Here is a 109,917-nt window from a genome sequence, read left to right as displayed (position 1 = left end):
TTGGCCAGACGCGAAATCTCTTCCTTCAGGCGCAGTTTTTCCTTTTTCAGCTCGCGCACAACCAGGTCATCGACCGCCGGGCTGCGTTGTGCCTGTTCCACCTTTTCCGAGAGGGTCGCGTGCTTCTTCTTCAGTTCCTGCAGGTGAGACCCAAGTGACATAAAAGTCCTCCTCTCCGATGTGACTGCCGTGTGACAAGTGCAACACGGAAGTTGAGTCGTGTCACGCAAAACAACCAGCGGGATTGTTCAAATGCGATGTACCGCCGATCAGCCCAAGGCCAGTGGCGCGGCATGGCGCAGCACGGCCTCGGCTTGGGGGGTGAAATCGGGCGCGTCGGCGGCGTGGCTTGGGCCTTCATGTACAAGAAAGGGCGGCAGCAGGCGAAAGGGCGCGCGGGCGGATTTGCGCGCCCGGATCACGACGCGGTTGGCGGCACGGCCCGAGCGGGACTGGATCGGCAGGACCGTGATGGCGCCAAAGCCAGTCTGCAGGGCGGACAGGCAATCAGGCAAACGTTCTGCGGTCTGGATCAGTGTCAGCCACCCCCGCGGTGCAAGCCGCGCGCGGGCCGTGGCGATCCAGTCGCCCAGCGACGTCTCGGCCCGGTTCGCCGCCTCGCGCCCAGTGTCGCGGGAGGCTGTTCCGTCGTTGGCCGCGAAATAGGGCGGGTTGGTCACGACATGATCGAAGCAAAGCTGGCGCAGGTCGGCAGGCAGATCGGTCAGATCGGCCTCGATCACGGTCATGTCGGCCCCAGCCTCGGCCGCGTTCAGGCGCGCAAGGGCGGCATAATCGGGCTGTCGTTCCACCCCCACCATCCGCAAGCCGGGCACGCGGGCATGCAGGCACAGCGCAGCAGTGCCCACGCCGCAGCCCAGATCCAGCACCGATTGGCCCGGCAAGGCGGGACAGGCGGCGGCGAGATAGACAGGATCGGTTGCGGCGCGGTAGCCGACCCGGGGCTGCGTGATCTGCACCCTGCCGCCCAGAAAGGCGTCGCGGGTGGTGCTCACTCGGTCACCGGCAGGTTGTTGTCGCGCAGGACCACGCGGGCCTCGAAGGCGTCAGCGCGGCGCACCAGCAGACGGCGCGGCAATATGCCGATGGAGCCCTCGAGCACGCTCATATGGACGTCCAACTCGAAGACCTCTATACCCTCGCCGGACAAAAGCGCCGAGGCGAAGGCGATCTCGGTCGGGTCGGTGCTGCGCATGATCTCTAGCATGAAACCGATGTAGGCAGGCCGGGGCCGCTTGTCGAGACGGGCGCGGCGCAAGGCATAGGGGAAGGACGGGCGCATGAGCCTCGACACTGCAGCGACAGCGCCGCATGAACGGATGCAATCCGCGCTGGCCGATGATCTGGCGGCGGTGAATGCGCTGATCCGCGACCGGATGGCGTCGAAACACGCGCCCCGCATCCCCGAGGTCACCGCCCATCTGGTCGACGCCGGCGGCAAGCGCGTGCGCCCGATGCTGACGCTGGCCGCGGCGCGTATGTGTGGCTACGAGGGCAGCGCGCATCAGAAGCTGGCGGCGACGGTGGAGTTCATCCACACCGCGACGCTACTGCATGACGACGTGGTGGACGAGAGCCACAAGCGGCGCGGGAGGCCGACGGCGAACCTGCTGTGGGACAACAAGTCGAGCGTTCTGGTCGGTGACTACCTGTTCGCGCGGTCGTTTCAATTGATGGTTGAAACGGGCAATCTGCGCGTTCTCAACATCTTGTCGAACGCGGCCGCCGTGATCGCCGAGGGCGAGGTCTTGCAGCTGACCGCAGCGATGAACCTTGCCACGACCGAGGACATTTACCTGCAGGTCATCCGCGGCAAGACCGCCGCCCTGTTCGAGGCCGCCTGCGAGGTCGGCGGCGTGATCGCCGATCAGCCCGAGGGCGTGGTGCGCGGGTTGGCGGCCTACGGTGATGCACTGGGTATCGCGTTCCAGATGGTCGACGACCTGCTGGATTGGGGTGGCAGCGACGGCGTTCTGGGCAAGAACACGGGCGATGATTTCCGCGAGCGCAAGCTGACCTTGCCAGTTATCCGCGCCGTGGCCCGCGCCGATGCGGCGGAGAGGGCATTCTGGGTCCGCACGATCGAGAAGGGCGACCAGCGCGAGGGCGATCTGGAACAGGCGATGGCGCTTCTGCTCGCACATGGAACGCTGGAGGAAACGCGCATCGAGGCGCTGGACTGGGCGGCGCGCGCCAAGGTTGCACTTGATCCAGCGCCACAGCATCCGTTGCGCGACATGATGGCCGATCTGGCCGATTACGTCGTGGCGCGCCTGACCTGAGCGTCGGCTTGTTATAGAAGATTCAGGCGGGGAGAAGCCGGGCGGCTGCGACCCACCAATCGGGTCGGTCCTGCAGGTCGAGGGCCGCCTGTGTTGCGGCCGCCTCAGTGGCGAAAAGGCCAAAACAGGTGCCGCCCGATCCCGACATGCGCGCAAGCAGGCAACCGGGCCGCGCGTTCAGATGGTCGATCACCCGCCCGATTTCGGGGACCAGCGCGCGGGCGGGCGGTTCCAGATCGTTGCGCGTGTCGCAAAGCCAATCCGACAGCGCGGCGGCATCTTGCCAACCCTGCGCCGGAATGTCGGGCAATGGGGTGTTGTCGGGCGAGGTCAGCTTCTTGAACACGGCGCTGGTCGGAACCTCGATGCCGGGATTGATCAGAACCACCCAAAGCGGCGGCAGCGGCGGTAAGGGGGCCACAATCTCGCCGATGCCCAACATGCGCGCCGGTTTCCGAAACAGGCAGACGGGCACATCGGCGCCAAGCGACAGCACGGCGGCGGCATTGGGCAGGGCGAGATCCCAGAACGCGGCCAGACCACGCAAGGTCGCCGCCGCATCGGCAGAGCCGCCGCCGATGCCGCCGGCATGGGGCAAATGCTTGTCGAGCGTGATGGCCGCGCCTTGCCCCGGCGGGAAGAGTTCGGCCGCCTGCCAGATCAGATTGCGCCGGTCGGCGGGCACACCGGCGGCGCGCGGACCGGTGACCGTCAGCGACAGATCGTTAGAGGGCGCGATGTCGATCCTGTCGCCCAGATCGGCGAACACCACAACGGAATCGAGCAGATGATAGCCGTCATCCCGCCGCCCGGTGACATGCAGCGCAAGATTGACCTTGGCCGGCGCGAACAACCTCACTGGGTTTCGCCCACCCCGCCCTCATCGGCCAGCACGCGGTCCAGCCCGATCTCGAGCTTGCGGCGGATGCGGATCGCCTCGGCCTCTTCAGGGTCGAAGCTGAGCGCGCGTTCCCATTGGAACCGCGCCTCGCGCTGGCGGCCGACCATCCAGTAGACGTCGCCCAGATGATCGTTGATGATCGGATCATTGGGCAGGAGGGCAACGGCGCGTTCCATCGGCTCCACCGCTTCCTCGAAGCGGCCAAGCCGGTAGAGAACCCAGCCCAGACTGTCGACGATATAGCCGGAGTCGGGCCGCCCCGCGACGGCGCGTTCGATCATGTCGAGCGCCTCGTCGAGGCTGCGTCGCTGTTCGACAAGCGAATAGCCGAGGTTATTGAGTACCAGCGGCTGATCGGGGTTGAGGACCAGAGCCTGCCGGAAATCGGCCTCGGAGGCATCGAAGTCGTCCAGCACATCGTGGCATATGCCGCGGGTGTAGTAGAGAAACCAGTAGCGGCTTTGCGTGATGTCGACCAGATCGAGCGCCGCAGTATAGGCCGCGACCGCACCCGCGCAATCTTCGGTCCGGCGCAGGATGTCGCCCAGCGCAGCCTGTACTGTGGCGAGACCGGGATGATCGAGGGCCAGACGCTCCAGCACCTCGACCGCCTCGTCGCGGCGGTCATCGTCGAAATAGGCATCCGCGCGACCCAGCTGCGCCTCGATGTATTGCGGATCGCCCTCCGGCACCTCGAGGAAGGCATCGGCGGCAAGCGCGAACTGATCAGCCTCGGCAAGGATCTGACCCGCGAGGATCAGCGCGTCTGTATGGGCCGGGTCGATGCCATGGGCGGCGCGGGCATAGAGCAACGGCAAAGTGGTCGACCCGGCATCGCGCCCCAGCGCCTCGGCGATGGTGTGGAACACCTCAGCCAGACCTTGCGTCGCGGTGGTCAGGAAGGTGTAGGGCGGGACGCTGTCTTGCGTTGCAATCCGCTCGCGGAGGGCAAGCAGGCCCGGATCGGGCACGCCCGCCGTAAAGAAATCGAGCAGTTGCAGCGCAGCATCCACCCGGTCGAGCTGGACCAGAACCTCGGCCCGGGCGCGGATCGAGCGTTCGTTGACTGACAAAGGGCCGAATTCATCGCCCGAAAAGATCGCATCGGCACCTTCGAAATCGCCCACGGCGGCGCGGGCAAGCGCCAGATGGGTCAGCGCGATGTCGCTGAGCGCATCATCTTGCGCGATGGCACGAAAGGCTTCGGTGGCGCGACCCATGTCGCCCTCGCCCAGCGCGATCCATGCCAGCGCCAGCGGGTCGATCAAGGGCCCCGCACCCTGCCCGGCCTCGATCGCGGCGCGCGTACCGACCAGATCGCCTTGCGACAGGCCGCGCACCATGCGCACGAGGTTGACAAGTTCCTGACCCTGATCGGCCGGATCAAGCATGTCGGCTATGGTTTCGGCTCGGCCCCATTGGCCAAGTGCTGCATTGGCGAAGATCGCATTGCCGATCAGCATCGGATTGCCGGGATCAGCGGCCAGCGCGTTCTCGAAATAGACGGCGGCGGCGCGGTGGTCACCATCGATCACGGCGGCGCGTGCGGCCAGATAAGCACCCGCCAGCCCCCGTTCCTGTGCGAAAACAGGCGGGGCGACCCCAAGGGCCGCCACGACTAGGGACAGGATCAGCAGGGGGCGGCGCATCATCGGTCTCCTCCGGTTCGGGGAAAGACTAGGGCCCTCAGGGCGCAAGGGCAATGCACAGGGCCCATGGCTTCATGCGCTTTACCGATCACATGTTCGGGTAGTTGGGTCCATCGCCGCCTTGCGGCACCGTCCAGTGGATGTTCTGCGACGGATCCTTGATGTCGCAGGTCTTGCAGTGAACGCAATTCTGGAAGTTGATGACAAAGCGCGCCTCGGCCCCCTCGCCCACCACCTCGTAGACACCGGCCGGGCAATAGCGCTGTGCGGGTTCGGCGTATTCGGGCAGGTTCACCGAGATCGGAACGCTCGCGTCCTTGAGTTGCAGGTGCGAGGGCTGGTGTTCCTCGTGGTTGGTCATGGAAAAACTGACATTGGTCAGCCGGTCGAAGCTGAGCTTGCCATCAGGTTTGGGGTAGTCGATGGGCGCGTGATCGCGGGCCTTGCCGGTGGCCTGCGCATCGGTCCGGGTGTGCTTCATCGTGCCGAAAAAGGACGCGCCGAACAGGCTGTTGGTCCACATGTCCATCCCGCCAAGGACGACACCGCCGAGCAGACCGTATTTCGACCACAGGGGCTTGACGTTGCGCACGGGCTTGAGGTCACGGGCGATAGGCCCGTCCTTGTGGAGGTAATCGTCATAGGCCGTCAGCTCATCGCTGGCACGGCCCTGTGCGATGGCAGCGGCGGCGGCCTCGGCGGCCTCGATCCCTGACAGCATGGCGTTGTGGTTTCCCTTGATGCGGGGCACGTTCACCAGTCCCACGCCGCAGCCAAGGATGGCGACGCCGGGCGCGACCGCCTTGGGCATGGATTGCCAGCCGCCTTCGCTGATGGCGCGCGCGCCGTAAGCGATGCGTTTGGCCCCCTTGAGCAGCTCGGCCACCATCGGGTGATGCTTGAACCGCTGGAATTCCATGTAGGGGTAAAGATGCGGGTTCTCGTAGTTCAGGTGCACCACGAAGCCAACATAGACCTGATTGTTCTCAAGGTGATAGATAAAGGACCCGCCGCCCGCGTTCTTCCCCAGTGGCCAGCCCATCGTGTGCATCACGCGGCCCTCGACGTGCTTTTCGGGGTCGATTTCCCAGATTTCCTTCATCCCGAGGCCGAATTTCTGCGGGCCGCTGTCTTTTTGCAGGTCAAACTTCGCCAAGACTTCCTTGGTCAGCGAGCCGCGCACGCCTTCGGCGAGAAAGACGTATTTGCCGCGCAGCTCCATCCCCGGCTCGTAGGCGTCGCCTTGCGTGCCGTCGGGGTTGCGGCCGAATTCGCCCGCGATCACACCCGCCACCGCGCCATCATCGCCATAGACCAGCGCGGAGCAGGACATGCCGGGGAAGATCTCGACGCCCAGATCCTCGGCCTGCTGCGCCATCCAGCGGCAGACATTGCCCATCGACACGATGTAGTTGCCGTGGTTGTTCATCAGGCGCGGCATGACGCTGTTGGGGATGCGGATGCCGCCGCCTTCGCCCAGGACATAGAACTTGTCCTCGCGCACGGGCACGGTGATCGGCGCGCCCTTGGCCTTCCAGTCGGGGATCAACTGGTTGAGACCAACGGGGTCGAGCACGGCCCCCGAGAGGATATGCGCGCCGACCTCGGAACCCTTTTCGAGCACCACCACGTTGAGGTCGGGGTCGATCTGTTTCAGCCGGATCGCGGCAGACAGGCCCGAAGGGCCTGCGCCCACGATGACGACATCGTAGTCCATGCTTTCGCGGATCGGTTCGGACATCTGGGTTCCCCTGGCTATCTTGCGGACCGTGCGCGTGGCATCTCGCGCAACAATATTTCGTGCCTGCGTAGGCAAGACTAGGGCGATGGTCAATCGTGACGCGGCATCACGGTGTCGCAGGGGGGTGCTGGCAGGAACCGTGCGGCTGCGCTACCTGTAAACGGCCACAAAGAGGACCATCGCCCATGACCCCCCTTCGCCTCGTCTACCTCGCGCTTGTCATTGTCGGCGCGATCTTGCCCTGGACGTATTTCTACGCGTGGTTTTCGGAACATGGCTGGGCGCTCGGGCCGATGATCGACGCGTGGTGGGTGAACGATGCCACCAGCGCGCTGGTCTATGACCTGACGATTGCCGCCATCGCGCTGACGATCTGGGCGCTGGTCGAGGTGGCGCGCGGGGATCGGTGGTTCCTGCTTGTCATCCCCGCGACCTTCGGGATCGGAGTCAGTTGCGGTTTGCCGTTGGCGTTGTTCCTGAAGGCCCGGGCGTAGGGTGGGCAATCTGCCCACCCCACCCAGTCACACCATCAACACCGTCTGCCCCGTGGTCTTGCGCCCCTCGAGCGCGCGATGCGCCTCGGCCACATCCGCAAGCGGGAAACGCTGGTCGATCGTGATCCTGACCGCGCCCGACACCACCTTGTCGAACAGCTGCCGCGCCATCGCCTGACAGGTGTCAGGGTCCGAGATATGCGTGAACAGCGTCGGCCGGGTGATCTTGAGCGACCCCTTGGCGCCGAGTGTGGCAAGGTTGAAGGGCGGCACCGGGCCCGAGGCATTGCCGAAGGAAATCATCATCCCCAAGGGCCGCAGGCAATCGAGCGAGCCGTCGAACGTGTCTTTACCGACGGCATCCATCACCACATCGACGCCCTTGCCCCCCGTCAGCGCGCGCACCTGCGCCACCCAATCCGGATCGCGGTAGTTGATGCAGGCGTCAGCCCCGTGGTCGACGGCAAGTTTGCATTTCTCGGGGCTGCCCGCCGTGCCGATCAGGCGGATGCCCATGGATTTCGCCCATTGGCAGGCGATCAGGCCCACACCGCCCGCTGCGGCATGAAACAGCACCGTATCGCCCGCAACCATCGGCGTCGTGCGGTGGAAGAGATAGACCACCGTCATGCCCTTGAGCATCATGGCCGCCCCCTCCTCGAAGGAGATACCATCGGGCAACGGGCAGACCTGCGCCGCCTTCATCACGCGGGCCTCGCAATAGGCGCCGGGGGGCATGGCGGCATAGGCCGCGCGGTCGCCCGCTTTGAGATGCGTCACACCCTCGCCCACGGCCTCGATGACGCCCGCGCCCTCCATGCCCATCGCATGGGGCATTTGCAGCGGATAGAGGCCCGAGCGCTGGTAGACGTCGATGAAATTCAGCCCGCAGGCGTGGTGGCGGATGCGGATCTCGCCCGCGCCCGGCGCGCCGACGTCACGCTCAACGATCTTGTAGGCTTCCGGCCCGCCCGGGGCCTCGATGATGACGGTCTTGGCCATGCGGCATCTCCCTGTTTGTCCCGTCGCGGACCCTAGCGGGCGGGCAAGGCGCGCGCCACGCCTCTTTGATCGCCGCGCGCCCCGTGCTACCTGCCGCGCGGAACGGGCCGAGGGACGCGCTACGATGGATCATTTTCTCTACCGGAACGGCATCCTGCATGCCGAGGACGTGCCCCTGCCGCAGATCGCCGCTGAGGTCGGCACGCCCTTCTACGTCTATTCCTGTGCCACGCTGACCCGCCACTACCGTCTCTTCGAAGAGGCGCTGGCAGGGATGGAGCACCTTGTATGCTTCGCCATGAAGTCGAACTCCAATCAAGCCGTGATCGCCCATCTGGCGGGCTTGGGCGCGGGGATGGATGTGGTGTCGGGCGGCGAATACCTGCGCGCCAAGGCCGCTGGCGTGCCGGGCGAGCGGATCGTGTTTTCGGGCGTCGGCAAGACCAAGGACGAGATGCGGATGGCGCTGAAGGGCGGCATCCGGCAGTTCAACGTGGAAAGCGAGCCGGAGCTGATCGCACTGTCCGAGGTGGCGACATCACTGGGCGTGACCGCGCCCATCACCGTGCGGGTGAACCCCGATGTCGACGCGAAAACCCATGAAAAGATCGCCACCGGCAAATCCGAGAACAAGTTCGGCATCCCCATCGCCAAGGCGCCAGCGGTCTATGCGATGGCCGCGAAACTGCCCGGCATCGAGGTCATCGGCATCGACGTGCATATCGGCAGCCAGCTGACCGAACTGGAGCCGTTCCGCCTTGCCTATGAAAAGGTGCGCGAGTTGACCCTGCGCCTGCGGGCGGATGGCCATGACATCCGCCGTCTTGATCTGGGGGGCGGCCTTGGAATTCCCTATGAGCGGTCGAACACCGCGCCGCCCCTGCCCACGGAATATGGCGCGCTGATCCGTGAGGTGTTCCACGATCTGGACGTCGAGATCGAGATCGAGCCGGGGCGCCTGATCTCGGGCAATGCGGGGATCCTTGTCGCCTCGGTCATCTATGTGAAAGAAGGCGAGGGGCGCGATTTCCTGATCCTTGACGCGGCGATGAACGATCTGGTCCGGCCTGCGATGTACGGCGCGTGGCATGACATCATCCCGGTCGTGGAACCCGCGCCGGGTCTGGACCAGCGGCCCTATGACATCGTTGGCCCGGTCTGCGAATCGGGCGACACCTTTGCCAAGCAGCGGCAGATGCCCGCCATAGGCCCCGGCGAACTGGTCGCTTTTCGCAGTGCGGGCGCCTATGGTGCGGTGATGTCGAGCGAATACAACACGCGCCCCCTGATCCCCGAAGTTCTGGTGAAAGACGATCACATGGCCGTCATTCGCGCGCGCCCGACATTTGACGAGATCATAAACCGGGATACTATTCCCTCATGGGTGTAAGCCCGTGGGGCGACCCGCGCCCCGGAAAGGGACCATGACCAAGCCCCCCCCGAACGGCCCGACCGACCGCGCCTTGGCGCGCCTGATCTGGCCATTGCGCCTGACATGGGCGGGCATGGCGGCCGAGCGCGCGGCGCGCGCCTTCTGGCCGGTCTGGTCGGTCATCTTCGTGGCGGTGGCCGGTTTCGCCTTTGGCGCGGTCTCCGGCCTGTCGGCGACCGCCCTGTGGTCGGGGCTTGCAGTGCTGGCGCTGGCGCTGGCTGCCCTGATCACCCGCGGCGTCATGCAGTTCCGTCTGCCAACCCGCGACGAGGCGTTGGGGCGGCTGGACCGCACCATGCCGGGGCGCCCGATCTCGGCCCTGCTGGATCACCCCGCCATCGGCGCGGGCGATCCGGCGGCGCAGTCGGTCTGGGCCGCACACCTGCGCCGCATGGCCGCACGCGCCGCGACCGCCCGCGCACCCGAACCAGATCTGCGCCTGTCGCGGCAAGACCCTTTCGCGTTGCGCTATGTGGCGGCGACGGCACTGGCCATGGCGGTGTTGTTCGGGACCATTGGCCGGGTGGGCGAGGTCGGCGAAGCGGTGACTTTCGGAACCGGGCCTGCCATCGCCTCGGGGCCAAGCTGGGAGGGATGGGTGGAGCCGCCGGTCTACACCGGTCTGCCGTCGCTCTACCTCAACGAGATTTTCGCCGAAAGCTTCGCCACGCCCGTGGGGTCGCGCATCACCTTTCGCAGCTATGGCGAACCGGGCAGGATCTCGATCACCACGGATGTCGGCCCCCTGCCCGCCGAAAGCACGGATGCATACGCCCAATCGGTAACGGTGGAACGCTCGGGCGATTTCACCGTCAACGGGCCGATGGGGCGCAGCTGGGCGATTTCCGTGCTGCCCGATCAGGCGCCCTCCGTAGTGCTCGATGGCGAGGTCGAGGGGGAGCCGCCGGGCCAGATGCAATTCGCTTTCACTGCGACAGATGATTACGGCATCGCCTCGGGCACGGCGACGATCCGGCTGGACGAAGGCGCGGTCCACCGCCGCTACGGCCTTGCGGTCGCGCCCGAACCGCAGCCCGCGTTGACGCTTGACCTGCCGATGCCCTTCCGGGGCTCGCGCGCGGAATTTTCCGAGGTGCTGCTCGAGGATCTGTCGCAGCATCCCTTTGCCAACCTGCCGGTGACGCTGACGCTGACCGTCACCGATGACGCGGGCCAGATCGGCACCGTGCGCTACGACGTGCCCCGCCTGCCCGGGCGGCGGTTCTTCGACCCGCTGGCCAATGCGTTGATCGAGATGCGGCGGGATATCTTGTGGTCGCGCGAAAACGCGCGGCGCGCGGCGCAGATCCTGCGCGCGCTGACGCAAGACCCCGAGGAGGGGCTGGACGAGGGTGTCTATCTGCAGATCCGCAGCGCCATCGCGCAGCTGGAGGCTGCGCCCGAGTTGATCACGATCGAGACTCGCGACGACGTGGCGGAACTGCTCTGGAACGCCGCGATGGAGCTGGAGGTGGGCGATCTGGACGATGCTCTGGAACGTCTGCGCCAAGCGCAGGAGCGGCTGTCCGAGGCGATGCGCCAAGGCGCGAGCGACGAGGAGATCGCGCAACTGATGCAGGAATTGCGCGAGGCGATGAACGACTACATGCAGCAATTGGCCGAAAACGCCCAGCCCGGCGAGGATCGCCCGGATGGCGGGGCTGAGCGCATGGAACTGTCGATGAACGACCTCGAGGAAATGATGCGCCGTATCGAGGAATTGATGCAGGAAGGCCGGATGGCCGAGGCGCAGGAAATGCTCGATGCGCTGCAGCAGATGCTGGAAAACATGGAGATGACGCAGGGCGGCGAAGGGGGCGACGGACCGCAGACGCCCGGCGAGCGCGCCATGGAGGGCCTGCAAGATACGCTCCGCGACCAGCAGGAATTGTCGGACGACGCCTTTCGTGAACTGCAGGACCGGCTGAACCCGGGCCGCCCCCAACCCGGCCAGCAAGGGCAGCAAGGCCAGCAAGGCGAGATGCAACCCGGCGGCGAGCAAGGCGAGGGGCAAGAGGGCCAGCAGGGGCAGGCGCAGAACGGCCAGCCGCAGGGCGATGGCGAGGGCGAGGGCATGACGCTGGCCGAGCGGCAAGAGGCGCTGCGCCGTATGCTGGAGGAGCAGCAGGGACGTCTGCCCGGCGCCGGCACCGAGGCCGGCGACGAGGCGCTTCGGCGGCTGGACGAGGCTGCGCGCGCGATGGAAGAGGCTGAAGGTTTGCTGGAAGATGGCGATCTGGCCGGTGCGCTGGACGCGCAATCACAGGCGCTGGAGGCCCTGCGCGAAGGCATGAGCGAACTGGGCCGCGCGCTGGCGCAGGACCAGACCGGGGAAGAACCCGGTCAGGGCATGGCCGAGGGCAACATGGCCCCGAACCGACCGATGCAGGACCCGCTGGGGCGTCAGGCAGGCAATTCGGGCTCCTTCGGATCGGACGAGGCGATGGCTGACCGGGAAGAGGCGTTCCGCCGGTCGCGCGAATTGCTGGAGGAATTGCGGCGCCGCTCGGCCGAACAGGAACGCCCCGAGCTGGAACGCGATTATCTGCGCCGTCTGCTGGACCAGTTCTGAGCCGTCAACCCTCGGGCGTCGCGCCCGCCAGACCCTGAGCCAGATCGTCAAGCCAGAACCGTGCGCCGTTCACCACCATGACATAGCCCGACAAGGCAGGCTCGAGCGCGGGCACCGCGCGTGCCACGGTGTCGGCGTTGGTATACAGCGCTGCGCCCCCCGCCGCGATGGCCAACACCAGAAGAAAGCCGATCCGCGTGCCGCGACGGCGGCGCGGGATGGTATCGAGCGTATCGATGTCGCTGGCATCCGCCTCGGTGCCCGAACGGTCGCCGGTATCGCGCAAGGTGGAATTGATCTCGTCGATGTCGGGAAATAGGTCGCGCGCCGAGGACACGGTCGTGGCCTCGGCGGCGGGATCGCTGTCGAATGCATCGCGCGCGGCGTCAAGCTCGGCCCGGCGTCGCGCGCGATGGGCATCCTCGGGCTCTTGCCCGAGGGACATCTCATCTTGCGTCTCGACCGGGTCGGCCTCGGCGCGGCGCAGGCGCGCCTCGCGCTCGGCCTCCTGCTCGAGGATGCTGCGCAGGTCGGGGTCGAGCGTGCGGCGGCGCGGCTGATCCCCGGCAAGCTCCGGTGCGGGGGGCGTGGCCGAAGGTGCCTCGGGTGTGCGCTCAGGCTCGGCAGCGGTCGGTGGTGGTTGCGCTACCTCCGTTTCGGCGGCGGGGGTGCTGCGGGTCACCGTCACGGTCGGCCGCGCCTCGATCCGGCGGCCGGGCTGGAACCATGTCGTCGAACAGTTCGAGCATTGCACGTCGCGCCCCTCGGGCGGCACCATGCTGTCGGCCACTTCGTAGCGGGCGCTGCAATTGGGACAGGTCAGCCGCATCTCTTTACCGTCTTACCCCCGGAAGCCGATGGCTGTCTGCCCAAGATAGGGGCTGAGCCGCGTGGCATCTTCACACATCTTGTATCAACGCCCCCCGATCTTTCCAAGGCTTTAGCGTCTCGCCCGATTGCAACCGCGCCCCATCCGTTGCAAGACAGGACCGGCCGGTTGCTTTGGGGGTGCCATCCGTGATCGACATGCACGACGCCGCCTTTGGCTACGGGGCCGAGCCGATCCTGTCCGCGCTGAGCCTGCGGCTGGCACCGGGATCGTTCCATTTCCTGACCGGCCCCTCGGGCGCGGGCAAGACCACCTTTCTGAAACTGTGCTATGCCGAGTTGGTCGCGACCACCGGCGCGGTGACGATATTCGGTGAGGATGCCGCCCGGCTCGACCGCGACAAGATCGCGCTCACGCGCCAGCGCATCGGCGTGGTGCATCAGGATTGCGAGTTCCTTGACCATCTGCCGATCCGCGAGAATATCGCCCTGCCGCTGACCGTCGCGGGCCGTGACAGCTCGGCGCAAGATGCCAACCTCGACGAATTGATCGCATGGGTCGGCTTGTCGGCGCGCGCGCAGGCCCGGCCGCCGGAACTGTCGGGGGGCGAACGGCAAAGGGCGGCACTGGCGCGCGCGATCATCATGGACCCCGACCTGATCCTTGCCGACGAGCCGACCGGCAATGTGGATTGGGAAATGTCGCTGCGCCTTCTGCAACTGCTGTGCGCGTTGAACAAGATGGGCAAGACGGTCTTGATCGCCACCCATGACATGGCCCTGATCCGCGCCGCCAAGGCGCAAGTGCAGGCCCGTGTGCTGCGGCTGGCAGGCGGGCGCGTCAGTGCGGCGGGGGCGGATCTGTGAGCGTGGCGGGCGATCTCATCGGGCTGCTCAAGGGCGAGGCGCAGGCCGACCGCGTGGTCCCGCGCAGCGGGCAGGCTGCCAAACTTACGCTGGCTGTATCCGGCGCGATGGCCTTTCTGGCGGTCTTTGCGCTGGCCTTGTCGCTGGCCTCGGGGCGGCTGGCTGACCGTTGGGCCGAAGCGCTGGCGCAAAGCTCCACCATCCGGTTGTCGGCGCCCGAGGCCGAGATCGAGGCGCAGACCTGGGCGGTGCTGGCCGTTCTGCAACAGACCCCCGGCGTGGACAGCGCCCGCGCGCTGTCTGACGATGAACAACGCGCGCTGCTGGAGCCGTGGTTCGGCCCCGATCTGCCAGTGGCCGACCTTCCGGTGCCCCGCCTGATCGAGGTGATCGAGACACCCGAGGGCTATGACGCAGCCGGCCTGCGCCAACGTCTCGCCGCCGAGGCGCCCGGCGCTGTGCTGGACGATCATACCCGTTGGCGCGCGCCGCTGATCGCGGCGGCGGACCGTCTGCGGCTGCTGGGGCTGGTCTCGCTGATGCTGATCCTGGCCTCGACAGCCGCGATGATCACGCTGGCGGCACAGGCGGCGCTGGCCTCGAACGAGCAGGTGATCCGCGTCATGCGGCTGGTCGGCGCGCGCGATACCTATATCGCGCGGGCCTTCGTGCGACGCTTCACCCGGCGCGCGCTGACCGGGGCGGGCATGGGGGCCGTGCTGGGCATGATCGCCGTGGCGCTTTTGCCCAGCGCCGCCGAGGAAGGTGCCTTCCTGACCGGCCTCGGGTTTCAAGGCGCGGGCTGGCTTTTGCCGCTTGCGATCCCGCCGCTGGCGGCCGTCATCGCATTCTGGGCCACGCGAATCGCGGCCTTTCGTACGCTCAGGGGGCTCAGATGATCCAGTGGCTGCGATCGCTCGCGTTCATCGCCCAGATGTATGTGGCAATGCTGATCTTCTCGATCCTCTATTTCCCATGGGCCGTGGTCTCGCCCGCAGGCGCACACGCCGCCTGCCACGCCTATTCCCGCTGGGTGTTCTGGACATTGCGCTGGATGACCGGCCTCAAGACCGAGGTGCGCGGCACCCCCCCGACCGGCGAGGTGATGATCGCGGCCAAACACCAGAGTTTCCTCGACATCATGCTGATCTACAACGCTGTCCCGCGCGGCAAGTTCATCATGAAGCGCGAGCTGATGTTCGCGCCGCTTCTGGGCCAATACGCACTGCGCATCGGCTCTGTCCCGGTCAACCGCGGCAAGCGCGGCGCGGCCATCGCCAAGATGCTGGCCGATGTGAAATCGGGCAAACAGGAGGGCGGGCAGCTGATCATCTACCCGCAGGGCACCCGCGTCGCCCCCGGTGTGTCCAAGCCCTACAAGGTCGGCACTGCCGCATTATACGAGCAACTGGGCCAGCCCTGCGTGCCGGTAGCCACCAATGTCGGTGTCTTCTGGCCACGCCATGGCATCTTGCGCAAACCCGGTCTCGCGGTCGTCGAATTCCTGCCCGAGATCGCACCGGGCCTGCCGCGCGATGATTTCATGGCCCGGCTCGAGGCGGAGGTGGAAGGCGCCTCGGACCGGCTGATGGCGGAGGCAGGGTTCCATGCGCATCGTTGAGGATATCGCGGCGCTCGAGGCGCTCTACGACAGGCCGGTGCCCACGTCGCTGAGCAAGGTCGTGGATCATCTGACCCCGCTCTACCGGCGCTGGATCGAGGCCGCGCGGTTCTGCGTCCTGTGCACCGTCGGCCCCGAGGGCACCGACGCAAGCCCGCGCGGCGACGATGGCCCGGTGCTGCGCATCCTCGATGACCGCACGCTGGCTCTGCCCGACTGGCGCGGCAACAACCGGCTGGATGGACTGCGCAACATCGTGGTGGATGGGCGCGTGTCGCTGATGGTGATGGTGCCCGGATCGCTGAACGTGGTGCGGGTGAACGGGCGCGCGGTGGTCAGCATTGATCCGGAGATGACACTGAGTTTCGAGCAGGGCGGAAAGCACCCGAAGGTGGTGGTCGTGGTGACGGTGGCCGAGGTCTATTTCCAATGCGCCAAGGCGCTGATGCGATCCGGCCTCTGGACGCGCGATGACAGTGCGGGCTTGCCCTCGGCGGGCCAGTTCATCGCTGAACGTGACGCGGGCTTCGACGCCGATGGCTACGATCTGAGCTATCCCAGCGAAGCGCCAAAGCGGATGTGGTAGCGCGATGCTGTCCTACCAGCACGCCTATCACGCCGGAAACCTCGCCGATGTCCATAAGCACGCGGCTCTGGCCACAGCGCTCGGCCACATGACGGCCAAGGACAAGCCGCTGAGCTATTTCGAGACTCATTCGGGGCGCGGCCTCTACCGGCTCGACGCGCCCGAGGCCGTCAAGACCGGCGAGGCGGCGCTGGGCATCGCGCGGGTGGCCAAATGGTTCCCCCCCGACCACCCCTATGCCCGCGCCCGCGCATCCGTCATCGCCGCACATGGTCCCGCCGCCTATCCCGGCTCGCCCCTGATCGCGGCGGCGCTGCTGCGCCCCTTCGATGCGATGACGCTCGCCGAATTGCACCCGGCCGAGGTTGCGGCCCTGCGCGGGGCGCTGCCCGGCAGATATGTCGAGGTGGTGCAGGAGGACGGCTTCGCCATGGCTCTCTCCCGAACACCTCCCGAGCCCCGCCGGGGTTTTCTGCTCATCGATCCGAGCTATGAGATAAAGACGGATTACGACCGCATCCCGGACTTGATGGCAAAGCTCCATCGCAAGTGGAACGTCGGCGTCATGATGCTCTGGTATCCGATCCTCGCCTTGGGGGCTCAGGCGGGCATGGTCCAAACCCTGCGCGCCACTTTCCCCGATGCCCTGTCACACGAGGTCCGCTTTCCTCCCGCTCGCCCGGGTCATGGCATGACCGGCTCGGGTCTTTTCGTGGTCAACCCACCCTTCGGTCTCGACAAGGAGGCCGCGCGCCTCACGGCGCATTTCGCAACCCTCTGACGCCCCTTCATCTTTCCGGAAATATGCTGGGGGAGCGCGAGGGGGTGAAACCCCCTCGCCCGGGTCGACGCGCAACGCGCGGCGAACCACTTTGACTCAAACCGCGCCCAGTGCCGCCAGCGAGACATCCGCCACATGGTCGCGCCCATAGGCGACCAACCCGACAGAGCGTACCTCCTCGGGCCGCACCGCCCCCACCATCAACCGCCCCGAGGCGGCAAAGCCCGTCAAGGGCAACACCACCTCGGCCCAGTCCGGCCCGGTGTCAAAGCCCTGCTGGTAATACTGCCAGGGCAGCGCCGTCCGGGTGGTGCGCAGATGGATGAAATAGCGCTCGCCATTGCCACGAACCCGCAGGCGCAGGGCTGTCGCGCCCTCGGGCAGGCCGCCCGGCAGCGCGATACGCGCCTGGATGAAGCCGCCGCGATTGGCCGTCGACACGGTGCCGGTCAGGCGCAGCGCGCCCGCTTCGATCCGGGCCATGCCCTGCGACACGCCGCCCATGACGGCGTCGCCCAGATAGCTCCAGTCAAGCGCCGTGGCCGGTGTCATGCCTGACAATTCCCTCAATGCGTGACCCTGCGCGTGAACAGGCCGGGCCAGCCCCAGTGCCGCCGCCGCCAGCAGCGCGCGGCGGGTGATCACGCGGCCAGACCTTTGGATCCCATGTCGAGATATTTGCGCCGCCGCGCCTTGATCAGTGCGGCCCGGTCCTTGGACACCAGCGGGTCCAGCAGTGCGGCAATCGCCTCGCCCACGGCGGCGATGGTCGCCTGCGGATCGCGCTGTGCGCCGCCCATCGGTTCGGGGATGACGCGGTCGCAGATGCCCAGCTTGTTGAGGTCCTGCGCGGTCAGGCGCAACGCCTCGGCGGCCTCACGCATCTTCTCGGAATCCTTCCACAAGATCGAGGCGCATCCCTCGGGCGAGATGACCGAATAGACCGAATGCTCCAGCATCGCCAACCGGTCCGCCGTAGCAAAGGCCACGGCCCCGCCCGATCCACCCTCGCCGATGATGATGGAAACCAGCGGCACGCCGATCGTCAGACAGGCCTCGGTGGAGCGGGCGATCGCCTCCGACTGGCCGCGTTCCTCGGCGCCCTTGCCGGGGTAGGCGCCGGGCGTGTCGACCAGCGTGACCACGGGCAGGCCGAAACGATCTGCCAGTTCCATCAGACGCACGGCCTTGCGATAGCCCTCGGGGCGGGCCATGCCGAAATTGCGTTCGATCCGGGTCTTGGTGTCATGGCCCTTTTCATGGCCGATCACCATCACGGGCGTGTCGCGGAACCGGGCCAGACCGCCCATGACTGCATGATCGTCAGCGAAATTCCGGTCGCCCGCCAGCGGCGTATATTCGGTGAACAGCGCACGGATATAGTCACGGCAATGCGGCCGGTCAGGATGGCGCGCGACCTGGCATTTGCGCCAAGGCGACAGGTCCTTGTAGAGGTCGCGCAGCATATCCGCGGCCTTCTTGTCCAGCGCCGCGGCCTCGGTCTCCACGTCCATCGTCTCGTTGCGGCGGGCAAGCGCGCGCAATTCCTCGGCCTTGCCTTCGATCTCGGCGAGGGGTTTTTCGAAGTCGAGATAGGTGGTCATGGTGGTTGTGCCCGATCGCTGCGGCCTTTGGTGGTATATGGCCGGGCAAGGGGCCGGATGCAACTGCGCCGCGGCCCCATGCTGCCCGTCAGCCGCCCGCGATCATCTCGGATTGTCTCACGATCACCTCGGCCTGCTTGATGGAGGCAATGTCCACGAGCCGCCCCTTGTAGACGGTCGCGCCCTGCCCTTCGGCCTTGGCTTGCTCCATTGCGGCGAGGATCTCGCGCGCCTCGGCCACGGCAGCCTCGGACGGGGTAAAGACAGAATTCGACAGCGCCACCTGCTTGGGGTGGATCGCCCATTTGCCGACCATGCCCAGCGTGGCGGACCGGCGGGCCTGCGCCAAGAACCCCTCGTCATCGGAAAAGTCTCCGAAAGGGCCATCGACCGGCAAAACGCCATGGGTGCGGCAGGCGGCCACGATGGCGGCCTGCGCCCAATGCCACGGATCTGCCCAGTAATTCGCGCCTGCGTGGTGCATGTAGTAGGTTTCCTGCGTGCCGCCGATGCCGGTGGTCTGCATCCCCATCGAGGCCGCGAAATCGGCGGCGCCAAGGCTCATCGCCTGCAGGCGCGGGCTGGCGGCGGCGATTTCGGCAACATGGGTGATGCCGGCGGCGGATTCGATGATGATCTCGAAGCCGATCCGCTTTTTCCGGCCCATCGCGGCCTCGACCGAGGTCACCAGCGCGTCGACGGCGTAGATATCGGCGGCACAGCCCACCTTGGGGATCATGATGAGGTCGAGGCGTTCGCTGGCCTGTTCCAGCAGGTCCACCACGTCACGATACCAATAGGGGCTGTCGAGCCCGTTGATCCGCACGCTCAGCGTCTTGGTGCCCCAGTCGACATCGCCGATGGCCGCGATGACATTCTTGCGCGCCTCGGGTTTGTCGTTCGGGGTGACCGAATCCTCGAGATCGAGGTTGATCACATCCGCCGCACTGGCCGCCATTTTCTCGAAGATCGCCGGGCGCGAGCCGGGGCCGAAAAGCTGGCAGCGGTTCGGGCGGGCGACGGGCGGGGGCTGGAGGCGGAAGCTCATGGGTCTATACCTTGCGCAAGGATGTTTCGTATCGATTGCGTCAGGGGATAGGATATTGCGTTGCGGCATGCAAGCGCTGCGCTGCGGCGTAAAGTGGCAATCTGCCCGCCATTGGCCGTGTGGCGGGCAGATTGCGCACCCTATTGCAAGTCGCCGAACGCCTTTTGCATCCGCGCCACGGCATCCTCGATCGTGCTGCGCGGGGCGGCGATGTTGAAGCGCAGGAAACTGTCGCCGCCGGTGCCGAAGGTCGGGCCGTGGTTGGCGGCGATCTTGGCGCCTTGCTCCACCCGCGCGGTAAATTCCTCGCGCGTCATGCCGGTGCCCGCAAAATCGACCCAAGCCAGATAGGTCGATTGCAGCGCCATCGACCTGAGGCCGGGAATGGCGTTGATCCCGTCATCGAAGACCTTGGCGTTGCCCGCCAGATAGGCGCACAGATCATCCACCCAAGCCGCACCGGCGGGCGAATAGGCCGCCGTCACCATATGCAGTCCGAAGGAATTGGGCGACATGCCCAAGGCCATCATCCGCGCGCCGAAGCGCGCGCGCAGGCTTGCGTCGGGGATGATGACATTGCCCACATGCGCGCCCGCGATGTTGAAGGTCTTGGTGCCCGCCGTCATCATCACCAGCCGGTCAGCGATGCCCTCGATCAGCGCCATGGGCGTATGGCGCTGGCCGGGCATCAGAAGGTCGGCGTGGATCTCGTCGGAGACAAGGATAAGGTCGTGACGTCTGGCAAACTCGGCCACGCCCTCAAGCTCAGCCTTCGTCCAGACGCGGCCACCGGGATTGTGCGGCGAGCACAGGACCAGCATCTTTTCATGGCCCTGCATCTGCGCATCCCAGGTGTCGAAATCGAGCACATACTGCCCGTCCACGATGGGCATCTCGCATTGCACCAGATCGCGGTTCGAGGCGCGGATCACCTTGGCGAAGGCGTGGTAGACCGGCGTGAAAAGAACGATCCCGTCGCCTTCCTTGGTGAAGGCGTCGAGGCACATGGCGGTGCCGTTCACCAGCCCATGGGTGGTAAAGATCCAGTCGGGGTCAACCTGCCAGCCATGGCGGTTTTCCAGCCACCAGCAGATCGCGCCCTTGTAGGCGCTGTCATCGCCGAAATAGCCGTAGATCCCGTGATCGAGCATGGCTTGCAGCGCATCTTGCACGCAGGCGGGCGGGCGAAACTCCATGTCGGCGACCCACATCGAAAGCCCCTCGTCGGGCGCGACGCCGTAGAGCGTCTGCATCATGTCCCATTTCACGCAATGGCTGCCGCGGCGGTCGATGATCTCGTCGAAGGACATGGGGGGCTCCGTCACTGTCTGCACCGCGCCACGCTACCGGGGAAAACGGCAAGCGCAACCCTTGGACCACGCTTATTGCGGCGGGGCTGCGCTTGTCCTAAATGGACGCCCATGAAACGCCCGATCCTGATCCATCCCGACCCACGGCTGAAAAAGACCGCGCCCCAGATCGCCGATCTGTCGGACGATCTGCGCCGGCTGGCCGATGACATGCTGGAAACCATGTATGCAGCACCTGGCATTGGCCTTGCCGCGCCACAGGTGGGCGTGGACGCACGGCTGATCGTGATGGATTGCGTCAAGGGCGAAGGGGCCACGCCGCGCCCGCTGGCGATGTTCAACCCGGAGATCGTGGCCGAGTCCGACACGCGCAACGTCTATGAGGAAGGCTGCCTGTCGATCCCGGATCAATATGCCGATGTCGAACGCCCCGCCGAGGTTACGGTGCGCTGGATCGACCGCAACGGGGCCCCGCAGCAGGAAGATTTCGACGGCCTTTGGGCCACCTGCGTGCAGCACGAGATCGACCATCTGAACGGGGTCTTGTTCATCGACTACCTGACGCCGCTCAAGCGACAGCTGATCACCCGCAAGATGGTCAAGCTCAAGAAGGACCGCGCGCGGGAAAAGGCGTGAGCGGGATGCGGCGCCCTTTCGTGATGTGGCCCGACAAGCGGCTCAGAACAGCGGCGGGGGATGTGGGCGCGATCACGGATGAGATCCGCGCGATCTGGGACGACATGATCGAGACGATGGACGCGATGCCGGGCGTGGGTCTGGCCGCGCCCCAGATCGGCGTGATGCTGCGGCTGGCCGTGGTCGATGCGAGTGATGCGCGCAGGCAAGCGATCCGCATGGCCAACCCCGAGATCATCGCGGCCTCGCAGGCTGTGCACGATCACGAGGAAGCCAGCCCCAATCTGCCCGGCGTCTGGGCCAAGGTCACCCGCCCCGCTGTCGTGACCGTGGCCTTTACCGACCATCACGGGATGCGCGTGCGGCAGGAATTCACCGGGCTTTGGGCCACATCGGTCCAGCACCAGATCGACCATCTGGCGGGCCAGATGTATTTTGACCGGCTGTCCAAGGTGAAGCGCAACATGCTGCTCAAGCGCGCGCTGAAAGGGGCGCGCTGATGCGGGTCGTGTTCATGGGAACGCCGGAGTTCTCGGTGCCGGTGCTCGACGCGCTTGCCGGGGCCGGGCACGAGATCGCCTGCGTCTACACCCAGCCGCCCCGCCCTGCCGGGCGCGGACAGGCCGAGCGACCGAGCGCCGTGCAGACCCGTGCCGAGGCGATGGGGCTGAATGTGCGGCACCCCAAGAGCTTGCGGACGCCCGAAGCGCAGGCCGAGTTCGCGGCGCTGTGGGCCGATATCGCCGTGGTCGTCGCCTATGGGCTGATCTTGCCGCAAGCGGTGCTGGACGCGCCGGCGCACGGCTGCCTGAACATCCACGCAAGCCTTCTGCCACGCTGGCGCGGCGCCGCGCCGATCCAGCGGGCGATCATGGCGGGGGATGAAGAGACGGGCGTGTGCATCATGCAGATGGAGGCGCGGCTGGACACCGGGCCGGTGCTGCTCAGCCACGCCATCCCCATCGGGGCGGAGGAAACGGCGGGGTCGTTGCATGACCGATTGTCGGCGCTGGGGGCCGAGGCGATCGTGGACGCCTTGGCCCGGCTTGAGCATCTGGTGCCCATGCCCCAACCCGTCGCAGGCGTTACCTATGCCGAAAAGATCGAGAAGGCCGAGGCGCGTCTGGACTGGACGCAGGCGGCACCCCACATAGACCGCAAGATCCGGGGGCTGTCGCCCTTTCCGGGGGCCTGGACCATGATCGGGGGCAAGCGGGTGAAACTGGTGGCAAGCCGTCTTGCAGCGGGATCGGGCGCACCGGGCACGGTGCTGACGGGCCTGACCGTCGCCTGCGGGTCGGGTGCGGTCGAGGTGACCGAGGTTCAGCCCGAGGGCAAACCCCGGATGGCGGCAGAGGCTTTTTTGAGAGGCGCGCGTATCGCGCCCGGTACTGTGGTTGGGGGTGAGCCATGATCTTGTTCTCTTTCTTTGGCTCGCTGATGCTGGCCGGTGTCGTCGCCTTCTTGTTCGAGAAATGGGGCTGGACCCATAACGGGATCATCCCGTCGGTCTTCATCGCCTTCGGGGCGGTGCTGATCCTGTATTTCCTGCGGGCGCTCTTCGGCATCAGCCTGGGCTCGCCGGGTGTCACCGCCATTGTCGGATCTGCGGCCGCGTTGATCTTGATCCCTACGGAATACGCCAACCGGCGGCGGCAGGACCGCAAGCGGCGCTGACCACGAGCGGCAGCGCGGAATGTCGCGCGGCGGCCTTGCATATTTTTGGAAAGATGAAAGTGGGGGGCTTGCGTCAGCTGCGCGGCGAGCGCGGTTTGTAGACCGGCATTTGCCAGCCATAGAGCAGCGATCCGGCGCGCAGCGTGAAGCAAACAAGAATGCAGGCGGCCAGCGAGAGCATGTCAGAGGGCCAGAACAGGCCCGAGACAAGATAGGCCCCGGCGCCCGCAAAGGCCGCGGTGACGTAAAGCTTGCCGGTGCGGATCAGGAGCGGCACCTCGTTGGCCACGATGTCGCGCAGAAGACCGCCAAAACAGCCCGTTGCAATCCCCATGATCAAGATGATCGGCACGCTTTGCCCTGTCTCGGTCGCGGCGCGCACACCGGCTGCGACCGCAATGGGCAGGGCAAGCGCGTCGAGCCATGTGATGACCGCCTGACGGCTTTCCAGCAGATGCGCGGTGAAGAAGACCAGCACGGCGGCGGTGCAGGCAATGGCCAGCGGCGTGGGGTCGGCGATCCAGAACACCGGGTTGCGGTCGAGCAAAAGGTCGCGCACCGTGCCGCCACCAAGCGCCGTCAGGCTGGCGAGAAAGGCAAAGCCCACGATGTCGAGTTGTGCGCGCGAGGCCGCCAGCGCGCCTGACAAGGCAAAGACCAGCACGGCGGCATAATCGAGCGCCGTCAGGATTGTCATTTGAACGGCTTCATGCCTGCGCGGGCCAATTCATCCGCGCGTTCGTTCTCGGGGTGGCCAGCGTGGCCCTTGACCCATTCCCATGTCACGCTGTGGCGCGCCTGCGCCTCGTCGAGGCGGCGCCAGAGATCCTCGTTCTTGACCGGTTTGCGGGTCGAGGTTTTCCAGCCGTTGCGTTTCCAGCCGTGGATCCAGCCGGTGACCCCGTTTTTCACATATGCGCTGTCGGTGATGATGGTGATGGCCGAGGGGCGCTCCAGCGCCTCCAGCGCCGCGATGGCGGCCAAGAGTTCCATACGATTGTTGGTGGTGTCGCGCGCGCCGCCGTTCAGTTCGCGCTCCCTGACGACGGTCTCGCCGTCTTTGGCCTGCAAGAGCGCCCCCCAACCGCCGGGGCCCGGGTTGCCGGAACAGGCACCATCCGTGTAGGCGAAAAGATCAGGCATGGACGGCCCTCATGCAAGTATGCCGATGGCAAGGCAGGGCACCACGACCACTGTCAACATCAGGCGCAGACGCATCCACCAGCCCGGCGCAAGCCCCTGCCGCGCGGCGCTTGCGTCAATGGCCAGCAGCGCCATGAAGCCAAGGATCAGCATGATGAGACTCGGCCGCGGCTGGGCGAAGGCAGTCAGGAAAACGAAGATCGCAGGCACCACGGACAGGGCGTAGAAGAGCGTCGCCTCCCGCCCCTCCGCCCGCGCGGCGAAGCCCCAGATCACGCCCGCCATGAAGCACAGGATCACGATGCCGTAGATCTGCAACAGCGCCACGCCGGTATGGTTGGGGCTCCAGGCGAAGCCCAGGCCTGCGGTGGACGGCACCAGCACCGACAGCGCCCCGTAGAGGAAGGGCAGAAGGCCCGCGAGGCCGAGGATCAGAGCGGAGGTCGGGATGCGCGTCATGGCCGCTATCTGCCCTGCGGCGCGGATCGGGGCAAGGGTTCAGGCGCGTTCCAGCGCCAGCCGCCCCGCGAGGCCTGCGAAGATCAGCGCAAAGGACCGGTTGAGCCAAGCCATCATGCGGGCGGACCCGAGGACCCAGTCGCGGGCCGCGGCGGCAAAGGCGCCGTAGACGAGGAACACCGCCAGCGTCATCGCCATGAAGACACCGCCGAGGAGGAGGATTTCATGCGTCACCGTGTCGGGGTTGCCCGACAGGAAAGGCGTCAGGAGCGACAGGAAGAAGATCGAGAGCTTTGGGTTCAGCACGTTTATCAGCGCACCGCGGCGCGCGACGGCAAGGCCCGGCTCCACCTCTGTCCGCGGCTCCACCCGCAGCGCGCCACCCGAGCGGAGCGCGGACCATGCCAGATAGAGCAGATAGGCCACGCCCGCGAATTTCACGATGTTGAACAAAACGGCCGAGGTGTGGAGCACCGCGGCCAGCCCGAGCGTCGCGGCCAACAGGTGCGGCACGATGCCCAAGGTGCAGCCCAGTGCTGCCCATGCAGAGGCCGCGCGCCCACGGCCAAGCGCGACGGCGAGCGTGTAGACGACACCCGTTCCGGGCGCGAGGACGACAACGAAGGCGGTCAGAAGGAACTGGGTGGAGAGCATCGGGGTCTCATGGCATGGCGAGGCCGGGCCCCGGGGTGGCGTGTCGGATTGGGTCGGGTCTTGTCGATCATGCGATGGCGCGTCAGATCGCGCAAGCGCGAGCGAGAGCCATCACCCAATCAGGTCGCGGACCAGCCCCGCAATGCGGGCCGCGCGGGTCTCGGCCCGTTTGGCGGTCTCGATCCGGTGCAGGTGGCCACGGCGCTTGCCGGGTGTCAGCCTCTCCCACGCAGCGAGCGCGCCACCCGAGCGCAACGCGGTCACCACGTCGCGCGGCACCTCGACCATATCGTCGGACGCGGGCCGCAGACGGGCCTCGAACCCCTCGCCGGGGCGCAGGCCGGTGCGGTCCAGAAGGGATTTGCCCGACCACAGGAACGCGCCGTCGATCACATCGACCGGGGCACGGGCGATGGCGAGGTTCACGGGATGGTCGGCAAACTCGCCTTCCACCCTCCGGGTCGGGCCAAGCGCGGCCAGCACCTCGGGCGGCAGGCGCACGATGGTGTAGATCGTGCCGCCCCAGTCGAGCGGTTCGATGACGGCGTCAAAGGTGATGTAGTCGGTCATGGCGCGGGCCCTTTTGTGCGGGAAATAGACGGTGCGGGGGCGGTGGCCATAGCGGGATTGACCGTGGTGCGATTGAAGGCGCACCCTACACGGAGGGGAGAGGTCGGACGGGCGAGTGTCGGGCGGCGTCATGCTCTCTCGAACAACTCGGGTGGCCACTGACGGGTTTGAGCCCTTAGCCGCCAGAACTACGCCATTCGTCAACCGCCTTCTCGACTTGGCTTTGGTTCCTGCAACGCCAAACGCGCGGGGGCTCTGCAGCCGCCAGGCACGAAGAAATGTAACTGCGGAACCTTGACCCATTCTTGATGCTGCGAATGGCAAAACGATACTGCTGGAGCGGCCAATCGATGTTGTCAGGAGGGAGTTCCGGGCGCGTTTGTCCAAGGCTGCGCCAAGGACGGATCAAGAGACGCCATGCTCTTACCAACTCCGGAGGGTCGAGCCAAATGACGGCTTGTGCTCTTGGAAGTGCCTGAGAAAGAAGGCTTGGACCACCCTCGATTATCCAAGCCTCTCCTGCGACCACTTGCGACAGCGTCGCGTCTATTTCTTTTCTAGGCCTTTGTTTCCAGTCGCTCGTCAGCTTGATCGCATCGAAGGAAACAAGCGGTATCCCGGGCCGCGCATCACGCAGTCGGCTTGAGATGTGACTTTTTCCCGCTCCGTTCGCGCCGGTAACAATCAACCTCTGCATCTGTCGCGTTCCTGCCAGTGGTCCATTAAACACTTGTAGACCCATTCCTACCGCTCTGCCAAAGTCCGCTTCGTCCCGCAATGCCGACGGCCCGCCCCGTGTTCAGGCCGTCTCGCGCAGCACCCGGGGCACCTTGAATTCGACGTTTTCCTCGGCGGTCACGACGGGCTTCACCGTCACCTCGAAGCGCTCGCGGAAGGCGTCGATGACCTCGTTGACCAGCACCTCCGGCGCGCTGGCCCCTGCGGTGATGCCCAAGCTACGGATGCCTTCGAGCGCGCGCCAGTCGATGTCGGTGGCGCGCTGGACAAGCTGGGCGTAGCGACAGCCGGCGCGGGCGCCGACCTCGACCAGCCGTTTGGAATTCGACGAATTGGGCGCGCCGACGACCAGCATTGCGTCGGCCATGGGAGCCATGACCTTGACCGCCTCTTGCCGGTTGGTGGTGGCGTAGCAGATGTCTTCCTTGTGGGGGCCAACGATGGCCGGGAACCGTGCCTGAAGCGCCGCGACGATCTCGGCGGTGTCATCGACCGAGAGGGTCGTTTGCGTCACGAAGGCCAGCCGCGCGGGGTCGCGCACCGCGACGCGCGCCACATCCTCGACCGTTTCGACCAGCAGCACCTCGCCCTCGGGCAGCTGGCCCATTGTGCCGATCGTCTCGGGGTGGCCCTCGTGACCGATCATGATCATCTGCAGGCCGGCCTCGTGGTGGCGGGCGGCCTCGATATGGACCTTGGACACCAGCGGGCAGGTCGCATCGACGAACAGCATCTGCCGCCGCGCGGCCTCAAGTGGAACGGATTTGGGCACGCCATGGGCGGAGAAGATGACGGGCCGGTCGGGCGGGCAGTCGTCCAGCTCCTCGACAAAGACCGCACCCTTGGCGCGCAGGTCGTCGACCACATACTTGTTGTGCACGATCTCGTGGCGGACATAGACCGGCGCGCCCCATTTCTCGAGCGCCATCTCGACGATCTTGATCGCCCGGTCGACGCCAGCGCAAAAGCCGCGCGGGGCGGCGAGATGGATGATGAGGGGCGGCTTGGTCATCGGGGCCTCGGGCGGCTTGGCTCTGTCAGGTCGGCGTGACGGAAGAGGTAAGGCCAAAGCCGGCGCCCGTCCAGTCCGGGGGTTGCCTTCCAGCAGGGGGACGCGTCGAGAACCGGGGCCACAGGTGATGGGAGGGACGGATGAAGCGTAAGACGGCAATGATCGGCGGGGTCGGGGTGCTGGTGTTGACCGGGGCGGCGGTGGCGCTTTGGCCCGCAGGCGCGACCGAGGCGCCGGGCCAGATCCTGCGCTGGCAGGATGCGGCGGTGGTGGCCGAAGGGGCGGGGATCTATGCCGCATATTGTGCTGCGTGCCACGGGCTCGATCTGGAAGGGCAACCCGATTGGCAGGTGCGTCTGCCGAACGGCCGGCTGCCCGCCCCGCCGCATGACGCGAGCGGCCACACTTGGCACCACCCCGATGCGCAACTGATCGACCTGACGACGCGCGGCACGGCGGCGGTGGTCGGCGGCGGATACGAGAGTGACATGATGGGGTTCGGGGATGTTCTGACCGAGGAGGAGATCATCGCCGTGCTGAGCTACATCAAATCCACTTGGCCCCCCGAGGTGATCGTCATCCATGACGAGATCACCGCGCAATCGGTGCTGCGATGACCGGCGCGGGGAATACGACGCATTGGGACAGCGTCTATGGCGCGCGGGAAGAGGAAGCGCTGACATGGTTCGAGGACGTGCCGGGCCTGTCGCTGTCCCTGATCCGCGATCTCGCGCGGCCCGAAGACCCGGTCATCGACATCGGCGGCGGCGCCTCGCGGCTGGTCGATCATCTGCTCGGGGAAGGCTACCGGGACATCACCGTTCTCGACCTGTCGGAGACGGCGCTGGACGCCAGTCGCGGGCGCTTGGGCGACCGGGCGGACAGGGTCGGATGGATCGTGGGGGACGTCACACAATGGCGACCCGACAGCGCGGCCTATGCCCTGTGGCACGACCGCGCCGCGTTCCATTTCCTGACGGAGCCCGATCAGCGCGCGGCCTATGTCGCGCGCATGGCTGCTGCGCTGCGGCCGGGGGGGCATGCCATCATCATGACCTTTGCCGAAGACGGGCCCGAACGCTGTTCGAACCTGCCGGTGCAGCGCTACAGCCCTGACACCTTGTCGGCGGAGGTCGGGCGTCACGCTCCCGGCCTATTCACAGCCGTTCAGGGCGCACGGCACATGCACCCCACCCCAAAGGGTGCGGTGCAGGCGTTTGGGGTGACAGTGCTGCGCCGGGGGGCTCAGTCTTCGGCGGACTGATGCAGGGCCACCCGGTCCTCGCGCGGTTCGCGGGGCGGCCGGCCGATGACCTCGCGCAGTTCATCGAGCTCGATGAAATTGTCGGCTTGCCGGCGCAGGTCGTCGGCGATCATGGGGGGCTGGCTGCGGATCGTCGACACGACCGACACCCGGCAGCCCTTGCGCTGCAACGCCTCGACCAGCGGGCGGAAATCGCCGTCGCCCGAGAATAGAACGATGTGGTCGACATGTTCTGCCGTCTCCATCGCGTCCACGGCAAGTTCGATGTCCATGTTGCCCTTGACCTTGCGGCGGCCCTGGCTGTCGGTGAACTCCTTGGCGGGTTTTGTCACCATGGTGAAACCGTTGTAGTGCAGCCAGTCGACCAGCGGGCGGATCGGCGAATAATCGTCGTTCTCCAGCAGGGCGGTGTAGTAGAAGGCCCGCAGCAGCTTGCCGCGCTGCATGAATTCGCTCCGCAAGAGTTTGTAGTCGATGTCAAAGGCCAAGGCCTTTGCCGCAGCATAGAGATTGGACCCATCAATGAAGAGTGCCAACCGTTCGTCCCGATAAAACATTGGAAAGTCCCTTGATAAGATGGCGTAGCCGTAATGAATTGCAGGGAGTGAGCCTAGTGCGCGCCTGACGCCGAACCGCCCCTAAATAGTGAAACGCAACGAACGTGCAAGCTTCGACCAAACCCGACAAAGCGTCGCATGCCCTTGTGGCCTTGGGTGCGAACCTGCCCGGGGACCGGTCGACGCCCGACCGCACCCTGACCAAGGCTCTTTGCCTGCTTGCAGCAAATGCCATCGGCGGGGTCTGGGCAAGCCGCCTTTTTTCCACCCCGGCCATGCCGACGGGATCGGGCCCGGATTATCTGAACGCTGCGGCAAGTTTCCGCTGGTCGGGAACGCCCGAGGCCCTGCTCAGCCTGCTGCACGGGATCGAGGCCGATCTTGGCCGGACGCGGGATGGTCGCTGGACGGCGCGCATCATCGATCTGGACCTGATCGCGCTGGACGATGCCGTGTGCCCCGACCGCGCCGTGCAGGCGCACTGGGCCGCGATGCCGCTAGAACGCGCCTCGGTCGAGGTGCCCGACCGTCTGATCTTGCCCCACCCGCGCATGGCCGAACGCAGTTTCGTGCTGGTGCCGCTGGCCGATGTCGCGCCGGACTGGCGCCACCCGGTAAACCGCTTGAGCGTGGCCCAGATGCTGGCGGCCCGCCCTGCCCCCGAGCGCGCCGGGATCGTTGCGGTCCCATGGCCCGACGGGGACGCGCCTTCGCCCTTGTCATTCGCGCCACCCGGCGATACATGAGGCCTTTATTCCGCTCCCGAAAAGACTCTGGAGGTCCTTCGCATGGCCCGCGTCACCGTTGAAGACTGCGTCGACAAGGTTCCGAACCGTTTTGAGCTTGTGATGCTTGCCGCGCACCGCGCCCGCGAGATCGCCGCCGGCGGCCATCTGACCATCGACCGCGACAACGACAAGAACCCCGTTGTCGCGCTCCGCGAGATCGCGGAAGAAACGCAAGGCGCCGACGACCTGCGCGAGCGTCTGATCGAAAGCCTGCAGACCCAGATCGAGGTCGACGAGCCCGAAGAGGACGCCATGGCGCTGCTGCAGGGCGTCGAGGCCGATCGCCCTGCGCGTGACGACATGAGCGAAGAGCAGATGCTGCGCGCGCTGATGGAAGCGCAAGGACAGCGGTAACACACCGCGGACAGGGGCAGGCTGAGACGAGAATGATCGACGCCGACGACCTTCTGTCGCTTGTCCGCAATTACAATCCGAAGACCAACGAGGCGCTCCTGCGGGGCGCCCATGCCTATGCGAAACGGATGCACGAGGGGCAGAAACGCCATTCCGGCGAGCCCTATTTCACGCATCCGGTCGCGGTCGCAGCGATCTTGACCGAGCAGCGGTTGGACGATGCCACCATCGCAACAGCCCTGCTGCACGACACGATCGAGGATACCAAGGGCACCTATACCGAGATCGAGACGTTGTTCGGCCATGATGTCGCCGAACTGGTCGACGGGGTGACCAAGCTCACCAATCTGGAACTTTCGAGCCGCGAATCGAAACAGGCCGAGAATTTCCGCAAGCTGCTGATGGCGATGTCCAAGGATCTGCGGGTCATCTTGGTGAAATTGGCCGATCGGCTGCACAACATGCGCACGATCCGCCACATGGTGCCCGAAAAGCAGGCCAAAAAGGCGCATGAGACCATGGACATCTACGCGCCACTGGCTGGCCGGATGGGCATGCAGTGGATGCGCGAGGAACTGGAGGACCTGAGCTTCAGGGTGCTGAACCCCGAGGCACGGACCTCGATCATGCGGCGCTTCGTGACCCTGCAAAAGGAAAGCGGCGATGTGATCCCTCGCATCACCGAGGATATCGAGACGGTGCTGGAGAAGCACGGTCTGAAGGCCGATGTGTTCGGGCGGGCGAAAAAGCCCTTCTCGATCTGGCGCAAGATGCAGGAAAAGGATCTGGCCTTTTCGCGCCTGTCCGACATCTACGGTTTTCGCGTCATCACCGGCACGGAAGATGACTGCTACCGCATTCTGGGCGCGATCCACCAGCGCTGGCGGTCGGTGCCGGGGCGTTTCAAGGATTACATCAGCCAGCCCAAATCGAACGGCTACCGCTCGATCCACACCACCGTGTCAGGGCGCGACGGCAAGCGGGTCGAGGTGCAGATCCGCACGCGGCAGATGCATGACGTGGCCGAAAGCGGCGTCGCGGCGCATTGGTCCTATCGCGACGGCGTTCGGGTACAGAACCCGTTTGCCGTCGATCCGGCCAAGTGGCTGGAGGGGCTCACCGAACGTTTCGAGAACGCCGAGGACAATGACGAATTCCTCGAACATGTGAAGCTCGAGATGTATTCCGATCAGGTGTTCTGCTTCACGCCGAAGGGCGATGTGGTGAAGCTGCCCAAGGGGGCCACGCCGATCGATTTCGCCTATTCGATCCACACGAGGATCGGCCATTCCTGCGTGGGCGCCAAGGTGGACGGGCTGCGTGTGCCCTTGTGGACGCGGCTCAAGAACGGGCAATCCATCGAGATCATAACCGCCGAGGGGCAGACCCCGCAGGCGACATGGATTGACATCGCCGTCACGGGCCGGGCCAAGGCCGCGATCCGCCGCATGCTGCGCGAGGAAGACCGCGAGCGCTACATCAAGCTGGGCCGTGAACTGGCGCGCGTCGCCTTCGACCAGGTCGGGAAGAAGGCGACTGACAAGGCGCTTGACACCGCCGCCCGCGCCATCGGCCTGAAGGACGGCGCCGAGATGCTGGCGCGGATCGGATCGGCTGAACTGTCGGGCCGATCGGTCGTGGCCCGCATCTACCCGGAGCTTGCCCGCCAGAATGCCGACAGTGAGGTCGAGGCGGTGCGCGCCGTGATCGGCCTGCCTCCCGGGGCCGAGATCCGCCGCGCGCAATGCTGCCAGCCGGTGCCGGGCGAGCGGATCGTGGGCATCACCTATGCCGGTCGCGGGCCCATCGTGCATGCCATCGACTGCGGCGCGCTGGCGGCCTTCGATGCGACCCCCGAACGCTGGATCGATCTGCACTGGACCGATGGCCGCCACGCCGCTGTCCATAATGTGACCATAGATGTCACGCTGTCGAACACGAATGGCGCATTGGGTCGGATCTGCACATTGATCGGCGAGCAGAACGCCAATATCTCAGACCTGCATTTCATCGACCGGAAGCCGGATTTCTACCGGCTGTTGATCGACGTGGATGTGCGCAACGCGGAACACCTGCATGCGGTGATGATGGCGGTCGAACTGGACAGCGACGTCGCCAGCCTGCAGAGGTTCCGGGACGTGGAGCGTCGTCCCTGAGGGTCACGCCACCACGACGTGACCAACAAGACGCGGTGCCCGCCCGAAGGACACCGGCTGAAAGGGAAGACAGGCCAGGTGTTCAAGCGCCGCGACCCCCGCACGGTTCTGCGCATCGTCGCCGAGGCTTTCTGGCCGCGCGGCGGCTGGCTGCGCGCGGCCCATTACGTCAAGCACCGCATGCGCCGCCTGCCCGGAACCCCCGAACAGATCGCGCGCGGGGTGTTTGCTGGCGCCTTCACGGTCTTCACTCCGTTCTTCGGGCTGCATTTCCTGGTCGCGGCGGTTCTCGCCAAAATGATGCGCGGTTCGATCCTTGCCGCTCTGCTGGCGACCTTCATCGGCAACCCTCTGACCTATGTGCCGATCGCCTACATCTCGCTCAAGACCGGCCACTGGATGCTGGGCACACGGATGCGCGACGACCTCGATGATTCGATCTTTCACCGGTTCAGCGCAGCGGCAGCCGATCTGTGGTATAATTTCCTATCGATCTTCACCGAAGCACGGGCGGATTGGTCGGAACTGGCGCGGTTCTATGACGGCGTCTTCTTTCCGTGGATGGTCGGCTCCCTCGTGCCGGGGCTTCTGTGCGGCGTGCTGTGCTACTACCTGACGGTCCCGGTGATCCACGCCTACCAGAAAAGGCGGGCAGCCAGACTGCGCAAGAAGATGGAAAAGCTGCGGGCAAAGGCTGGCGCCGCGCCCGCGGAGCACTAGGCTGCAACGCAGGAACGGCAAGGGAAGAGAAACATGGCAGATCATCTGCGGCTGGGCGTAAACATCGATCACGTCGCCACGCTCAGGAATGCGCGCGGCGGCGCGTTGCCCGACCCGGTGCGCGCCGCGGTGATGGCGCAAGAGGCCGGGGCCGACGGCATCACGGCCCATCTGCGCGAGGATCGTCGCCACATCCGAGACGCCGATGTGGGCGCGATCATGGCCGCGATTTCCATCCCGCTGAATTTCGAGATGGCGGCCACGCCCGAGATGCAGGCGATCGCGCTGTCGCACCGCCCGCATGCCGCCTGCATCGTGCCCGAGCGCCGCGAGGAACGAACCACCGAAGGCGGGCTGGAGGTGGCAGGCGTCCAGAACTGGCTGGCCGACTACATCGCCCCGCTGCGCGACGCGGGCATCCGGGTCTCGCTGTTCATCGCCGCGGACCCGGTCCAGATCGCAGCCGCCCATCGGATCGGCGCACCGGTGATCGAGCTGCACACCGGCGCCTATTGCGACCACCACGCCGAGGGCGACCACGCCGCGCGCGACGCCGAACTCGCCCGGCTGACCCAAGGTGCGAAACAGGCCGCCGATCTGGGCCTCGAGGTGCATATGGGCCACGGGCTGTGCTACGAGACGGTCGGACCGGTGGCGGCCCTGCCTGAGGTGGCGGAACTCAACATCGGGCATTTCTTGATCGGCGAGGCGGTCTTTACCGGGCTGCCCCATGCCATTGCGACAATGCGCAGGGCGATGCAGGCAGCACGCGTCTGAACGCCGGTTTCGATTGCGCGGCAAGGCGGAATAGGGAATTTTGAACATGATCCAAGGCCCTTCAGGAGACCGATCATGCGCGCCCTGTCCCTGATCGCCACCGCGCTCGTGGCATTGGCCCCGGCGGTGCCGGGCCATGCCGACACCGTCGTGCGCGCCTGCGAGGGCTGGGAGGCAAATGCCCGCAACCTCATGATGCCGCCCGAGATCGCTGTGCAGAGCTTCGCCAATGGCGAGGTGCGGGCGATCGGCCTCGACACCTCGGAACCGGCCTGCTGCTCGGCGCATCTGATGGTGGATTTCTTTGTGGCCACCGAACCCTTCCCGCTCTGTGCGCTGGTGTCGGGTCCGAACGGACAGGGGTTTTCGGGCCTGCGCATGGCGGAGATGACCGCGCGCTACGATCCGGCGACCGGCCTCACCCTGACCTTGCCCGCGGGGCGCTATGACGGCATGGGCAGCGTGATGGCGCCCTTGCATGTCACCATCAACCGCGCGACCGCGACGGTCATGGCACAGCATGACTGACGGCACGGCCAAACTGCGATGATCCTCGGCATCGGCACCGATCTGGCGAATATCGAGCGCATCCAATCCGTGCTCGACCGGTTTGGCGACCGGTTCCGGAACCGCGTCTTCACCGAGACCGAACAGCGCCGCGCTGAGCGGATGACCAACCCCGCCGCCGTCTACGCCAAACGCTGGGCCGCCAAGGAGGCCTGTTCCAAGGCGCTTGGAACCGGCCTGCGCATGGGCATCGCATGGCGCGACATGGCGGTGTCGAACCTGCCGACAGGCCAGCCGGTGATGCGCGTCACGGGCTGGGCGCAAGACCGGCTGGCCACGATGACGCCCGAAGGCTATGTCGCCGTGATCCATGTCACGCTGACCGACGACCACCCCTGGGCACAGGCGCAAGTGGTGATCGAGGCGCTGCCCGCCGCCGAGGAAGTCCTGCGCCCCAACATGGTAAGGCCGCGCTAGCGCCCCCTCGGGTGACCCGCGCCACTTACCCGTGACCAAGGTTAACGCGCCCCGCCCCAGCTTCACCTTTCTCCAAATATGCCGGCGCGAGGGTGCAGCCATCGCGCCGACAGGCAAGAGCAGGGCGCTCGTCGTCTGTGCTTCCTTGACTTGGGCCGGGGGCTGGCCCAAACCCGCCGCAAGCAGCGACACGAGAGGCAGGGCAGATCATGGCGGCAGCGGCCAAATCGGACGGCATCTGGGAGACGGTGAAGACCATCGTCTACGCCCTGTTGATCGCAGGCGTGTTCCGCACCCTGTTCTTCCAGCCCTTCTGGATTCCCTCAGGCTCGATGAAGGACACGCTGCTGATCGGCGACTTTCTTTTCGTCAACAAGATGGCCTATGGCTATTCGCGCCATTCCTGCCCTTTCTCGATGTGCCCCTTCGACGGCCGGATTTTCGGCAGCGACCCCGAACGCGGCGACGTCGTGGTTTTCCGCCATCCGACCGAGGGCACGGATTTCATCAAGCGCGTGATCGGCCTGCCCGGCGACCGCATCCAGATGATCGACGGGCTGCTGCACATCAACGGCACGCCTGTGGAACTGACGCCCGAGGACCCTTTCGAGGAGGTCTACGAACGGCAAGGGCCGCAGCAACTGCCGCCGCGCTGCGCCAATGAACCGGTGGGCGAAGGTGGCATCTGCCTGAAGGACCGTTTCACCGAGACCCTTCCCAACGGGGTCAGCCATTCGATCCTGAACATCACCAACGGCGGCCGGGCCGACAACACGCCGGAATTCACCGTGCCCGAGGGGCATGTCTTCGTGATGGGCGACAACCGCGACAATTCGGTCGATTCGCGCTTTCCGCAATCGGTGGGCGGGGTGGGTTTCGTGCCGATGGACAACATCATCGGGCGCGCGGACCGGATCATGTTCTCCTCGGCGGGCGCGCGAATGGTCTATTTCTGGACCTGGCGCTCGGACCGCTTCTTTCGGGCGGTCGAGTGAAACTGTCGCGCGAGCTGACAGAGTTCTGCACCCGGCTGGGCCATGACTTCGCCCGGCCCGAGCTGATCGCGCGCGCGCTGACCCATTCCTCGCTGTCGTCGCCGACGCGTCCCGACAACCAGCGGCTGGAGTTTCTGGGCGACAGGGTGCTTGGCCTTGTGATGGCCGAGGCTGTTCTGGCGCGCGACCACGACGCGCGCGAGGGGCAGCTGGCGCCGCGGTTCAACGCGCTGGTGCGCAAGGAAACCTGCGCCGATGTCGCGCGCGAGATCGACCTCGGCTCGGTGTTGCGGCTGGGCAAATCCGAGATGTCGACGGGCGGACGGCGCAAGACGGCCCTTCTGGGCGACGCGATGGAGGCGGTGATCGCGGCGGTCTACATGGACGGCGGGTTCGAGGCCGCACGCGCGGTGATCTTGCGGCTGTGGGGCGACCGGGTGGCGGGCGTGGCCGAGGATGCGCGCGACGCCAAGACCGCACTGCAGGAATGGGCGCAGGCGCGCGGCATGGCGCCGCCGGTCTATGCCGAGCTGTCGCGCAGCGGGCCGGACCATGCGCCGGTCTTCGTGGTCGAGGCGCGACTGTCTGACGGCACCGCCGTCGAGGCCGAGGGGCGCGTCAAGCGCCAAGCCGAGCAGGCTGCGGCGCGCGCGCTTCTGGATCGGGCCGAGCGGGAGTAAAGAAGGTTCGCCGCCCAAGTGCGGCGAACCCGTGCGAGGGGGGCTGTCTGCCCCCCTCGCACTCCCCCAGAAGATATTTTTGAAACAGAGAAGGGTGTGGCGATGGGGCGGACGACCTTGATCGTGCTGGCGCATCCGGAACCGGGGTCCTTTTGCGGCGCCTGGGCCGAGGCGAGCGCCAAGGCGGCAGAGGCCGAAGGCGACCGTGTGCTGTGGTCGGATCTCTACGCGATGGGGTTTCATCCGGCCGAGGGGCCGGAACGCTATACGGACCCGCCCGCCCCCTTTGATGCGCTCAAGGCGCAGGAGCAGGCTGCGGGTTGGGGGCATCTGCCTGCCGATGTGGCGGCGGAAGTGGACAAGATCCGAAGCGCCGACAGGATCGTGTTCCATTTCCCGATCTGGTGGTTCGCGCCGCCCGCGATGCTCAAGGGCTGGTGCGACCGGACGCTGTTGCATGGCCTGCTGCATGCCGTGGACCAGCGGTTCGACAGCGGGGTGTTGCGCGGCAAGCGGGCGCTGTTTTGCGTGACGACCGGGGCGCGCGACAGCGAGGCGGGGCGGGACGGCAAGGAAGGCGAGACGCGGCTCCTGCTCTGGCCGCTGGCCTATACGTTGCGGTATTGCGGGATGGAGGTGGCCGAGCCGGTGCTGGTGCACGGGGTGCATGGCTACCACGAGGGTGCGCGCAAGGCGGCGCTGGAGGCGCGGCTGGCACAAGTGCTGGCAGACCAGCGCGCGGTGATCGCGGGGCTGGCGGGGAGGGCGCTGATGCCCTTCAACGTCGACAGGGATTTCGACGGCGAAGGGCGGCTCAGGCACGATGCGCCGAGCCATTGGCCCTTCATCCGGCATGTGGATTAGAGACCCGTTCCCTCGTCCAGCCCGAGCAAAATGTTGAGGTTCTGAACCGCAGCCCCCGATGCCCCCTTGCCGAGGTTGTCGAGGACAGCGATCAGGACGGTCGCGCCCGTCTCGGGGTCGCCATCCACCGTCAGTTCCATCGTGTTGGTCCCGTTCAGGCGCTGCGGATCGATCCGGTCGCCCAGATCGGCGCGGCTTCGGACCTGCACGAATCGCTGACCGGCATAATGGGCGGCCAGAGCTTCGAGCGCGGCGGCAGGGCCGCCGGGGGCAAGGTGGAGCGGAACCTGCACGATCATGCCCTGTTCGAACTGCCCCACCTGCGGCACGAAGATTGGCTTGCGGGTCAGGCCGGCGCGCAGGACGATCTCGGGCAGGTGCTTGTGGTGCTGGCCCGTGGCATAGACGAAGCCGCCGGTGACGCGGCCAGACTCGAAATCGGCGATCATGGATTTGCCGCCGCCGGAATAGCCGGAGACCGCGTTGATCGTGATCGGGTGATCGGCCGCGATGAGACCTGCGTCCACGACCGGTTTCAGGAGCGCGATGGCGCCGGTGGAATAGCACCCAGGGTTCGACACCTGTTTGCCTGCGGCGATGCGGGCGCGCGCGCCCTGGTCCAGTTCGGCAAAGCCGAATTCCCAATCCGGATCGGTTCGATGCGCGGTCGAGGCGTCGATCACCTTGCACGGAAGGTCGCGCAGGTCGGAGGCGATGTCATGGACTGCCGCGTCGGGCAGGCACAGGATCGCCACATCGGCCTCGTTGAAGGCACCGAGACGGGCAAGGCGGGATTTGCGGTGTTCCTCGGGCAACGAGATCAGGGTGACATCCGCGCGGGCCTCGAGGCGCGCGCGGATCTGCAGACCCGTCGTGCCGACCTCGCCGTCGATGAACACCTTTGCCGTCATGGCGCTTTGCCCCTTGATGAACGTCGCAGATCCCATACCGGCTTGGCCCGCGGTGCCGCAATAGAAGATTGGAAAGGGGTCCCATCAAGAATGGTGATGTCGCGCAAGCGCAGGCGGCTCACGGCCGCGCAACGCTGGACGGTGGCAAAGGGCGCCACGATCGGCTAAGGCCACAGGTCAGACACGCTTTGCAGGATTGCCCCCATGACCACCCGCGCCGGTTTCACTGCCCTGATCGGAGAGCCGAACGCCGGCAAGTCGACGCTTCTGAACAAGATGGTGGGGGCCAAGGTCAGCATCGTCACCCACAAGGTGCAGACGACGCGCGCGCGCATCCGCGGCGTGGCGATGGCGGGCGAAAGCCAGATCGTGTTCGTCGACACGCCCGGCCTGTTCCGGCCGCGCCGCAGGCTCGACCGCGCGATGGTGGCGGCGGCCTGGGGCGGGGCCGCGGATGCCGATGTGATCGTGCTGTTGATCGAGGCGCATCGCGGCAAGACCGACGGGGTGGATACGATCCTGACCTCGCTGGGCGAAAAGGCCGTGGGGCGGCGCGTGGTTCTGGCGATCAACAAGATCGACCGGGTCGAGGCGGCGAGCCTGCTGAAACTGACCGAAGACATGAACGCGGCCTACCCGTTCGAGCGGACCTTCATGATTTCCGCCGAAAAGGGCTATGGGGTCGAGGATCTGCGCGACTGGCTGGCCGAGGCCATGCCCGAGGGGCCGTGGCTTTACCCCGAGGATCAGATCGCCGACCTGCCGATGCGGATGATCGCGGCCGAGATCACGCGCGAAAAGCTGACCCTGCGCCTGCACGAGGAACTGCCCTACCAGCTGACGGTCGAGACCGAGCATTGGAATGAGCGCGAGGATGGCACCGCCCGGATCGATCAGGTGGTCTATGTGGCGCGCGACGGGCACAAGGGCATCTTGCTGGGCAAGGGCGGTGAGACGATCAAGGCCGTTTCCAAAGCCGCGCGCGCCGAGCTGGAGGAATTCATGGGCCGCCGCGTGCATCTGTTCTTGCAGGTCAAGGTGCGTCCGAACTGGCTGGAAGAGGCCGAACGCTATTCCGAGATGGGGCTCGATTTCCGCGACGGGAACTGACGGGTCGTGGCCCGGCTGACGGCGGAATTCTGGGTGCAGGCCTATCTTGCGCGGCTGCGGCTGGCCGACATTCCCGCCTTTGTCGTGGCGCGGGGGGATGCGACGGCGGGGGCGGTTTTGGTCAAGTGCAATACGCTCGATGGGCGGGCGGTGGCGCTGCAGCGGCGGACAGATCTGATGAGCGGGGACCGGGTCTGGATGGAACTGGCCACCGGCCCGGAGGCAGAAGTGGACGCCGCGATTGCCCGGCAGCGCGGGTTCGACCCCGACCTGTGGGTCATCGAGGTCGAGGATCGCGCCGGACGGCATCTGCTGGATGAGGATGGGTTGGCGTGAGTGTCTTGGGGTGCGCCTTCAGGCGCACCATGTCCTACCTGTCCGCATACCGACCTATGGCGATCATTCCGACGCCGCCCAGCAAGAACACCACCAACAACAGCGCCATGTTCACCGCAGCCGCGGCCTCGCCGATCTCGGGCAGATCGATGAAGGGGTAAGGGTAGACCCCGTCCTGCGCCGCCCGTCCCAACGCATAGGCGACATAGACCGAGGGCCAGAGCACGAAGATCGGCAGGTCGGCGTAAGCCAGCCGCCGCTTGGGCGCATGGATGAGCCACCACAGCGCGATGGCCAGCGGCCCTGCCGTGTGAAGGCCGTGGTCGGCCCACCAGCCAAGCCCGGTGAAGCTTACCAGCCCGGACAGGATCAGGTGATAGACCAGCCCCACCATCACCACGGACAGCGTCAATGCCGCGAGCCACGGGGCTGACACGCCGTCGCGCATCGGCCGCGAGACGATGGTGAAGGTCACCACCACCAGCATATGCGTCAGGATGGTGAAATAGCGCGCCATGTCGTCCACGGTCGCAAGAGGCCCCTGCCCCGTCGCCTGCATCAGGTGCACAAACTGCGCGCCGAGCGAGACCGCCGAGATCAGCGCGATCAGCAGGGCCATGCGGCGGGCGGTGCGGGACAGCTCCGGAAACATGGGCGGAGCCTGCCACGCAGCCCGGCAATGGACAAGCGCGGCACCGGGCGCATATGCCAAGGTATGGAATGGCGTGCCGAAGGGATCTTGCTGGGCGTGCGGCGGCATGGGGAACATGCCGCGATCCTCGATCTGTTCACCGAGGGTCTGGGGCGGCACATGGGCGTGGTCCGGGGCGGCGCATCGCGCAAGATGGCGCCGCTGTTGCAGCCGGGCGCGCAGCTTGACGCGACATGGCGGGCGCGGCTGGATGCGCATCTCGGAAGCTACACGGTCGACCTGATCCGGGGGCGCGCGGCGGATGCCATGGACGACCGGTTGTCGCTGGCCGGGTTGTCGGCAGTCTGCGCGCTGCTGGCCTTTGCCCTGCCCGAACGCCATGCCTATCCGGCGCTTTATGCGCGGACGCTTGTGTTGCTCGACGGGCTGGGCGCGGGGCGCTGGCCCGAGGCCTATCTGGGCTGGGAACTGGCGCTGCTGGAGGAGACGGGGTTCGGCCTCGACCTGTCGGCCTGTGCGGTAACGGGGGTGACGCAAGACCTGGCCTATGTCTCGCCGCGCACGGGTCGCGCGGTGTCTGTGGCGGGGGCGGGCGACTGGGCTGACCGGCTCTTGCCCCTGCCCGGCGCGCTGAGGGGCATGGCGGGTGGCGATCCAGCCGAGGTGGTGGCGGGGCTGCGCACGACCGGGCATTTCCTGACCGAACATCTGGCGCCCTCGCTGGGCGACAAACCCCTGCCGCCCGCGCGGCAGCGGCTGGTCGACCTGATCGCGGCGCGCGCTCAGCCGGTCAGCGGGTAGCTGGCAAGGGGATCGTGGATCGCGCCGCGCGGCGTCAGGGTGGACTCGTAGAGCGAGACGGCCCGCGCGGTGAACCCCGGCAATCCGGGCACGGGCCCAAGGCTGGCGGCCAGCCGGTCGCGTGCCGTGCCGTCGGGGCGGCGATTGGCGCGGGTCAGCGTGACATGGGGCCGGAAGCGGCGGCGCGGCAGGTCAAGGCCTGCGGACCGACAGATCGAGGCGAGCCGGTCGTGGAGCGCCTGCAGCGCATCGGTGCGGTCGACGGCGGCGAAGATCAGCCCGCGCTCGCCCTCGGTGAAACTGTCCAGCCCGGTGAAACGGATCTCGACGGGCGGCGCGCGAAAGGCGGTCATCAGGTCGTGCAGATCCTCCAGCGCCTGTTCCGGCGCGTCGTCCAGAAAGGCCAGCGTCAGGTGCAGGTTGTCCTCGGGCACCGGGCGGCCGAAGGGGATGGTGGATTGCAGGCGGATCAGCGCACCCGCCACATCCGAAGGCATGGCGATGGCGAGAAAGGCGCGCATCAGATCTCGGCCTCGGGACGGTCGAGCACCCAGGCCTCGAACAGGGGATCGGTCAGGCGCCATTCCCTGTCCCATTGGTCTGCAAGACCCCGGCGGGCCAGCGTGCGGACATGGCTTTGGCGTGTCTGCGGGATCGGCGCGGGCTGTCCTGTCAGCGTCTCGTAGCGCGCGGCCCCTGTCGCGCCGAACGGGTCATGCGCGCGTTCGGCAAGGATGCGGGCCATGGCGCGGTGATGGGGCTGCAGGTCGAGCCATGTCCGGTCGAAATCGAGGTCATGGGCCAGCGCATCGGCGGTCTGGTCGGCGGCCTTGTCCTCGGGCAGGTCGCGGTATTGACCCAGCGTCATCAGCCAGCGCTGAAAGACCATCGGGTTGCCAGCGAAGCGGTCGAAGAAGGCCAGCGCGGTGGCCGGATCAAGGCGGCGCTGGAACACGCGGTGGAATACGGCAAGCTGGTGGGTGACGAAATCTGGGCCGAGCGGCGGCAGGGTCAAGGGTGCCGCGAAACGGTAAAGCGGCGCGTCACGGGTAGAAAAGATGCGGTTCAGCCCGATCTGCGACGAGCCGGTGAACACCGTCCTGAGCCCGTCGCGGCGGCGGTCAAGTGCTGTGCGCAGGCCCGCCATGATCTCGGTCCCGCCGGGTGCGGTGGCCAGTTCCTGCACCTCGTCCAGAAGCAGGATCGCGGGTTTTTCAGGGTTTGCCAGTTGCCCCAGCAGGTCGTCGAGCAGCAGCAGATCCTGCCCCAATTGCGCCTCGCGCGGATCGGACAGGTCAAGCTCGACCGCGCCGGGGCCTTTTTCGGACCCGATGCGGACCTTGATCGGAGGATGGCGCAGCCAGTCGGCCACACGGTCGGCATAGCTGCGGGGGCGCAACGCCTCGGACACAGCGTAGATCAGCAGGCTCAGCGGCGCGACAGAGGTCTGCCAGAAGCTGGCGTAAAGCACACGGTGGCCATAGTGCGCGGCGGCGTGGTGGCCGAGGTCATGCAGCAAAAACTCGGTCTTGCCGGTGCGGCGGGGACCGAACAGGCTCATCGCGGGGACCGGGCCACGGGTCAGGGCCACGAAGGTGTCGTGGGTGAAGGGCTTGCGCGGGTAATGCCAGTCAGGCCGGATCATGAGCCAAGAGTAGCCGGGAGTAGCTAATTAGTCAAAGGCAGCTAATCTTGGCTTGCGGGCAGGACGGTGCGCCAGAAGGCGCACCGCATCGCGAACCGCATCACCCCAAAAGCCGCCGCGCGATGACCTGCGCCTGAATCTCGGCGGCACCTTCGAAGATGTTGAGGATGCGGGCATCGCACAGGATGCGGCTGATCTTGTATTCCAGCGCAAAGCCGTTTCCGCCGTGGATCTGCAGCGCATTGTCGGCGCAGGCCCATGCTACGCGGGCGCCCAGCAGCTTTGCCATCCCGGCCTCAAGGTCGCAACGGCGCTCATGATCCTTTTCCCATGCGGAAAAATACGTCAACTGACGGGCCACCATGATCTCTACCGCCATCATCGCCAGCTTGCTGGCAACGCGGGGAAACTCGATCAGGGATTTCCCGAACTGCTTGCGATCCTCGGCGTATTTCATACCCTCGTCGAGCGCGCCCTGCGCCACGCCGATGGCGCGCGCTGCGGTCTGGATGCGGGCGGATTCAAAGGTCTGCATGAGCTGCTTGAACCCCTGCCCTTCCTCGCCACCCAGCAGGTTTTCGCCTGCGACCGGGAAATCGTCGAAGTTGACGGTGTATTCCTTCATGCCACGATAACCCAGAACCTCGATCTCGCCGCCGGAAATCCCGGCATCGGGAAAGGGGTTGGCATCGTCGCCCGGCGTCTTTTCGGCCAAAAACATCGACAGGCCCTTGTAATCGGTCGTGCCCGGGATGGTGCGGGCCAGAACCGTCATCACATGGGTGCGCGACGCATGGGTGATCCAGGTCTTGTTGCCCTTGAGGATCCAGTCGCCCTTCTCATCCTTGACCGCGCGGGTGCGCAAGGAGCCGAGGTCGGAGCCGGTGTTGGGTTCCGTGAAAACCGCCGTAGGCAAGATCTCACCGCTGGCGAGACCGGGCAGCCACTTGGCCTTTTGCGCCTCGGTGCCGCCGGCAAGGATCAATTCGGCGGCGATTTCCGAACGGGTGCCAAGCGACCCCACCCCGATATAGCCGCGCGACAATTCCTCGGAGACGACGCACATCGACGCCTTGGACAGGCCCAGACCGCCATGGTCCTCGGGGATGGTCAGGCCGAAAACGCCCATCTCGGCCAGTTCCTCGATGATTTCCATCGGGATCAATTCGTCCTTGAGGTGCCATTCATGGGCGTAGGGCTCGATCTTGTCGACGGCGTAGCGGCGGAACTGTTCGCGGATCATCTCCAGCTCGTCGTCGAGACCGCTGGCCCCCACCGTGATCTCGGCCCGACGTTCGCGCATCAGCGCGACAAGCCGCATCCTTGCGGCTTGCGTGTTGCCCGATTGGGTCAGCGTCATGACCTCGGGCGTCATCAGCCCGCGCTGGTCTTCTTGGCTCAGACCAAGATCTTGCGGGCGGACAATCTCCGCCTGATTCATCTGGATGCCGCCGTAAAGCTGCCAGAGGTATTCGCCGAAGGCGATCTGCAAGATCAGCTGTTCAACCTCGCCGAACTTGCCCTGCTCGGTCAGGCGCGCGGCCCAAGCCTGCATCTGGCGCAGCGATTCGACGTAGGTGGCCACCCACGCAAGGCCATGAGCCGCAGTCTGGTGTTCCTCGATGGCGGCGGCAGAAATCCTGCCGTCGACGGTGACAAGGGCCGCAACGCGGGCGCGCGCGATGTCCAGCATGGCCTCGGCAGGGGGCACGGCGGCGGCTGTCAGAGCCTGCAGGTCGGGAAGGATCACGAGGGCGTCGTCGGTCATCTGTCCGTCACGGGGCATGGGCGGTCTCCTTCCATCGGCATGGGCACGCGGCCTTTCGCGGTGATCTAGGCCCTTTGCAGGTGCAGCGCAACAAAAATACCCAGTTTGTCGCACCTGCGCAGGAAAATGTCGCGCTCATTTTTGCAATGCAGCGTCCACGGGGCCGGGCTAGAAGAGCCCCGACCGGAGGGGCGGATGCTGCAAGACACCTTGGATCTCATGCCCTTGTGGGCCTTCGTGGCAGCCTGCGGCGTGACGCTGGCTGCGGGCTTCGTGAAGGGAGCGGTCGGCTTTGCCATGCCGCTGGTGATGATCTCGGGGCTGTCGCTGTTTCTGGACCCGCTGGTGGCGGTGGCGGGAATCATCTTGCCCATCGTGTTGTCGAACGTCTTGCAGGTGATGCGGTTTTCATGGTCGCAGGCCGGCGAGGCGGTCAAGGAATTCTGGCGCTACATCGTGATCATCTGCGTGATGATCCTGATCTCGGCGCAATTCGTGACGATGATCCCGGCGCATGTCTTTTACCTTGTCCTCGGCGTGCCGACCGTCACCTTGTCGCTGATCCAGTTGATCGGCGTGCGCTTCCGCGTCGCGCCAAAATGGCGCAACGCATCGGAATGGATCGTAGGCCTGATCTCGGGCACCATCGGGGGGCTGACCGGCACCTGGGGTCCGCCCACGGTGCTGTTTCTGATCGCGCTCGACACGCCCAAGGCCAAGCAGATGCTGGTACAGGGCGTGGTCTACGGGCTGGGCTCGGTCACGCTGCTGGTTGGTCACCTGCAGTCGGGGGTTCTGAACGCGGTCACGATCCCGTGGTCGGCGGCGCTGCTGATCCCCGGTTATCTGGGCATGCAGATGGGGTTCTGGATGTCGGACCGGATGAACGCCGCGGTATTCCGCCGCGCTACGCTTGTGGTTTTGATCGTGGCGGGTGCGAACCTCGTAAGGCGCGGTCTCTTGGGCTGAGGCCCGTCAGGACAGGATCGCGCCGGAGCAGCCCTGCGCCAGATCGGGCAAAAGGGCGGGCGGCACCACTTCGAAATCGATCCGGAACAGCAAGTCACCTTGATGTTCGGCTTCGAAGGTCCAGCGCCCGGTGACCAGTTCGCTTTCGACCTCGAAGCTGAACCCGATCAGGCCGGGGCCGTCACCGTCGATGGAGGTAACCCAGCGTTCCACTTCGATCCCGGTGTCGGGATAAGGCGGGTGGGTGATGGTCACGGTCGCAGGATCAAGGATAAGCCCCTCGCGCGCCTCGATCAGGATGCCGAAACCGATGCCGATCTGGGCCGGGACAAGGGTCGTGACCGCCCGCATCTCGGGCAGGCCGGGGACGATGTTGACCACGCCCGCAGCCGTGTCGGGGGCCTCTTGCAACTCGATCGGCCCTTCGGCGCAGTAAACGCCATAGACGAGACTGTCGATCAGGGCGGATTTGAAAGGGTTGGGCAGGTCTTGCGCCAGAACAGCCTGAGGCAGGGCCATCGCAATGGCCAGCGCCGTGCCGATCATGCTGGTGTGTCGATCCATCTGCACCTTCGGGTCGAGCGGCCTCCGGGGCAGCATCCCCCGGAGAAACCTGTCACGAAATGGCGGCAGCCTTCACGTCATCGTCGATATATGGGACGTATTGCGCGAAATTGTCGGCGAACATCTGTACCAGCTTCTGGGCCTGACGGTCATAGGCATCCGGGTCTGCCCAAGTGCCGCGCGGGTCAAGCAGCGCGTCCTCGACACCATGGCAGGCCATCGGCACGTCGAAGCCGAAATTCGGATCACGGCGGAAGTCGCCCGCATCCAGCGACCCATCCAGCGCAGCGGTCAGAAGCGCGCGCGTAGCCCGGATCGGCATGCGGTTGCCGGTGCCATAGGCGCCGCCGGTCCAGCCGGTGTTCACCAGCCAGCAGGTCGCGCCATGTTCGTGGATCTTGTCTTGCAAGAGCTTGCCATAGACCTCGGGGCGGCGCGGCATGAAGGGAGCGCCGAAACAGGTGGAAAAGGTCGGCTCCGGCTCGGTCACGCCACGCTCGGTGCCCGCCACCTTGGAGGTGAAGCCCGACAGAAAATGATACATCGCCTGCGCCGGCGTCAGCCGCGCGATGGGCGGCAGGACACCGAAAGCATCACAGGTGAGCATCACGATGTTCTTGGGGTGCCCGGCCAATCCGCTGGTCGAGGCATTGGCAATCTGGTCCAGCGGATAGGCGCAACGGGTGTTGGCCGTCAGGCTGTCATCGTCGAAATCCAGTTCCAGCGTGTCGGGATCGTAGACCATGTTCTCGATTACGGTGCCGAAGGTGCGGGTGGTGGCGAAGATCTGCGGCTCCGCCTCTTCGCGCAGGTTGATCGTCTTGGCGTAGCAACCGCCTTCGAAGTTGAAGATGCCGCTGTCCGACCAGCCGTGTTCGTCATCCCCGATCAGCGTGCGGGCGGGGTCGGCCGACAACGTTGTCTTGCCGGTTCCCGACAGGCCGAAGAACACGGCCGCGTCATCGGGGTTGCCGGTGGCGTGGTTGGCCGAGCAATGCATCGCCATCACGCCCTTGCCGGGCAGGATGTAGTTGAGCAGCGTGAAGACCGATTTTTTGTTCTCGCCCGCGTATTCGGTGTTGGCGATCAAGATCAGCTTGGCGTCGAAATTCAGCGCGATCACCGTGTCGCTGCGGCAACCGTGGCGCGCGGGATCTGCCTTGAAGCTGGGGCAGTTGATGATGGTGTACTCGGGCACGAAGCCCACCAGTTCTTCGGCGTCGGGGCGGCGCAGCAGGTGGCGGATGAACAGGTTGTGCCATGCCAGTTCGGACACCACGCGCACGTCCAGCCGGTGCGCCGGGTCCGCGCCGCCATAGAGATCTTGTACAAAATAGTCGCGCCCCTTCATGTGCGTCAGCATGTCGGCATGCAGCGCGTCGAAGGCTTCGGGCGTCATCGGGCGGTTGTTGTCCCACCAGATCTGATCCTCGATCGCCGGTGTCCGGACCACGAACTTGTCCTTGGGCGAGCGGCCGGTGAACTTGCCGGTCGAGACCAGCAGCGTGCCACCTTTGCCAATCCGCCCTTCGCCGCGCGCGACCGCGGCCTCGATCAGGGCGGGCTCCAGCAGGTTGTAATGCACGGAGCCGAGCTCCGTCATGCCCTGGGTTTCCAACGTCTGCGAGGGGTTCACGCGTGGGGTTGTCATGTCTCGATGCTCCCGGATCGATCGTGGCTTTCATGCGGTTGTCACCACCGCGCCATGGCCGCCTATATCATGACGATTTTGATGCTGAACAGGACGCTTTCACACAGTTAGCGCAACCAGCCGGCAATTTTCTTTCGCCAACACGGCGCGGCATGATGCCCGTTGGCGCAAATGCATGTGGCAGTTTCACCACTCCTTAACGCGCCGCATCCATAACTTATGGGACGATTCGGGGCGATTCGGAGAATAAAGATTGATTCTTTTGGCTCAAGTGAGGAGAATAGATAAAAAAATAAACAGTCGAGCAGTAACAAGGGTCACAGGAATGCCGAGGATCGCACTTGTCGATGACGACAGGAATATTCTGACGTCCGTATCCATGACGCTCGAGGCCGAGGGCTTCGACGTGGAAACCTACAATGACGGGCAGTCCGCACTGGATGCCTTCAACCGCCGCCTGCCGGATCTGGGCGTCTTCGACATCAAGATGCCCCGGATGGACGGCATGGACCTGCTTCAGCGTCTGCGCCAGAAAAGCCGGATGCCGGTGATCTTTCTCACCTCCAAGGATGACGAGATCGACGAGCTGATGGGCCTGCGCATGGGCGCGGATGACTATGTCAAGAAGCCGTTCTCGCAGCGGCTTCTGGTCGAACGAATCCGGTCCATCCTGCGCCGTCAGGAGGCCATCGCCTCGGATGCCACAAGCACGCCCGAAGAAAGCGCCGTGATGGTGCGCGGTGAGTTGTCGATGGATCCGCTGCGCCACGCCGTGACGTGGAAGGGCCGCGACGTGTCCCTGACCGTGACGGAGTTTCTGCTGCTGCAGGCGCTGGCGCAGCGCCCCGGCTTCGTCAAAAGCCGCGATCAGCTGATGGACGTGGCCTATGACGAACAAGTCTATGTCGACGACCGCACCATCGACAGCCACATCAAGCGCCTGCGCAAGAAGATGCGGTCGGTCGATGACGATTTCTCGGCGATCGAGACGCTGTATGGAATCGGCTACCGCTACAACGAAGAATAAGGCGAAAGGCCCGTGCCCGCCGACCTCTCCATGACCAACCGCCGCGCCCGCGCCCGGGGCGACATCGTCCTGGGCGAGGATTGGGACCGTCCGCACAGCTCGGTCGAGACCGAGCTGAAGGCCGCCCGCGCAAGGCGCGGCCTTATCTCGCTCAACCGCTCGCCGCTGGCGCGCAAGATCATCATGTTCAACCTGCTGGCCATGGTCGTGCTGGTGGCGGGCGTGATGTATCTCAACCCGTTCCGCGACAGCCTCGTGGTGCAGCGCGAGCGCGCGCTGGCCGTCGAGGCGCAGCTGATCGCCGAGGTGCTGGAGGCGTCGCTGCTTGCGGAAGGACCGGCCGATCTGACCGGGAACGACGGACCCGACGCGGCCACTGTCCTGAGCAGGCTCAGCTTGTCCGATGGCGTGGATGTCTTCATCTTCGCTCTGCCCGGCACACTGGTGACCTCGACCGACGATATCGCCCGCAGCCCGGCGCGGCCGGTACGCGGGCTGGAAAACCGGCGGCAGGACACGCTCTTGATTACGGATTTCCTGAATTCCGTCTGGTCGGGGCTGTCTGGCCTTCTGACCGGCGGGCAGGAAAACTTGCCGACGCGCACCGGGCGTGACCTTGCGCAATCGCTGGTCGGACCGGCCAGCACAGGCGTGACCGTATTGAGCCGCGGCACCGACGCCTCGGGCACGCTTTACGCCGCCGCAACGCCCGTCTTCGGCGCGCAGGGGCAGATCGGCATCGTGGTGGTCACCACCGCGGCGGGCGAGATCGACCAGTTGGTGCGGGTGGAACGCGAGCAGCTGTTGCAGATGTTCGTCGTGGCGTTGTTGGTCTCGATTGGCCTCAGTCTGGTGCTGGCCTCGACCATTGCGCATCCGCTGGCCGATCTGGCCGCCGCCGCCGAGCTGGGCCGCGACAAGAACGCCCGCAAGATGAGCCCGACGCGTGTTCGCATACCTGACCTGACCGGCCGCCCCGACGAGATCGGCCGCCTGTCCGGCGCGCTGCGCGGCATGGTCGGCGCACTGTATGACCGGATCGACGCGAACGAACAATTCGCCGCCGATGTCAGCCACGAGATCAAGAACCCGCTGGCCAGCCTGCGCTCGGCCGTGGGAACGATGCGCGTCGCCCGCACCGAAGATCAGCGCAACCGCCTTCTTGAGGTCATCGAGCATGACGTGCAGCGGCTTGATCGGCTGGTGTCCGACATCTCGAACGCATCGCGGCTCGACAGCGAACTGGTCAAGGAAGAGGAAGAGGATTTCGACCTCGTCCTCACGCTGCAGAACCTGTCGCATTATCACGGCGAGGAGGCGGCACGCAAAGCTGTCGATTTCGTCACCGACCTGCCGCCCGAACCGATCCTGATCTCGGGGCTGGAGGGGCGTCTGGCGCAGGTCTTCGTCAACCTACTGTCCAACGCGATATCCTTCTGTGATGAGGGTGACGCCGTGCGCCTCTGGGCGCGGCGGCGCGAGAACCGGGTGCTGATCGTGGTCGAAGATACCGGCCCCGGCATTCCCGAAGAGGCGCTGACCAAGGTGTTCAACCGCTTCTATTCCGAACGCCCGGTGCAGCAGTTCGGCAACCATTCGGGCCTTGGCCTTGCGATCTCCAAACAGATCGTCGAGGCGCATGGCGGCGTGATCTGGGCCGAGAACATCCGCCCGACGGCGGCCGATGCCACCTCGACGCCCTTGGGTGCCCGCTTTGTCGTTGGCCTGCCGATCTGACGCCTGCGATGACCACCGCTGCGCCAGAGCCTGAACCGATCACCCGTTGGGCGGCCGGAACGACGGACAGCGCGATCTGGCTCAACGGCACCGCCGTCGCGGTTGACGATCAGGGCATCTTGATCCTTGGCGCCTCCGGGACGGGCAAATCCGGCCTTGCGCTGAACTTGCTGGCATTGGGGGCCGTCTTGATCGCCGATGACGGCCTTTGGCTGGACGCGGCGGAGGGCCAGCCCCGGATAGCACGCCCCACCCGATCCCCCGACCTGATCGAGGCGCGCGGCATCGGCCTGATCCGCGCGGGCACGACGCGGGCCGCGGCCCCTCTGGCGATCATCGTCGACCTTGATCGGGCCGAGCCCGAGCGCCTGCCACCGCGACGCTTGGTCGCGATCGGGGAGGCGCTGTGCCCGTTGATACTGGGCGCGGGACACAACACCCTTGCTCCAGCCCTTGTCCTGATGGCGCGCCATGGTCGCGCCGAGGTCTGACCGCCCCCGGAGGCCCATGCCCAACGAAACCAGCCACGATCCGGGCACGCCCGCCCGTGTGGTCTTTGTCACCGGCCCGTCGGGCGCCGGCCGGTCTACGGCCATCCACGCGCTGGAGGACCTGGGGTTCGAGGCGATCGACAACATGCCGCTCGGCCTTTTGCCGCGCCTGCTGGAGGGGCCGCCGCCCGACCGGCCGATGGCGCTGGGCATCGATGCCCGCAACCGGGATTTTTCCGCCGCAGGGTTGGTCGCCGCCCATGACCGGCTGGCCACATCGCCTTGCTACACGCCCGATCTGCTGTATCTCGATTGTGCCGCCGATGTGCTGCAACGGCGCTATTCCGAAACACGGCGACGCCATCCGTTGGCACCCGAAGCCGACCCCGCTCAAGGCATCGCGCAAGAACTGTCGCTGCTCGGCCCGGTGCGCGCCCATGCCAGCGTGTTGATCGATACATCTGCCCTGACGCCGCATGACCTGAAAGCCGAGATGACGCGCCTCTTCGCCCCCACGGGCGCCGGACGGCTGGCTGTCACCGTGACCTCCTTTTCCTACCGCCGGGGTCTGCCTACGGGCGCGGATCTGGTGTTTGACTGCCGTTTTCTGCGCAATCCGCACTGGGACAGCGCGCTGCGGCAAGAGGATGGGCGCGCACCGACGGTGCAGGCGTATATCGCCGCCGATCCACGATTTACGGCCTTCCGCGATCAGGTGATCACGATGGCCGACCTGCTGCTGCCTGCCTTCGAGGCCGAGGGCAAAAGCCATCTGACCATCGCTTTCGGATGCACCGGCGGGCAACACCGGTCGGTGGCGATGACCGAAATACTGTCGGCGCACCTTGCAGAGATGGGCTGGCCCGTGTCTAAAAGGCACAGGGAAGTGGAACAGCGACGCGCAGCCGGGACGAGCGCGGAGCCCGTAGGTCCAGAGGCGAACAGGACGTGATCGGCATCGTGATCGTTGCCCATGGCGGGCTGGCACCCGAACTGAAACGGGCGGCAGAGCATGTCGTTGGCGCACAGGCTGCGATGATCGCCATCTCAGTGGGCCCCGAGGATGACCGCGCCGCCCGCACCCGCGAAATCTGTGACGCCGCCGATGCGGTCGATGATGGATCGGGCGTGGTGGTGGTGACCGACATGTTCGGTGGATCGCCTTCGAACCTGTCGCTGACCGCCTGCCGACCGCGCAACCGCAAGATCCTGACCGGGGTGAACCTGCCGATGCTGATCAAGCTGGCGAAATCGCGCGATCTGGACGTGGAAGAGGCCGTGGCCCGCGCCGCCGAAGCCGGACGGCGTTACATCAACAGTTTTGACGGAGCCCCGTGAACCCATGTCCGACCGGTCCGAGATCCGCCACCTGGACATCGTCAACATCAAGGGCCTGCATGCCCGCGCCTCGGCCCGTTTCGTCGAGGTGGTAGAAGCACATGACGCTACGGCAACCGTACGCCGCGACGGGCTGAGCGCCGCCGGCGACTCGATCATGGGACTTTTGATGTTGGCAGCCTCCATGGGAACCTCTATTGAGGTTGAAACCTCCGGCCCGGAGGCAAACGTGCTGGCCGATGCGCTTGCGGCCCTTGTGGCCGACCGTTTCGGCGAAGGCAGCTGACCCGGGACAGATGACGGCAACCGACCGGATGGGACGAGGGCGCGTGACCGATACGAGTTCCCGCAATATCTCTGCGCCGCGATCGGCGCTGCGACCGGGGCCCGAACGGGTCTATGACCGGCGCAGCCTCACCTATGCCAACAGTTTCGACAGTTTCTGGACCCGTCATACGATCAAGGCGATCGAATGGGCGACCGGCAAGCTGACCATCATCCGCCGGGTCCGCCAGTTCGAGAAGATGGGCGAAGTGACGGGTCAGGCGTTCTGGCCGGCCACGATGAAGGTGATGGGGATCGACCTGCAAACCCCGCAGCACCAGCTTGACCGCATCCCCCCCGAAGGGCCGGTCGTGTTCGTGGCCAACCATCCGCACGGGCTGGTCGACGGGATGATCCTTGCCGATCTGATCGGGCGGCGGCGCGCCGACTACCGCATCCTGACGCGGGCGCTGTTGACCGGGCTGGACGAAAGCGCGTCGGGCTACATGATCCCTGTGCCCTTTCCGCATGAACCCGATGCGCAAGAAAAGATGCTGCAGATGCGGGCCAACGCAATGGCGCATCTGGACCAGAAGGGGTTGATCGCGCTGTTCCCCTCTGGCGCCGTGGCCGTGGCAGACACGATGTTCGGCCCCGCCGTAGAGGGCGAATGGAACGTCTTTACCGCCAAGATGATCCGCAAATCGGGCGCAACCATCGTGCCCTGTTACTTCACAGGATCGAATTCGCGCTGGTATCAGATCGCCAACCGCGTCTCGCCGATCCTGCGGCAGGGCCTGTTGATCCACGAGGTGGTGCACAGTTTCGACAAACCGCAGGCGCCCATCATCGGAAACCCGATCACGCCCGACCAGTGGCAAGACCGGATCGAACGGCCGCGCGATTTCATGGCATGGCTGCGCGCGCGCGCGCTGTCGCTCAAGGATGATCCCGATCAGGTCTGAGCGGTCGCCTCAGCGCGTCGGCACCGGGTCGCCGTCACCACGGTAATCGTAGAATCCGCGCTGCGTCTTGCGACCGAGCCATCCGGCCTCGACGTATTTCGTCAGCAGCGGACAGGGGCGGTATTTGGTATCGGCCAGCCCGTCATGCAGCACGTTCATGATCGCAAGGCAGGTGTCGAGACCTATGAAATCGGCCAGTTCCAGCGGCCCCATCGGGTGGTTGGTGCCCAGCTTCATGGCCATGTCGATGGAGGTGACGTTTCCGACCCCTTCGTACAGCGTGTAGACCGCCTCGTTGATCATCGGCATCAAGATGCGGTTGACGATGAAGGCGGGAAAATCCTCGGCTGTAGCCGCCGTCTTGCCCAGCCGGTCGACCACCGCTTTGCAGGCGGCAAAGGTTTCCTCATCCGTGGCGATGCCGCGGATCAGTTCCACCAGCTGCATCACCGGCACCGGGTTCATGAAGTGGAAACCCATGAATTTCTCGGGCCGGTCGGTGCGCGAGGCAAGCCGCGTGATCGAGATCGATGAGGTGTTCGAGGTCAGGATCGTGGTCGGCTTGATATGGGGCAGAAGGTCCTCGAAGATCGCCTGCTTGACCGTCTCGCGCTCGGTCGCGGCCTCGATGATGAGATCGGACTGGCCGACCTCCGCCAAGGTGGTTGTGGTGCGGATGCGGGCCATGGCCCCGGCCATCTCGGCCTCGGTGACCTTTCCGCGGCCGACCTGTCGGGCGATGTTGCGTTCGATCAGGGAGACGGCATTGCTCAGCGCATCGGCGCTGATGTCGGTCATCACCACGTCATAGCCCGCCAGCGCGCAGACATGCGCGATGCCGTTGCCCATCTGGCCCGCACCGACCACACCGATCGAAGAAATCTCCATGTCCGTTCCTCATGTCGCGCGCGATGCACGCACCTGACCCTGATCGCCTGTCGTGCGCACCATAGGCGCGAGCGGCGGGGCGAGACAACCCTGCCCCGCCGCGGCGCAATGGCCGGCGGATCGCTCGAATTTTCTCGAAAATATATACTAATTAAGGGCTTAGCTTTTCGGAAAGACCTCTACCGCACAGTCACCGTCGGGTGAGTCTTCTATTCTGCGGGAGAGAAGGGGAATGAGTTTCGAACACAGGGGGCATTTGCCCCTCGATTACCATCCGGTGGTCTATCCGGGGTCCGTCCTTCGGTTCCGGGGTCCGGGGCACGGGCTGGATGCGCCTTACGTGCTGTGCCTCGGCGGATCGGAGACCTTTGGCCGCTTCATCTACGCGCCGTTTGCGGCGCAGCTGGATGCGGCCCTGCCATGGGACGTGGTGAACATGGGCGTGATGAACGCAGGGCTGGACGTGATGATGCATGATGCTGCAATCCAGTCGGCCTTGCGGGGCGCGCGGGCGGTCGTGTTGCAGGTGACCGGGGCGCAGAACATGACGAACCGCTTCTACACCGTCCATCCGCGCCGCAATGACCGGTTCATCAAGGCGACCACGATGTTGCGCACGCTCTACCGTGACGTCGATTTCACCGAGTTTCATTTCACGCGCCATCTGCTGACGCATCTCAGGGGCCTGTCCACCGATCGCTTCGGTGTGGTGGCGGCTGAATTGCGCGAGGCTTGGGTGGCGCGGATGCTGGCCTTTCTGGACCGCGCGCCGGTGCCGGTGCATCTGCTGTGGCTGTCGCGCCGCCATCCCGACATGGCGGAGCCCGGGGGGCAACTGGGCCATGACCCGCTGTTCGTGACCGCCGAGATGCTGACGCAGGTGGCAGGGCGCGCGGCGTCCTGCACGGTGGCAGTTTCGCCCGCGCAGCAGCATGCGCCGGCCACCCGGGGCATGTTCTTTGCCGTGCGCGAAGAGGCAGCGGCCCGGGTCCTGCCCGGCCCGGATGGCCATGATCTGGCCGCGCGCCAACTGGCCGCCCTGCTGGCATGAAAAAACCGCCCCTTCGCCGGGGCGGTTTCAAGGCAGGATCGGATCGCTCAGAGCTTGGAGGTCAGTTCCGGCACGATCTCGAACAGGTCGCCCACAAGGCCGTAATCGGCGACCTGAAAGATCGGCGCCTCTTCGTCCTTGTTGATGGCGACGATCACCTTGCTGTCCTTCATGCCGGCCAGATGCTGGATCGCACCCGAGATGCCGACCGCGATATAGAGATCGGGGGCGACCACCTTGCCGGTCTGGCCCACCTGCCAGTCGTTCGGCGCATAGCCCGAATCGACCGCCGCGCGCGACGCGCCGACGGCGGCGCCCAGCTTGTCGGCAAGCCCTTCGATCAGGGCGAACTGTTCCTCGGAGCCGACGCCGCGGCCGCCCGAGACGACGATGCCCGCGCTGGTCAGTTCCGGCCGGTCCGAGGCCGCGACCTTGTCCTCGACCCAAGCCGACAGGCCGGTGGTGGCCGCGGTGCCCAGTGCCTCGACGGGGGCGGAATTGCCTTTGGCCGCCGCCTCGAAGCCTGCGGTGCGGATCGTCATGACCTTGGTCGCGTCGGTCGATTTGACGGTCTGGATGGCGTTGCCCGCATAGATCGGACGGTCGAAGGTTTCGGCGTCGATCACGGCCACCACCTCGGAGATCACCATCACGTCCAGCAGCGCCGCGACACGCGGCAGCACGTTCTTGGCATCCGAGGTCGCAGGGGCGGCAATGTGGCTATAGCCGCCCGCCATCGACACGATCAGGTCGGCAACGGGTTCGGCCAGCATGTGGCAAAAACCGAGATCGCCCGCAAAGATCACCTTGGCGACACCCGCCAGCGTCGCCGCCTCGGCGGCGGCGGCGTCACCGCCCTGCCCCGCCACCAGCACATGCACATCGCCCAGACCGGAAACGGCCGTCAGCGCCTTGGACACCGCATCGGTCGCCAGCTGGCCACCCGTCACATCCGCGAGAAGAAGAACAGCCATCAGATCACCCCCGCCTCATCCTTGAGTTTCGCAATCAACTCGTCGACCGAGCCCACCTTGACGCCCGCCTTGCGCGTGCCAGGCTCGACGGTCTTGACCACGCTCAGGCGCGGCGTGACATCGACACCGTAATCGGCGGCGGTCTTTTCATCGAGCGGCTTTTTCTTGGCCTTCATGATGTTGGGCAAGGACGCATAACGCGGCTCGTTCAGGCGCAGATCGACGGTGACGATGGCGGGCATCTGCACCTTGATCGTCTGCAATCCGCCATCGACCTCACGCGTAACGATGGCGCTGTCGCCCTCGACCGCCAGTTCGCTGGCGAATGTCGCCTGTGACCAACCGAGCAGAGCGGCCAGCATCTGGCCCGTCGCGTTCATGTCATTGTCGATGGCCTGCTTGCCGCACAGCACGAGGCCGGGGTTTTCCTCGGCCACGACTGCGGCAAGGATCTTGGCGACGGCCAGCGGCTCGATGTCTTTGGTCACATCCTCGGCCGCGACGACCAGAATGGCGCGGTCGGCCCCCATGGCGAGCGCTGTGCGCAGCGTTTCCTGCGCCTGCTTCACGCCGATGGACACGGCCACGACCTCATCCGCCTTGCCGGCTTCCTTGAGGCGGATGGCTTCCTCGACGGCGATCTCGTCGAAGGGGTTCATCGACATCTTCACATTGGCAAGATCGACACCGGACCCGTCCGCCTTGACGCGGACCTTCACGTTGTAGTCGATCACGCGTTTGACGGGCACAAGAACCTTCATCGCGGTCACTCCTCTCTCGGGCGCGGCGCGCCTCACGAACCTTTGGGCGAAGAATTAGAGCCTTCGGGGCGTCAAAGACAGGTCAAAATCGACGCGGGGCGGTCTGGCGACGCCGCGTCAGACCATGCGGGCGCGTTCCCACAACTCCGCGGCGATGGCGGCGTAGCAGGCGAGCGATCCCAGAAAGACGAAGACGTGCCAGATGGTGTTGTGAAACGGCAGGCGTTCCCACAGCAAAAAGGCGATGCCCGAGGAATAGATCACCCCGCCCGCGACCAGCAGCCAAAAGCCCAGCGGGCTGAGGCCCGACACCAGCGGGCCACCCCAGACCGCCCCGACCCAGCCAAGCCCGAGGTAGAGCGGGATGGCGAGCCAGCCAAAGCGGCTGGTGAACAAGATCAGCGCCGCGCCCAGCGCCGCAACCGTCCAGATCCCCGCCAGAAACCCGACCTGCCCGGCCGCCAAGGCGGCAAAGGGCGTGTAGGTGCCCGCGATCTTGAGATAGATGGCCGACTGGTCCATCCGGCGCAGCCGGTCGACCCATGCGGGCCGCTGGATCAGGTTGTAGGCGGCCGACGCACTCCACATCGCAAGGCCGGTGGCGAAGTAGACCGAAACGGCGGTGACAACGCCCGCCTCGCCGATCCAGAGCGCGGCCATGGCGATCAGAAGCGGGCCGCCGATCAAGGCGGCACCGATCCCCGAGGCATGCACGACGGCATCCGAGATGTATTCCGCGCGGGTGTAGGGACGGCGTCCGGCGATATCGGTCATGTGTTATAGCTTAGGCCGAACCCGGCATCGCGCAACTGTAACGCTGGGTCATACGGGCTTGCGCGCCCTCAGCGCGGCGGAAATCGTGCCGTCGTCGAGGTAATCAAGTTCCCCCCCGATCGGCACGCCTTGCGCCAGCGAGGTGACGGCAACCCCCATGCCGGTCAGCGCATCGGCGATGTAGTGCGCGGTGGTCTGGCCATCGACGGTGGCATTCAGCGCCAGCACCACCTCGGTCACGGTCTCGCCCGTCACCCGGTCGATCAGGCGCGGGATGCGCAGATCCTCGGGGCTGATGTCGTCAAGCGCGGACAGAGTGCCGCCCAGAACATGATAGCGCCCGGCAAAGGCCTGCCCGCGTTCCATCGCCCAGAGATCGGCCACATCCTCGACCACGCAAATCTGGCCATTGGCGCGGCGGTCATCGGCGCAGATCGGACACAGGTCCGCGGTGCCGATATTGCCGCAGTTCAGACATTCGCGCGCGGTCTCGGCCACACGCGTCATCGTCTCGGCCAAGGGGCGCATGAGTTGCCCGCGTTTCTTGATGAGATGCAGCACGGCACGCCGCGCCGACCGGGGGCCAAGCCCCGGCAGGCGGGCCATGATCTCGATCAGGGCCTCGATATCCTTGGGCGCCTCGGCCAAGGGATGCGCCTCAGAACGGCAGCTTCATGCCGGGCGGCAGACCCATGCCCTCGGTCAGCTTCGCCAGTTCCTCCTGGCTTTTTTCCTGCGCCCGGCTCTGCGCATCCTTGATGGCGGCAAGGATCAGATCCTCGACCACTTCCTTGTCGTCGGCATTGAAGATCGACGGGTCGATATCGAGGCCCACCAGCTCGCCCTTGGCGGTGGCCGTCGCCTTGACCAGCCCCGCGCCAGACACGCCCTCGACCGTGATGGCGGACAGGTTTTCCTGCATCTCGGCCATCTTGGTCTGCATTTCCTGCGCCTGTTTCATGATCTTGGCCATGTCGCCCAGACCACCAAGCCCGCCCAAACCTTTCAGCATCCTGTCATTCTCCATCTGTCATTCATCATCGAACGGGTCCCAATCCTCGGGCATGTCCTCGGGATCGGGCAAATCGGGCAGCGCCTCGGCGCTGGCCTCGGCGGCAAGTTCGGCGCGGGTGCGGACCCGCGCGATGCGCGCCTGCGGAAAGGCCGCCTTGACCGCCTGCAGCAGCGGGTGCTGTTCCAGTTCGGCCTCGAGCGCGTGACGCTGCGCCTGTTCGGCCTCGGCGATGGTGGGTCCGCCACCCTCATTGGCAAGCGAAATGATCCAGCGTGCGCCGGTGGCCAGTTGCAGGGCGCGGCCAAGGCGCTGGGACAGATCGGCGGGCGCGCCATCGGTTGGCTGGAACTCGATCCGGCCAGGTGCGTAGCTGACCAGCCTGAGGCAGGTCTTGACCTCGACCAGCAGCTTGATGTCGCGCGCGGCCTCGATCAGGGCGACGATACTGGGAAAGGTGGGGTAAAGGGACAGATCCGGCCCGGGTTCGGGCTGAAGGGCGGCCTGAGCACCGCCGATGTTGCCGCGGGGCATAGCGGCTTGAGCGCGCGGGGCATGGAGTGGACCACTCCCGCCAGACGGGCGCACAGGCCCGGAGCCGCCACTGGGAACGGGGGGCGATTGCAGTTTCTTGACCAGATCGCCGGGCGTCGGCAGGTCAGCCACGTGGGTCAGGCGGATCACGGCCATCTCGGCGGCCATCATCGCATTGGGAGAGAGGTTGACCTCCTCCAGCGCCTTGAGCAGCATCTGCCACGTCCGCGTCAACACCCGCATCGGCAGGCGTTCGGCCAAGGACCGCCCGCGAGTGCGCTCCTCGGGCGGGATGGTCGGGTCATCGGCGGCGTCCGAGGTGATCTTGATGACGCTGAGCCAATGGGTGATCTCGGCCAGATCGCGCAGGACGGCGACGGGGTCGGCCCCGTCGGCATATTGCCCGCCCAGCTCATTCAGCGCGGCCGCCGCATCACCACGCATGATCGCCTCGAAGAGGTCGAGCACCCGGCCCCTGTCTGCCAGACCCAGCATCGCGCGGACTTGGGTCGCGGTCGTCTCGCCCGCGCCATGGGCGATGGCCTGATCCAGCAGGCTCATCGCGTCGCGTACCGATCCTTCGGCGGCCCGCGTGATCAGCGCCAGCGCATCCTCGGCGATCAGGGCGCGCTCAAGGCCAGCCACCTTTTGCAGATGCGCGATCATCACCTCGGGCTCGATCCGGCGCAGGTCGAACCGTTGGCAGCGCGACAGGACGGTGACCGGAACCTTGCGGATTTCAGTCGTGGCGAACAGGAATTTGACGTGCGGCGGCGGTTCCTCCAGCGTCTTGAGCAGCGCGTTGAAGGCGCTGGTCGACAGCATATGGACCTCGTCGATGATGAAGATCTTGTAGCGTGCCTGCGCCGCACGGTAGCTGACGGTCTCGATGATCGCGTCGCGGATGTTCTGCACGCCGGTGTTGGAGGCCGCGTCCATTTCCATCACGTCGACGTGGCGGCCTTGCGCGATCGCGACGCAGTTCTGGCACACGCCGCACGGATCGGTCGTCGGCCCGCCCTGCCCGTCCGGACCGATGCAATTCAGCCCCTTGGCGATGATGCGCGCCGTCGTCGTCTTGCCGGTGCCGCGGATACCCGTCAGCATGAAGGCCTGCGCGATGCGATCCGCCTCGAAGGCGTTTTCCAGCGTGCGGACCATCGCGTCTTGCCCGATCAGGTCGGCAAAGGTCGCCGGGCGGTATTTCCGCGCCAGAACCTGATAGCCGGTGTCGGGGGTGTCGGTCATGTTGCCTCAAGCCGGGTGCGGGTCGCATCAGACCCTAGTGAAGCGACGCGCCAAGGTCCATGGTGAAGCTTGGGCCGGGTGCGCTACCTGGCCGACAAAACCAGAGGCGCAGATGGCAGAACACACACCCCCCCCGATCCTTGTTAAGGCGATGTTCCTGTTTTTCTGGGCGATGTCCGCCACGGCGCTCATGTTCTGGATCGGCGGCGTGGTCTGGCCGGGCGGGTTGCCCGGGGTGATGGCCTCGATGGGCAATGGCGCGGTGGCCTTATTCGGCGCGTTCCACATCCCGGCGGCGATCTGCGGCGTATTGTTGTGGCAATGGCGCAGGCGCACGATGGTGCCGCGCTACAGGGTCATGCTCGAAGGCGCGACGCTGTATTTCGGTCTGGCGGTGTTGTTCGGGATCTTCCTGAACTACCTGCTGGTATCGACAATGGGGTCAGTGGTCGATCCGGCAATGCCGAGCATGATGTAAGGGGGCTTTGGCGAACGAGTCTGCCAAAAGACCCTGCCGGGCTGAAGCGCGCTTCGCATCGCAAGGCAAGCTTGCACTGGAAGCCGGGGATAGTGAGAGGCTGGACATCGACCCAAGCGGGGCTCGTTGTGGCTGCTTCCTTCCGGACCTGACCAGGTTGGCGAGGCGCCTGCCCGCGCCAACCTCTCAAGAGAACACATAGGAAAAACCGCGGCACGGCGCAAGGGCATGCCTCAGCCGGGGCTGCGTTCGGCCCAACCGGCGAAGATACGCTCGAGGAATACCACGAAGTAGAACAGCAAGATCCCAAGTGCGGCCAGCGCAAACAGCACTGCAAACATCAGCGGGTAATCGGCGTTGATCCGACCCGAATCGAACAGATCACCGAGGCCCCGGCCATGGGGCGACACAATCTCCATCAGGTTGGTGCCGATAAAGGCGAGCGTGACGGCGACCTTCAGCGCGCCAAAGAACTCGGGCAGGGTCTTGGGCAGCGCGATCTTCCAGAAGATCGTGACATTGGACGCACCGAGCGAGCGCAGAATGTCGCGGTATTCAGGTTCCAGCGTCGACAGGCCGATCGAGACCGAGACGGCGATGGGAAAGAACGAGATGATGAAGGCAATCAAGATCGTGTTGAAATCATGCTGCCCCACGAACATCAGCGCGACGATGGGCACCACGGTGGCCTTGGGAATAGCATTGAAGCCCACAAGAATCGGGTAGAGCCCCTCGCGCGCGAAACGCGAGAAGCCCATGATCATGCCCACGAGCGTGCCGAACACCACGGCAAGGCTCAGCCCCGCCACGGTGCGCCACAGCGTTTCCCACGACTTGATCAAGAACAGGTCCCAGAACCGGATGTAGCGCGGGATCAGGTCCGAGGGACTGGCCATGCGGTAATCGGGCAGCTGATGATACCACACCGCCCATTCCCAGACGGCCAGAATGCCGACGATGAACAGCGTCGGGGCAAGGATCTTGCGAAGCGTGTCGTTCATGCCTGTGCCCTCGTCCGTTCGGTGTGATCGTCGGCGGGTGCGTCGCCTTCGGTCGCGCGGCCTTGGGCGACCTGAATCTGGTGGCGCAGCGTGGCCAGCATGCTGACCGCCCGCGGACCGTAGAGATCATCGAGCGTGCGCGGACCGGGCAGGTCGACATCGAGAACGAATTGCGCATGCGCAGGCCGGCCCGACATCACCACCACCTGATCGGCCAGAAACACGCTTTCGCGCAGGTCATGGGTGATGAGCAGGCAGGTGAAGGGCTCCTCGCGGCGCAGGTCATGCATGGTGCACCACAGGTCTTCGCGGGTGAAGGCGTCCAGCGCGCCAAAGGGTTCATCAAGGATCAGCACATCTGGCTTGTGGATGATGGACCGGCAGAGGCTGGCGCGCTGACGCATGCCGCCCGACAGTTCCGAGGGGCGTTTTTCGGCAAATCCTGTCAGGCCGACCAGATCCAGCAGATGATGGGCGCGCTCGGTGGCCTGCGCCTTGGACATCGGGGATTTGACGATTTCCATCGGCAAAAGAATGTTTTGCAAGATCGTGCGCCATTCCAACAAAACCGGGTTCTGGAACGCCATGCCGACCGTCGGGCGCGGGCTGGTGACTTTCTTGCCGTGCAGCCAGACCTCGCCCGTATTGGGCCTCATAAGGCCCGACACCAGCCGCGTCAGGGTGGATTTGCCACAGCCCGAAGGACCGACGACGGCGCAGAAGCTGTTCTCGGGAACCGCCATGTCGAGCCGGTCAAGCACCGGCAGCGGCCCGGCCTTGGTCTTGTAGGCATGCGTGACGTCACGCAGCTCGATCATGTAAGAGGAATTGGTCATCGCGGCCCCCGCAAAACGCGCACCGGGGCCGCGATGCGTGCGGCCCCGGGCAGGACTGGTGAAAGGTCAGCCAAGGGTCACTGCGGCGCTACCATCAGCACCTCGGCCTCGGGCAGGTAGGCGTCGGTGAAATAGAGCGACATGTCGGGCTCGTTCTGGAACTCGTAGACAAGGCGCATCTGCTCGATGGCGGTCGCCATCCGGTCCGTGTCGATGTTGCCCATGCCGTTTTCGACGACATAATCCGTCAGGATATTGGCATCGAGCGCCAGTTGCAGGCGGCGGGTCTCCAGTTCCACGTCGCCGGCCGGGTTGCGGGCGATGACAGCGGCGGCACCGGCGGCCGGGTCGGCAGCGGCATCTGCCACACCGCGCGCGATGGCCCGGAGCGCGCCGGTCACGATCTCGGGGTTGGCGGCAGCGTATTCCGTGTTCACGATCACGGCATTGCCATAGAGCGCCACACCATGATCGGCGAAGAGAATCGTGGTGATGTCATCCTCGGGTACGCCAAGACGAGCGAGCGACAGGAAGGCCGAGAAGTTGAAGCCGGTCACGCTGTCCACATTGCCCTCGGCCAGCATTGGCTCGCGGGTGGGAAAGCCAACGGGCTCCACAGTGATCGTCGACACGTCGATGTCGTTCACGGCGGCAAGAATGGGAAACTGCGCCCAGGCCCCATCAGGCGGCGGCGCGCCGAGGATCGACCCCTCAAGATCTTCGATCCCGCTGATGCCCTGGCTGACGCGGCCCACGATGGCGAAGGGCGGGCTGTCATAGACCATCATCGCGGCGATCACAGGCGCGCCGGGGTTCTGGTCGAGGAACCGGATCAGGCTGTTGATGTCGGCAAAGCCCATCGGAAAGGCGCCAGAGGCGACCTTGGGGATTGCGTCAAGCGATCCCTCGCCGGCGGCGACGTTCACGGTCAGGCCTTCGGCGGCGAAATGGCCATTGTCCGTGGCAAGGAAATAAGGGGCCGCAGGCCCTTCGAAGCGCCAGTCGAGGGCGAAGTTGATGGTCGTATCCTGAGCGGTGAGCGGGGTGGCCGCAACAAGGGCGGCGGCCAGAACGGGAATGGCACGGGTGAACAAGCGATATCTCCTTGTGCTTGGCAGCGCGGTGTTCAGACTTGAGTCAGATCACCGGCTGCGTCGCTGCAGGTCAACGGGCGCGACGCCTAGACAAGGGGCATCTGCACAAAGGCCGCACAGGCACAAAGCCATCCGCCTAAAATACAGGCATATTTTCCGCTTTGCCTATAATGTAAGCAGATATCTTTCGAATCCGCTGGCGTCGGTGCCATCGAACACGAGGCCAAGCGCGCGCAGCCGGTCTGCATGCGCCGCGGCACCGGGGCCGGTCTGGACGACAACCTGCACCCCCCCCAGCGGGGTCAGGCGAAAACTGGGTTCGATCACCGGATCGAGCGGCGCGCGCGCCGCGGCGATGTAATCCACCAGCGCGCTGCGCACCGGATCAGCCGTGGCACAGACCGTCTCGCAGGCTTGCGCAGCCGGAAAGTGACCGCCGCCCGCAGCGCGATAGGCGCTTGTGGCAACCAGAAAGCTGGCGTCGTCGCGGACGGGCAGACCACAGGGCAGGCGCAGGTTGCGGATGCGCCCCGGCCCCGCGCGGATCACATCCCCGTCGGCGTTGGTGCGGGCGATCTGGCTCAGGTCGATCTCGTAGCGCAACCCGTCCATCCGGTCGAAATTGTAGCTGGCGAACGCCATGTCGATCAGCGGTTGCGGCGGCCCGCTGTGGGCGGGGTCGATCCGGTGAAATGCGGAGGCCGAGCGTTCCAGCCAGTCGCGCAACTGCGCCCCCGTCGCGCGCAGCAAGGTCAGCCCGTTGGCGTAGGCGTAGAGATCGGCGGCATGGCGCAACAGCACGACACCCGCAGGCACATCGGTGTAGTGGTCAGGTCCGCCCCGCCCCCCGGCCTTGAACGGGGTGGTGACGGAAATCAGCGGAAGGGCTGCCAGATCGTCGCGATCTGCCAGCAGGTGCGCCACGGCGGCCCGCTGGGCATCGGCGATGACCTGTGTTGCGGCGCAAGGTGCCAGCAGGCTGAAATAGGTCTCGAGCGGCACCGCGCTCTGACCCAGCGGCCGGGCGGAAAAGGCGCGCGTCAGGCGATGACCGCGCACCATCTGCTGACGCAACACCGGCAATCGCTGCAAACGACGCCGCAGCACCGCGCGATCCTCGGGGTTCCCTCCGGAAACCTCGGTCAGCCGCACCCGCGCATCGTGCACGATCCAGCGCCGACCCGTGTCGCCGTCCGGGGCGGCCCGCAACTCAAGATCGATCTGGCCCAGATGCGAGCCCCAGAACCCGGGCTGGACCACCGGCGTGCCCCCCACCAGACCCGTGGGATCGGTCGGGCGCGGGAAAACCCGGTGCGTGTGGCCGGCAATGACGGCATCCACCCCGTCGAGACGGGCAAGCAGGCGGCCCACATTCTCGCCTTCGGCCACATCATGATCCGAGCCGAGACCGCTATGGGCCAGCACGATGACGAGGTCAGCGCCCTTGGCCCGCATGGATGCGACCTCGCGCTGGACCGACGGCAAGATGGCATCGACCTGCAACCGTCCCTGCAGATGGATGCGGGCCCAGCGCAGCACCTGCGGCGGTGTCGCGCCCGTGACCCCGATGCGCAGGGTCCGCACGGCGCCTCCGGCATCCAGCAGGTTGCGCTCGAGGATCGCGTGGCGCGCAAACAGGGTCGCACCGCCGTTCAGACGCAGCGCATTGGCAAGGACGACCGGATAGCGTGCCGGAGCCAAGGCCCGCTCCAACACATCGAGGCCGAAGTCGAAGTCATGATTGCCCAGCGTCGCCGCATCATAGCCCAGCGCATTCATAGCGGCGATCATGGGGTGGATGTCGCCCTGAGGCATCAGGCCGGACAGGGCCGCATCGGCCAGCGGCGCGCCTTGCAAGGTGTCGCCATTGTCGAACAGCAGCGTGTTGGGGCATTCGGTGCGCGCCTGTTCGATCAACACCGCCAGATTGGCCAGCCCGACACTGTCATCGCGACGGTCGGTGAAATAATTGAACGGGAACAGATGCGCGTGCAGATCGGACGTCGCCAGCACACGCACACAAAGTGCGGCGTCCCTTGACGCCGCATCGAACAGTGTGGCCGCCAGTGTCCCGGTGACGGTCATATTGTTTCCAGCGTTACCCTGACCGGAAACATGGCGCGCCAAGTCGGTGCCGGAAACCGGGTTGGAGCAACGAAGTTCGTTTTTCATCCCGCATTGCGCCGGATGTGTCGAACGGGCCATACCCTTGGTGAGGTAAGTCTCGAGGAGAACGGCAGATGCGGCTTGCGGCAAGTGTGACCTTTGGCGGTTCCGACCTCGATCGCGCGGCGGCCGAGCGCAAGGATGCGGCCGGGCTGGCGCGGTTGCTGGCCGAGGGAGGACAGGTGGTCGCGCTGTGGCGGGGCAAGCCGCTGGTCGCGGGCGACCCGGCGGGCGGGGATTGCGCCCTTGTCATGCTGCCATCCGGCGATCCGGTGCTGAAACCCGCAAGCGAGGCCCCGATCTTTCTGGGCCGCATCGAGGGGCAAGCCGTGTTCGCGCAAGACATTTCGAGCTGGACACCGCCCGAGCCGGTGGACGAGGCGCAGATCGGCGCCTTTCTCGATCCGACTGTCCAGCACCACCCCGGCGCGCCCGAGGGCACCGCCTTTCGCGAGCTGCGGGCGATCATGACGACCCTGTCCGCGCGCGACGCCGAACTGGCCGCGACCGCGCGTGCCTTGGGCAACTGGCATCTGTCGCACGGGTTCTGTGCCAAATGTGGCACAGCCTCGGTGATGACCGAGGGAGGATGGCAACGGCTCTGCCCCGATTGCGGTGCGCATCATTTTCCGCGCACCGATCCGGTAGTGATCATGCTCATCACGCAAGGGGAACGGGTGCTTCTGGGGCGCTCGCCCGGTTGGCCCGAGGGGATGTATTCCTTGCTGGCAGGCTTTGTCGAACCCGGCGAGACGATCGAGGCGGCCGTGCGCCGCGAGGTGTTCGAGGAAACCGCCGTGCGCGTGGGCCGTGTGGATTATCTCGCCAACCAGCCATGGCCCTTTCCGGCGTCCTTGATGATCGGCTGCCGGGGCGAGGCGATCAGTGACGAGATCACAATCGACCCCGTCGAGATCGAGGCTGCCCGCTGGGTCACGCGCAGCGAATTGCTGAGCGTCTTTGCCGGCCAACACCCCGAGATCCGCCCGGCGCGACGCGGCGCCATCGCGCATTTCCTGCTGGAACACTGGTTGGCCGACAGGCTGGACTAGGGTCTCGCTGCAACAATCGCGGGTCAGATCGTCCTGCACAGTTGCCCGTTGCGCCAAACCTCTGCTATCTTTCGATCAAAAGACAAAAATAAAAATAAAATCGAGCAGAGGTCAGGACATGCCATACACAATGCCCGCGCAGCGGATGGCGTTTTTCTTTTCGCCAAAATCCGGGGGAACATCGCTTCGTGCGTTCTTGTTTCACGCGGAAAACGGTTTTCCCTTTCGCGACTATTCGGTGCAGGGCGCGCGGGTCGATGCCAACATGCTGGCGGCGAATTACCGCTTCACCCGCGTCGACCATGACGCGTTGGACAGCTACCGCCGCTTTGCGCTGGTGCGCGACCCGGTGAAACGGTTCTTGTCGGGCTATTCGAACCGCGTGCTGCACTATCGCGAATTGAGCATCGAGGCCGCGGGGCGCAACCTGTTGCAAGAGGGGCTGCCGCCCGATCCCGATATCGCCACATTCATCGAGAATTACGTCGGCTACCTGCGCTGTTCCAAGCCACTTGCCCGGCATTTCCTGAAGCAGCAGAAGTTCATCGGTGCCGATCCGGCCTATTACGAGCGCATCTTCAAGCTGGAACGTCTGGGCGAGCTGGTGGATTTCGTGAACGCCCAATGCGGGACGGACGCGAAAATGCCCCGTCTGCAGACCGGCGGCCCGAAGCTCGATTTCTTTGCGCTGGACGAGGATGTGCAGGCCGGAGTGCTGGAGATCTGCCGCCACGACATCGCGTTCCGGCTGAAACCCGACTACTGGATTCCCTATGCCCATCTGATCGGAACCGACACGGCACAAGATGCGTCGGAACGGACTGGCACGCTAGGCTAGATGGCCCCCGGATCCGCCCCGGGAACACAGGACACAGAGCATGAAATTCAAGGTCTCCGAGGATGTGGATGCGCCCCGGGCATTGGTCTGGGCGCGACTGACGGACTTCAGCGGCTTCGAACAAGACGCCCGCGGCCGCGGGGCGACCGTCACACGCGTGGCGAACTGGACCAGCCCGGCCGAAGGTGTCGAATGGCGCGGCGAGGTTACCGTGCGCGGCAAATTGCGGCCTGTTTCGGCCAAGGTCACGCGCCTTGTAGCCGAGGAGACCTGCGTGATCGAAAGCCGGATCGGCGGCATGGAGTGTCTCTACGAGATGACCTTTGTCGCGCTGACGCCCGAGGTGACGCGCGTGGCGTTGGTGCTGGACCTGTCGGCGCAAACGCTGACGGCGCGGCTGATCTTGCAGACGATGAAACTGGCGCGCGGGCGGGTGGTGCAGCGACTGCAAGGCATGATCGCCCGGCAAGGCAACGCGGTCGAGGCCGCGTATCGCAAACAGAAGGGCACCTGAGCGCTCAGTTCTGGGTCGGGCCCGTCTTGCGCTGTCGCGCCCGTTCGATACCCAGTTGGCGTTCGCGCAAGATGATCAAGATGCCCGCGATCACGATCATCGCGCCGCCAGCCAGCGTTGTGGCAACCGGCACCTCGCCAAAGACGGTATAGCCGACCACGATGGCCAAAAGCATCGAGGTATATTCGAAAGGCGCGATCAGTGAGGCATCGGCGTGGCGATAGGCCGTGGTCATGAGGATCTGCCCCACCCCGCCCAGAAGCCCCGCCAAGATCAGCAGTGCGGCAACCTTGGGCGATGGCATGGCCCAGCCCCATGGCAACGTCAGCAGCGACAGCAGCGTCGCCGTGATCGAGAAATAGAACACGATCGCGGATGTCGTCTCGGTCTGGACCAGACGGCGCACAAAGACCGAGGCCAAAGCCGAGAACACCGCCGACAACAAAACGACCAGCGCGCCCAGCGTTTCGCGGCTGTCCGCCGTGGTGGGGTCGATGTGCAACCGTGGGCTCAGAACCACCAGCACGCCGACCAGCCCGAAGGCGACCATCATGAGGCGGAAGAGCCGCACATCCTCGCCCAGAAACATCGCAGCGAAAATCACGACGAGGATCGGCGCGGCATAGCCGATGGCCGTCACCTCGGGCAGGGGCAGAAGGCCCAGACCGGCAAAGCCAAGCCCCATGGAGGTGGTGCCGACCAGCCCGCGCCAGACATGGCCCATCGGGTTCTTTGTGCGAAGCCCGGTGTGCAATTCGCCCCGCATCGCCAGCCAGATGCCGATCACGGGGATCGCGAAAAGCGAGCGGAAGAACACCGCCTGCCCCGGCGGCACGGCATCCGATGTCGCCTTGATGAGCGAGGACATCGCCACGAACACGCAGACGGAGATCACCTTGAGCAAGATACCGCGCAGAGGGGACATGGCGCACCGGGGCTGGAACTATGTCAGACCCTACGCGGGGCCGCAGAGGTGTTCAATCTCCCGTGACAGGGGCTGCAAGACCTTTCAGGATCGGACAATCCGGCCGGTGATCGCCCGCGCAGCACTGCACCAGATCGGCGAGCGTCCGGCGCATGTCGGCCAGTTCGGCCATCTTGGCGTCGATCTCGGCCAGATGGGTTTCGGCCAAGGCCTTGACGTCTGCGCTGGCCCTTTCCCGATCCTCGTACAGCGCCAGAAGCGTCCGGCATTGCTCGATGGAAAAGCCAAGACCCCGCGCGCGGGCGATAAAGGCCAGCTTGTGCAGATGCGCCTGCGTGAACTGACGGTAGCCATTGTCGGATCTGAGAGGCGTGATCAGACCGATATCTTCGTAATAGCGGATCGTCTTGGCGGGCAGGCCCGAGGCCTCGGACACGTCTCCGATGTTCATGCAGCCTCCATTCGCCGCAGGCGCAGCGCATTCAGAACGACAAGGATCGAGCTTGCGGCCATGGCACCGGCCGCCAGCATCGGGTTAAGGAAGGGGCCACCAAAAAGTGCCAAGAGGCCCGCCGCGACAGGGATCAGCGCGACATTGTAGCCAAAGGCCCAGACAAGGTTCTGCACAATGTTGCGGATCGTGCGGCGGCTGACCTCCATCGCGGTCACGACGCTGGTAGGCGCGCCCGAGACCAGCACGACATCGCCCGCCTCGATCGCCACATCGGTGCCGGTGCCCAAAGCGATCCCCACATCAGCCTCGGCCAGCACGGCGGCATCGTTGAGGCCATCGCCGACGAAGGCGACGAGGCGCCCCTCGGCCCGCCATGTGGCGACCAGCGCGCGCTTGTCGGCAGGCGACAGGCGGGCATGGGCCATATCGATGCCCAGGTCTTTGGCCACGGCCTGAACCGGCCCCTCGGCATCGCCGGACAAGAGCGCGACGGTAATGCCGCGCGCCTTGAGCTCGGCCACGGCGCGGGCCGCATCCGGCTTGAGCGGATCGGAGAGCGACAGATAGCCAAGATAAAGCGCGCCGCGCGCCACATGCACCTCGGTCGCCGGGCTGGGGTCGGTCGGTGGCACGGCAACGCCCGCGCCTTGCAAAAAGGCGCGGCTGCCGACGCGCAGGGTTTCGCCCTCGACCATCGCTTCGACGCCCGCGCCGGTTTGCGCCGCGAACCGCTCGACACGGATGGGTGTGATGCCGCGCGCCTTGGCCTGTGCCAGCACGGCGCGCGCAAGCGGGTGTTCCGACGCGGTCTCAGCCCCCGCAGCCAGCGACAGGAGCGTGGCCTCGTCGCAATCGCGCGTCACCTCGATGGCGGTGACGGCGGGCCGCCCTTCTGTCAGCGTACCGGTCTTGTCGAAGGCGACCAGATCGACCTTTGACAAGTGTTGTAGCGCGTCACCCTTGCGGAACAAAACGCCCAGTTCGGCGGCCCGGCCCGTGCCCGCAAGGATCGAGACCGGCGTGGCCAGACCCATGGCGCAGGGGCAGGCGATGATCAGGATCGACACGCCGATGACCAGCGCCTTGGCGGGATCGGGGCCCCAGATCAGCCAAGCGCCCGACGCCAGCAGGGCGATCACCAGCACCACCGGCACGAAGATCGCCGTCACGCGGTTGATCAGCGATTGCACCGGCAGGCGGGTGGCCTGCGCATCCTCGACCATGGCGACGATGCGGGCGAGCACGGTATCGCTGCCGACGGCGGTGGCGCGGTAGACCAGCGTGCCGGTGCCATTGACGGTGCCCGCCGTCACGGGATCGCCCGCGCGTTTGGTCACCGGTAACGGCTCGCCGGTCAGCATCGCCTCGTCGATATGGGTCTCGCCCTCGGTCACGGTGCCGTCGACGGCGACACGCTCACCGGGTTTCAGCCGGATCAGATCGCCCCGTCGCAGTTCGGACAGGGCCACCTCGGTCTCGATACCGCCTGCGATGCGAATCGCGGTATCGGGGCGCAAAGCCATCAGGCTGCGGATCGCGGCACCCGCCTGCCCGCGCGCGCGGCCCTCCAGCCAGCGGCCCAGCAAGATCAGCGTGACGATGACGGCCGCCGCCTCGAAATAGACGAAGCGCCCGGTTTCGGGCACCAGCGCAGGCGCAAAAGTGACCAGCGTCGACCAGGCCCAGGCGGCGCTGGTGCCCAGCACCACAAGGCTGTTCATCTCGGGCGCGCCTTTCAGCAGCGCAGGCAAACCAAGGCGGAAGAACACCCGCCCCGGCCCCGCCAGAACGGCGGTGGTCAAGATGAATTGCACCAGATGCAGCGGGAACATCCCGAAACTCGCCATCTGCCAATGGTGGAAGGCAGGGATCAGGTGGCCGCCCATCTCCATCACGACGACCGGAAGGGTCAGGATTGCAGACCACACCAGAGCGCGCCGGAGCGGGCCAGCCTCATCCTCGGGAAGTTCGGAGGGAGCGCTTTCGTGCGGCGCATCCAGTGCCGTCACCGGATAGCCCGCCTTGTCCATGGCCGCCGCGACACTCGCCCAGTCGGCACCTGCGACCAGACGCAGATCAGCCCGCTTGAGGGCTAGGTTCACCTGCACCTCCAGCACTTCGGGCAGCGCGTTGAGTGCTGTTTCGGCGCGCGCCGCGCACCCGCCGCAGGACAGGTTGCCGACGCTGGCCCGCATCGTCATGCCGTCCACGGGGCGCACGGGGTAGCCCGCCTTGTCCATCGCGGCGATCAGGGCAACGGGATCGAAGCCATCGGCGATCAGCAGGTCGGCCCGGCGGGTTGCAAGATTGACCACGGCCCCGGTCACACCGGGCTGCGCGGCCAACGCGGCCTCGGCCCGGGCGACGCATCCGCCGCAGGTCAGGTTCTCGACGGCGTAGGCGCGTGCAGTGCCTGTCCGGGTGTCTTTGGGCATAGGGTATCCTTCCAGATACGGGAGATAGGGCTTCCCGTTACTGGAAGGTCAAGGGGCGATCCGCGATCGAAAATCATGCCGTCGAGCGCAGGCGCCTTCCGTCGACGGCGCTAGCTCAGCCCAGATCGGCCTCGATGTCGTAGCCAAAACGGCGCGCAAGCGCAGAGCAGCGCAGGCGAACGGCGGACAGCGCGTCGGCATCCAGCGCCTTGCGCCAGAGGTTTCTTTCGTCATGTGCGTCGGCCCCATTATAGAGGCCCGTGGGAGCGTTGATGTGCGCATGGCCCAAGATCTGCGCCATGGCCGCCGGAACATCGGCAATCAGATCTTCGTAACGCATCGTCAGGATACGGTCAGGATAGGCGGCCTCCATCGTGGTCATGATCTGGACGGATTCGTTCCAGTAGTTGCAGGCCCCATGCACATCAGGGATCTTGACCTGCCGCCCCAGCACAAGGCTTGCCACCACATTGAGCGGGTTGCGCACCAGATTCAGAAAACGCGCATTCGGCATCTGCTGCGCGATCAGGGGGGCGCCGTAGACATTCTGCGGGGTCTTGTCGAACCAGCGATAGGGGCCCGTGATGCCTTTGGCGCGCGCGAAGGCGGTGATGTAGTTGCGCTGAAGCTCGGCCTTGCTGCGGCTTGTTTGCAGGATCGCCTCGAAATCCTCTTCGATGACCCCGTCGATCTCGCGATGCTTTTTCAGCAGTTGGTTGTGGCGATAAGGGGCGAAACTGTGCGGGGTGCGGAAGGGTTCCGACCACCGGAAGAAATGCGTTTCCTCGGGGCAGATCAGACTCGGCACCCGCCGCAAAAGATCCCGCGTGAGGGTGGTGCCAGACCTTACGCAGCCCACGATGAACAGCGGGCGATCATCTGCGGCCGGGGTTGTGTCCGCATCATGCTGCGTTCCGGATGTTCTTGGCGTCATTCTGCCGCTTCTCCTGGGGTCTTGGTGTGGTTCGCCGTGTTCGTTACCGGCGTACCAGAGATCGCCGCAAGGATCGCGGCGGCGTGGTCAACATCGGGATCGAAGGGGATGGCAATGCCGTTGGCGGCGCGGCGCAGCGCCTCGCCCTGCGCGCCGATGTCGAAACCGTAGACCGGCAAGCCCGTGGCCAGCATTTCGTGGGTCACGAAGGAAAAGGTCTCGGGCCAGATCGAGGGCACCAGCCACGCCGAAACACCATAGCGCTGCGCGAGTTGCGCAATGTCATGCCGGTCATAGCTTCCGTGCAGTCTGAGAGACGGCGGCCGGGAAAAGGCGACATCCATATTGCCAATCAGGACCATCCGCGGGCCGCCCCTTTGCGCCGCCATTTCGGCCATGGCACACAGAACGCCCGCCCCTTTCTGGAGATTGAGGTTGCCCAGAACCGCCACGGTTCCATCAGCAAGACCACCATGGCCGGGCGGCTCCACGCGGCCAATGCGCGCGACGGAGGTATGGGGACGATAGACGATATGGTCGGCAATCCCGGGATAGCTGGCGACCATGTGCTGCCGGCTCGAATCCGAAAATACCGTGATCTCTTGGCAGGCGGACAGGAAGGGTTCCCATGCGTCTTGCCATTGCCCAAGCCGGACCTCGCTGCCGTCGGGGCGACGCAGCCTATGGGCCGGATCGGTAGTGTCCCGCGTGACCGGCCCGCGATAGGCGCCATCCGCGTTCAGCAGGCAATAGGACGGGCTGACCATGAAATAATCATGGACACGCGCCTCGAGCCAGTCAGCAGCACCGGGACGGCGCAGCGACAAAAGCGCCCCCGGCAGGCTGACCGGATCCCGGTCGCCGACACCGCAGGAATAGACGATGCGCAAGGCGGGCACCGGGGCCAGAAGCCGCCGCACATCCGCCAGATCGGGCGTGGCGCCCGAGACAACGCCGCCGGGGCCGTGCAGTTCGACCTGCCAGCGCAACGCCCCGCCGATGCGCAACACAAGCGCGCTTTGGCCTTGCGCGGTCCGACTCTCGATCTCGGCGTTCAGGGCCTGATCGGCCCCGCCCCCCAGGGAATGGGCCAGAAAAAGCGGCAGCGGATCGATACTCGTATAACCCGCCATTGCGATGGCCAGCGCCAGACGCGGCGTGCGCAGGGGGTCGCGGCCGATATAGGCCTGCACCTCGACGTCATAGGCCGGGTAGCGTCGCGCGATCATGGCATTGGCCCGCAACACAAGATTCAGTTTCGCATCGCCGCCAAAGCTTTGGCCGCCGCGGTGCTCGACAAAGAGGGTCGGCAGTCCGACATGCCGCGCACCGGCCTTGCGCAGTTTCTGGCACCAGTCCACCTCTTCGCCGTAGCCGCGCCCGAAGGCTGTGTCGAAGCGCGGCTCGCGGCCGAACCAGCGCGCGTTCATCGCCATGCAGAACCCGACTCCGGTGGGAGCCGAGGGCAGGCGGTCAGGCACCGACAATGTCTGCGCCACGGCGTCGATGCGGTCGACCAGCCCTGCGGGCAGGGGCATGGACTGGCAGATCATCGGCGCGGAAAAGATCTCGGCGTCGTTCGACATGGGCGTGACCGACGCGATCTTGGGGTCGCGGTCGAAGGGCGCGATCAGCCGTGAGGCCCAGCCCTCGGGAACATGGGCGTCGGAGTTCAGCAAAACGACATGGCCGGCATGGTGCTCGGCCTCCTCGAATCCGCGGTTGACGGCGCCGATGAAGCCGAGGTTTTGGTCAAGCTCGATCAGGGTGACGCGTCCCGGGTGACCGTCCACCCAAGCCCGCAGAAAGGGTCGGACACGAGGATCGGGGGAGGCGTCGTCGATCAAGATCATGTGCCAGTCGACATCGGTATGGGCCTCGACCCGACGCAGCGTCTCGGCCAGCAGGTCGAAGGCGTTGTAGACCGGCAATATGATGGTGATGGCGCGCAGCGATCGCGGCGGCACCGCGCCCGTCAGGTAGCGCGGATCGATCGGCAACCCCTCTCTGACTGCGTCCAGACCGAGGATGCGCTTGATCCGCTTACGCGCACCGGGGTCACGGGTCACGGTCCAACGCAGCAGCGCCGGGCCTGCGCGCAGCACGTCCACGACAAAGGACCGCAACAAGCGGCGGCGCGCGGCAGGGCTGGGCGGATCGGAGGGATGTGGGACCGGCAGGACAAGATCCTCGCCTTGCCCGCGCGGAACATGGAGCATCAAGGGGCGCAGACCCTCGGGCGCTTCGATCTGGAACCCGGTTTCGAGCGCAAGTCCATAGCGCCGGGCCACATCGGCCCGCTGGATCGAGGGCTCGATCGTCACTTCGCCGCCGGGCCATGTCAGACGAAGCTGGCGCGCGCTGGTCCAGCCGATGATCCGGGTCACCCCGCCCTCGCGCTTGACCTGCTCGATGCGCCCGAGTTTCCGGCGTCGCTCGCGGGGCAGGCTGAAGCCGCCAAGGCGGTCGGCATGGTGCGCGACATACCGCAGGTAGAGGGCGTGGAGACGGAAAAGCACCGGAAGCCGGTTCCTTCAAGACTATTGGAGCGCGGAGCAGCTCACAGCAAGGATGTCAGATAGCGACCGTAGGCGTTCTTGCCAAACAGGGATGCGCGTTGTTCCAGCTGTTCAGCGGAAATCCACCCTTGGGCATAGGCGATCTCGTCGGGGCTGCCGGTCTGCAAGCCTTGGCGTTCCTCGAGCGTGCGCACGAAATTTCCCGCATCGAGCAAGCTGGCATGGGTCCCGGTATCGAGCCATGCAAAACCACGCCCCATCTTGCTGACGCGCAGGGCGCCATCGGACAGGTAGCTTTCCAGAAGGCTCGTGATCTCAAGCTCGCCGCGGGCGGATGGGGTGACGTCGGCCGCACGCGCGGGCGCCGTCCCGTCGAGGAAATAGAGGCCTGTCACCGCAAAGTTCGACGGCGGAACGGCCGGTTTCTCGATGATCGCCCGCACCGATCCATCCTCGGCGAAGTCGACGACGCCGTATCGCTCCGGGTCGGCGACATGGTAGCCGAACACCGTGCCGCCCGAGGTCTGCACCCCCGCCTCGTTCAGAATTCGGGGTAGGCCATGGCCGAAAAAGATGTTGTCGCCCAGCACCATGGCCGAGGGCGCTCCGCCCAGAAAATCGCGCGCGAGGATATAGGCCTGCGCAAGTCCGTCGGGGCTGGGCTGGGCGATATAGCTCAGGTTCAGCCCCCATTGGCTGCCATCGCCCAAGGTACGCTGGAACTGGTCTTGATCATGCGGCGTCGTGATGATGGCGATGTCGCGGATGCCGCCGAGCATGAGCACGCTGAGCGGGTAGTAGATCATCGGCTTGTCATAGATCGGTAGCAACTGTTTCGACACACCAAGGGTAATCGGATAAAGCCGCGTGCCCGATCCTCCGGCGAGAATGATACCTTTGCGCTGGGTCATCGGGGGCTTCCTTGTTCCTTGATGTCGGCAATGATCTGCTTCAGGTGAATGCGCCAATCCGGCCGGGCTATGCCAAAGACCGAAGCGGTGGCACTGCAATCCAGTCTGGAATTGAGCGGACGGCAGGCGGGCGTGGGATAGGCGGTCGTGGGAATATCCTCGACCGCGCAGGACAACCCGGCCTCCGCAAAGATCGCGCGGGCGAAATCGGCCCAGCTTGTGTCCGGTGCCCCCGAGAAATGATAGGTGCCGGCCTTCGACGGGTCGGCGATCAGTTGATCGGCGATCGACAGGCAGGCGCTTGCGATGGCGCGCGCGGGCGTGGGGCCGCCGATCTGGTCGGCGACGATTGTCAGCCGCTCGCGTTCGCCCCCCAGCCGCAGCATCGTCTTGACGAAATTGCCGCCATGGGCCGACACGACCCATGAGGTGCGCAAGATCGTATGTGCTCCGCCTGCCGCGCGAACGGCCACCTCGCCCGCAAGCTTGGAGCGGCCATAGGCGCCCAGCGGCGCGGTCGGATCGTCGGGGCGCCACGGGCTTTCACCGTCGCCCGCAAAGACGTAATCGGTCGAGATATGGACAAGCGGGATGCCCAGATCGGCACAGGCCCGCGCCATCGCGCCGGGGGCCGCGCCGTTGATCATCGTGGCAAGATCCTCTTCGGTCTCGGCGCGGTCGACGGCGGTATGGGCGGCCGCGTTGATGACGGCACGCGGTCTGTGGGCGTGGATCGCGGCGGCGCAGGCGTCAGGATCGGACAGGTCTGCGGCGTCACGGCCAAGGGCGGTGACAGGGGCAAGCGCGCGCAACTCGGTGGCGACCTGGCCGGTGGTGCCGAAGACAAGCAGGGTCATTCGCTATCATCCTTGCAGGCTTTCGGACTTGCCGTGGATGTCGCGGGATACGGCGTGTAGCCGAACCTCGTGAAATCCGCGGCATATATCCGGGCGATCGTCGCCTGATCCTCCGCAGTCACATCAGGCGCAGGTCGGGGTTCCCGCCCCAGGAAACCCATCACCTTTCCGTAATCATTCGCCCTGCCGACTTCTCGCGGGGCGCGCGATGCACCCTCGATCTGGTCCAGCCAGCCGACCAGATCGCCCAGCCCGTCCTCGAGCCGGAAAATCCTGCAGTCCGCGGGCACCAGATCGGTTGCGGGTCTTGCATGATTGTCGAGCCTGTGCCGGTCGCCGGTCATCAAGGTTTCCTGCGCGGCCAGCCAGTCCGAAAAGGAAAGGCCCTCGTCTATGCTGCGCTCCACATCGCGTTGGAACCGGAACACTGAAACGATGCGGTCCTGCGGATGACGGATCACTGCAAAACGGTGGGTAACCCAGCTTTGCGGGATGATCCGGTCGAATGCGGCGGCCTCGAGGTGTTGCGGCGAGGTCTTCGTCCAGCGTTCGGCATCGGGGATCTTGTTGAATGCACGGTCCAGGAAGGCAAGACGGCCAAACCGGGCGTGCAGGTAGTTCTCGACTGCCGTGCCGCCGCATTTGGGAACATGCGCGAAAAAAGCGAGGCGCCCTTGTATGAAGACAAGCGGCATGGGTCAGCAAAACCTCGAACAGACGGCGCCCCATGTCGGCCCTATGTCGGGCCGCCCGGAACCCGTGGTCGGAACGGATGGCCCACCCTCGCGCATCATGCGGGCGGACCGGAACGCGCGTGCATCGCGCACAGCGATGGTCTTGACTGCGGGGGCGACCTGCGACGACCCGGCGTCGGGTGCTGCGCCGCGCCACAAAAAGGAAAGGGGCAAGACAAGACCTCCGCTTGCGCGATCAATGCAGGGACCGATGGAAATATCCTTCGGCATAGTCCGGATCGAGCCAAGAGCGCAGATCGAGATCAGTCAGGTCCATCGTCTCCTGAATATCGCCGGCGAAGAGAGCGGAAAGATAGATGATCTCGTCCCGGGCGTCGATCTCAAGCCCGGTTGTGTCGACCGGAACCACAAAGCTCTCACCAGCCAACGAAAGGTCCGGGGTCACGCGCAGGAATGACAGCAGGTCCTTCACGACCGCGGACTCGTTCACGAACAGGTCCTCGGTTGTGTAGAAGAAGACTTGATCGCGGGGAAAATGCGCCAAAATGCGCTTGATCTGCGGGGCGTAGAACCCCCTTTCGACATAGGAATAGACCCTGTGCACGGGATTCACCCGGGCACGTCCGAGGGAACGGATCGCGTCGGAAAACGACATGTCGTCCCGGCTTCGGATCACCTCCATCTTCCAGTGAGACAGCGCGCGCCATGCAGGGTGACGAAGCCCCACGATGATCCTTGCTCCCGGGTTGTAGGCGGCAAGACGTTCTATGGAATGGGGCCAATACATGTAGATCGGCGTGGCCTCTCCCCACAAAAGATCGGGCGGGCAATTTGGGAAATGCATCGACAGATCAATGGCCGCAGGCATGCACCAGTCCCGGCTGTCATCGTCGAAAACATGAAGTTCCTTGGGCGAGGAACAGCACAGTCGCGGATGACGGGACAAGATCTGCAACAAGGCGGTGGTGGCCGCCTTCTGTGCTCCGACGATGAAGAAATCGATTCGCTTTGGGACATCACGGGTCATGTTTTCTGACCCAGACGTTGCCCCACCCCCTCCCGCGCCTGCAGCGCACGCCACCAGTCCTCGTTCTCGAGATACCAGTCGACGGTCTTGGCCAACCCCTCTTCCACTGTCACCGAAGGCTGCCAGCCCAGCTCGTCGCGGATACGGCTGGCGTCGATGGCGTAACGCATGTCGTGGCCGGGGCGGTCGGTGACGAAACGGATCAGCCGGTCATGCGGCGCGCCAGCGGGGCGGCGGTCGTCCAGCAGCGCACAGATCGTGCGGACAAGGTCGATGTTGCGCCGCTCATTGGTGCCGCCCACGTTGTAGCTGCGCCCCACGATGCCCTTTTCGCAGACCAGCAGGAGGGCGTCGGCGTGATCTTCGACATATAGCCAGTCGCGGACGTTTTCGCCCTGCCCGTAGACCGGGATCGGTTTGCCCGCCAGCGCGTTGAGGATCACCACCGGAATCAGCTTTTCAGGAAAGTGGTAAGGCCCGTAATTGTTGGAACAATTCGTCATCACCACCGGCAAGCCGTAGGTTTCATGCCATGCGCGCACGAGATGGTCCGACGCGGCCTTGGAGGCCGAATAGGGGCTGTTGGGCGCATAGGCGGTGTCTTCGGTGAAGAGACCCGTTTCGCCCAGGGTGCCATAGACCTCGTCGGTCGAGATGTGGTGGAAGCGGAAACTCTCCGGCTTGCCCGCCTGCGTCCAGTAGGCGCGCGCGGCCTCGAGCAGGGTATAGGTTCCGGTGATGTTGGTCTCGATGAATGTGCCCGGCCCGTCGATGGATCGGTCGACATGGCTTTCGGCGGCGAGATGCATGATCGCATCGGGCTGATGCAGGGCCAGAATGCGGTCCATCGCTGCGCGGTCGCAGATGTCGGCCTGCTCGAATGTATAAAGCTTGGACCCGGCCACGCTCGCCACATTGTCGAGGCAGGCGGCATAGGTCAGCTTGTCGACATTGACCACCTCATGACCGCGCGCCACGGCCAGCCGCACCACGGCCGAGCCGATGAACCCCGCCCCGCCCGTAACCATCAGCTTCATGCACTGTCTTTCATGTAGAAAAATGCGCTTTCGAACCCGGCAAAGGCCCCTGCTTGCGCGTCCTTTGCCGACAAGATCGGCGCGGTGTCGCCGAGGCCCCAGTCGATGCCGATGTCGGGATCGTCGAAGCGCAGCGCGCCCTCGGTCTCGGGGGCGTAGGTGTCGGAGCACTTGTAGATGATCTCGGTATCGGGCGCGCGGGTGACGAAGCCATGGGCGAAGCCCGCCGGGATCAGCAATTGCTTGCCGTTCTCGAAGCTCAACTCGATGCCGAACCATTTGCCATAGGTGGGCGAGCCGTTGCGGATGTCGACGGCCACGTCGAACAAAAGGCCGCGGCCGCAGCGCACCAGCTTGGCCTGCGCGCGCGGCGGGTTCTGGAAATGCAGGCCGCGTATGGTGCCCATCTGCGCCGAGAGCGAATGATTGTCCTGCACGAAATCGGTGGTGACGCCATGGGCGGCCAGTTTGTCACGGCTCCAGGTCTCGGAAAAGAAACCTCTTTCATCCCCGAAACGCGGCGGGGTGATCACGATCAGGCCGGGAATACCGGTTTGCTCAAGCCGCATCTTGAAACACTCGCCAAAGCCGTGTCGACCCACCAAAGCGGCCCGCGCATCGTTTGATCCGACCAAACCACGCAAGACGCGATGCCGCAACCGCACAAAACGGTTCGGGCGCGAATTTGCGACCGGATGGTGGTTAGGCTGCGATCCAGTCGAAGAAACCTTCGCCCGCCCGTGCCCGCAGGTCGCGCGCCATGGCCGCGCCCAGCGCCACCCCATCCTCGATGGGTGCGCTGCGATCATCAGTCAGAACCTCGGACCCGTCGGGGCGCAAGATCTCGCCGCGCAGTCGCAAGGTGCCGCCGTCCAGTTCGGCAAGCCCCGCGATGGGCGTCTCGCATGATCCGTCGAGCCCTGCAAGGAATGCACGTTCGGCTGCCAGACGCTGGCCGGTCGGGCCATGGTGGATCGCCTCCAGCATGGCCGCGGCGCGGTGGTCTACCACGCGCCGTTCGATGCCTATCGCACCTTGAGCCACGGCCGGCAGCATGTCGGCGACCTCGATGGCGGATTTCACCACCTCGGTCATGCCAAGGCGACGCAGGCCCGCCATGGCGAGGAAGGTCGCATCGGCCATCCCGTCGCCCAGCTTCTTCATCCGTGTCTGCACATTGCCTCGGAACTCGACCACCTGAAGGTCCGGCCGCCGTGCCTTGAGCTGCGCCCGGCGGCGCAGCGAGGACGAGCCGACGCGCGCACCCTCGGGCAGAGCGGCAAGGCTGTCATGGCCCAGCGACACGAAGGCATCGCGCACATCCTCGCGCGGCAGGTAGCAGTCGAGCATCAGGCCCGCGGGTTGCAGCACCGGCATGTCCTTCATGGAATGGACAGCGATGTCGATGGAACCATCCAGCATCGCCTCTTCGATTTCCTTGGTGAACAGGCCCTTGCCGCCCAGTGTCTTGAGCGCGATGTCGGCGTCGATGAGGCTGCGGTCGTCGCCGGTGGTCTTGATCACCACGATCTCGAAGGCATCCTCGGGCAAATCGAAACCCGCCATCAGACGCGACCGCGTCTCGCGCGCCTGCGCCAGTGCAAGCGGCGAACCGCGGGTTCCGATGCGAAGGGGTTGGGCGGGGGTCGGCAGATCGAGCGTCATGGCGGTCCTTCTATACCTGTCAACTTTGCTTGACAATCACCCTCGGGTTGACAGACTGACGGGCGCGGACAATTCCTGTCCAAAGACCGACCGAAGGACAATCCCAATGTTTGACGCGCCCCAGACCAGCCAGAAAAAACTCCTGCGTTCGCTGGCGGGCGAGGCAATGGATGCGCCCCCCGTCTGGCTGATGCGTCAGGCCGGGCGCTACCTGCCCGAATACCGCGCGACGCGCGCGCAGGCGGGGGATTTCCTGTCTCTGTGCTACAATTCCGATCTTGCCGCCGAGGTGACCTTGCAACCGATCCGCCGCTACGGGTTCGACGCTGCAATCATGTTCGCGGATATCTTGCTGATCCCTCAGGCGCTTGGGGCGGAATTGTGGTTCGCAACCGGCGAGGGCCCCCGCCTGTCCACGATCACCGGGCCCGAGGGGCTGCGCCCGCTCAAGGGCAAGGACGACATCCACGACCATCTTGCGCCCGTCTACGAGACGCTGCGGATCCTTACGCGCGAATTGCCGCAGGAGACAGCGCTGATCGGCTTTGCCGGCGCGCCCTGGACGGTGGCGACCTACATGATCGCCGGGCGCGGCACACCCGATCAGGCCCCGGCCCATGCGTTGCGCGAAGGCGATCCCGAGACCTTCAGGGCCCTGATTGACCTGCTGACCGAGGCCACGATCGAATACCTCGACATGCAGGTTCAGGCAGGCGCCGAAGTGATCAAGATCTTCGACAGCTGGGCCGGATCACTGAAAGGTCAGGCCTTCCACGATTTCGCGCTGGAACCCGCCAAGCGGATCACGGCGGAACTCAAGCGCCGCCACCCCGGCCTGCCGATCATCGCCTTCCCGCGCGAGGCGGGCGAGAACTATGTCGGTTTCGCCAAGGCAGTCGGTGCAGACGGGCTGGCCATCGACACCAAGGTGGACCCCACGTGGGCCGCCCGCCACCTGCAGCCCGACAGCTGCGTTCAGGGCAACCTCGATCCAAAGCACATGGTGACGGGCGGTCAGGCGTTGATCGACGAGACGCGCCGCATCGTCGATGCGCTGAAAGGCGGGCCGCATATCTTCAACCTCGGGCATGGCATCACCCCCGAGGCGGACCCCGACAATGTCCATCTGCTTCTGGAAACGATTCGAGGCTGACCAAGGCCGTCGCCTATGTTGGGCGGGTGCAGCCGTATTTGGAGGAAGATGAAGAAGAAGGGCGGATTTTGGTAAAATTGTCCTTCTTGTTTCCGAAAATACGGACGCGCCCGACGTGTCGCCAAGCGAAAGGATGATGATGGGTCCGATGGATGTGGCCGTGATCGGGCGCGGTCTTATGGGAACGGCCTGTGCGATGCACTTGGCCCAGAGGGGATGCCGGGTGGCGCTGGTCGGGCCGGATGAACCGGCGGACCCTGCCGCCCATGACGGGCCCTTTGGCAGTTTCCATGACGCAGGACGGATCACGCGGGCAATTGCCCATGATCCGGTCTGGGCGCGGCTGTCGACCCGGTCGCTGCTGCGCTACCGCGAGATCGAGGCCCGGACAGGCATCGCCTTCTACACGCCCTGCGGCGGGGTGATGGCAGGGCCGCTCGACGGGCCGTTGGCCGGGTTCACGGCAGGGTTTCTCGAAACGCCCAAGGCGCTGGGTCTTGCGCATGACCGCCTGTCGGGCGCGGCGCTGGCCCGGCGGTTCCCGATGTTCGACCTCCCCGCAGGCAGCGAGGCGGTGTTCGACCCTGTGGGCGGCACCATAGACCCGCGCGCGATGCGGCGCGCCCATGAAGCGCTGGCCGTCACCGCCGGGGCCGAGGTGGTGGCGACACATGCTATGGGGCGGGACGGCGGGACCGTCGCGCTGGCCAGTGGCGGCAGGGTGAGCGCGGATCATGTCGTCGTGGCGACGGGGGGCTGGGCCTCGGCCGCGCCACTGACGGCGGACCGCCCCGCGATGCGGGTCTATCAGCGCACGGTTGCCTTCGCCGAGGTGTCCGAGGCCGAAGCGGCGCGGTTGTCGGACATGCCCAGCCTGATCTGGGTGCCCGAAGGCGACCCGACCGACCGCTACCTGTTGCCGCCGATCCGGTACCCGGATGGGCGGCGCTACATCAAGATCGGGGGCGAATTGACCAGCCCGGAGGCAATCGACGGCGCGGCGCTCAATGCGTGGTTCAAAACGTCGGGCGGGGCGGAGGCCGGGGCGTCCTTGCTGGCCGATCTGGTCGCGCTGATGCCCGATCTGCGGATCGAACGCACTGCGACGGCGCCTTGCGCGGTCACTTTCACGCGGACGGACTACCCCTATATTGCGCGGCTGGACGACCGGGTAACGCTTTTGACCGGGGGGAATGGTTCTGCCGCCAAATGTGCGGATGAGCTTGGGCGGCTCGGGTCGGTGGCAGCCCTCGGCGGAAGCGTCGCCGCCGAGGGTCTGGGCGCGGATTTTGCGCCGGTTTTTATGTAACGATCAGAAGCGGAAGTTGACCGACAGGGACGCGGTGGTCGCGTTGGCCTCGAGGCCGGGCAGGTCGAAGCTGTCGAACTCGTGATACAGCAGCTCGGCGCCAAAGGTCACGTTACTGGCCACGAAAACCTCGTAGCCCGCACCGGCGAACCAGCCGTTGCTGTCGCCCACCGCGGGGTTGGAGGTCCGGGCCTGCGCGAGGCCGGCGGTGCCGTAAACCCAGTTCTGGCCCAGATCGACACCGGCGCGCAGGCCAAGCCGCGTGACCGAATCAAGCGTAGTGACACCCCCGAGGTCGATGCCGGTGTTGTCATATTGCAGACCACCACCGAGGATGAAATTCCCGAAGTCGTAGTCGTAATAGGCGCGCAGACCATAGGTGTAGTCATTGCCGCCAAGCGACGGACCGCTGGTCGAGACATCGCCGTACCCGAGCTGGCCGCCAACCGAGAAGCCGGTCCAGTTCGCACTGGGCGCAACGGGCGCAGGCGCGATGGTGACGGGGGGCTGGGCTGGTTCAGCGAAGCCGCCGGCCAGTGCGGGTGCGGTCGAAAGAGCTGCAAGCCCGGCCGATAGGAGGAGAGCTTTTTTCATGGTCATATTTGTCCTGTATGTTTCGTTGCGTCCAACGCCCGACGGGCGCGGCCTGTCTTTAGGCTATGGTCGCGCGCCCCGCACACAAGCCTCCGGCCGGACACGAAAACGCGAGACGGCCGTCTGGGCGGGTTCTTGCTGACCTGCGGGCACGCGGGCGGCGATGTCCCGCTTGCCGCTCCGGACGACTGCGCTGCTTTGTCCGCGGGGACAGGCACCGGCCCTGCGGCTGGGAAACCGTGATCCGGGACGCGGCAAGCGGTCGCGCCAATGACGGGGGGCCCGTGATGCCAGAGAAGGCCTTAGGCCACTGGCGTCCTTGACGCGCCCCTCAGGTCCATTTGGCGATGGGCGGCAGGCTCATGAGGACTGCATTGGCATCGTGGCCGGTCTCCAGCCCGAATTTGGTGCCGCGGTCATAGACAAGATTGTATTCCGCGTAGAGCCCGCGATGAACCAGCTGCGCCTCGCGATCGGCCTCGGTCCAGGCGCTGTGGCGGCGGCGTTCGACGCAAGGTACAAAAGCCGGGAGGAAGGCGCGGCCAACATCTTGGGTAAAGGCGAAATCGGCCTCCCAGTCGCCGGTGTTGAGGTCATCGTAGAAGATCCCGCCGACGCCGCGCGCACGATGGCGGTGCGGCACGTAGAAATATTCGTCGGCCCATGCCTTGAAGCGCGGGTAGGCGTCGGCGCTGTGACGCTCGCAATGGTTGCGCAGCACGTCGTGGAAATGCGCTGTGTCCTCGGCATATTCGATGGCGGGGTTCAGATCGGATCCGCCGCCGAACCACGATGCGACCGGCGTCCAGAACATGCGCGTGTTCATGTGGACGGCGGGGGCATGAGGGTTTTGCATGTGGGCCACCAGCGAGATGCCTGAGGCCCAGAAGGTCGGATCATCCTTGAGGCCAGACATGTCCTTGCGCGCCGACATGGCCGCCACCGCGCGTTCGCCCAACTGGCCATAGACGGTGGAGACGTTGACGCCCACCTTCTCGAACACGCGGCCGCCACGCATGACGCTCATCAATCCGCCGCCCGCGTCCGATCCGTCATCGGAGTGGCGTTTGGTCTCGGTCACCTCGAAGCGGCCGGGGGGCTGGTCGCCGCCCTGCGCATCCTCCAGCGCCTCGAAGGCGGCGACGATGTCGTCGCGCAGGCTGCGGAACCAGGCGGAAGCTCGGGTCTTGCGGTCGTCGAAATTGTCCTTCACGGGGCGCGGTCCTTGTCTTGTCTCGAGGCTGTTCTAGCAAAGGTTGAATGGCTGCGCTACGCGCCCTTTTGCGCACCCCATATGATGTGGCACCGATAGGCATTGCCGCAAGATCCACCGTCACCCGCCATCGCGCAGGGGTGCGACGATTTTCGAGCGAACTCCCATGGATTTTCATTCTGAAATGTCATAGTCTTCTGACAACCGCCGCACGAGACGGCACCCTGAGGCAGAGCGAGCAGGCTCAGTGCAACATCGACCGAGTTTCCCGGCCCTTATCGGGCTGGTCCTTCTGTTTTGCGTGGCCTTGGCCGCAGCGCCCCTCCGGGCGGCACCCTACGCTGCCATGGTGATGGATGCGCGCACAGGCGAGGTGCTGCACGCCCGCAACGCGGATACGCGCCTGCACCCCGCCTCGCTGACCAAGATGATGACGATTTATGTCGCGTTCGAGGCGATCCGGCTGGGTGAGATCACGCTGGACACCGAGGTGCGCATCTCGTCGCATGCCGCCAATGAGCCCCCGTCGCGGCTGGGGCTGCGGGCCGGGTCCACGATCCGCTTTCGCTACCTGATCCGCGCGGCGGCAATCCGGTCGGGCAATGATGCGGCAACCGCCATCGCAGAAGCGGTTTCGGGCTCGGAAGAGGCCTTTGCCCGGCGGATGAACCGGACCGCGCGCGCCTTGGGAATGGACCGCACCACCTTTCGAAACGCGCATGGGCTGACAGAAGAGGGGCACCTGTCGACCGCGCATGACATGACGATCATGGGGCGGCGGCTCTTCTACGATTACCCGCAATATTACAACATCTTCTCGCGCCGCGAAGAGGATGCCGGGATCGCGCGGGTGCGCAACACCAACCGCGCCGTTCTGGATGCCTATCGCGGGGCCGACGGCATAAAGACGGGCTACACGCGGGCGGCGGGCTTCAACCTTGTCGCCTCGGCCGAACGCGGCGACGTGCGGGTGATCGCCACCGTCTTTGGCGGGCAATCGGCCGCGTGGCGCAACCAGCGGATCATGGAACTGATGGACCTTGGCTTTGCCCAGGCCCCGGCACGGGCAGCGGTCAGACGCCCTGCGCTGCCTGTCTACACGCCCGGCGACGACGACGCACCGGCCGGGCGCGAGACCCGACCCTCCGGGCTGGTGAGCCGGTCGCTCAGACCCCTGCCCCGCCCCGGTGCGGCCCCGACACTTGTGGCCAGCGCGCCCGCGCCGGAACTCTTGGCCGCCATCGAACAGGCGGTGGGCGAGGCCCTGACACCCGAGCCTGCGCCCCCGCCACCCACCGCACCCCAGGTGGCTTCGGCTGTCGAGCCTGCGCTGGCCTCTGTCGCCCCCGCGCCGAGGCCCGAGATTCCGGCCCAGCCCGAAGCTGCCGTACGGCCCGAAGCCATCCCCGAGGCACCGGCACCCGAGGTGTCTGTCGCGACCAGCGATGTTGCACCCGCACCACGGCCCGAACCCGTCGCCCCCGCCGAGGTGCAGGTGGCGCTGGCCGTGCCGCCCCGACCCGCCGATCCACCGCCGCGCGACCCGGTCGCCCCCGCCGAACCCGAGGTCGTCACCCGCGCCTCATCGAGCGGAGAGCGGCTGTTCGGCGTCTCGTTGGGCGGCCAGCCTTCGCACCATGCCGCCGAACGGCTGCTGCTGCGCACGGCGTTGAGCGAGGTCACGACCTTCGAAAATTCGCTCCGCCGCGTGGTGCAGCGCAACGGTGCCTACGAGGCGCGGTTCCAAGGCCTTACGGAAGATCAGGCCCAACGCGCCTGCGCGCGTCTGTCGGCGCGCAACATCGCCTGCGAGACCTTCGGGCCCAGTTCCTGAAGATCAGCGCGACAGGCGTTCGGCAAAGCCGGTGGCAGGCAAGGTGCCGGTCAACTGTGCCTGGTAGATCGCAAGGCTTTCGGTCACGCGCATAATGTAATTGCGGGTTTCCGTGAAAGGGATCGCCTCGATCCAGAACAGCACATCCTCGGCCTGACGCGGATCGCCAAAGCGCTCGATCCATTCGGCGGCGCGACGCGGCCCGGCATTGTAGGCCGCCGAGACAAGCACCGGGTTGCCGTTGTAGCGGTCAAGCAGACCGGCAAGGAAGGTCGCCCCGATCACCGCATTATGGGCCGGATCGTCGAGGAGCCTTTCTTGCGAATAGGCCAGACCAAGATCGCGCGCGGTGTCACGCGCGGTGCCCGGCATGACCTGCATCAGGCCAAGCGCGCCAGCCGGGCTGATGACGGACGGATTGAATTCCGATTCGCGCCGCGCGATGGCCAGTACGAAGGCCGCAGGCGCGGGCAGCCCCGCCTCCGCCAGTGCCGGCACAACCGGGTAGTAGGGGCGCATGATCTCATGCCCGCCCTGCGCTGCGCGTTTGCCGATCAGAACCGCCAGATAGGCATCGCCGAGACTGAGGGCGAAATCACCCAGCATGCCGGCATCGTTGCGCGACAGGCTTTCGGTCAGATGGGTCAGGAACCGCGCGGCCATGCCGGTTTCGCCCGCCTCATAGAGCAACAGGCCCGCGTGAAACACCTCAGAGCGGGTGAAGCCCGCCTGCCGCCAATCGCCGTAATCCTCATCACCCAAGAATGTGGGATCGACCGGCAGACCGCCCCGGTCAGCGGCAAGCTGGCCGTAAAAGCTGGACTGGTTCCGCGCGCCCAAGGCATAGGCCTCGGCGGCGGCGGCGGCATTGCCGGCAGCTTCATGGGCGCGGCCCAGCCAATAGCCCGCGCGACCGACAGAGATGGGCGAGACGACCGCGCCCCGGAACGCCTCGAAATGGGTGATCGCGGTGGCGTGCCGGCCAAGCCTGTAAGCGCAATAGCCCGCTATCCATTCCAGTTCCGCGAAATCCGTCGCGGCGCTGACGGGATCGAGGTGATGGTTCGCGGCATAGTCGTAACAGCTGGACAAGTCGCCATCGCGCATGACGTCCCGCGCCAGATCGGCGCGCCGCCCTGCCCATGCCGCGGGGCGCCCGAGCGTGCGGGCGGAAGCGGAGCGTTCGGCCATCAGGTCACCGGCCGTGTCCCAGAATCCGGACCGTATGCGCCAGAGAAATCGCTCGTAGGCCAGCCCCGGATGGCTTGCAAGATCGGCGGGGACGGCGGCGATCAGGGTGTCGACGCCGGGCTCGCGGGCGCGCAACGCCAGTCGCGCGGCGGCCAGCCTTTGCCAGCCCTCAGGCACCAGCGGGAACATGGCGCGCGCCCGCGCTTCGGCCCCTTCCCACAGCAGATGGTCAAGCCGGTCGATGTGGTGGCTGCCGGTGTTGAGCACATCGCCGAAGGCCGTGCGCAAACGCCCTGCATCCTCGCCGGTCATGGTGAGCGTGGTCCAGCCACGGATCGCCTCGGCCTCGGCGGCAGCGCGGTTGCCGCTGGCCTCATAGGCTCGGGCCAGCGCCAGCGCGCCCGAGCCGGTGGTGGGGGGCTGGTCTGCGAAATAGGCAATGACGCGTGCGGGATCGGCACCCGAGGGGATCGACGGTTCACCTTGCGCGCGCATGTAGGCCAAGCCCGGCCAATCGGGATTACGATCTAGGAAATCGATGTATTCCTGCCAGTCGGCCCCGCCGCGACGCAGTCTTGTCCAGCTCAGGATATCGAGCGCCACCGGGTCACGGATCGGCCCCGCAGCCTGTGCCGCAAGCCCCAGATCGCCGCGCGACAGTGCAGCAAGTGCCAGTCCCAGCGCCTCGGTCTCGGCACGAGCCGACAGGGGGGCAAAAACCATGAGAACACAAAACAAGATCCGCCGCATCGCCCACACCTTTTGTCACTTTCCATAAGGATAAGGTGCATCCGCCCCAGCGCAACACACGAACTTGGCAATCCGGCGCGCCATCGCTAGTGTCCGCGCGAATTTGCCGAGGGCCGGAGGCTGTCGGCCCAATCAAGAAAAGGATGCGTGTCATGTTCCAAGGCTCGATGCCTGCGCTGGTCACGCCGTTCAAGGACGGCGCAGTGGATTTCGACGCGCTGAAAAAACTGGTCGAATGGCAGATCACCGAAGGCTCGACCGGGCTGGTGCCCGTCGGCACGACCGGCGAAAGCCCGACGCTGACGCATGCCGAACACGAGCAAGTGATCGAGGCCGTGGTGCAGACAGCCGCGGGCCGGGTGCCTGTCATCGCAGGCGCGGGGTCCAACAACACGGTGGAGGCGATCCGATTCGTCGAACATGCCAAGGCCGTCGGCGCCGATGCAGCGCTGGTGGTCACGCCCTACTACAACAAGCCGACGCAAAAGGGTCTGATCGCGCATTTCTCGGCGCTGAACGAGATCGGGTTGCCGATCATCATCTACAACATTCCGCCCCGGTCGGTCGTCGACATGCTGCCCGCGACGATGGGGCAACTGGCCAAGCTGTCCAATATCGTCGGCGTCAAGGATGCGACCGGCGACCTCAGCCGCGTGCCCAAGCAGCGGATGACATGCGGAACGGATTTCATCCAGCTTTCGGGCGAGGATGCGACGGCGGTGGGCTTCAACGCGCAAGGCGGCGTCGGCTGCATCAGCGTGACCGCCAATGTCGCGCCTCGACTGTGTGCCGAGATGCAGGCGGCGACGCTGGCGGGCGATTACCGCGCGGCGCTGGACTATCAGGACAAGCTGATGCCGCTGCACGAGGCAATCTTTGCCGAACCGGGTGTGGCGGGCGCGAAATACGGTCTGTCGGTGCTGGATCGGTGTGCGCAGGACGTGCGTCTGCCGCTGACAGGGCTGTCGGATGCGACCAAGGCCCAGATCGAGGCCGCGATGCGCCACGCGGGCCTTTTGTGAGGCGCGCGGGCGAGATCGCCCTGCCCTTCGACCCCGCCACACGCAGCGCGGCGGGGATCACTTTCATCGGCCGCATCCGGTCGCCATGGGCCAAGGGCACCGCCCCAAAGAACCTGCGCGCGGCGCGCGAGACCGGGCAAGGCGCGCGGGTGGAACTGGACCCGGCCTACGCGCCTGCCCTGACCGGGCTGGAGGTCGGGCAGGCGATCCAGTTGCTTTACTGGGTCGACCGGGGCGAGCGCGATCTGCTGGTGCAGAACCCCGCCCATGGCCGGGGCCTGCGCGGCACCTTCGCGCTGCGCAGCCCGGTGCGGCCCAATCCGATCGCACTGGGAACTGTGGTGATCACCACGCTCGACATCGCGTCGGGCGTGATCGGCATAGACGCGACGGATGCATGGGACGGGACACCGGTGCTAGACATCAAGCCGTGGCTCGACACGGTCGATGTGCCACCGGGCTGGCGGCCGGTCGATTGACGTGATGCGCCGCCGGGCTGGCGGCGGAGCGCGTGAACCCTTATATCGGCCCGCATGGCCAAGGACAGTGACAACAAGAACTACAAGGTGATCGCCGAGAACCGGCGTGCGCGCTTCGATTATGCGATCGAGGATGACATCGAGGTCGGCATCATGTTGCAAGGCTCCGAGGTGAAAAGCCTGCGGGTCAACAGTGCCAACATCGCCGAAAGTTACGCGGCTGTCGAAAGCGGCGAGCTGTGGCTGGTCAACAGCTATATCGCGCCTTATGCGCAGGCCAAGACTTGGGGTCACGAGGAACGGCGGCGGCGCAAGTTGCTGGCAAGCAAGCGCGAACTCTCGCGGATGTGGAGCGCGACCCAGCGCGAGGGCATGACGCTGGTGCCGATCGTGATGTACTTCAATCACAAGGGCTTGGTGAAGCTCAAGATCGGCATCGCCAAGGGCAAGAAGCTGGCCGACAAGCGCGAGACCAGCGCCAAGCGCGACTGGGACCGGCAAAAGGCGCGGCTGCTCAAGCAGAACTGAGCGCGCTCGCCCGAGGCTGTGACTTGCACGGCAGGCCCTCTCGGCGTAGGCCTTGTGTCCGGAACGACACCCTTTGCGCCCGGAGGCCCTGCCATGGCTGATGACGACCCCAAGACGCTTGTGTCGACCGACTGGCTCGAGGCGCATCTGCACGATCCCGACCTGCGCATTCTCGATGCAACCTATTTCCTGCCAGGTGTCGACCGTGACCCGAAGGCGGAGTATGCCGCGAGCCACATTCCCGGCGCCCGCTATTTTGACATCAATGACGTGGCCGACGCTCGCAGCGCCCTGCCCCACATGGCCGCCCCGGTCGAGAAGTTCATCAGCCGGATGCGCGCGCTTGGCGTGGGCGACGGACATCAGGTGGTGGTCTACGATTCCATGGGCCTGTTTTCGGCCGCGCGCGTGTGGTGGAATTTCCGCCTGATGGGAAAGACCGATATCGCCGTTCTGGATGGTGGTTTGCCCAAGTGGAAGGCCGAAGGCCGCCCGCTCGAGGACATGCCGCCGATCCTGCGCGACCGCCACATCACCGTGCAGCGGCAGGCGCATCTGGTGAAGGACGTCACGCAGGTGGCCGCCGCGTCAAAGCTGGGAGATTGGCAGATCGTCGATGCCCGCTCGCCCGGTCGGTTCCGTGGCGAAGAGCCCGAGCCGCGCGCCGGCATGCGGGCGGGGCATATTCCGGGGTCAAAGAACGTGCATTACGCCAGCCTCCTGAACGCCGACGGCACCATGAAGCGCGGCGATGCCCTGCGCGCGGTGTTCGACGCGGCCGGTGTCGATCTGGGCAAGCGCACGATCGCCACCTGCGGGTCGGGCGTGACGGCGGCCATCGTGATGCTGGCCATGACGCGGCTGGGGGCCAGCGATGTGTCGCTTTATGACGGGTCGTGGTCCGAGTGGGGCCAGTTCGAGCAGTTGCAGGTCGCCACCGGATGACCCTGATCCCTGCGGGGACGGAGGTTCCCTTTTCCGTCACCTATCTGGAGATGACGGCGCGGCCCGACTGGCCGATGCCCGAGTTGCCCGATCACATTCGGCTAGAACGCGCGGTTGATGCGCCGGTCTGGTATTTCCTGTCGCTCTATGACGCCGTCGGCCGCGATTACGAATGGCAAGACCGCTTCGATCAGGCCGAGGATGACCCGGAAGCGTTGCAGGCCTTTGTCCGCGACCCCGATGTGGTGATCTGGACCGCGATGGGCCATGGCTGGCCGCACGGGTTCTTCATGCTGGACTGGCGGCAGGCAGGGGTCTGCGATCTGGCCTATTTCGGGCTGGTGCCGCAAGCTGTCGGGCAGGGCTGGGGCAGGGCGCTGCTGCAAACGGCGATCCTGACCGGATGGGCGCGAGAGGGGGTAGACCGCATGACGGTCAACACCTGCACGCTCGACCATCCCCGCGCGCTGACGCTTTACCAAAAACTGGGTTTTGTGCCGATCGGCCGCGAGGAACGGCAGCGCGTTTTGGTACATGACCACGACCCGTCGCGCTTTCCCTGAAAGATACGCCGCATGTTCGAGACCGTCACCCCGCCCGAGCCCGACAAGATCATCCGCCTGATGGGCATGTTCGCCGCTGATCCCCGGCCAGACAAGGTGGATCTGGGCGTCGGCGTCTATCGTTCGCCCGACGGGCGCACGCCGGTGATGGCAGCGGTCAAGGCGGCCGAGCGCGGTATCTGGGAGCGGCAGGAGACCAAGGGCTATGTCAGCCTGTCGGGCGATCCGGGATATCTCGATGCGATGCGGCGGCTGATCCTGGGCGACGCGGTGCCCGCCGCCCGCGTTGCGGCCTGCGGCACACCGGGCGGCACGGGGGCGGTGCGGCAGGTGCTTGAGACGGTGCGGCGGCTGCGGCCGGAGGCAACGGTCTGGATCAGCGACCCGACATGGCCCAACCACCCCGCGATCATCGACCATCTGGGTCAGGCGCGGCGGACCTACCGTTACTACGACCCGGAGACCGGCGGCCTTGACCGCGACGGAATGCTGGCCGATCTGGCGGAGGCAAAAGCCGGCGACCTGATCTTGCTGCACGGCTGCTGCCACAACCCGACTGGGGCCGATCTGACGCGGGCCGATTGGCAGGCGGTCGCCGACCTTTGCGCGCGGACAGGCGCCATTCCCTTCGTCGACACGGCCTATCAGGGCTTTGGCGACGGCATTGAGGCGGACGCGGCGGGTGTCCGGCTGCTGGCGGCGACCCTGCCCGAAGTCCTCATCGCGGCGAGCTGTTCCAAGAATTTCGGGCTCTACCGCGAGCGTGTCGGCGCTGTGCTGATCATGACCGACGCCAAGGCCGCCGCCGATGGCGTGCTGGCGGGCATGAACCGGCAGAACTACGCTTTTCCGCCCGACCACGGCGCGCGGGTGGTCCAAGATATCTTGTCGGATGCGGGGCTTGAAGCGCAGTGGCGCGCGGAACTCGACGAGATGCGCACGGTGATGCAGGGCAACCGGGCGGCGCTTGCCGCGGCGCTGCGCGAGGCGACGGGGTCGGACCGGTTCGGGTATCTCGGCGCGCATCGGGGGATGTTCTCGCTGATCGGGGCGCGCCCGGAACAGGTTGATATCCTGCGGGAAACCCACGGTATCTATCTGGTGGGCGACGGGCGGATGAATGTGGCGGGGTTGACGCCGGGTGTGATCCCACGCGTGGCGCGCGCCTTGGCCGAGGTGCTTGCGTAGACCCGATTGTGGGTGTATCGCGCAGGCCTGCCCCGTTGGGGCCAAGTCTCCGACCACCTTGTCAAAACGGAATACAGCATGAATACCAAATACTTGCCGGGTATCCTGGCGATGGCGGGCGTTGTTGTCGCCTCCAACATCTTGGTCCAGTTCCTGTTCGGCCAATGGCTGACGTGGGGGGCGTTCACCTACCCGCTGGCCTTTCTCGTCACCGATATCATGAACCGGGTCTATGGCGTTGCGGCCGCGCGACGCGTTGTTTTCATTGGCTTTCTGGTCGGCATCGGGTGCTCGCTCATCGGCACGCAGATCGTGGGAGAGTATGGCCCGCTGGTGACGTTGCGCATCGCGGTGGGATCGGGGATCGCGTTTTTGACGGCGCAGTTGCTGGATGTGGCGATTTTTGATCGGTTGCGGCAAGGCTCTTGGTGGCAAGCCCCTGTTTTATCTAGCGTAATTGGCTCCTCTGTCGATACGGCGCTGTTCTTTACCATCGCGTTTTCGGGAACCTTGGCTTGGATCGAGCCGGTTAACGATGTGTCCTGGGCGGGGGAGATGTTGCCGCTTCTGGGCCTTGGCCCCGTGGCCCCGCTTTGGGTGTCGCTGGCGGTTGCGGATTGGGGGGTGAAGCTGGCCATCGCGCTGGTCGCGCTGATCCCGTTCCGGATCGTCACGCGAAAATTGATGGCACAGGTTGCGTAATTTCTTTTGACAACCGCAAAATCTGTGGCACCTTGTGGATAACAGCAACCAAGCAGGAAGGAGGTGATCCAGTGTCTAGAAGGGTATTGGAGAACGGTGTCGGGACAGCTTGGGAGGTGCGGACCTGAGGCAATCCTCGGGGATTTCGCCCCACGCAAGGTGGTTAACGTCCTAACCGGACCGCCTCCTGATCTTTCGAAAGGGCCGCCTTCGGGTGGCCCTTTTTCGTTGGCCGAATAGGCCGCACAACGCGTACACAGGGCGTACACACCCCGTACACCGCCAGTCACATGCCCCTGACCATCACCGACCAGATCACGCTTGCCGATTGGGAGCTGACGGAGCAGTTCGTCCGCTCCTCCGGCCCCGGCGGGCAGAATGTGAACAAGGTGTCGACGGCGGTCGAGTTGCGGTTCGAGGCGGAACGGTCCCCCAACCTGCCGGGCCCGGTCAAGGGGCGCTTGCGGCGGCTGGCCGGGCGGCGCTGGACCAAGGAGGGCGCGGTGGTGATCTTTGTCGAAGAGACGCGCAGCCAGCCCCGCAACCGCGAGATCGCGCGGGAACGGCTGGCGGAACTGGTCCGCGCGGCGCTGGTCGTGCCCAAGGCCCGCCGGGCGACGCGCCCGACCAAGGGGTCGGTGGAACGGCGGATCAAGGAGAAGAAGGTGCGCGGCGTGGTGAAGAGCCTGCGGGGGTCCCCCGACCCGGATTGACAGGGACCGCGCGCATACCAATTATTGGTACATCACGGCGGAGGCATGTCATGGCGCGCAACACATCGGTATCCCTTGGGGATCATTTCAGCGGCTTCATCGACGAGATGGTGCGCGAAGGGCGCTACGGCTCGGCCAGCGAGGTGATCCGGGCCGGGCTGCGCCTGCTGGAAGAGGAAGAGGCGAAGCTGGCGCGGCTCAAGGAATTGATCGCGGAGGGGGAGGCGAGCGGACCGGCCTATCCGATTGATTGGGAGGAACGGCGGGCCAAACGACTCGCCGAATACCATGCCCGGAACGCCGCCGAGTGAAGGATGTCGTCTACCGGCCGGAAGCCGACGCGGACCTTGACGGCATCTGGGCCTACACGTTGGAGCAATGGGGCCTTCAACAGGCGCTCAAGTATGACGCCGACCTGACGCGACGCATCGAGGGGCTTGCCACCGGCGCGACGGCGTCCCGCCGCGCGGAGGAGGTCGGGCCGGGGCTGCGGCGGGCGCTGGTGGGCAGCCATGTGGTGTTTTTCCGGGAAGATGCGGCGGCGGTGACGGTGGTGCGGGTGTTGCACCAGCGGATGGATGTGGGGCGGGGGTAGGGTGGGGGAAGCCACCGTGTGCGCGGGTGGTTGGCGGGGATGGTGGGTTGCAGCCTCTCTACGGTGCCGGGCTGAAGCCCGGCCTACGGGATGGGATGTAGGGTGGGCATTTTGCCCACCATGGTGGGGTGGAACCCCACCCTACGGTTGCTACGGGGCGCGGTGTAGGGTGTGGGTTTTGTGCGGCGTAGCAGAGTGGAAGCCCACTCTAAGCTTGCTTGTAGGCAGATCGAAATGCAAAGTAGCACGTAATGCTTCGAGACGGGTGCATTTTTTGTATGGTTGATCAAATGATAGCCAATCGAAACCTTGATGCTTTCTCAACCCATGCAAAACAAAGACTAGACCATCATGCTGAGGAATTCATAGCTGACATAATCTCGGAGGCTGAAAGAATTGAAGCCGCCCAGAATTCAAGAAATAACAATGCGGAAATTACCGCAACAATAGTTGACGATGCCGCAATTATCGTCCGAAAGACCCTCAGGCCAGCAAAACGAACAAAATGGGCGCAATTTCGAAGGATCGCCGCATCGATTCTGCCGCTTCTTTTGGGGGTGTTTTTTGAGGTTTCCAAATTATCTGATCCCTCTTATGCTATACTGATGACTATTTTTGGCGCAGCAACGCTTGTTTTTGTTACCGTGACAATTCTGTGGGAATAATGTGATGGAAAGCAAAGATAGAGATCGCATCGAAGCACGCGCCGATCAGATCTTGGGGATGGAGGCGCAAGTTTCTGTTAGCCTAGTCCGGCGGCGGCTCTTGAGACTCGTCATGCAAGCGTACGCTGGGCTCGGGCTGATGGCTTTTTCAGGCGCGATTATATTCTTATTTTTTGAATTGGACTGGTCTCGTGAAGAGCGCATAGCTCTTCTCGTTGGAATTGGCGGACTTACGCTTTCCGTTGCATCGTTCTTTGTGAGCTGGCTCTATTCACAAAGAGAACTCTCGAAAGCAGAAGAAGCGCAACGGGTATCACATCGATTAATGTCTAGGTTGGTATACCTAGAGATGATTGAGGAATGGTCGAGATTTGAGGCTACAGCAAGATCAAAACTGGCTGACGATCAACGACCAAACCGGCGGTACTCCATTTCAGAGATTATAAGGTCCTTAAGGGAATCAGACAAAATAAAGCCCATAGACACTGAGGTTCTCAATTACTGTCTTCAAGTTAGGAATTCCATTGCTCATGGAAATCTCAGCGCTGTTGACGCTTGGGAAACAAGTTATCTATTGAGGCGCCTGAGAGGGATAAACGACTTGTTATCAAAGGTAGATTAGTTGGTGAAAAGGCCCTAAACCACCACCTCCACCCGTTCCTGCTCCCCCACCCCAAACACCCGCTTGTAGCGGGCGATCTCCGCCTCCGGCCCCATCGCCTTCTCGGGGTTGTCGGAGAGCTTGACCGTGGGCCGACCGTTCGCCGCCACAGCCTTGCAGACGAGCGAGAAGGGCGCAAGCGCGTCGCCCTCCACCAGACCGCGGAAATCATTGGTCAAAAGCGTGCCCCAGCCAAAGGACACGCGGACGCGGCCTGAAAAGCGGTGGTGCAGCGCCACGATCTTGTCGACGTCGAGGCCGTCGGAAAAGATCAGGAGTTTCTCGCGCGGGTCCTCTCCCCGCTCCTGCCACCAGCGGATGGCGGTCTCGGCCCCGGCCTCGGGGTCACCGCTGTCGATGCGCATGCCGGTCCAGCCCGCCAGCCAGTCGGGGGCGCGGGACAGGAAACCGGCCGTGCCATAGGTGTCGGGCAAGATGATGCGCAGGTTGCCGTCATGTTCCTCGTGCCAGTCCGACAGCACGTCATAGGGGGCGCGGGCGAGGGTATCGTCGCTGTCGGCAAGGGCCGCGTAGACCATGGGCAGTTCGTGGGCGTTGGTGCCGATGGCTTCGAGGTCGCGGTTCTTGGCGATCAGGCAGTTGGAGGTGCCGGGGAAGGCGGAGCCGAGGCCCTCGCTCATCGCTTGGACGGCCCAATCCTGCCAGAGAAAGGAATGGCGGCGGCGGGTGCCGAAATCGGCGATCCTGAGGCCGTCGAGCGGTTGCAGGCGTTCGATCTTTTCCCAGAGCTTGGTCATGGCGCGGGCGTAGAGCACCTGAAGCTCGAAGCGGCCCATGTGGCGCAGGACGGCGCGGCCGCGCAGTTCCATGAGGACGGCGAGGGCGGGGATTTCCCACAGCATGACCTCGGGCCATTTGCCTTCGAAGGTCAGTTCGTATTGGTCGCCGATGCGGTCGAGGTGGTAGGGCGGGAGTTGCAGGTTCTCGAACCAGTCCATGAAATCGGGGCGGAACATCTGGCGCTTGCCGTAGAAGGTGTTGCCGCGCATCCAGGTGGACTCGCCGCGGCGGAGGCGGAGGGTGCGGATGTGGTCGAGTTGTTCGCGGAGTTCCCCCTCGTCGATCAGACTGGCGAGCGGGATACGCGTGGTGCGGTTGATGAGGGAAAAGGTGACGGTGGTGTCTGGCTTGTTGCGGAACACCGACTGGCACATCAGCAGCTTGTAGAAATCGGTGTCGATCAGCGAGCGGACGATCGGGTCGATCTTCCACTTGTGGTTATGGACGCGGGTGGCGATGTCCACCATCAGCAAACCTCCGGTTTGACGTCGACCATGTGCGGCTCCTCTTCGTAGGGGCAGGTTAGAGCAAGGGGGCGGGCGGTTGTCTAGGCAGGCGGTGTCCATTGTACGTCGCACAGGCGGGGGGCGCCTGTGGCCAGCATGACGAGGCGGTCGAGGCCAAGCGCGCAACCGCAGGCGGGGGGCATGTGCTGGAGGGCTGCCAGCAGGTCTTCGTCGAGCGGGTAGCGGGTGCCGTAGATCGTCTGTTTCAGGTCCATGTCGGCGGTGAAGCGGGCGCGCTGTTCGCGCGCGTCGGTGAGTTCGCCGAAGGCATTGGCAAGCTCCACCCCGCAGGCGAAAAGCTCGAAGCGTTCAGCGGTGCGGGGGTCGGCCGGATTGCGACGGGCGAGTGCGGCCTCGGGCGCGGGATAAGCGTCGAGGATGACGGGGCCGGGGCCAAGGGCGGGCTCGATCCGGGCGGTCAGCACGCGGGAGAAGAGGTCGGACCAGCTGTCGTCCGCGCCGGGGGCGACGCCGGCGTTCGGCAATTGCGCAGCAAGGGCGGCGGTGTCGGGTTTGGGGCTGTTCAGCGTTGACAGGAGGTCGATGCCGTGGCGGGCGAACTCGGCTGCAAGCGTGGTGCGGTGCGGCGCGGCGAAGGGGTCGCAGGTGGTTTCTCGGTGGCGGAATTCGGTGACGCAAGCGGCGGTGGCGGCCACCTGCATCAGGGCGGCGCAATCGTCCATCAGCACCTCGTAAGGGGCATGGGCGCGATACCATTCCAGCATGGTGAATTCGACGGCATGGCGCGGGCCCCCTTCGCGGTTGCGCCAGACGCGGGAGAGGGTGAAGATCTTGTCCTCGCCCGCCGCGAGCAGTTTCTTCATCGCGAACTCGGGCGAGGTGTGCAGGTAGCGGGTGCGCGGCGTCAGGCCGTCATCCATCGCCACGGTCTCGAAGGCGTGCAGATGCGTCTCGTTGCCCGGCGATATGACCAGATAGGCCGGATCGACCTCGGTGAAGCCCTGATCCTCGAACCAGCGGCGGATGGCCGTGACGATCTTGTTTCGGGCCAGCAGCACCGGGCGGCGGTCAGCGTGGCTATCGCGGTTCCACCATGTCATGGCTGGCCCTTTCGCGGCGGATGCGGTAACGGCTGCCTCTAACGCGGGGGCGGCAGGCCCTCAAGCGACGTCTTACCGGAGGCACTCATGAAAGTCATCGCGTCCCAGCTTCGCAAGGGCAATGTCGTCGACATGGACGGCGTTCTCTACGTCATCCTCAAGGCTGAGAATTTCCACCCCGGCAAAGGCACGCCCGTGACCCAGGTGGACATGCGCCGGATCGACAACGGAACCAAGGTCAGCGAACGCTGGAAAACCACCGAAGGCGTGATGCGCGCCCATGTGGAGGACAGCGTTTTCAACTTCCTCTATGCAGATGGCGAAGGCTACCATTTCATGGAGCCGCAAAGCTACGAGCAGATCACCGTCACCGAAGATGTGGTCGGCGACAGCAAGGTCTGGCTGCAAGACGGCATGTCGGTGCATCTGTCAGTGCATAATGGCGTGGCCATCGCCATCGAGCTGCCACAGAAGGTGACGGTCGAGATCATGGAGACGGAGCCGGTGGTCAAGGGGCAGACGGCATCGTCCTCCTACAAGCCGGCGATGGCCGACAATGGCGTGCGCGTGATGGTGCCGCCGCATATCGGCGTGGGCACCCGCGTGGTGGTGAACACCGAGGATTCCACCTACGTCGAGCGGGCCAAGGACTGAGGGCTTTTCCCATGGCCGATGATGCGCCCGGCCCGGTGACGGAGCCGGGCGTCGTGTTTCTGGTCGCCGTGCCGGGGCTGGAGGCGCCACTGGCCGATGAGGCCACGCGGACGGGGTTTTTGGGCGTGCGTCAGGTGCCGGGCGGTGTCGAGGTGATGGGCGGGTTGGCCGAGGCCGTGCGCGCCAATCGCGTCCTGCGCTGTGCGGTGCGGGTGCTGTGGCGGGTCGCAGAATTCCGGGCGATGCATCTGGCGCAGCTCGACAAACGGGCGCGCAAGGTGGGCTGGGGCGAATGGCTGCGCGCCGATGTGCCGGTGAGGGTCGAGGCGAGTTGCCACCGCTCGAAGATCTACCATGACAAGGCGGCCGTCCAGCGCATCGCGGGGGCGATCACGGCGGCAGGCATCCCCGTGGCGGCGGATGGTGCCGTGGTGGTGAAGGCGCGGATCGAGGATGACCTGTGCACCGTGTCGCTGGATACGAGCGGCGAGCCGTTGCACCGGCGCGGGCACAAGACCTTTGTCGGCAAGGCGCCTTTGCGCGAGACGATGGCGGCGGGGTTCTTGTGGCAGATGGGGTTCGACGGGACGCAAGCCGTGGTCGATCCGATGTGCGGGTCGGGCACGATTGTGCTGGAGGCGGCCGAGATGGCCATGGGTCTTGTGCCGGGGCGGTCGCGGGAATTTGCCTTTGCGCAGATGGTGGGGGGCGGGAGCGAGGGGCCCTGCCCCTCGCGCTCCCCGGCATATTTGGGGAAAGATGAAGGGGCGCGGTTTTTCGGGTTTGACCGCGACGACGGGGCGATCCGGGGCGCGCGCGGCAATGCCGGGCGGGCGGGGGTGGACGCGCTGTGCCGGTTCGAGCGGCAGGCGGTCAGTGATCTGATGCCGCCCGAGGGGCTGGCGCCGGGGATCGTCTTGACGAACCCGCCCTATGGCGCGCGGATCGGCGAGCGGAAGCTGCTCTTTGCCGTCTACGGCGCTCTGGGCGCGACGCTGCGGGCGCGGTTTGCGGGCTGGGCGGTCGGGATCATCACCAGTGACAGGGGGCTTGCGCAGGCGACCGGGCTGCGGTTGGAGGCGGTGGGGCCGGTCGATCATTCCGGCACCAAGGTCTGGCTCTGGCGCGGGACGGTTTGATCAGGCCTGCAAAATAGGGACCAGCGGCGTCGTATTGGAACATGATCGCCGGTACTGGTTGGAAAATCATCGGTGGTTGAAACACATGTTCCTTTTCATAGCCAAAACCCACCTGATTGTTCCCGGTAACGCGCTTGAACCCGCCTGCATGGGGGGCTAGCTCCGCGCGATGGCCGATGCCCGGCCGGGACAGGAGACCCCGCGATGTTCGAAACCCTTGGCCTCGAGATGACACCCCGCACCGCGTCCTTGTGGTTCGGCCTTGCGTTGGGTCTGGCCTTTGGCGCGCTGGCGATGTTGACCCGGTTCTGTCTGCGTCGGGCACTGATCGGGCCGGAGACCGAGCGGGCGGAAGCGCGCGGCGTCTGGGCCATGGCCTTGCTGGTGGCGGTGATCGGGACGCAGGGTGCGGTGGCGATGGGGTTTGTCTCTTTCGAGGCGCACAGATTTCAGGCGACCGCGGTGCCGGTGCTAGGCGTCGTGCTGGGCGGGTTGATGTTCGGCTTGGGCACGGTTCTGGCGCGAGGCTGCCTGTCGCGGCTGACGGTGCTGTCGGCCAGCGGCAATCTGCGGGCGCTGGTGGCTATTTTGGTCGCGGCGATGGCCGCCCATGCGACGCTGCAAGGCGCGCTGGCGCCTGTGCGGATGGCGCTGGGGTCGGTGACGGTGCCCTTGGGCGGGGACCTGCCCGGTGCAGGCTGGCTGTGGGCGGCAGTGATCGGGGCACTGGCGGCGCTGGTCGTGCTGCGAGCGCGGGGTTCCGTATGGCTGCTGGCAGGGGGCGCGCTGATCGGGGCGTTGGTGCCGCTGGCATGGGTTGGCACGGGCTTCGTGCTGTACGACGAATTCGACGCCATACCGCTTGAAGGACTGGCCTTCACGGGCCCATGGGCCGAGGCGCTGTTTTGGGGGGTTGCCGCGCAGGTCACCACGCCGGGCTTTGGGGCGGGGCTGGTGGGCGGCGTTCTGGCGGGTGCGCTGGTCGCGGCGCTGGTCTCGCGGCGGTTCCGGTGGGAGAGTTTCGAGAGCGCGGGACAGATGGGGCGCAGCCTTGGTGGCGCGGCGCTGATGGGCGTGGGCGGCGTGCTGGCGGGCGGGTGCACCCTGGGTGCGGGGCTCGCCGGGCTGCCGACGCTGGGGATTTCGGCCTTGATCGCCTTTGGCGCGATCGTGGTGGGGATCGTGGCGGCGGATGCGCTGCTGAACCGGGCCGGGGCGGACCGGGGCGTCGTTCCTGCCGAATGAGCGGCGTCAAGCGAGCCTGACGCCTGCTTGCGCCATGCCGTCTTGGGCGGCGGCCAGTGATCCGTCGAAGTCGATGGCGCGGCACAGGTCTTGGCGCACCGTTACCGCAAAGCCCAGCCTTACGGCGTCGACGGCGGAGTAGGTCACGCAAAAATCGGTGGCGAGGCCTGTCAGCGTCAGAGCGGTGATGCCGCGCGTGCGCAGATAGCCGTCGAGGCCGGTCGGCGTGGTTTTGTCATTCTCGAAAAAGGCGGAGTAGCTGTCGATGGGGCGGCGGAACCCCTTGCGCAGGATCAGGTCGGCGCGATCCGTCCTGAGCGCGGGGTGAAAGGCTGCCCCCGCAGTCCCTTGCACGCAATGGTCGGGCCAGAGCACCTGCGGGCCGTAGGGCATCTGGGTCAGGTCCATCGGGGCCTTTCCGGGATGCTGGCTGGCGAAGGACAGGTGATCCGACGGGTGCCAGTCCTGCGTCAGGATGACGGCGGCGAAATCATCCATCAGCGCGTTAATGCCGGGGATGATGCTGTCGCCCTCGGGCACGGCCAGCGCGCCGCCGGGGCAGAAATCGTTTTGCACGTCGATGACGAGAAGGGCGTGGGTGGCGTCGGGCATGGGGGCCTCCGGTCTTGGGTGGTGCGACCAGCCTACGCCTTGAGGCGGGGGGCGCAACGGCGTATCTGGCCGCGCATGATGATCGTGGCGGCGCTTTACAAATTCACCGACTTCCCCGACCCCGCGTGCTTGCGCGGCGCGCTGCTGGCGCTGTGCGAGGCCGAGGGCGTGCGCGGCACGCTGTTGCTGGCGCGCGAGGGGATCAACGGGACCATCGCGGGGACGCGGGCGGGGGTGGATGCGGTGCTGGCGCATATCCGCGCCCTGCCCGACTGCGCCGATCTGGAGTGGAAGGAAAGCCCTGCCGACGCGATGCCCTTTGGCCGCATGAAGGTGCGGATCAAGCGCGAGATCGTGACCATGGGCGTGCCGGGGACGGACCCGCTGAGCCTTGTGGGCAGCTATGTCGCGCCTGCAGATTGGAACGCGCTGATTTCCGCGCCCGATGTGGCGGTGATCGACACGCGCAACGACTACGAGGTCGCCATCGGCACGTTTCAGGGCGCGGTGGACCCCGGGACGGAGAGTTTCCGCGATTTCCCGGCGTGGTGGGAGGCCAACCGCGAGCGGTTCCACAACAAGCGGATCGCGATGTTCTGCACCGGCGGCATCCGTTGCGAGAAATCCACGGCCTTCCTCAAGGCGCAAGGGGTGGAGGAGGTCTATCACCTCAAGGGCGGCATCTTGAAATATCTGGAGGAAGTGCCGGAGGAGGGCAGCCTGTGGCAGGGCGGCTGTTTCGTCTTTGACGAGCGGGTGGCCGTGGGGCACGGGCTGCGCACGCTGGAGCATGAGCTGTGCCGGGCCTGTCGGCGGCCGATTTTGCCGGAGGATCGCGCGCGGCCCGAGTTCGAGGAGGGCGTGCGGTGCCACCTGTGTGTGGACGAGTATTCTGAGGTGGACAGGGAGCGGTTCCGGGAGCGGCAGCGGCAGATCGGTCTGGCGCGGGCGCGGGGGGAGTTGCGGGGGTGAGGTTGGGGGGGGTGGTGTCGGTGGGGGCATTGGTGCGCCTGAAGGCACACCCTACCGAAACCACGCCGTAGGGTGCGCCCCTCACGGCGCACCATCCCGCCATCCACCCATGCCAAGCCGGGCGAGCGCCTGCCCGCGGGATGGCGCTGCACCGATGGGGGTCTGCGGTTTATGGCGTCAGGTCAGGGCGACCCCGGATCGCCGCGCCGACGTCACCACAGCGCCAGCCCGGGGGGCGGGCAGGCGCTCGCCCGGCGCCTTCGGCGCTATTCGGGCGGGGCGGGGATGTATGGTTGCTTTCCTTCCCACCATGCGGCGGGCCGAGAGGGGGAAACCCGTCGTGCTTGCTTACTCGAAAAAAGTATCCAAGCTTGAAAGGCTGACGAAAATGCGGCCCGCCCTTATCTCGATCGTCCCTTCGCCCGCTACTCGACAGACATTGCCCTCAGACAAGACAGTGTCGTAGCGACACCGCTCCTCGACCTGTGATCGGAGTTCCCGACCTGCATCCATTAGGACCGGGAATGCCTCGCCTTGGTAGAATAAGAGATACTCGTCCTCTCGAAACCCATAGGCAAGATCGCCAGAAAACCGAACAGGTGATTGGTCGACATCCCTAAGGAATTGCCCAAGTGGCAAGCTCTCTTGGGCTGCCGCAACTACTCCAAACCCCGACAAAGCAAAGGCAAGTGAATAGACTCGCATCCTCAAACCCCGCTATGCACCGCCGGCACCTGCAACGCCCCGAACCCATAGTGCCTGAGCCACCGCAGATCCGACTCGAAGAACGCCCGCAAATCCGGGATCCCGTATTTCAGCATCGCGATCCGGTCGATGCCCATGCCAAAGGCAAAGCCTTGCCACTCTGACGGGTCCACCCCCGCCGCCTGCAAGACCTTGGGGTGCACCATACCCGAGCCCAGAACCTCCAGCCAATCGTCGCCTTCGCCGACCTTCACCGTGCCGCCCTCGAAGGAACACTGGATATCGACCTCGGCCGAGGGTTCGGTGAAGGGGAAATGGGACGCGCGGAAGCGGGTCTTGACCGAGGTGCCGAAATAGGCGGTGAAAAACGCCTCCAGCACCCATTTCAGGTTCGCCATGGAGATATCGCGGTCGATCGCCAGCCCCTCGACCTGATGGAACATGGGCGTATGGGTCTGGTCGTAATCGGCACGGTAAACGCGGCCCGGCGCGATGATGCGGACGGGGGCGCCATGCGCCTCCATGTAGCGGATCTGGACGGGCGAGGTGTGGGTGCGCAGCACATGCGGCGGGCGGTCGTCGCCGGGGGCGCGGTGGGTGTAGAACGTATCCATCTCGGCGCGCGCGGGGTGGTGGCCGGGGATGTTCAGCGCGTCGAAATTATACCAATCGGTTTCGATCTGCGGGCCTTCGGCGACGGAAAAGCCCATGTCGGCGAAGATGGCGGTGACCTCCTCCGTCACCTGGGACACGGGGTGGATGGTGCCCTCACGGCGGTGGCGCGCGGGCAGCGTCACGTCGAGCCATTCGGCGCGCAGACGCTCATCCAGCGCGGCATCGCCAAGGGCGGCTTTTTTGGCGGCGATGGCGGTCGTCACCTCGTCCTTGAGGGCGTTCAGGGCGGGGCCTGCGACCTGCCGTTCCTCGGCCGACATGCCACCAAGCTCACGCATTTTCAGGCTGATCTCGCCCTTCTTGCCAAGGGCTGCGACGCGCAGGTCCTCAAGCGCTGCCTCATCCGTGGCCGCCCCGATGCGCCCCAGCCAATCCGATTTCAGCTGATCGAAGTTCATGATCCGCGCCCCTTTTCGCCCGCCAATTCCGCGCCCTGACCTATCACCAAGGGCCACGATTGCAAGGCTGCCCAAAGTCCGGGGCGGCTACGTCCCGTCCTTGCCCGCAAAGGCCGATTTGCGGCCCCGGATTTCCAGCGCGCGGCGCGAGAGGCGCACCTGCCCGTTCTGGGCGTAGACGGTGGTGGGCGGCTCGGTCTTGGTGCGTTTTTCGGCCACCACGATGCTGTCATAGGTGCGGACCGAATGCAGTTCGCGGGCGATGGGGTCGAAGGGAAAGAGATCGTCCTGATCGGTGTACCAACTGTGCATGCGGTCGATCAGGCGCTTGGAATATTCGATGAAGCTTGCCTCGTTGCGGTAGCCGCCGCCGAAGCCGGGCCAGTAGGAGGTGTGGCAATCCTCGACCATGTAAAGCCCGCCCTCGGCCAGATGGGGCCAGAGGTTTTCGAAACTGGCGATCTGGTGGGCGCAGACATGGGAGCCGTCATCGAGGATGACGTCGAAGGGGCCGTGTTGTGCGGCAAGCTCGGCCAGAAAGGCCGGGTCGGCCTGATTGCCGATGGCGACGGTCGTGCCCGGTTCGGCCAAGGCGGCGCAGGCGGGGTCGATGTCGATGAAGGTCAGGCGGGAGCCCGGCGCGAAGAACGCCTTCCACATCGGGATGGAGCCGCCCTTGAAGACGCCGATTTCAAGGAAGGAGACGGGGCGCGCCCGGAACCGGGTGAGTTCGCGCGTGTAGGTGTCGAAATACTGCGTCCATTTGGTCAGCAGCCGGTCATCGGTGGTCTTGAGATAGTCGGTAAAGAAATTCGTCACGCGCACGCCTCATGAACAAAGAACCCCCCGCCGGACCATCGCCCGGCGGGGGTTTCATTTCAACCGTTGCGCACCCGTCAGAGAGCGGCGCGCGCCTGCGCGACGATGGCGCCGAAGGCCTCGGGCTCGTGGATGGCCAGATCGGCCAGAACCTTGCGGTCCACCTCGATGCCGGCCAGCGCCAGACCGTTGATGAAACGCGAATAGGTCAGCGTTTCGTCATAGGCGCGGACGGCGGCGTTGATCCGCTGGATCCACAGCGCGCGGAACTGCCGCTTGCGGACCTTGCGGTCGCGGGTGGCGTATTGGTTTGCCTTGTCGACGGCCTGGGTCGCAGTGCGGAAATTGCGCGAGCGCGAGCCATAATAGCCTTTGGCCGCGTCAAGAACCTTCTTGTGGCGGCGATGGGTGACTGTGCCACCTTTGGTGCGGGACATGTTTCGGCCTCCTCAGCGGTCGTAGGGCATGTAGGACTTGACGATCTTGGCATCGGGCGCCGACAGAGTCGTCGTCCCGCGGGCCGAGCGGATGAACTTGGTCGTCCGCTTGATCATCCCGTGCCGTTTGCCGGCCTGTCCCGCCACCACCTTGCCGGTGGCCGTGACCTTGAAGCGCTTTTTCGCGCTCGACTTCGTCTTCATCTTCGGCATTTTCGTCTCCTGTCTTCTAGAGATCGTTCAGGCGCGACTCGGCATGCCGTATCTGGCCGGCCGCACCGTTGGAGCGCGTCGCTTACAGCCATTGCCGCAGCCTGTCCAGAGGGGCTTGCGCCCCCGCGATCAGTTCAGAACCATGGCCGCCACATGGATGAAGGCATCGGGGATCGCACGCGGGGTCAGCCCGCCCTCGACCAGCCCCAGATGGACCCAAGCCAGCAGACCAAGCCCGATTGCGAGAGAGGCCAGAGCCAAGACGGGCAAGCGCCCGTCGACCCAGGCGGCCACGCTGGAGGAGAACGAAAGGATCGTCACCAGTGCTGCGATCACGATCAAGATGTCGGGGTCGAGTGTCATGGCCGGACTATGCGGCACACCCTGCGCCCGCGCCAGCCCCACCGCGCGGCTCACATCATCGGGGCGGCTTGGGTGATGACCCGCAGGTGATCGCCGGGCGACGAGCCCGCCCAGTCGACCCACAGACGCCGCGGATCATCCGCGTCGATCCACGCACGGTCGCCCGGTTCAAGCCCCCGCATCTCGTGACCCAGCCAAAGCGTGGGCACCCCGGACAGCGGATCGGTGGCGGCAAGCGTCGCGGGCGTGGTCGCCACGCCGAGGATCGGCGCGTCGAACAAGACCCAGCCGCGCTGCCGCCCGCCGGTGCCGTCGAAGACCACGGAATGAAGCGCCACAACAGTTCCGGTGGAGATGGGCGCGCCGATGTCGAGGCGCAGCGCAACGGACAGGACAACGCCTTGCGCCTCGTCGAAAGCGATCAGGTCGGGGCTGTCGAAGATATCCTCACCAACCGCCAGCGGCGGCTCGTCCAGCAACACGAACCGCCCTGCCCCGTCCTGCGCCACGATCTGCCCGTCCAGCACCCGCGCACC

Annotated in this window: 121 protein-coding genes and 1 other RNA gene (2 of these 122 running past the window's edge); 60 read left to right on the top strand and 62 right to left on the bottom strand. The window is 65.6% G+C overall.

Annotation, left to right across the window (positions count from 1 at the left end; all coding sequences use genetic code 11):
* The 3 genes from C7455_RS11925 to C7455_RS11915 all read right to left on the bottom strand — a co-directional run.
* Positions 1-161, bottom strand: partial view of a YdcH family protein gene (locus tag C7455_RS11925; RefSeq protein ID WP_109668493.1) — the 5' portion only. The gene continues 4 nt to the left of window position 1, outside the view; 161 of the gene's 165 nt are visible here — the first part of the coding sequence; it begins with the start codon at positions 159-161; the stop codon falls past the left edge of the window.
* A 108-nt stretch (positions 162-269) separates the two neighbouring features.
* A complete protein-coding gene (locus C7455_RS11920) occupies positions 270-1,016 on the bottom strand; it encodes a tRNA1(Val) (adenine(37)-N6)-methyltransferase (RefSeq protein WP_109668492.1) in 747 nt (248 codons plus the stop codon).
* Positions 1,013-1,228 (bottom strand): putative signal transducing protein, encoded by a 216-nt coding sequence (locus tag C7455_RS11915; RefSeq protein ID WP_109668686.1) that lies wholly within the window; start codon positions 1,226-1,228, stop codon positions 1,013-1,015. The genes C7455_RS11920 and C7455_RS11915 overlap by 4 nt, the downstream gene beginning before the upstream one ends.
* A gap of 73 nt (positions 1,229-1,301) precedes the next feature.
* On the opposite strand from C7455_RS11915, the gene C7455_RS11910 reads away from it, so the two are divergent.
* A complete protein-coding gene (locus C7455_RS11910) occupies positions 1,302-2,303 on the top strand; it encodes a polyprenyl synthetase family protein (protein WP_109668490.1) in 1,002 nt (333 codons plus the stop codon).
* Between the two features lie 22 nt (positions 2,304-2,325).
* Here C7455_RS11910 and C7455_RS11905 read toward each other — a convergent pair whose 3' ends face one another.
* The 3 genes from C7455_RS11905 to C7455_RS11895 all read right to left on the bottom strand — a co-directional run bounded on the left by C7455_RS11905 (position 2,326) and on the right by C7455_RS11895 (position 6,594).
* Positions 2,326-3,162, bottom strand: coding sequence for a 4-(cytidine 5'-diphospho)-2-C-methyl-D-erythritol kinase (locus tag C7455_RS11905; protein ID WP_109668488.1), 837 nt, complete (start codon positions 3,160-3,162; stop codon positions 2,326-2,328).
* Positions 3,159-4,856, bottom strand: coding sequence for a tetratricopeptide repeat protein (locus C7455_RS11900; protein WP_245904313.1), 1,698 nt, complete (start codon positions 4,854-4,856; stop codon positions 3,159-3,161). Before C7455_RS11900 ends, C7455_RS11905 begins: the two co-directional genes overlap by 4 nt.
* An 85-nt stretch (positions 4,857-4,941) precedes the next feature.
* Positions 4,942-6,594, bottom strand: a complete 1,653-nt coding sequence (locus tag C7455_RS11895) for an electron transfer flavoprotein-ubiquinone oxidoreductase (RefSeq protein WP_109668486.1) — start codon at positions 6,592-6,594, stop codon at positions 4,942-4,944.
* A 185-nt stretch (positions 6,595-6,779) separates the two neighbouring features.
* Between C7455_RS11895 and C7455_RS11890 the strand changes: the two genes are divergently transcribed.
* Positions 6,780-7,088, top strand: a complete 309-nt coding sequence (locus C7455_RS11890) for a DUF2834 domain-containing protein (protein ID WP_109668484.1) — start codon at positions 6,780-6,782, stop codon at positions 7,086-7,088.
* A gap of 27 nt (positions 7,089-7,115) precedes the next feature.
* On the opposite strand, the gene C7455_RS11885 is transcribed toward C7455_RS11890, so the two are convergent.
* Entirely contained in the window at positions 7,116-8,090 is a 975-nt protein-coding gene (locus tag C7455_RS11885; RefSeq protein ID WP_109668482.1) for a quinone oxidoreductase family protein, read from the bottom strand.
* 124 nt (positions 8,091-8,214) lie between these two features.
* Between C7455_RS11885 and lysA the strand changes: the two genes are divergently transcribed.
* Complete coding sequence (gene lysA / locus C7455_RS11880) at positions 8,215-9,480, top strand: diaminopimelate decarboxylase (protein ID WP_109668481.1); 1,266 nt, start codon at positions 8,215-8,217, stop codon at positions 9,478-9,480.
* 34 nt (positions 9,481-9,514) lie between these two features.
* Entirely contained in the window at positions 9,515-12,094 is a 2,580-nt protein-coding gene (locus C7455_RS11875) for a DUF4175 domain-containing protein (protein WP_245904312.1), read from the top strand.
* A 4-nt stretch (positions 12,095-12,098) separates the two neighbouring features.
* Here the strand turns inward: C7455_RS11875 and C7455_RS11870 are convergent, their stop codons facing one another.
* A complete protein-coding gene (locus C7455_RS11870; RefSeq protein ID WP_109668479.1) occupies positions 12,099-12,923 on the bottom strand; it encodes a zinc-ribbon domain-containing protein in 825 nt (274 codons plus the stop codon).
* 197 nt (positions 12,924-13,120) lie between these two features.
* Between C7455_RS11870 and C7455_RS11865 the strand changes: the two genes are divergently transcribed.
* From C7455_RS11865 to C7455_RS11845, 5 genes are read left to right on the top strand one after another with little or no spacing between them, the layout of a single operon-like run.
* A complete protein-coding gene (locus tag C7455_RS11865; protein ID WP_425450643.1) occupies positions 13,121-13,789 on the top strand; it encodes a cell division ATP-binding protein FtsE in 669 nt (222 codons plus the stop codon).
* 2 nt (positions 13,790-13,791) lie between these two features.
* Positions 13,792-14,688 (top strand): cell division protein FtsX, encoded by an 897-nt coding sequence (locus C7455_RS11860; RefSeq protein ID WP_109668681.1) that lies wholly within the window; start codon positions 13,792-13,794, stop codon positions 14,686-14,688.
* Positions 14,685-15,410 carry a lysophospholipid acyltransferase family protein gene (locus tag C7455_RS11855; RefSeq protein ID WP_109668476.1) on the top strand — a complete coding sequence of 242 codons (726 nt, stop codon included), beginning with the start codon at positions 14,685-14,687 and terminating at the stop codon, positions 15,408-15,410. Before C7455_RS11860 ends, C7455_RS11855 begins: the two co-directional genes overlap by 4 nt.
* Complete coding sequence (locus C7455_RS11850; protein ID WP_109668475.1) at positions 15,397-15,996, top strand: MSMEG_1061 family FMN-dependent PPOX-type flavoprotein; 600 nt, start codon at positions 15,397-15,399, stop codon at positions 15,994-15,996. Before C7455_RS11855 ends, C7455_RS11850 begins: the two co-directional genes overlap by 14 nt.
* Positions 15,997-16,000: 4 nt before the next feature.
* Positions 16,001-16,777: a 23S rRNA (adenine(2030)-N(6))-methyltransferase RlmJ gene (locus C7455_RS11845; RefSeq protein ID WP_109668473.1), complete on the top strand. Its 777-nt coding sequence runs from the start codon at positions 16,001-16,003 to the stop codon at positions 16,775-16,777.
* A gap of 96 nt (positions 16,778-16,873) precedes the next feature.
* On the opposite strand, the gene C7455_RS11840 is transcribed toward C7455_RS11845, so the two are convergent.
* The 4 genes from C7455_RS11840 to C7455_RS11825 all read right to left on the bottom strand — a co-directional run bounded on the left by C7455_RS11840 (position 16,874) and on the right by C7455_RS11825 (position 20,739).
* Positions 16,874-17,422, bottom strand: a complete 549-nt coding sequence (locus tag C7455_RS11840; RefSeq protein ID WP_109668471.1) for a CIA30 family protein — start codon at positions 17,420-17,422, stop codon at positions 16,874-16,876.
* Positions 17,419-18,381 carry an acetyl-CoA carboxylase carboxyltransferase subunit alpha gene (locus C7455_RS11835; RefSeq protein ID WP_109668469.1) on the bottom strand — a complete coding sequence of 321 codons (963 nt, stop codon included), beginning with the start codon at positions 18,379-18,381 and terminating at the stop codon, positions 17,419-17,421. Before C7455_RS11835 ends, C7455_RS11840 begins: the two co-directional genes overlap by 4 nt.
* 88 nt (positions 18,382-18,469) lie before the next feature.
* Positions 18,470-19,429 carry an L-malyl-CoA/beta-methylmalyl-CoA lyase gene (locus C7455_RS11830; RefSeq protein ID WP_109668467.1) on the bottom strand — a complete coding sequence of 320 codons (960 nt, stop codon included), beginning with the start codon at positions 19,427-19,429 and terminating at the stop codon, positions 18,470-18,472.
* A gap of 140 nt (positions 19,430-19,569) precedes the next feature.
* Complete coding sequence (locus C7455_RS11825) at positions 19,570-20,739, bottom strand: MalY/PatB family protein (protein ID WP_109668466.1); 1,170 nt, start codon at positions 20,737-20,739, stop codon at positions 19,570-19,572.
* A gap of 111 nt (positions 20,740-20,850) precedes the next feature.
* Between C7455_RS11825 and def (C7455_RS11820) the strand changes: the two genes are divergently transcribed.
* The 4 genes from def (C7455_RS11820) to C7455_RS11805 are packed head-to-tail and all read left to right on the top strand — an operon-like array spanning position 20,851 to position 23,052.
* Entirely contained in the window at positions 20,851-21,375 is a 525-nt protein-coding gene (gene def, locus C7455_RS11820; protein ID WP_109668464.1) for a peptide deformylase, read from the top strand.
* Between the two features lie 5 nt (positions 21,376-21,380).
* The gene (gene def, locus C7455_RS11815) at positions 21,381-21,875 is read left to right on the top strand and encodes a peptide deformylase (RefSeq protein WP_109668463.1); all 495 of its coding nucleotides are present in this window, start codon (positions 21,381-21,383) and stop codon (positions 21,873-21,875) included.
* Complete coding sequence (gene fmt, locus C7455_RS11810) at positions 21,875-22,789, top strand: methionyl-tRNA formyltransferase (protein WP_109668461.1); 915 nt, start codon at positions 21,875-21,877, stop codon at positions 22,787-22,789. The genes def (C7455_RS11815) and fmt overlap by 1 nt, the downstream gene beginning before the upstream one ends.
* Positions 22,786-23,052, top strand: coding sequence for a hypothetical protein (locus tag C7455_RS11805; RefSeq protein ID WP_109668460.1), 267 nt, complete (start codon positions 22,786-22,788; stop codon positions 23,050-23,052). Before fmt ends, C7455_RS11805 begins: the two co-directional genes overlap by 4 nt.
* Before the next feature lie 73 nt (positions 23,053-23,125).
* Here the strand turns inward: C7455_RS11805 and C7455_RS11800 are convergent, their stop codons facing one another.
* The 6 genes from C7455_RS11800 to ispH all read right to left on the bottom strand — a co-directional run bounded on the left by C7455_RS11800 (position 23,126) and on the right by ispH (position 27,628).
* Positions 23,126-23,749: a trimeric intracellular cation channel family protein gene (locus C7455_RS11800; RefSeq protein WP_109668458.1), complete on the bottom strand. Its 624-nt coding sequence runs from the start codon at positions 23,747-23,749 to the stop codon at positions 23,126-23,128.
* Positions 23,746-24,195, bottom strand: coding sequence for a ribonuclease HI (gene rnhA / locus C7455_RS11795; RefSeq protein WP_109668457.1), 450 nt, complete (start codon positions 24,193-24,195; stop codon positions 23,746-23,748). Before rnhA ends, C7455_RS11800 begins: the two co-directional genes overlap by 4 nt.
* Positions 24,196-24,204: 9 nt before the next feature.
* A complete protein-coding gene (locus C7455_RS11790; RefSeq protein ID WP_109668455.1) occupies positions 24,205-24,654 on the bottom strand; it encodes a DUF3429 domain-containing protein in 450 nt (149 codons plus the stop codon).
* Positions 24,655-24,693: 39 nt separating this feature from the next.
* Positions 24,694-25,308, bottom strand: coding sequence for a LysE family translocator (locus tag C7455_RS11785; RefSeq protein ID WP_109668453.1), 615 nt, complete (start codon positions 25,306-25,308; stop codon positions 24,694-24,696).
* A gap of 111 nt (positions 25,309-25,419) precedes the next feature.
* Entirely contained in the window at positions 25,420-25,878 is a 459-nt protein-coding gene (locus C7455_RS11780) for a YdeI/OmpD-associated family protein (protein WP_170119067.1), read from the bottom strand.
* 799 nt (positions 25,879-26,677) lie between these two features.
* A complete protein-coding gene (ispH, locus tag C7455_RS11770) occupies positions 26,678-27,628 on the bottom strand; it encodes a 4-hydroxy-3-methylbut-2-enyl diphosphate reductase (RefSeq protein WP_109668449.1) in 951 nt (316 codons plus the stop codon).
* A gap of 140 nt (positions 27,629-27,768) precedes the next feature.
* Here ispH and C7455_RS11765 point away from each other — a divergent pair, with 140 nt between their 5' ends.
* Positions 27,769-28,245, top strand: a complete 477-nt coding sequence (locus tag C7455_RS11765) for a c-type cytochrome (RefSeq protein ID WP_109668448.1) — start codon at positions 27,769-27,771, stop codon at positions 28,243-28,245.
* Positions 28,242-28,892: a class I SAM-dependent methyltransferase gene (locus C7455_RS11760; RefSeq protein WP_109668446.1), complete on the top strand. Its 651-nt coding sequence runs from the start codon at positions 28,242-28,244 to the stop codon at positions 28,890-28,892. Before C7455_RS11765 ends, C7455_RS11760 begins: the two co-directional genes overlap by 4 nt.
* On the opposite strand, the gene C7455_RS11755 is transcribed toward C7455_RS11760, so the two are convergent.
* On the bottom strand, positions 28,874-29,449 hold the full coding sequence (locus tag C7455_RS11755) for a LabA-like NYN domain-containing protein (protein ID WP_109668445.1): 576 nt from the start codon (positions 29,447-29,449) through the stop codon (positions 28,874-28,876). The genes C7455_RS11760 and C7455_RS11755 overlap by 19 nt on opposite strands.
* Before the next feature lie 104 nt (positions 29,450-29,553).
* On the opposite strand from C7455_RS11755, the gene folK reads away from it, so the two are divergent.
* From folK to C7455_RS11705, 10 genes are all read left to right on the top strand, one after another.
* Positions 29,554-30,195 (top strand): 2-amino-4-hydroxy-6-hydroxymethyldihydropteridine diphosphokinase, encoded by a 642-nt coding sequence (gene folK, locus C7455_RS11750; RefSeq protein WP_109668443.1) that lies wholly within the window; start codon positions 29,554-29,556, stop codon positions 30,193-30,195.
* Positions 30,196-30,237: 42 nt separating this feature from the next.
* Positions 30,238-30,591: a DNA-directed RNA polymerase subunit omega gene (gene rpoZ, locus C7455_RS11745; RefSeq protein ID WP_109668441.1), complete on the top strand. Its 354-nt coding sequence runs from the start codon at positions 30,238-30,240 to the stop codon at positions 30,589-30,591.
* 32 nt (positions 30,592-30,623) lie between these two features.
* Positions 30,624-32,747: a RelA/SpoT family protein gene (locus tag C7455_RS11740; protein ID WP_109668440.1), complete on the top strand. Its 2,124-nt coding sequence runs from the start codon at positions 30,624-30,626 to the stop codon at positions 32,745-32,747.
* 78 nt (positions 32,748-32,825) lie between these two features.
* Complete coding sequence (locus C7455_RS11735; protein WP_109668679.1) at positions 32,826-33,467, top strand: DUF2062 domain-containing protein; 642 nt, start codon at positions 32,826-32,828, stop codon at positions 33,465-33,467.
* Positions 33,468-33,500: 33 nt separating this feature from the next.
* A complete protein-coding gene (locus C7455_RS11730) occupies positions 33,501-34,244 on the top strand; it encodes a pyridoxine 5'-phosphate synthase (RefSeq protein WP_109668438.1) in 744 nt (247 codons plus the stop codon).
* Between the two features lie 75 nt (positions 34,245-34,319).
* A complete protein-coding gene (locus tag C7455_RS11725) occupies positions 34,320-34,772 on the top strand; it encodes a hypothetical protein (protein WP_109668436.1) in 453 nt (150 codons plus the stop codon).
* Positions 34,773-34,790: 18 nt separating this feature from the next.
* Positions 34,791-35,228 (top strand): holo-ACP synthase, encoded by a 438-nt coding sequence (gene acpS, locus C7455_RS11720; protein ID WP_109668435.1) that lies wholly within the window; start codon positions 34,791-34,793, stop codon positions 35,226-35,228.
* A 209-nt stretch (positions 35,229-35,437) separates the two neighbouring features.
* Positions 35,438-36,223, top strand: coding sequence for a signal peptidase I (lepB, locus tag C7455_RS11715; protein ID WP_109668433.1), 786 nt, complete (start codon positions 35,438-35,440; stop codon positions 36,221-36,223).
* Positions 36,220-36,903, top strand: a complete 684-nt coding sequence (gene rnc / locus C7455_RS11710; protein ID WP_109668432.1) for a ribonuclease III — start codon at positions 36,220-36,222, stop codon at positions 36,901-36,903. The genes lepB and rnc overlap by 4 nt, the downstream gene beginning before the upstream one ends.
* A gap of 102 nt (positions 36,904-37,005) precedes the next feature.
* Positions 37,006-37,767, top strand: a complete 762-nt coding sequence (locus C7455_RS11705; protein WP_109668431.1) for an NAD(P)H-dependent oxidoreductase — start codon at positions 37,006-37,008, stop codon at positions 37,765-37,767.
* Here the strand turns inward: C7455_RS11705 and argC are convergent.
* The gene (gene argC, locus C7455_RS11700; protein ID WP_109668677.1) at positions 37,764-38,678 is read right to left on the bottom strand and encodes an N-acetyl-gamma-glutamyl-phosphate reductase; all 915 of its coding nucleotides are present in this window, start codon (positions 38,676-38,678) and stop codon (positions 37,764-37,766) included. The genes C7455_RS11705 and argC overlap by 4 nt on opposite strands.
* A gap of 204 nt (positions 38,679-38,882) precedes the next feature.
* Between argC and era the strand changes: the two genes are divergently transcribed.
* Both era and C7455_RS11690 read left to right on the top strand, forming a co-directional pair.
* Positions 38,883-39,788: a GTPase Era gene (gene era, locus C7455_RS11695; RefSeq protein WP_109668429.1), complete on the top strand. Its 906-nt coding sequence runs from the start codon at positions 38,883-38,885 to the stop codon at positions 39,786-39,788.
* Between the two features lie 6 nt (positions 39,789-39,794).
* Positions 39,795-40,124 (top strand): DUF1491 family protein, encoded by a 330-nt coding sequence (locus C7455_RS11690; RefSeq protein WP_109668428.1) that lies wholly within the window; start codon positions 39,795-39,797, stop codon positions 40,122-40,124.
* Positions 40,125-40,158: 34 nt separating this feature from the next.
* Here the strand turns inward: C7455_RS11690 and C7455_RS11685 are convergent, their stop codons facing one another.
* On the bottom strand, positions 40,159-40,776 hold the full coding sequence (locus C7455_RS11685) for a Pr6Pr family membrane protein (protein WP_109668426.1): 618 nt from the start codon (positions 40,774-40,776) through the stop codon (positions 40,159-40,161).
* A gap of 63 nt (positions 40,777-40,839) precedes the next feature.
* Here C7455_RS11685 and recO point away from each other — a divergent pair, with 63 nt between their 5' ends.
* Complete coding sequence (gene recO / locus C7455_RS11680) at positions 40,840-41,577, top strand: DNA repair protein RecO (RefSeq protein WP_109668675.1); 738 nt, start codon at positions 40,840-40,842, stop codon at positions 41,575-41,577.
* On the opposite strand, the gene thpR is transcribed toward recO, so the two are convergent.
* The 3 genes from thpR to C7455_RS11665 form a co-directional block, all read right to left on the bottom strand.
* Positions 41,559-42,098 (bottom strand): RNA 2',3'-cyclic phosphodiesterase, encoded by a 540-nt coding sequence (thpR, locus tag C7455_RS11675; RefSeq protein ID WP_170119066.1) that lies wholly within the window; start codon positions 42,096-42,098, stop codon positions 41,559-41,561. The two genes, recO and thpR, sit on opposite strands and share 19 nt — an antisense overlap.
* Complete coding sequence (locus tag C7455_RS11670) at positions 42,098-43,222, bottom strand: ATP-binding protein (RefSeq protein ID WP_109668423.1); 1,125 nt, start codon at positions 43,220-43,222, stop codon at positions 42,098-42,100. The genes thpR and C7455_RS11670 overlap by 1 nt, the downstream gene beginning before the upstream one ends.
* 100 nt (positions 43,223-43,322) lie before the next feature.
* Positions 43,323-45,008 carry an acyl-CoA dehydrogenase family protein gene (locus tag C7455_RS11665; RefSeq protein WP_109668421.1) on the bottom strand — a complete coding sequence of 562 codons (1,686 nt, stop codon included), beginning with the start codon at positions 45,006-45,008 and terminating at the stop codon, positions 43,323-43,325.
* A 177-nt stretch (positions 45,009-45,185) separates the two neighbouring features.
* Here C7455_RS11665 and C7455_RS11660 point away from each other — a divergent pair, with 177 nt between their 5' ends.
* Positions 45,186-45,959, top strand: a complete 774-nt coding sequence (locus tag C7455_RS11660; protein WP_109668420.1) for a sulfite exporter TauE/SafE family protein — start codon at positions 45,186-45,188, stop codon at positions 45,957-45,959.
* Positions 45,960-45,965: 6 nt separating this feature from the next.
* Here C7455_RS11660 and C7455_RS11655 read toward each other — a convergent pair whose 3' ends face one another.
* On the bottom strand, positions 45,966-46,523 hold the full coding sequence (locus C7455_RS11655) for a DUF3859 domain-containing protein (protein ID WP_170119065.1): 558 nt from the start codon (positions 46,521-46,523) through the stop codon (positions 45,966-45,968).
* A gap of 52 nt (positions 46,524-46,575) precedes the next feature.
* Positions 46,576-48,174 carry a phosphoenolpyruvate carboxykinase gene (locus C7455_RS11650; protein ID WP_109668416.1) on the bottom strand — a complete coding sequence of 533 codons (1,599 nt, stop codon included), beginning with the start codon at positions 48,172-48,174 and terminating at the stop codon, positions 46,576-46,578.
* Positions 48,175-48,499: 325 nt separating this feature from the next.
* Between C7455_RS11650 and C7455_RS11645 the strand changes: the two genes are divergently transcribed.
* Genes C7455_RS11645 through C7455_RS11615 form a run of 7 tightly spaced genes read left to right on the top strand, consistent with a single transcriptional unit; the run spans position 48,500 to position 53,996 of the window.
* Entirely contained in the window at positions 48,500-49,201 is a 702-nt protein-coding gene (locus C7455_RS11645) for a response regulator transcription factor (protein ID WP_109668414.1), read from the top strand.
* Between the two features lie 30 nt (positions 49,202-49,231).
* Entirely contained in the window at positions 49,232-50,938 is a 1,707-nt protein-coding gene (locus C7455_RS11640) for a sensor histidine kinase (protein WP_109668412.1), read from the top strand.
* 8 nt (positions 50,939-50,946) lie between these two features.
* Positions 50,947-51,429 (top strand): HPr kinase/phosphorylase, encoded by a 483-nt coding sequence (locus C7455_RS11635; RefSeq protein ID WP_109668411.1) that lies wholly within the window; start codon positions 50,947-50,949, stop codon positions 51,427-51,429.
* A gap of 16 nt (positions 51,430-51,445) precedes the next feature.
* Positions 51,446-52,381 (top strand): RNase adapter RapZ, encoded by a 936-nt coding sequence (gene rapZ, locus C7455_RS11630; RefSeq protein WP_109668408.1) that lies wholly within the window; start codon positions 51,446-51,448, stop codon positions 52,379-52,381.
* A complete protein-coding gene (locus C7455_RS11625) occupies positions 52,378-52,767 on the top strand; it encodes a PTS sugar transporter subunit IIA (RefSeq protein ID WP_109668407.1) in 390 nt (129 codons plus the stop codon). Before rapZ ends, C7455_RS11625 begins: the two co-directional genes overlap by 4 nt.
* Positions 52,768-52,771: 4 nt before the next feature.
* Positions 52,772-53,053, top strand: a complete 282-nt coding sequence (locus C7455_RS11620; protein WP_109668405.1) for an HPr family phosphocarrier protein — start codon at positions 52,772-52,774, stop codon at positions 53,051-53,053.
* 10 nt (positions 53,054-53,063) lie between these two features.
* On the top strand, positions 53,064-53,996 hold the full coding sequence (locus tag C7455_RS11615) for a lysophospholipid acyltransferase family protein (protein WP_109668403.1): 933 nt from the start codon (positions 53,064-53,066) through the stop codon (positions 53,994-53,996).
* Between the two features lie 9 nt (positions 53,997-54,005).
* Here the strand turns inward: C7455_RS11615 and C7455_RS11610 are convergent, their stop codons facing one another.
* On the bottom strand, positions 54,006-54,884 hold the full coding sequence (locus C7455_RS11610; protein WP_109668402.1) for a 3-hydroxybutyryl-CoA dehydrogenase: 879 nt from the start codon (positions 54,882-54,884) through the stop codon (positions 54,006-54,008).
* A gap of 232 nt (positions 54,885-55,116) precedes the next feature.
* On the opposite strand from C7455_RS11610, the gene C7455_RS11605 reads away from it, so the two are divergent.
* The gene (locus C7455_RS11605) at positions 55,117-55,935 is read left to right on the top strand and encodes a DUF6473 family protein (RefSeq protein WP_109668400.1); all 819 of its coding nucleotides are present in this window, start codon (positions 55,117-55,119) and stop codon (positions 55,933-55,935) included.
* A 47-nt stretch (positions 55,936-55,982) separates the two neighbouring features.
* Here the strand turns inward: C7455_RS11605 and C7455_RS11600 are convergent, their stop codons facing one another.
* The 6 genes from C7455_RS11600 to C7455_RS11575 all read right to left on the bottom strand — a co-directional run bounded on the left by C7455_RS11600 (position 55,983) and on the right by C7455_RS11575 (position 61,238).
* The gene (locus C7455_RS11600; RefSeq protein WP_109668399.1) at positions 55,983-56,909 is read right to left on the bottom strand and encodes an electron transfer flavoprotein subunit alpha/FixB family protein; all 927 of its coding nucleotides are present in this window, start codon (positions 56,907-56,909) and stop codon (positions 55,983-55,985) included.
* Positions 56,909-57,670 carry an electron transfer flavoprotein subunit beta/FixA family protein gene (locus C7455_RS11595; protein ID WP_109668397.1) on the bottom strand — a complete coding sequence of 254 codons (762 nt, stop codon included), beginning with the start codon at positions 57,668-57,670 and terminating at the stop codon, positions 56,909-56,911. The genes C7455_RS11600 and C7455_RS11595 overlap by 1 nt, the downstream gene beginning before the upstream one ends.
* A gap of 117 nt (positions 57,671-57,787) precedes the next feature.
* Positions 57,788-58,444: a PAQR family membrane homeostasis protein TrhA gene (gene trhA, locus C7455_RS11590; RefSeq protein WP_109668395.1), complete on the bottom strand. Its 657-nt coding sequence runs from the start codon at positions 58,442-58,444 to the stop codon at positions 57,788-57,790.
* A 48-nt stretch (positions 58,445-58,492) separates the two neighbouring features.
* Positions 58,493-59,092, bottom strand: a complete 600-nt coding sequence (gene recR / locus C7455_RS11585; protein ID WP_109668394.1) for a recombination mediator RecR — start codon at positions 59,090-59,092, stop codon at positions 58,493-58,495.
* Positions 59,093-59,102: 10 nt separating this feature from the next.
* Entirely contained in the window at positions 59,103-59,456 is a 354-nt protein-coding gene (locus C7455_RS11580) for a YbaB/EbfC family nucleoid-associated protein (RefSeq protein WP_109668673.1), read from the bottom strand.
* Positions 59,457-59,474: 18 nt separating this feature from the next.
* Positions 59,475-61,238, bottom strand: coding sequence for a DNA polymerase III subunit gamma/tau (locus C7455_RS11575; protein ID WP_109668392.1), 1,764 nt, complete (start codon positions 61,236-61,238; stop codon positions 59,475-59,477).
* Positions 61,239-61,389: 151 nt separating this feature from the next.
* On the opposite strand from C7455_RS11575, the gene C7455_RS11570 reads away from it, so the two are divergent.
* The gene (locus tag C7455_RS11570; protein WP_109668391.1) at positions 61,390-61,716 is read left to right on the top strand and encodes a hypothetical protein; all 327 of its coding nucleotides are present in this window, start codon (positions 61,390-61,392) and stop codon (positions 61,714-61,716) included.
* 90 nt (positions 61,717-61,806) lie between these two features.
* Here the strand turns inward: C7455_RS11570 and ffs are convergent.
* The 5 genes from ffs to C7455_RS11545 form a co-directional block, all read right to left on the bottom strand.
* Positions 61,807-61,905: signal recognition particle sRNA small type (gene ffs / locus C7455_RS11565), an RNA gene on the bottom strand.
* A 44-nt stretch (positions 61,906-61,949) separates the two neighbouring features.
* Positions 61,950-62,717 carry an ABC transporter permease gene (locus C7455_RS11560; RefSeq protein ID WP_109668389.1) on the bottom strand — a complete coding sequence of 256 codons (768 nt, stop codon included), beginning with the start codon at positions 62,715-62,717 and terminating at the stop codon, positions 61,950-61,952.
* Positions 62,714-63,553, bottom strand: coding sequence for an ABC transporter ATP-binding protein (locus C7455_RS11555; RefSeq protein WP_109668387.1), 840 nt, complete (start codon positions 63,551-63,553; stop codon positions 62,714-62,716). The genes C7455_RS11560 and C7455_RS11555 overlap by 4 nt, the downstream gene beginning before the upstream one ends.
* Positions 63,554-63,630: 77 nt before the next feature.
* Positions 63,631-64,647, bottom strand: a complete 1,017-nt coding sequence (locus C7455_RS11550) for an ABC transporter substrate-binding protein (RefSeq protein WP_109668385.1) — start codon at positions 64,645-64,647, stop codon at positions 63,631-63,633.
* 165 nt (positions 64,648-64,812) lie between these two features.
* A complete protein-coding gene (locus C7455_RS11545) occupies positions 64,813-66,732 on the bottom strand; it encodes a bifunctional 2',3'-cyclic-nucleotide 2'-phosphodiesterase/3'-nucleotidase (RefSeq protein WP_170119064.1) in 1,920 nt (639 codons plus the stop codon).
* Between the two features lie 155 nt (positions 66,733-66,887).
* On the opposite strand from C7455_RS11545, the gene nudC reads away from it, so the two are divergent.
* The 3 genes from nudC to C7455_RS11530 all read left to right on the top strand — a co-directional run bounded on the left by nudC (position 66,888) and on the right by C7455_RS11530 (position 69,217).
* Complete coding sequence (gene nudC, locus C7455_RS11540; protein WP_109668382.1) at positions 66,888-67,865, top strand: NAD(+) diphosphatase; 978 nt, start codon at positions 66,888-66,890, stop codon at positions 67,863-67,865.
* A 118-nt stretch (positions 67,866-67,983) separates the two neighbouring features.
* A complete protein-coding gene (locus C7455_RS11535) occupies positions 67,984-68,703 on the top strand; it encodes a sulfotransferase family 2 domain-containing protein (RefSeq protein ID WP_109668380.1) in 720 nt (239 codons plus the stop codon).
* Positions 68,704-68,743: 40 nt separating this feature from the next.
* Positions 68,744-69,217, top strand: coding sequence for an SRPBCC family protein (locus C7455_RS11530; protein WP_109668378.1), 474 nt, complete (start codon positions 68,744-68,746; stop codon positions 69,215-69,217).
* A gap of 4 nt (positions 69,218-69,221) precedes the next feature.
* Here the strand turns inward: C7455_RS11530 and C7455_RS11525 are convergent, their stop codons facing one another.
* The 12 genes from C7455_RS11525 to hemC all read right to left on the bottom strand — a co-directional run bounded on the left by C7455_RS11525 (position 69,222) and on the right by hemC (position 82,676).
* Positions 69,222-70,142, bottom strand: a complete 921-nt coding sequence (locus tag C7455_RS11525) for a DMT family transporter (RefSeq protein WP_109668377.1) — start codon at positions 70,140-70,142, stop codon at positions 69,222-69,224.
* 52 nt (positions 70,143-70,194) lie between these two features.
* Positions 70,195-70,593, bottom strand: a complete 399-nt coding sequence (gene cueR / locus C7455_RS11520) for a Cu(I)-responsive transcriptional regulator (protein WP_109668375.1) — start codon at positions 70,591-70,593, stop codon at positions 70,195-70,197.
* Positions 70,590-73,031, bottom strand: a complete 2,442-nt coding sequence (locus C7455_RS11515; RefSeq protein WP_109668373.1) for a heavy metal translocating P-type ATPase — start codon at positions 73,029-73,031, stop codon at positions 70,590-70,592. Before C7455_RS11515 ends, cueR begins: the two co-directional genes overlap by 4 nt.
* 115 nt (positions 73,032-73,146) lie before the next feature.
* A complete protein-coding gene (locus C7455_RS11510) occupies positions 73,147-73,965 on the bottom strand; it encodes a sulfotransferase family protein (RefSeq protein WP_109668372.1) in 819 nt (272 codons plus the stop codon).
* Positions 73,962-76,484 carry a glycosyltransferase gene (locus C7455_RS11505; protein ID WP_109668370.1) on the bottom strand — a complete coding sequence of 841 codons (2,523 nt, stop codon included), beginning with the start codon at positions 76,482-76,484 and terminating at the stop codon, positions 73,962-73,964. The genes C7455_RS11510 and C7455_RS11505 overlap by 4 nt, the downstream gene beginning before the upstream one ends.
* A 41-nt stretch (positions 76,485-76,525) precedes the next feature.
* Entirely contained in the window at positions 76,526-77,395 is an 870-nt protein-coding gene (rfbA, locus tag C7455_RS11500; RefSeq protein ID WP_109668369.1) for a glucose-1-phosphate thymidylyltransferase RfbA, read from the bottom strand.
* A complete protein-coding gene (rfbD, locus tag C7455_RS11495; RefSeq protein ID WP_109668367.1) occupies positions 77,392-78,252 on the bottom strand; it encodes a dTDP-4-dehydrorhamnose reductase in 861 nt (286 codons plus the stop codon). The genes rfbA and rfbD overlap by 4 nt, the downstream gene beginning before the upstream one ends.
* Positions 78,249-78,947: a sulfotransferase family 2 domain-containing protein gene (locus tag C7455_RS11490; RefSeq protein ID WP_109668366.1), complete on the bottom strand. Its 699-nt coding sequence runs from the start codon at positions 78,945-78,947 to the stop codon at positions 78,249-78,251. The genes rfbD and C7455_RS11490 overlap by 4 nt, the downstream gene beginning before the upstream one ends.
* Before the next feature lie 235 nt (positions 78,948-79,182).
* Entirely contained in the window at positions 79,183-79,974 is a 792-nt protein-coding gene (locus tag C7455_RS11485; protein WP_109668364.1) for a sulfotransferase domain-containing protein, read from the bottom strand.
* Positions 79,971-81,011 (bottom strand): dTDP-glucose 4,6-dehydratase, encoded by a 1,041-nt coding sequence (gene rfbB / locus C7455_RS11480; protein WP_109668363.1) that lies wholly within the window; start codon positions 81,009-81,011, stop codon positions 79,971-79,973. Before rfbB ends, C7455_RS11485 begins: the two co-directional genes overlap by 4 nt.
* Positions 81,008-81,580 carry a dTDP-4-dehydrorhamnose 3,5-epimerase gene (gene rfbC, locus C7455_RS11475; RefSeq protein WP_109668361.1) on the bottom strand — a complete coding sequence of 191 codons (573 nt, stop codon included), beginning with the start codon at positions 81,578-81,580 and terminating at the stop codon, positions 81,008-81,010. The genes rfbB and rfbC overlap by 4 nt, the downstream gene beginning before the upstream one ends.
* Positions 81,581-81,713: 133 nt before the next feature.
* On the bottom strand, positions 81,714-82,676 hold the full coding sequence (gene hemC, locus C7455_RS11470) for a hydroxymethylbilane synthase (protein WP_109668360.1): 963 nt from the start codon (positions 82,674-82,676) through the stop codon (positions 81,714-81,716).
* Between the two features lie 106 nt (positions 82,677-82,782).
* Between hemC and hemE the strand changes: the two genes are divergently transcribed.
* A complete protein-coding gene (gene hemE / locus C7455_RS11465) occupies positions 82,783-83,829 on the top strand; it encodes a uroporphyrinogen decarboxylase (RefSeq protein WP_109668358.1) in 1,047 nt (348 codons plus the stop codon).
* Between the two features lie 115 nt (positions 83,830-83,944).
* Positions 83,945-85,138 (top strand): FAD-dependent oxidoreductase, encoded by a 1,194-nt coding sequence (locus C7455_RS11460; protein ID WP_211315486.1) that lies wholly within the window; start codon positions 83,945-83,947, stop codon positions 85,136-85,138.
* A 3-nt stretch (positions 85,139-85,141) separates the two neighbouring features.
* Here C7455_RS11460 and C7455_RS11455 read toward each other — a convergent pair whose 3' ends face one another.
* On the bottom strand, positions 85,142-85,732 hold the full coding sequence (locus C7455_RS11455) for an outer membrane protein (protein ID WP_109668355.1): 591 nt from the start codon (positions 85,730-85,732) through the stop codon (positions 85,142-85,144).
* 331 nt (positions 85,733-86,063) lie between these two features.
* A complete protein-coding gene (gene hemF / locus C7455_RS11450; RefSeq protein ID WP_109668354.1) occupies positions 86,064-86,945 on the bottom strand; it encodes an oxygen-dependent coproporphyrinogen oxidase in 882 nt (293 codons plus the stop codon).
* Between the two features lie 247 nt (positions 86,946-87,192).
* Here hemF and C7455_RS11445 point away from each other — a divergent pair, with 247 nt between their 5' ends.
* Entirely contained in the window at positions 87,193-88,779 is a 1,587-nt protein-coding gene (locus C7455_RS11445; RefSeq protein ID WP_245904310.1) for a D-alanyl-D-alanine carboxypeptidase family protein, read from the top strand.
* Positions 88,780-88,782: 3 nt separating this feature from the next.
* Here the strand turns inward: C7455_RS11445 and C7455_RS11440 are convergent, their stop codons facing one another.
* Entirely contained in the window at positions 88,783-90,693 is a 1,911-nt protein-coding gene (locus C7455_RS11440; RefSeq protein WP_245904309.1) for a lytic transglycosylase domain-containing protein, read from the bottom strand.
* Positions 90,694-90,872: 179 nt separating this feature from the next.
* Here C7455_RS11440 and dapA point away from each other — a divergent pair, with 179 nt between their 5' ends.
* The 12 genes from dapA to C7455_RS19925 all read left to right on the top strand — a co-directional run bounded on the left by dapA (position 90,873) and on the right by C7455_RS19925 (position 98,742).
* Complete coding sequence (dapA, locus tag C7455_RS11435; protein WP_109668671.1) at positions 90,873-91,742, top strand: 4-hydroxy-tetrahydrodipicolinate synthase; 870 nt, start codon at positions 90,873-90,875, stop codon at positions 91,740-91,742.
* Entirely contained in the window at positions 91,739-92,221 is a 483-nt protein-coding gene (locus C7455_RS11430) for an SAM-dependent methyltransferase (protein ID WP_109668349.1), read from the top strand. Before dapA ends, C7455_RS11430 begins: the two co-directional genes overlap by 4 nt.
* Positions 92,222-92,275: 54 nt before the next feature.
* Entirely contained in the window at positions 92,276-92,749 is a 474-nt protein-coding gene (gene smpB, locus C7455_RS11425; RefSeq protein WP_109668347.1) for an SsrA-binding protein SmpB, read from the top strand.
* A 93-nt stretch (positions 92,750-92,842) separates the two neighbouring features.
* The gene (sseA, locus tag C7455_RS11420; RefSeq protein WP_109668346.1) at positions 92,843-93,694 is read left to right on the top strand and encodes a 3-mercaptopyruvate sulfurtransferase; all 852 of its coding nucleotides are present in this window, start codon (positions 92,843-92,845) and stop codon (positions 93,692-93,694) included.
* Entirely contained in the window at positions 93,691-94,257 is a 567-nt protein-coding gene (locus tag C7455_RS11415) for a GNAT family N-acetyltransferase (protein WP_109668344.1), read from the top strand. Before sseA ends, C7455_RS11415 begins: the two co-directional genes overlap by 4 nt.
* A gap of 12 nt (positions 94,258-94,269) precedes the next feature.
* Positions 94,270-95,445, top strand: a complete 1,176-nt coding sequence (locus tag C7455_RS11410; protein ID WP_109668342.1) for an amino acid aminotransferase — start codon at positions 94,270-94,272, stop codon at positions 95,443-95,445.
* A gap of 78 nt (positions 95,446-95,523) precedes the next feature.
* Positions 95,524-96,147 carry a queuosine precursor transporter gene (locus tag C7455_RS11405; protein ID WP_109668340.1) on the top strand — a complete coding sequence of 208 codons (624 nt, stop codon included), beginning with the start codon at positions 95,524-95,526 and terminating at the stop codon, positions 96,145-96,147.
* 290 nt (positions 96,148-96,437) lie between these two features.
* Positions 96,438-96,860, top strand: coding sequence for an alternative ribosome rescue aminoacyl-tRNA hydrolase ArfB (gene arfB / locus C7455_RS11400; RefSeq protein ID WP_109668339.1), 423 nt, complete (start codon positions 96,438-96,440; stop codon positions 96,858-96,860).
* Between the two features lie 50 nt (positions 96,861-96,910).
* The gene (locus tag C7455_RS11395; protein WP_109668337.1) at positions 96,911-97,171 is read left to right on the top strand and encodes a type II toxin-antitoxin system ParD family antitoxin; all 261 of its coding nucleotides are present in this window, start codon (positions 96,911-96,913) and stop codon (positions 97,169-97,171) included.
* Positions 97,168-97,455, top strand: a complete 288-nt coding sequence (locus C7455_RS11390) for a type II toxin-antitoxin system RelE/ParE family toxin (protein WP_109668335.1) — start codon at positions 97,168-97,170, stop codon at positions 97,453-97,455. The genes C7455_RS11395 and C7455_RS11390 overlap by 4 nt, the downstream gene beginning before the upstream one ends.
* A 278-nt stretch (positions 97,456-97,733) precedes the next feature.
* The gene (locus C7455_RS19930; RefSeq protein WP_146199992.1) at positions 97,734-98,120 is read left to right on the top strand and encodes a hypothetical protein; all 387 of its coding nucleotides are present in this window, start codon (positions 97,734-97,736) and stop codon (positions 98,118-98,120) included.
* Between the two features lie 4 nt (positions 98,121-98,124).
* Complete coding sequence (locus C7455_RS19925; protein ID WP_146199991.1) at positions 98,125-98,742, top strand: hypothetical protein; 618 nt, start codon at positions 98,125-98,127, stop codon at positions 98,740-98,742.
* Between the two features lie 14 nt (positions 98,743-98,756).
* Here the strand turns inward: C7455_RS19925 and pncB are convergent, their stop codons facing one another.
* Both pncB and epmA read right to left on the bottom strand, forming a co-directional pair.
* On the bottom strand, positions 98,757-100,046 hold the full coding sequence (gene pncB, locus C7455_RS11385) for a nicotinate phosphoribosyltransferase (RefSeq protein ID WP_109668669.1): 1,290 nt from the start codon (positions 100,044-100,046) through the stop codon (positions 98,757-98,759).
* Between the two features lie 83 nt (positions 100,047-100,129).
* A complete protein-coding gene (gene epmA, locus C7455_RS11380; RefSeq protein ID WP_109668334.1) occupies positions 100,130-101,149 on the bottom strand; it encodes an EF-P lysine aminoacylase EpmA in 1,020 nt (339 codons plus the stop codon).
* Positions 101,150-101,236: 87 nt separating this feature from the next.
* Here epmA and efp point away from each other — a divergent pair, with 87 nt between their 5' ends.
* The 3 genes from efp (at position 101,237) to C7455_RS11365 (ending at position 104,187) form a co-directional block, all read left to right on the top strand.
* A complete protein-coding gene (gene efp / locus C7455_RS11375; protein ID WP_109668332.1) occupies positions 101,237-101,803 on the top strand; it encodes an elongation factor P in 567 nt (188 codons plus the stop codon).
* Between the two features lie 11 nt (positions 101,804-101,814).
* Positions 101,815-102,942: a THUMP domain-containing class I SAM-dependent RNA methyltransferase gene (locus tag C7455_RS11370; protein WP_109668330.1), complete on the top strand. Its 1,128-nt coding sequence runs from the start codon at positions 101,815-101,817 to the stop codon at positions 102,940-102,942.
* A gap of 204 nt (positions 102,943-103,146) precedes the next feature.
* Positions 103,147-104,187, top strand: a complete 1,041-nt coding sequence (locus C7455_RS11365; protein WP_109668328.1) for a YeeE/YedE family protein — start codon at positions 103,147-103,149, stop codon at positions 104,185-104,187.
* A gap of 6 nt (positions 104,188-104,193) precedes the next feature.
* Here C7455_RS11365 and pncA read toward each other — a convergent pair whose 3' ends face one another.
* The gene (gene pncA / locus C7455_RS11360; RefSeq protein WP_109668326.1) at positions 104,194-104,799 is read right to left on the bottom strand and encodes a bifunctional nicotinamidase/pyrazinamidase; all 606 of its coding nucleotides are present in this window, start codon (positions 104,797-104,799) and stop codon (positions 104,194-104,196) included.
* 75 nt (positions 104,800-104,874) lie between these two features.
* Here pncA and trhO point away from each other — a divergent pair, with 75 nt between their 5' ends.
* On the top strand, positions 104,875-105,771 hold the full coding sequence (gene trhO, locus C7455_RS11355; protein ID WP_109668324.1) for an oxygen-dependent tRNA uridine(34) hydroxylase TrhO: 897 nt from the start codon (positions 104,875-104,877) through the stop codon (positions 105,769-105,771).
* A gap of 707 nt (positions 105,772-106,478) precedes the next feature.
* On the opposite strand, the gene pheS is transcribed toward trhO, so the two are convergent.
* From pheS to C7455_RS11320, 6 genes are all read right to left on the bottom strand, one after another.
* Positions 106,479-107,549, bottom strand: a complete 1,071-nt coding sequence (pheS, locus tag C7455_RS11345) for a phenylalanine--tRNA ligase subunit alpha (RefSeq protein ID WP_109668320.1) — start codon at positions 107,547-107,549, stop codon at positions 106,479-106,481.
* An 87-nt stretch (positions 107,550-107,636) separates the two neighbouring features.
* Positions 107,637-108,368, bottom strand: a complete 732-nt coding sequence (locus tag C7455_RS11340; RefSeq protein WP_109668667.1) for a class I SAM-dependent methyltransferase — start codon at positions 108,366-108,368, stop codon at positions 107,637-107,639.
* A 77-nt stretch (positions 108,369-108,445) separates the two neighbouring features.
* Positions 108,446-108,805 (bottom strand): 50S ribosomal protein L20, encoded by a 360-nt coding sequence (gene rplT, locus C7455_RS11335; RefSeq protein ID WP_109668318.1) that lies wholly within the window; start codon positions 108,803-108,805, stop codon positions 108,446-108,448.
* Positions 108,806-108,817: 12 nt separating this feature from the next.
* Positions 108,818-109,018, bottom strand: coding sequence for a 50S ribosomal protein L35 (gene rpmI, locus C7455_RS11330; RefSeq protein ID WP_109668316.1), 201 nt, complete (start codon positions 109,016-109,018; stop codon positions 108,818-108,820).
* 129 nt (positions 109,019-109,147) lie between these two features.
* The gene (locus tag C7455_RS11325) at positions 109,148-109,381 is read right to left on the bottom strand and encodes a hypothetical protein (RefSeq protein WP_146199990.1); all 234 of its coding nucleotides are present in this window, start codon (positions 109,379-109,381) and stop codon (positions 109,148-109,150) included.
* 50 nt (positions 109,382-109,431) lie between these two features.
* Positions 109,432-109,917 carry the 3' portion of a hypothetical protein gene (locus C7455_RS11320; protein WP_109668313.1) on the bottom strand. The gene runs 45 nt beyond the window's last position, so only the last 486 of its 531 coding nucleotides appear in the window; its start codon lies beyond the right edge, outside the window; the stop codon is at positions 109,432-109,434.

The organism is Roseicyclus mahoneyensis (assembly GCF_003148775.1).
GTDB lineage: Bacteria > Pseudomonadota > Alphaproteobacteria > Rhodobacterales > Rhodobacteraceae > Roseicyclus > Roseicyclus mahoneyensis.
Note: the sequence above shows the minus strand (reverse complement) of the source record. Positions and strands in the feature narration are given on the sequence as shown.

Excerpts from the sequence above, each read along its gene's own strand:
- C7455_RS11915 (WP_109668686.1), bottom strand. The coding sequence starts at position 1,228 with ATGCTAGAGATCATGCGCAGCACCGACCCGACCGAGATCGCCTTCGCC.
- C7455_RS11910 (WP_109668490.1), top strand. The coding sequence starts at position 1,302 with ATGAGCCTCGACACTGCAGCGACAGCGCCGCATGAACGGATGCAATCC.
- C7455_RS11900 (WP_245904313.1), bottom strand. The coding sequence starts at position 4,856 with ATGATGCGCCGCCCCCTGCTGATCCTGTCCCTAGTCGTGGCGGCCCTT.
- C7455_RS11895 (WP_109668486.1), bottom strand. The coding sequence starts at position 6,594 with ATGTCCGAACCGATCCGCGAAAGCATGGACTACGATGTCGTCATCGTG.
- C7455_RS11890 (WP_109668484.1), top strand. The coding sequence starts at position 6,780 with ATGACCCCCCTTCGCCTCGTCTACCTCGCGCTTGTCATTGTCGGCGCG.
- C7455_RS11885 (WP_109668482.1), bottom strand. The coding sequence starts at position 8,090 with ATGGCCAAGACCGTCATCATCGAGGCCCCGGGCGGGCCGGAAGCCTAC.
- lysA (WP_109668481.1), top strand. The coding sequence starts at position 8,215 with ATGGATCATTTTCTCTACCGGAACGGCATCCTGCATGCCGAGGACGTG.
- C7455_RS11875 (WP_245904312.1), top strand. The coding sequence starts at position 9,515 with ATGACCAAGCCCCCCCCGAACGGCCCGACCGACCGCGCCTTGGCGCGC.
- C7455_RS11870 (WP_109668479.1), bottom strand. The coding sequence starts at position 12,923 with ATGCGGCTGACCTGTCCCAATTGCAGCGCCCGCTACGAAGTGGCCGAC.
- C7455_RS11865 (WP_425450643.1), top strand. The coding sequence starts at position 13,121 with ATGCACGACGCCGCCTTTGGCTACGGGGCCGAGCCGATCCTGTCCGCG.
- C7455_RS11855 (WP_109668476.1), top strand. The coding sequence starts at position 14,685 with ATGATCCAGTGGCTGCGATCGCTCGCGTTCATCGCCCAGATGTATGTG.
- C7455_RS11850 (WP_109668475.1), top strand. The coding sequence starts at position 15,397 with ATGCGCATCGTTGAGGATATCGCGGCGCTCGAGGCGCTCTACGACAGG.
- C7455_RS11845 (WP_109668473.1), top strand. The coding sequence starts at position 16,001 with ATGCTGTCCTACCAGCACGCCTATCACGCCGGAAACCTCGCCGATGTC.
- C7455_RS11835 (WP_109668469.1), bottom strand. The coding sequence starts at position 18,381 with ATGACCACCTATCTCGACTTCGAAAAACCCCTCGCCGAGATCGAAGGC.
- C7455_RS11830 (WP_109668467.1), bottom strand. The coding sequence starts at position 19,429 with ATGAGCTTCCGCCTCCAGCCCCCGCCCGTCGCCCGCCCGAACCGCTGC.
- C7455_RS11825 (WP_109668466.1), bottom strand. The coding sequence starts at position 20,739 with ATGTCCTTCGACGAGATCATCGACCGCCGCGGCAGCCATTGCGTGAAA.
- def (WP_109668464.1), top strand. The coding sequence starts at position 20,851 with ATGAAACGCCCGATCCTGATCCATCCCGACCCACGGCTGAAAAAGACC.
- def (WP_109668463.1), top strand. The coding sequence starts at position 21,381 with ATGCGGCGCCCTTTCGTGATGTGGCCCGACAAGCGGCTCAGAACAGCG.
- fmt (WP_109668461.1), top strand. The coding sequence starts at position 21,875 with ATGCGGGTCGTGTTCATGGGAACGCCGGAGTTCTCGGTGCCGGTGCTC.
- C7455_RS11805 (WP_109668460.1), top strand. The coding sequence starts at position 22,786 with ATGATCTTGTTCTCTTTCTTTGGCTCGCTGATGCTGGCCGGTGTCGTC.
- C7455_RS11800 (WP_109668458.1), bottom strand. The coding sequence starts at position 23,749 with ATGACAATCCTGACGGCGCTCGATTATGCCGCCGTGCTGGTCTTTGCC.
- rnhA (WP_109668457.1), bottom strand. The coding sequence starts at position 24,195 with ATGCCTGATCTTTTCGCCTACACGGATGGTGCCTGTTCCGGCAACCCG.
- C7455_RS11790 (WP_109668455.1), bottom strand. The coding sequence starts at position 24,654 with ATGACGCGCATCCCGACCTCCGCTCTGATCCTCGGCCTCGCGGGCCTT.
- C7455_RS11785 (WP_109668453.1), bottom strand. The coding sequence starts at position 25,308 with ATGCTCTCCACCCAGTTCCTTCTGACCGCCTTCGTTGTCGTCCTCGCG.
- C7455_RS11780 (WP_170119067.1), bottom strand. The coding sequence starts at position 25,878 with ATGACCGACTACATCACCTTTGACGCCGTCATCGAACCGCTCGACTGG.
- ispH (WP_109668449.1), bottom strand. The coding sequence starts at position 27,628 with ATGACCAAGCCGCCCCTCATCATCCATCTCGCCGCCCCGCGCGGCTTT.
- C7455_RS11765 (WP_109668448.1), top strand. The coding sequence starts at position 27,769 with ATGAAGCGTAAGACGGCAATGATCGGCGGGGTCGGGGTGCTGGTGTTG.
- C7455_RS11760 (WP_109668446.1), top strand. The coding sequence starts at position 28,242 with ATGACCGGCGCGGGGAATACGACGCATTGGGACAGCGTCTATGGCGCG.
- C7455_RS11755 (WP_109668445.1), bottom strand. The coding sequence starts at position 29,449 with ATGTTTTATCGGGACGAACGGTTGGCACTCTTCATTGATGGGTCCAAT.
- rpoZ (WP_109668441.1), top strand. The coding sequence starts at position 30,238 with ATGGCCCGCGTCACCGTTGAAGACTGCGTCGACAAGGTTCCGAACCGT.
- C7455_RS11740 (WP_109668440.1), top strand. The coding sequence starts at position 30,624 with ATGATCGACGCCGACGACCTTCTGTCGCTTGTCCGCAATTACAATCCG.
- C7455_RS11730 (WP_109668438.1), top strand. The coding sequence starts at position 33,501 with ATGGCAGATCATCTGCGGCTGGGCGTAAACATCGATCACGTCGCCACG.
- C7455_RS11725 (WP_109668436.1), top strand. The coding sequence starts at position 34,320 with ATGCGCGCCCTGTCCCTGATCGCCACCGCGCTCGTGGCATTGGCCCCG.
- acpS (WP_109668435.1), top strand. The coding sequence starts at position 34,791 with ATGATCCTCGGCATCGGCACCGATCTGGCGAATATCGAGCGCATCCAA.
- lepB (WP_109668433.1), top strand. The coding sequence starts at position 35,438 with ATGGCGGCAGCGGCCAAATCGGACGGCATCTGGGAGACGGTGAAGACC.
- C7455_RS11705 (WP_109668431.1), top strand. The coding sequence starts at position 37,006 with ATGGGGCGGACGACCTTGATCGTGCTGGCGCATCCGGAACCGGGGTCC.
- argC (WP_109668677.1), bottom strand. The coding sequence starts at position 38,678 with ATGACGGCAAAGGTGTTCATCGACGGCGAGGTCGGCACGACGGGTCTG.
- era (WP_109668429.1), top strand. The coding sequence starts at position 38,883 with ATGACCACCCGCGCCGGTTTCACTGCCCTGATCGGAGAGCCGAACGCC.
- C7455_RS11685 (WP_109668426.1), bottom strand. The coding sequence starts at position 40,776 with ATGTTTCCGGAGCTGTCCCGCACCGCCCGCCGCATGGCCCTGCTGATC.
- recO (WP_109668675.1), top strand. The coding sequence starts at position 40,840 with ATGGAATGGCGTGCCGAAGGGATCTTGCTGGGCGTGCGGCGGCATGGG.
- thpR (WP_170119066.1), bottom strand. The coding sequence starts at position 42,098 with ATGCGCGCCTTTCTCGCCATCGCCATGCCTTCGGATGTGGCGGGTGCG.
- C7455_RS11670 (WP_109668423.1), bottom strand. The coding sequence starts at position 43,222 with ATGATCCGGCCTGACTGGCATTACCCGCGCAAGCCCTTCACCCACGAC.
- C7455_RS11665 (WP_109668421.1), bottom strand. The coding sequence starts at position 45,008 with ATGCCCCGTGACGGACAGATGACCGACGACGCCCTCGTGATCCTTCCC.
- C7455_RS11660 (WP_109668420.1), top strand. The coding sequence starts at position 45,186 with ATGCTGCAAGACACCTTGGATCTCATGCCCTTGTGGGCCTTCGTGGCA.
- C7455_RS11655 (WP_170119065.1), bottom strand. The coding sequence starts at position 46,523 with ATGGATCGACACACCAGCATGATCGGCACGGCGCTGGCCATTGCGATG.
- C7455_RS11650 (WP_109668416.1), bottom strand. The coding sequence starts at position 48,174 with ATGACAACCCCACGCGTGAACCCCTCGCAGACGTTGGAAACCCAGGGC.
- C7455_RS11645 (WP_109668414.1), top strand. The coding sequence starts at position 48,500 with ATGCCGAGGATCGCACTTGTCGATGACGACAGGAATATTCTGACGTCC.
- C7455_RS11640 (WP_109668412.1), top strand. The coding sequence starts at position 49,232 with ATGACCAACCGCCGCGCCCGCGCCCGGGGCGACATCGTCCTGGGCGAG.
- C7455_RS11635 (WP_109668411.1), top strand. The coding sequence starts at position 50,947 with ATGACCACCGCTGCGCCAGAGCCTGAACCGATCACCCGTTGGGCGGCC.
- rapZ (WP_109668408.1), top strand. The coding sequence starts at position 51,446 with ATGCCCAACGAAACCAGCCACGATCCGGGCACGCCCGCCCGTGTGGTC.
- C7455_RS11620 (WP_109668405.1), top strand. The coding sequence starts at position 52,772 with ATGTCCGACCGGTCCGAGATCCGCCACCTGGACATCGTCAACATCAAG.
- C7455_RS11615 (WP_109668403.1), top strand. The coding sequence starts at position 53,064 with ATGACGGCAACCGACCGGATGGGACGAGGGCGCGTGACCGATACGAGT.
- C7455_RS11610 (WP_109668402.1), bottom strand. The coding sequence starts at position 54,884 with ATGGAGATTTCTTCGATCGGTGTGGTCGGTGCGGGCCAGATGGGCAAC.
- C7455_RS11605 (WP_109668400.1), top strand. The coding sequence starts at position 55,117 with ATGAGTTTCGAACACAGGGGGCATTTGCCCCTCGATTACCATCCGGTG.
- C7455_RS11600 (WP_109668399.1), bottom strand. The coding sequence starts at position 56,909 with ATGGCTGTTCTTCTTCTCGCGGATGTGACGGGTGGCCAGCTGGCGACC.
- C7455_RS11595 (WP_109668397.1), bottom strand. The coding sequence starts at position 57,670 with ATGAAGGTTCTTGTGCCCGTCAAACGCGTGATCGACTACAACGTGAAG.
- trhA (WP_109668395.1), bottom strand. The coding sequence starts at position 58,444 with ATGACCGATATCGCCGGACGCCGTCCCTACACCCGCGCGGAATACATC.
- C7455_RS11580 (WP_109668673.1), bottom strand. The coding sequence starts at position 59,456 with ATGCTGAAAGGTTTGGGCGGGCTTGGTGGTCTGGGCGACATGGCCAAG.
- C7455_RS11575 (WP_109668392.1), bottom strand. The coding sequence starts at position 61,238 with ATGACCGACACCCCCGACACCGGCTATCAGGTTCTGGCGCGGAAATAC.
- C7455_RS11570 (WP_109668391.1), top strand. The coding sequence starts at position 61,390 with ATGTTCCTGTTTTTCTGGGCGATGTCCGCCACGGCGCTCATGTTCTGG.
- C7455_RS11560 (WP_109668389.1), bottom strand. The coding sequence starts at position 62,717 with ATGAACGACACGCTTCGCAAGATCCTTGCCCCGACGCTGTTCATCGTC.
- C7455_RS11555 (WP_109668387.1), bottom strand. The coding sequence starts at position 63,553 with ATGACCAATTCCTCTTACATGATCGAGCTGCGTGACGTCACGCATGCC.
- C7455_RS11545 (WP_170119064.1), bottom strand. The coding sequence starts at position 66,732 with ATGACCGTCACCGGGACACTGGCGGCCACACTGTTCGATGCGGCGTCA.
- nudC (WP_109668382.1), top strand. The coding sequence starts at position 66,888 with ATGCGGCTTGCGGCAAGTGTGACCTTTGGCGGTTCCGACCTCGATCGC.
- C7455_RS11535 (WP_109668380.1), top strand. The coding sequence starts at position 67,984 with ATGCCATACACAATGCCCGCGCAGCGGATGGCGTTTTTCTTTTCGCCA.
- C7455_RS11530 (WP_109668378.1), top strand. The coding sequence starts at position 68,744 with ATGAAATTCAAGGTCTCCGAGGATGTGGATGCGCCCCGGGCATTGGTC.
- C7455_RS11525 (WP_109668377.1), bottom strand. The coding sequence starts at position 70,142 with ATGTCCCCTCTGCGCGGTATCTTGCTCAAGGTGATCTCCGTCTGCGTG.
- cueR (WP_109668375.1), bottom strand. The coding sequence starts at position 70,593 with ATGAACATCGGAGACGTGTCCGAGGCCTCGGGCCTGCCCGCCAAGACG.
- C7455_RS11515 (WP_109668373.1), bottom strand. The coding sequence starts at position 73,031 with ATGCCCAAAGACACCCGGACAGGCACTGCACGCGCCTACGCCGTCGAG.
- C7455_RS11510 (WP_109668372.1), bottom strand. The coding sequence starts at position 73,965 with ATGACGCCAAGAACATCCGGAACGCAGCATGATGCGGACACAACCCCG.
- rfbA (WP_109668369.1), bottom strand. The coding sequence starts at position 77,395 with ATGACCCAGCGCAAAGGTATCATTCTCGCCGGAGGATCGGGCACGCGG.
- rfbD (WP_109668367.1), bottom strand. The coding sequence starts at position 78,252 with ATGACCCTGCTTGTCTTCGGCACCACCGGCCAGGTCGCCACCGAGTTG.
- C7455_RS11490 (WP_109668366.1), bottom strand. The coding sequence starts at position 78,947 with ATGCCGCTTGTCTTCATACAAGGGCGCCTCGCTTTTTTCGCGCATGTT.
- C7455_RS11485 (WP_109668364.1), bottom strand. The coding sequence starts at position 79,974 with ATGACCCGTGATGTCCCAAAGCGAATCGATTTCTTCATCGTCGGAGCA.
- rfbB (WP_109668363.1), bottom strand. The coding sequence starts at position 81,011 with ATGAAGCTGATGGTTACGGGCGGGGCGGGGTTCATCGGCTCGGCCGTG.
- rfbC (WP_109668361.1), bottom strand. The coding sequence starts at position 81,580 with ATGCGGCTTGAGCAAACCGGTATTCCCGGCCTGATCGTGATCACCCCG.
- hemC (WP_109668360.1), bottom strand. The coding sequence starts at position 82,676 with ATGACGCTCGATCTGCCGACCCCCGCCCAACCCCTTCGCATCGGAACC.
- hemE (WP_109668358.1), top strand. The coding sequence starts at position 82,783 with ATGTTTGACGCGCCCCAGACCAGCCAGAAAAAACTCCTGCGTTCGCTG.
- C7455_RS11455 (WP_109668355.1), bottom strand. The coding sequence starts at position 85,732 with ATGAAAAAAGCTCTCCTCCTATCGGCCGGGCTTGCAGCTCTTTCGACC.
- C7455_RS11440 (WP_245904309.1), bottom strand. The coding sequence starts at position 90,693 with ATGGTTTTTGCCCCCCTGTCGGCTCGTGCCGAGACCGAGGCGCTGGGA.
- dapA (WP_109668671.1), top strand. The coding sequence starts at position 90,873 with ATGTTCCAAGGCTCGATGCCTGCGCTGGTCACGCCGTTCAAGGACGGC.
- smpB (WP_109668347.1), top strand. The coding sequence starts at position 92,276 with ATGGCCAAGGACAGTGACAACAAGAACTACAAGGTGATCGCCGAGAAC.
- sseA (WP_109668346.1), top strand. The coding sequence starts at position 92,843 with ATGGCTGATGACGACCCCAAGACGCTTGTGTCGACCGACTGGCTCGAG.
- C7455_RS11415 (WP_109668344.1), top strand. The coding sequence starts at position 93,691 with ATGACCCTGATCCCTGCGGGGACGGAGGTTCCCTTTTCCGTCACCTAT.
- C7455_RS11410 (WP_109668342.1), top strand. The coding sequence starts at position 94,270 with ATGTTCGAGACCGTCACCCCGCCCGAGCCCGACAAGATCATCCGCCTG.
- C7455_RS11405 (WP_109668340.1), top strand. The coding sequence starts at position 95,524 with ATGAATACCAAATACTTGCCGGGTATCCTGGCGATGGCGGGCGTTGTT.
- arfB (WP_109668339.1), top strand. The coding sequence starts at position 96,438 with ATGCCCCTGACCATCACCGACCAGATCACGCTTGCCGATTGGGAGCTG.
- C7455_RS11395 (WP_109668337.1), top strand. The coding sequence starts at position 96,911 with ATGGCGCGCAACACATCGGTATCCCTTGGGGATCATTTCAGCGGCTTC.
- C7455_RS19930 (WP_146199992.1), top strand. The coding sequence starts at position 97,734 with ATGGTTGATCAAATGATAGCCAATCGAAACCTTGATGCTTTCTCAACC.
- C7455_RS19925 (WP_146199991.1), top strand. The coding sequence starts at position 98,125 with ATGGAAAGCAAAGATAGAGATCGCATCGAAGCACGCGCCGATCAGATC.
- epmA (WP_109668334.1), bottom strand. The coding sequence starts at position 101,149 with ATGACATGGTGGAACCGCGATAGCCACGCTGACCGCCGCCCGGTGCTG.
- efp (WP_109668332.1), top strand. The coding sequence starts at position 101,237 with ATGAAAGTCATCGCGTCCCAGCTTCGCAAGGGCAATGTCGTCGACATG.
- C7455_RS11370 (WP_109668330.1), top strand. The coding sequence starts at position 101,815 with ATGGCCGATGATGCGCCCGGCCCGGTGACGGAGCCGGGCGTCGTGTTT.
- C7455_RS11365 (WP_109668328.1), top strand. The coding sequence starts at position 103,147 with ATGTTCGAAACCCTTGGCCTCGAGATGACACCCCGCACCGCGTCCTTG.
- pncA (WP_109668326.1), bottom strand. The coding sequence starts at position 104,799 with ATGCCCGACGCCACCCACGCCCTTCTCGTCATCGACGTGCAAAACGAT.
- trhO (WP_109668324.1), top strand. The coding sequence starts at position 104,875 with ATGATGATCGTGGCGGCGCTTTACAAATTCACCGACTTCCCCGACCCC.
- pheS (WP_109668320.1), bottom strand. The coding sequence starts at position 107,549 with ATGAACTTCGATCAGCTGAAATCGGATTGGCTGGGGCGCATCGGGGCG.
- rplT (WP_109668318.1), bottom strand. The coding sequence starts at position 108,805 with ATGTCCCGCACCAAAGGTGGCACAGTCACCCATCGCCGCCACAAGAAG.
- rpmI (WP_109668316.1), bottom strand. The coding sequence starts at position 109,018 with ATGCCGAAGATGAAGACGAAGTCGAGCGCGAAAAAGCGCTTCAAGGTC.
- C7455_RS11325 (WP_146199990.1), bottom strand. The coding sequence starts at position 109,381 with ATGACACTCGACCCCGACATCTTGATCGTGATCGCAGCACTGGTGACG.